Here is a 113163-nt window from a genome sequence, read left to right as displayed (position 1 = left end):
TGGTCGAGTACGCGTCGATAGAGGAGCGTTCAGCGAGAGGTGTGCCGACGCAGTGCCCGTATTGCGACGTGCGGCAGCGGCGGCAGCTCGGTTACGAGGTTCGGCCGAGCCATCCAGGGCTGCATCCGCGCACTCGACAAGGGAGGTCCTGATGTTCCGCGCGCCCTTCATTGTGCTCGTCTCGGCGATGGTGCTTGCCGCTTGTTCGAGCACCGTCACTCCCAGTATTCCGGTTCCGACGGGCAGTTCCGTGCTGTCCAGGTCGGTGCCGCCGTATGGCGGCGCGCCGAAGGTCGTGCATCCGTTGCCGGATTCGGTGTTGTCGGGCAGTCCGTGTGACGCGCTGAGCCCGAAACAGATCCTTGACGACGTTGGGCCCGGGGTCCCCGGAAAAGTCGACGACGGTGCTCTCGGCCCGGTATGCCGCTGGTACGACGGCGACGGCGGGCCAATGCTGATGGCATATTTCACGACTCTGCAACACGAAGGCCTGAGCGTCATCTACAAGCAGGTCAAGTCCCAGATGAGACGGTTCGACGTGCTTCCGCCCATCCAGGGTTTCCCTGCGGTGGCCTACGACACCCGGCCAGGACCGAAAACCCGGGACTGCCATCTCGCGGTCGGGCTCGCCGACACCCTCGATGTCCAGATCGGGCTCAGCCTCGGCGACCACGACGCCGGCAAAACCGACGCCTGCGGCCTGGCAGCCATCGCCGCCGACCAGGTGGTCACCACGCTCACCGCGAAAGCGGGGCACTGAGATGGAACCACCCAGTACTTCCCATCCACGACAACGACTAATTGAAGGGTAGAGCACGTGGGAACCACGGCCAGAGGTGCGTTCCGGAACCGGTTGCTGGGTATCGCCTTACGCACCGCCCGGAGGGACGCGCATTTCGGGATCCGGGAACTGGCGCGGCGGGTCGGAGTGAACCCCGCGTTGGTATCGAACTGGGAACTCGGGCAACGCACACCGAAACGTGACGACGTGGCCGGGATCCTCGGCGCGCTGGGTGTCACGGGTGAGGAGAAGCGGCGGATCCTGCACCTGGCCCGCCTCACCGGTCCGGGGTTGATCCTGCCCGGCAATCTCAGCAACCGTGACCATCTCGCCGCGCTGAGGGACTGCGAAATACTCGCGACCAAGATCCACGTGTGGCATCCCTTGCAGATCCCGGACCTGCTGCAGATCCCGGACTACACCCTGGCCGCGCTCGCGGCGCAAGGCATCGACACTGAGGGCGGCCGGGAGCTGGTGGCGCTGCGCACGGAAAGCGGCAACATCATCCACGGCCCGGGCGCTACCCCGGTCACCGCGTTCATCGGTGCCGCAGCCCTCACCAATGTTGTCGGCACACCGGAGATCATGCGCCGACAGCTGGACATGCTGATCGTCCCCGCTGCCGGGACGATCGTGCGTGTCGTGCCCGACGACATCGGTGAGCACCCCGGCCGGTCCGGCCCCTTCACCCTCTACACCACCCCGCCGCGGCCGTCGCCTACGTCTCCCACCGCAACGCCGGAACCTTCCTGCCCGACGACCACGGCGAGCACCGCGACATCATCGACCGGCTCGACAACATCGCCATGACACCCACCGAATCCGCCATGACCATCGGCGACGCCACCGTCACATACACCCACTAGCACACCGCTCAACCGAACCAGCGCGGCCACGCAGCACCACCAAAGCTGTGAAGGGACCCTTCACAGCCGCAGAGTCCGTGAAGGGTCCCTTCACAGACCCGCCACCGCGATTCACCGCAGCGCGGCTTCGGCGATGGCCAGCGCCTGTGTCGCCGAGAGCCCGAGGCGCCGGGTGATCGCCGCGTACTCCTGGGCCGCGGTACGGGCTCGGGCAAGGGTCTCATCGCCGGTGGAGCCGACGAAAGTGCCTGCGCGGCCACGGGTTTCCAGGAGGCCCGCCTCCTCCAGCTCACGGTAGGCGCGGGCCACCGTATTCGGAGCGATGCCCAGCTCAGCAGCCAGCGCACGTACGGTCGGCAGCTTCGTGCCGACGGCCAGCGTGCCGTCGTTGATCTGCGTGGCCAACGCGGAACGCACCTGCTCGAACGGCGGGACCGGCGACGCGCTGTCGTAACTGATGCTCATCGCCCGACGGCCGCCTGCATCAGCTCGGTCAGATCCTCCGAACCGGCGGGCAGCGCGTCGACCGGCCACCAGCGCAGGTCGTCGGATTCCTCGCTGCGCACGGGTTCCGCGCCGGGCGGGGCATGCAGGACGTATCGCACGTCGAAATGCCGCGTCGGCACGCCCAGCGAGCAGGTGATCGGGTGGACGTCGAGGTGCACCGGCGTCTCGCCGATGGTCAGCCCGGCAATGCCCGACTCCTCGGTCGCCTCCCGCAGCGCGGCTTCGGCCAGGGAAGTGTCGGCCGGTTCGCAGTGCCCGCCCAGCTGCAGCCACCGGCCTACCCGCGGATGGAGCGTGAGCAGCACCTGCTTGCCGGTCGAGTCGAGGACCACGGCGGACGCGGTGAGGTGCCCGGCCTCGCATGCGCGTTGACAGGTGTCCGTACGCGACGCGAGAAAGCCGAGAAACGCCTGTCGCAACGATTCTTGCGAAGCTGGAGCGGGATTCCACGCTGACAGCGCGGAAATGGCGGAGTCATGCAGTGTCACAGCTCGATCAGTCCTTCCCCGGTGGTCAACGGTCCGCGTGCGGGCGGCGGGTCGCCTGCCGGATATCCGATCGCGACCGAACCCAGCGGTTCCCACTGCTCGTCCAGGCCGAGCGTGGACCGCACGAGGTCGGCGGCGAAGATCGTCGACCCGATCCAGCACGAGCCGAGGTCTTCGGCGGCGAGCGCGACGAGCAGGCCCTGCACCGCGGCGCCCGCGGCGACGGTGAACATCGTGTGCTCGTGCCCGTTCCGCCGCTCGTCGCGGTAGGTGTGCGCGCCTTCCGGCACCAGGAACGGGATCACCAGTTCCGGCGCGCGGTAGAGAATATCCCCGCGGGACAACCGTTTCGCGATCTGTTCGGGAGTGAACCCGTCGCCGGCGAGGTCCGCCTGCCACGCCTCGCGCATCGCGTCGAGCAGCTTCCGCCGCAGCCCGTGGTCGCGCAGCCAGAGGAACCGCACCGGATGCGTGTGGTGCGGCGCGGGCGCGGTCAACGCAGAGGCGACCGCTCGCCGCAGCGCCGCCGGATCCACCGGTTCCTCGCTGAACTGCCGCACCGAACGCCGGTTCGGCACGGCCTCGCGGCGGCCCTGCGCGATCGATTCGTTGGTGCCGAGCCGGAACAGATCCACTTCGCCGGAACGGATCAGGTCCCGCGCGCACGAGCCGTCGTCGACGATGTCCAGCCCACGCACCACGGCCACCGGCACCCCGCCGAGCTTGCCCTTCACCAGGTCCGCCGCCGCGGCCAGCTCGTCGGCCACCGCGACCTGGGTGACCGCGAGTTCGTTGCCCTGCACGTCGATCTGCCCGGCGTACCCGTGCAGCACGCGCAGCCCGGATGCGCCGATCGCGGTGTCGGTCTGCCCTACCCGCCAAGCCCGGCCCATGGTGTCGGTGACCACCACGGCGACCTCGACGCCCAGCCGTTCGCGCAATCCGTTGCGCAGCGCGAGCGCCGAGGCATCCGGATCGGCGGGCAGCAGCGCCACCTCGTCGTGGCGCACGTTCGACGCGTCGATCCCGGCCGCGGCCTGCACGATGCCCAGCCGGTTCTCGGTGATCAGCGTGCGCGAGATCCGGGCCACCACCCGTACCGACTCCTGCTCGATCAGTTCGCGCCGGGCCGCGTCGCGGGCCTCGGGATCGCTGGGCACGCGGACGAGCCTGCCCTCGACCTTGGAGAAGGCCTTGCTGGTCACCACGACCACGTCCCCGGAACGCAGCCACGGCGCGGCGGTCACGATCGCGCCGGTCAGATCGTCGCCCGGGCGGAACTCCGGCAACCCGGTGACCGGGAGCAGCTCGATCTTCGCGGAGGCGTGGTCAGTCAATGGAAACTCCCGCCAGGTCGAGGGCTGCGCGGACCATCGCCGCAGTTGCGTCCACATCGGACATAAGCAGGGGCACGGCGCGCACCGCCGCGCCCGGCACCGTGACGCCCGCGTCCTCCGGCGCGACGAGCCAGCCGTCCAGCACACCGCCTTCGGACCGCGCGCCGTAATGGCGTCCGACGGCTTCCGCGGAGGTCTCCACACCGATCGCGGTGAGGCAGGCGTCCGCCATCCCGCGCAGGGCCTTGCCACCGATGATCGGCGAGAACCCGACCACCTTCGCGGACGATTTCCGCAGCGCGTCCCGGATCCCGGGCACGCCGAGCGTGGTGCCCACCGAGACCACCGGATTGGACGGCGCGAACAGCACCACGTCGGCGTCGGCCACTGCTTCGAGCACCCCGGGGCCGGGCTTGGCCTCGTCGTTGCCGACCGAGACGATCGAATGCGCGGGCAGTTCCGCCTGATAGCGCACCCACCACTCCTGGAAGTGGATGGCCTTCTGTTGCTCCGGTTGGTCCGGATCGTCGATCACCACGTGTGTTTCGACCCGGTCGTCGGACATCGGCAGCAGCCGCACGCCGGGCTGCCAGCGGTCGCACAGCGCCTCGGTGACCGCGGAGAGCGGGTAACCCGCGCGCAGCATCCGCGACCGGATCAGATGCGTGGCGAGATCCTTGTCGCCGAGCCCGAACCAGGTCGGCTCGGCCCCGTACGCGGCCAGCTCCTCCTTGACCACCCAGGTCTCGCCGGCATGCCCCCAGCCGCGCGCGGGATCGATGCCGCCGCCGAGGGTGTACATGCAGGTGTCCAGGTCGGGGCAGATGCGCAGGCCGTGCATCCACACGTCGTCCCCGGTGTTGACCAGCGCGGTGATCTCGTGCGGGGAGTCCCCGGCGCCGATCGCGGGCAGCCCGAGTGCGGTCTTGACGCCGAGCAGGAACCGGGCGCCGCCCACTCCGCCGGCCAGTACGACGGTCTTCACGACTGCGGATCCTTGCACGTATCCGGTCCAGGGACCCAGTACCGGTATCTGTGGTGCTCCGAACAGCCGAGCGCGGAGTACAGCGCGAGCGCTCCGGCATTGCCGAGCGCTACCTGAAGCACCCACTGCGTTGCGCCCTGCGCTCGGCCCCACGCGGCGAGCGCGTGCAGCACCGTGGCGGCCAGACCGCGCCGCCGGAAGTCCGGTCGCACGGCGAGCCGCGCGACGTGCAGCCAGCCGTCCACGACCGCCCCGCGGACGGCACCCGCGGTGACGCCACCTGAGGTGACCACTCCGTAGCCCACCTTTCCGGTGGTCAGCACGTGACGTTCGGCTGCGCTCGGGTACCGCGAACCAGCGGTCAGCTCCCACCACTGCGGCGTGGGCTCGTCGAGAACCTCGGCGGCCGGAGCCGGACCCGAAGGCAGCGGGCCGGTTTGCACGGTCACCCGGTGCCCGGCCGCGTGCCCGACCTGCTCGACCCAGCCCTGGGCGGCCACTGCCCGCTCCAGCGCGCTGTCCTCCACGACCTGAACGGCGGGCCTGATGGACCGGGCGTGGGCGAACTCACACACCGCTCCGAGCGCCTCCGGGACGGGCATTCCGGGGTCGCCGACGGCGAGTGCGCTGTTCGCGCGGCCGGTGAAGCCGTCCGCCCAGCGCAGCCGCCACTGCCCGAGCGGCTCCTCGGCCAGCGGGGGCCATGCCCTCGAACAGACGATTTCGAGCTTTTCGCCGGCATCCACGGTTAGATTGTGACTGAAGAGGGTGCGCCCATTCCGCAGGAGAACCGATGAGTTACGCGCGCAAGGACGACCGGCACAACGACGATCTGGTCGACGAGATCGCCGACGGCTTCAACCGGACGCTGAAGGAGAAACGCGAGGACGGCAAGCCCGCCGCGCCCGGGTTCACCATCACCGGCGATGCCCGCGACGCCCCGAAACCCCGGCGCCGGGAGCGCTGAGCGGCCCGGATTCCCGGCTGGTCCGGCGGCCGGAATAAGGGTCGCCTAACCGGCACCGGGGGTGCGGGAAGCGCGTAATGTCCGCAGCAGAGAAGGCCCAGCAGCAGAAAAGCAGGAGACCGCAGTGACCTACGTGATCGCCGAGCCCTGCGTCGACGTGCTCGACAAGGCGTGTATCGACGAGTGCCCCGTGGACTGCATCTACGAGGGCGAGCGGATGTTGTACATCCACCCGGACGAGTGTGTGGACTGCGGTGCCTGCGAGCCGGTCTGTCCGGTCGAGGCCATCTACTACGAGGACGACGTGCCGGACAACTGGTCCGACTACACCAAGGCGAACGTCGACTTCTTCGACGAGCTGGGCTCCCCGGGTGGCGCGTCCAAGGTCGGCAAGACCGCGCACGACCCGTCGTTCATCAAGGCCTTGCCCCCGCAGGGCGAATGACCCGGCTGCCGGACTTTCCCTGGGACTCGCTGGCCGGGGTCAAGGCCCGCGCGCAGCAGCACCCGGGCGGCCTCGTGGACCTGTCCATCGGCACGCCGGTGGACCCGGTCCCCGACAGCATCCGCGCAGCGCTCGCGAGCGTTTCGGACCTGCCGGGTTACCCGGCCACGCACGGCACGCCCGAGCTGCGCACGACCGCGGTCGAGGCGCTCGGGCGCCGCTACGGCGTCACCGGCGTGGAGCCCGACGCGGTGCTGCCGACCATCGGGTCCAAGGAGGCGGTGGCCTGGCTGCCGCGGCTGCTCGGTCTCGGGCCGGGCGACACCGTGGTGATCCCGGAGCTGGCCTATCCGACCTACGAGGTGGGCGCGCTGCTCGCCGGGGCCGAGATGCTGCGCGCGGACGGGCTGACCCAGCTCGGCCCGCGCCGTCCGGCGCTGTTCTGGCTCAACTCCCCGTCGAACCCGACCGGTCGGGTCCTCGGCGTCGAGCACCTGCGCAAGGTGGTCGAATGGGCGCGCGAGCGCGGCACGATCGTGGTGTCCGACGAGTGCTACCTCTCGCTCGGCTGGGAGGCCGAGCCGGTGTCCGTGCTGCACCCGTCCGTCCACGGTGGACAGACCGACGGCCTGCTCGCGGTGCACTCGCTGTCCAAATCGGCGAACCTGGCCGGGTATCGCGCCGGGTTCGTGACCGGTGATCCGAAGCTGGTCAAACGGCTGCTGGACATGCGCAAGCACGCCGGCATGATCGTGCCCCGGCCGGTGCAGCAGGCGATGGTCACCGCGCTGACCGACGACGAGGCCCTCGCGCTCCAGCGCGAGCGTTACCGGCGGCGTCGGCTGGTTCTGCGGAAGGCGTTGCAGGACAGCGGTTTCGAGATCTCGCACTCGGAAGCCGGGCTGTACCTGTGGGCCAGCCGCGGCGAGCCCTCGCTGAGCACCGTCGACTGGCTGGCCGACCGCGGCATCCTGGTCGCCCCCGGCACCTTCTACGGCCCGTCGGGCGGCTCGCACGTCCGGGTCGGCCTGACCGCCACCGACGAGCGGATCGACGCGGCCGCGGAGCGGCTGAGCGCTTCTTGACGGGGCCGTGAAGGGTCCCTTCACGGCGTCTGAGGCTGTGAAGGGTCCCTTCACAGACCGAGCCTTCGTGGTGTCGCCGGTTATCGCGTCAGGGTTTGGTGCTTGCGCCGACGGCGTCGGCAGCCTTCTGGATCCGCTCCCACAGCTGCGGCCAGGCGGCTCGTGCCTCGGCCCGTTTGGCCAGCTCGTGCTCGGCGATGCGGCCGGCGACGAAGCCCACCTCGGCGTCCGCCTTCCCGAGGGCGGCGCGCACCTTTTCCGCGGCCACCACGGCGTCCTGGTGATCACCGAGCACGGTCTGGAATTTGCGCGTGGCCTTGATCAGTTCGGTGAATTTCGCGGCGTCCTTCTTTTTCGCCGTCGATCGGGCCAGTTCGGCGGTGTAGCGGAGCTTCTTGCCGCGGATGCGCAACGCGTGCAGATCGTCGTCCGGGGGATCGGCGGGCAGGGCGCGGACGGCCTTGGCGAGCTTCCGATACGGCTTGCGGAGGTCGGCGACCGGTCCGGTCCCGGCAGCCGGGACCGCGGTGTTCTCGTGCTCCGGGACGTGCGTGAGCTGAGCGATTTCGTGCAGCAGCGTCGTGTAGCGCGCGTCGGACAGCGCGCGGGTGAGCCGGCGGCGAGCGATCCCGCGCTCGGCGGCGAACACTGACACCAGCCTTCGTCCGGCCGATTGGTCGCGGACCTCGAACGTGCGCACCACTTCGCGGAGGTGACCGATCAGCACGTCGTAATCGCGTACTTCGCCGAGCGATTGGCCCAGCCAGCCCAGCTCGCGGTGGACCTGCTCACCGTCGGGACCCAGCAACGGCCCGGACGACTTGAGCACACTGCGCATCCGCCGCACGGCGACCCGCATCTGGTGCAGATCCTCGGGATCGGTGCCGGTCCGGGTGCCCGCCTCCCGTGCGACCAGCTTCCGCAGCTCATGATCCAGCTTGACGCGGACGTGCGTCGCCGCAGGCGCACCAGGCGCGGCCTTCTTCGGCACGACGGCGAGCCCGAGCGCGGCCGGATCGGTCGGCTGCACTCGACCGTTTCTCCGGGATGAGGTGGTCACCACATGAATACTAGGTGAACGAACGCGGGCCGCCGAGCCCTTCCTCACCGCTGCCCCGAACGTTGTGAAGGGTCCCTTCACGGACTCAGAGTCCGTGAAGGGACCCTTCACAGCACGTCGGTCAGGTCGTTCAGTTGGCGTGCAGAGCGGCGTTCAGCTCAATGCCCACCCCGGCCCGCGGGACGACCTCGACGGCGCCGGTCGCGGAGTTGCGGCGGAACACCGCACCCGAGATACCCGAGATCTCACGGGCCTTCACCGTCTTGCCGTCGACCTCCACCTTCGTCCCGGAGGTCACGTACAGACCGGCTTCGACCACGGAGTCGTCACCGAGGGAGATGCCGATGCCGCCGTTCGCGCCGATCAGGCAGCGCTCGCCGACGGAGATCACCTCGGTGCCGCCGCCGGAGAGCGTGCCCATGATCGAAGCGCCGCCGCCGACGTCGCTGCCGTCACCGACCGTCACGCCCGCCGAGATGCGGCCTTCGACCATCGAAGCGCCAAGGGTGCCGGCGTTGTAGTTCACGAAGCCTTCGTGCATCACCGTCGTGCCGGCGGCCAGGTGGGCGCCCAGACGCGCACGGTCTGCGTCGGCGATGCGTACGCCGCTGGGCGTCACGTAGTCGACCATGCGCGGGAACTTGTCGATGCTGTACACGGTCACCGCGCCGCGGGAACGCAGCCGCAGGCGGGTCTGTTCGAAGCCTTCGACCGGGCACGGGCCGTGATTGGTCCACACGACGTTGGCCAGCAGGCCGAAGACGCCGTCGAGACTCTGCCCGTGCGGCCGGACGAGCCGGTGCGAGAGCAGGTGCAGCCGCAGGTACACGTCGTGCGCGTCGGCGGGTGCCGTGGCCAGGTTGCCGATCGTGACGCGTACCGCGACGACCTCGACGCCACGGTCGGTGTCCGGTCCCAGCAGCGCGGCAGCAGCGTCGCCGAGCAGCTCCGCTGTCTGTTCCGCGGTCAGCCGTTCGGTGCCGGAAGCGCCCGCGTCGGTCAACTTCGGCTGTGGGTACCAGGTGTCCAGCACCGTGCCGTCGGACGTCACGGTGGCCAGCCCGACGCCGACGGCGCCGGTCTTTTCGGGGTCAGGGATCTGCTCGCTCACGCCGGTCACGGTAGCCGAGCCGCGCCGCCTCAGCCCGTGGCGGCCTGCTGGTTCACCTGCTTTTTCACCGCGGCGATGGTGGTCGCGATGTCCGTGAGCGCCTTCGTGCACGCGCCGCCCGGCGAGGGCACGGTGGTGCATCCGGCCCCGCGAAACGCGCTGACCGCCTGGTCGAGCGCGGTGGCCTCGCCGTCGAGCGGGCGGTCGACGGTCTTGCCCGCCTGTGCGCGCGCATGGACCGAGCCCGCGGTGCCGCCGACCTCCGTGACGTACTTCTCACAGCCGCTCGGCCGCTGCGTCTGCGGGCTGGAGTAGCAGGCGTCGGCGGAAAGCGCGTCGAGCTTGATCGGCAGGGCGTCCGGGCCGGGCGTGCCGGGGTTCGGGCCGGGGGTGGGGCCCGCCTCCTGGCTGCAGCCGGTCAGGACGAGGGACAGGACGCCCAGAGCGATCAGAGAGCTTCGCGTGCGCACATCCCTCACGGTAGCCCCCGTCCGGCCTGGGTACGGTGCCGGTATGACCTTGCTCGACCTGCGCGCCGACCCCGCCGACCTCACTGCCGCTCTCGTCGACGTGTTCAGCGTCTCCGGCCAGGAAACGAAGCTGGCGGACGCGGTGCAGGCCGCGCTCACCGAGCAGGCGCCGCACCTCGAAGTGATCCGCAACGGCGACGCGGTGCTCGCCCGGACGAACCTGGGCCGCGCGTCCCGCGTGGTGCTGGCAGGCCACCTCGACACCGTGCCGGAAAACGGGAACCTGCCTTCCCGGCGTACCGGCACCGGCGACGAAGAGGTGCTGCACGGACTCGGCACGGTGGACATGAAGGGCGGCGACGCGGTGTTCCTGCACCTGGCCGCCACTCTGCCGGAGCCGAAGCACGACATCACGTTCGTCTTCTACGACAACGAGGAAGTCGAGGCCACGCGCAACGGCCTCGGCCGGATCGAACGCGAGCTGCCCGACTGGCTGGCCGGTGACCTGGCGATCGTCGGCGAACCGTCGAACGGCGTGATCGAGGCGGGCTGTCAGGGCACGCTCCGGGTCGAGGTGCGCACCAGCGGCGCCCGGGCGCACACCGCGCGCGCGTGGATGGGCCGGAACGCGATCCACGCACTGGCCGAACCGCTGCGCCGCCTGGCCGAGTACTCCCCGCGGGTCGTCGACATCGACGGCCTCACCTACCGCGAAGGCCTGCAGGCCACCGGGATCTCCGGTGGCGTAGCCGGCAACGTGGTGCCGGACGCGGCCGTGCTGACGGTGAATCACCGGTTCGCCCCGGACCGCGGCACGGATCAGGCCGAAGCACACGTGCGCGAGGTTTTCGACGGGTTCGATGTGTCCCTTGTGGACCTTTCGCCCGCCGCGCTGCCCGGGTTGTCCGCACCGGCCGCCGCCGAGCTGGTCGCTGCGGCGGGCGGCCGGGTGGCGGCGAAGCTGGGGTGGACGGACGTGGCCCGCTTCGCCGCGCTGGGCATGCCCGCGGTCAACCTCGGCCCCGGCGACCCGACGCTCGCGCATACTCAGCAGGAAAACGTGCGTATGGCGGAGATCCGGCAGGTCGCGGCGACACTGCGCACGTTCCTGGCGTGACCGGGGGGCAGGGAAGGCTGGAGACCTCTTGCAGGGAAAGGAAAAGCCGCCTTCGGACCCGCCCGCCTCGTACCGATTCCGTGACGCCTCCGGCGCGAGCGTCGTGACAGTTGTAGCTTTTTCTGGAGTTGCCGTACGTGTACGGTATTGTGAAAAGAGAAACAGTCGTGTGAGGTTCCGGAGAATCGCCCGGATGGCATCGATGGACCCGCGAGACGACGTGAAGCATAGTGGTCCAGACCACTATCGGAGGGTCAATCGGCCCGATCGGCTCACGGCATCTCTCCAGGCTCTCCTTCAGGCCGACGACTTCCCCGGCGTTCCTCCGCGCCGGACCGCGGCAGACGCCCGAGCATCCAGGCACGCGTGTGCAGGGAAGCCGGATCGGTCAGCCGCACGGGCGAGCCGGAACCCCGATGTCGCGACGGCGACGCTCCGGCAGCCCGGAAGTTCACATCCGGGTCATCGAGCCGTCACGCTGTGGTGCCGACGCGGGCGGCCGGGTGGTCACCCCGGCCCGTAGGCTTGGCTGGTGAGTGAACAGTCTGAGTTCCCCGACGGCCAGTACCCCGAGCGTCCGGTGGAGCGGCACCGGGGCCCGGTGGTGCTCCGGCGCGACCGTCGTGACCAGGGCAGTACCACCGACCAGCGGTTGCTCGATTCGCGCGGGCCGAGCGACTGGGTGCACACCGACCCGTGGCGGGTGCTGCGCATCCAGGCCGAGTTCGTGGAGGGCTTCGGCGCGCTGGCCGAGGTGCCGCGCGCGGTGACCGTGTTCGGCTCCGCGCGGACCAAACGGGACAACCCGGAGTACGAGCTGGGCCGCAAGATCGGCGGGGCGCTCGCCGCGGCCGGGTTCGCGGTGATGACCGGCGGCGGGCCGGGTGCGATGGAGGCGGTGAACCGCGGCGCGGCCGAGGCGGGCGGCTTCTCCGTCGGGCTCGGCATCGAGCTGCCCTTCGAGCAGGGCTTGAATCCGTGGGTCGACCTCGGCGTGAACTTCCGGTACTTCTTCGCCCGCAAGACCATGTTCATCAAGTACTCGCAGGCCTTCATCTGCCTGCCCGGCGGGTTCGGCACGCTGGACGAGCTGTTCGAGGCGCTCACCCTGGTGCAGACGAAGAAGGTCACCAAGTTCCCGGTGGTGCTGTTCGGCACCGAGTACTGGGGCGGACTCTACGACTGGATCGCCAACTCCGTGCTCGAGGGCGGCAAGATCGGCGAGAAGGACCTGCAGCTGCTGCACCTCACCGACGACATCGACGACGCGGTCCGCGTGGTCCAGGACTCCTACCAGGCCTGGGAGGACTCGCACTGATGCGGATCTGCGTGTTCTGCGGTTCGTCCACCGGGCTGTCCCCGGAGTACGCCGAAGCCGCGGCCGGGGTGGGCAAACTGCTGGCACAGCGCGGTATCGGGCTGGTCTACGGCGGCGCGAGCGTGGGCATCATGGGCGTGGTGGCCGACGCCGCGCTCGCCGCGGGCGGCGAAGTGCACGGCGTGATCCCGGAAGTGCTGTCCAGTGTGGAAATCGCACACGGCGGGCTCACCGAGCTGTACGTCGTGCCCGATATGCATCAGCGCAAGGCGAAGATGGCCGAGCTGTCCGACGCTTTCCTCGCGCTGCCGGGCGGGGTGGGCACGCTGGAGGAGCTGTTCGAGGTGTGGACCTGGGCGCAGCTCGGGTTGCACCGCAAGCCGATCGGGCTGCTGGACGTCGGCGGGTACTACGGGCAGCTGGTCGCGTTCGCCGATCACATGGTCGAGGAAGGCTTCCTGCGTACGGAAACCCGCGGCCTGCTGACGGTGGGTGCGGACGCGGTGAAGCTGCTGGACCAGCTCGTCGCGCAGTGATCAGCGCCGCACCTTGAACTTCAGGTGCAGCACGCCTTCGCCCTGGATGACCACGTGCGGGTCGGCCAGCAGGTGCTGCCCCTGGATGCCGCCGAAGTAGCGTTTGCCCGACCCGAACACCACGGGCACCACGTCCATCGCCACTTCGTCGACGAACCCGGCCGCGAGAGCCTGGCCGCCCACCTCGCCCGCGTTCACCGCGACGGTGCGTTTCCCGGCGAGTTCTTTGGCCATGGCGAGCGCGGCGGGCACCCCGTCGACGAAGTGGTACGACGCCTCCGGGTGCCAGCCCGCCGGCTTGGGCCGGTGCGACACCACCACGACGTGGTCTCCGGCGGGCGGCTGTCCCTCCCAGCCGTTCACCAGGTCGAACAGGGTGCGGCCCATCACGATCGTGCCGATCGACTCCCACATCTCCCGGACGTAGCCGGCCGACGCGCTCGACACCCGGAAACCGCTCCCGGTGCCGGAATGGTCGTACCGCTGATCGTCCGGCGGCGGGATGATCGGGGTGTCCCCGGCGAAATACCACTCGTGGAGCGGCCCGACGGCGTCGTTCTCATCGGCGATGAAGCCGTCCACCGACACCACACTGTGCAGGATGACCGCGCCCACGGATACTCCTCGGGTTAGGCGGACTTCTCGTCCGGCCGCTTGTGATAGGTGTCCACGTACTCCTGGCCCGACAGCTCGAGAATCGCGTACATGATCTCGTCGGTCACCGAACGGCGGATCGCCGACGAGGCGTCCTGTCCTTCGTAGCGCGAAAAGTCGAGCGGGGCGCCGAACTGCACGCGGATCTTCGCCAGGCGCGGGATCCGGGCGCCGTTGGGCTGGATGCCCTCGGTGCCGAAGAGCGCGACCGGGACCACTTTCGCACCGGTGGACAGGGCGAGCGCCGCGACGCCCGTGTGGCCGCGGTGCAGCCTGCCGTCCAGTGAACGGGTGCCCTCCGGGTAGATCGCGAAGACGCCGCCGTCGTCCAGCACCTTGCGGCCGGCCTCCAGCGCGGCCAGCCCGGCCTGCGCGTTGCCACGCTCCACCGGCACGTACCCGAGCGCGTCGAGCGACTTCGCGATGAACCGGCCCTTCAGGCCCTTGCCGGTGAAGTACTCCGCCTTGCCGAGGAACCGCACCTTCCGCGGGGTGGTGAACGTGATCACGCCGGTGTCCAGCGCCGCCCGGTGATTGGCCGCGATCAGGACCGGGCCGTGCTCGGGCACGTTCTCCACGCCCTCGACGCGTGGCCGGTACAGCAGCCGGACCAGCGGGCCGAGCACGAAGCGGACGAGCAGGGACAGCAAGGGGTCTCCTTCCGGTGGACCGGGCACTGCGTCCAGCATGGCACGATCGCCGCCATGAACTGGTTCGACCGCCGTACATGGCAGGAACCCGGATGGAGCGTCGCCGACATCGTCGCGGCCAAGCGTGGCCGCACGGTTTCGGTGGTGCTGCCGGCGTTGAACGAGGAGCGGACCGTTGCCGAGGTGGTCGGTTCGGTGCGCCCGTTGCTCGGCACCGCCGTCGACGAGATCGTGGTGGCCGACTCGGGCTCGACCGACGCCACCGTCGAAGTGGCCGCCGCCGCGGGCGCGCGTGTGGTGCGGCGCGAGGACGTCCTGCCCGAACTGCCGCCACGGCCCGGCAAGGGCGAGGTGCTGTGGCGCTCCCTGGCCGCGACCACCGGGGACGTGCTGGTGTTCCTGGACTCCGACCTCGTCGACCCGGACCCGTCCTTCGTGCCCTCGCTGCTCGGGCCGGTGCTCACCGAACCGGGCGTGCACCTGGTGAAGGGCTTCTACCGCCGTCCGCTGCGGCTGGAGAGCACCGGCGGCGGCCGGGTGACCGAGCTGCTGGCCCGCCCGGTGCTGTCGGCGCTGCGCCCGGCGCTGGCCGAGCTGGTGCAACCACTGGGCGGGGAGTACGCCGGTACCAGGGAGTTCTTCGAGTCGGTGCCGTTCGCCGGCGGTTACGGCGTGGAGATCGGCCTGCTGCTGGACGCCGAAGCCCGCTACGGCCTGGACGCGCTCGCGCAGGTCAACCTCGGCGTGCGCAAGCACCGTAACCGCTCCCTGCTGCAACTGGGCGTGATGGCCCGGCAGATCCTCGGCACCGCGCTGGCCCGTTCTGGGATGCCGGACACCGACAGCGCCCGGTTCACCCAGTTCGTGCAGGTGTCCGGCGAATGGCTACCGGACGTGACCGAGGTGCCGCTGGCCGACCGCCCCCCGATGCGGCAGGTACGCGCCACACGACCACACGGGTGAGCCGAGTCCGAAGTGGACCGCCCGGTGTGCGTTGCCGGGCGGGTGCGTTGAGGCGTAAGTGCGGGACGTGCTGCGTGTGGGCTCTTTGCGGACCGTGGGCGTGACCACGCGGCGACACGGCCCACGCCTCATGCGGACCCGGCGTACGCACGCAACGTGGCGAGGCGGACCAGAGTCCGTGAAGGGACCCTTGACAGACTCAGAGTCCGTGAAGGGTCCCTTCACGGACTACCCGGGTTCGGTGCGACGCCGACTGGGCGGGCGTAAGCGACACCGACCGGGCGTGCGCGTGCGACGGCGGACGGGGTCGTGTGCCACGATCGTGCGGTGACGACCGCGCTGATCTACCTCGTAGTCATGCTGCTGGTGGCCGCCGTCGTGTTCCTGCTGGCCGCGGTGGTGTTCGGCCGGGGCGAGGAGCTGGCCCCGCTGCCGCCCGGCAGTTCGCCCACCCGGCTGCCCGCCGAGGACATCAATGGTGACGACGTGCGCCAGGTGCGGTTCCAGCTGGTGCTGCGCGGCTACAAGATGTCCGAAGTGGACTGGGTGCTGCGCAGGCTCGGCGGTGAACTGGACGACCTGCGCGCGCAGGTCGCCCGGCTGGAGGCGGCGCGGTCCGAGGGAGCGCACCGGAGGCCCGCGGGTGAGTGACCTGGTCCTGTCGGTCGACGTCGCGGCGCCGGCCGGTACCACTTGGCTGGCCCTGACCGACTGGGCCCGCCAAGGCGAGTGGATGCTCGGCACGTCGGTGCGGGTGCTGGCGGGCAACGGGCGCAGCGTGGGCTCGAAGCTCGCCGCGTTCACCGGGATCGCCGGTGTCGGGTTCACCGACACGATGGAGATCACTTCGTGGGAGCCGCCGCTGCGGTGCACCGTGCGTCACCTCGGCAGGATTGTGCGGGGCACCGGAACCTTCCAGGTGGTGGCGAAGGGGGCCGCGCAGTGCACGTTCGTCTGGGCGGAGCATCTGACGCTGCCGTTCGGGGTCGTGGGCCGGGCAGGCTGGCCGGTCGTGCGGCCGGCGTTCGCGCTCGGGGTGCGGCAGTCGTTGCGGCAGTTCGCCCGGTTCGCGGAGAACTACTCGATGGGGGAACAACAGTGAACGACCTGCTCGGCGACGACGGCGTGGCGCGCTGCCCGTGGGGCAACTCCACGCCGGATTACGCGGCCTACCACGATGAGGAGTGGGGCGTTCCGCTGCACGGTGAGCCGGAGTTGTACGAACGGCTGTGCCTGGAGTCGTTCCAGTCCGGCCTGTCGTGGATCACCATCCTCCGCAAACGCGAGAACTTCCGGAAGGCGTTTCGCGGCTTCGCCCCGGCGAGAGTCGCCCGCTTCACCGAGGCGGACGTGACGAGACTGATGCAGGACGCGTCCATCGTCCGCAACCGCGCGAAGATCGAGGCGGCAGTCAACAACGCACGCGCCATCGCCGACCTGGACCGTCCGCTGGACGAGCTGCTGTGGTCATTCGCCCCGAGGAAACACCGCCGCCCCCGCACACTGGCCGACGTTCCCGCCGTCACGGACGAGTCGACGGCGATGGCGAAGGACCTGAAGAAGCGCGGTTTCTCCTTTCTCGGCCCGACCACCTGCTACGCCCTCATGCAGGCCACTGGCATGGTTGACGACCACCTTCGGGGTTGCTTCCGCGCTGCGCGTGCCGGCTGACGGGTCTTCGGGGCTCCCATGCTGTGCCCTCTGAGGCCTGCGGGGTTGTACCGCCTGGCTGACTGTTTTCGGGGCTGTTCCGCGCTGCGTGTTCTTGCTGAACCGTCGGTCTGATGCTTCCACGCTGTGCGCTCTGGCTGATGATGTCCTTTGGGGTTGTTTCTGCGCTGCGCGCTCTTGCTGACGGCTTTCGGAGGTTGGTTCCGCACTGCGCGCTCTTGCTGACGGCTTTCGGAGGTTGGTTCCGCACTGCGCGCTCTTGCTGACGGCTTTCGGAGTTGGTTCTGCACTGCGCGCTCTGGCTGATTCGGGGGCTGTTTCCGCGCTTCGCGTGCTGGCTCACGGCCTCCGGGCGCTTCCGCGCTGTGTGCTCTGGCCGGAGGGCTTCGGGCTGCTTCCGCTCTGTGTGCTTTAACTGAGCGTCTTCGGAGCTGCTTTCGTACGTTCGCCTTCTGCCCGACCACTCTTGCGGCTGCTTCCTTCGTACGGCTCGCGCTTCGGCGGACGGCCATCGTGGCTGTTCCCGCGTCGCGAGAGTCCCACTCGCAGCGTGAACCTCGGCGGCGAAAGTCGCCATCGCTTCGCTTCGCTTCGCGGGCCGTGGCATGAAGGTCCCCTTCACTCCGCGGAACCAGGTGTGACGGTCCCAGTCGCCCCGCGGCCGCTGGTGTGAAGGGTCCCTTCACGGACTCAGATTCCGTGAAGGTCCCCTTCACGGCACTCGATGTCAGGGTGTCGGCAAAGTTGGTCGGGGACCCGGCAGTGGGCGATGCGGAGGTGTGTGCGACCACCTCGTGGCGTGCGCCGGACCGGTTTCGGGTCTGTGAAGGGACCCTTCACAGACTCAGAGTCCGTGAAGGGTCCCTTCACGGACCTCTACACCGGCTTTGCCGGAACCCTGGCACTCGGTGTGCTGCGGTGGTGCCTTTCGCATCGCGAAGAACGAACCTGGCGCGAAAGTCACTCCCACTCCGTGGGCCGGGGGCGAAAGTCGCCCTCGCTCCGTAGGGTGGAGCGAGGGTCACTTTCGCCCCGCGGGTCGGGCGTGAAGGTCCCGTCCATGCCGGGGAATGCACTGAAGGTCCCCTTCACCACGCACATTTCGCGTAGTGAAGGGGACCTTGACGACGTTATTCGCCCCGGAAGGCCGGTTTACGTTTGGTGACGAAGGCTTCGACGGCTTCGGCGTGGTCAGCGGTCTTGCCCAGGATGGTCTGGGCGGCGTTTTCCGCTTCCAGGGCCTCCTCCAGGGACGACTGCGCGGATACGTTCAAAACCTGCTTGATCTTCGTGTAGGCCACCGTCGGGCCGGCGGCGAGTTTCGCGGCGATCGCGTGGGCCCGGGCGGCCAGGTCCTCGTCCGGTACGACCTCGCCGACCAGGCCGATGCGCAGCGCCTCGGCGGAGTCGACGGTGCGCGCCAGCAGCATCAGCTCGGCGGCGCGGCCGTAACCGATCAGTCGCTGCAGTGTCCACGACGCGCCCGAGTCGGGGCCGAGGCCGACGTTAGCGAAGGCCATCAGGAACGACGACGACTCCGCCGCGATCCGCAGGTCGCTCGCGTAGGCGAAGGCAGCCCCGGCTCCGGCCGCGGTGCCGTTGACGGCGGCGATGACCGGCTTCGACATCCCGACGATCGCGCGGGTGATCGGGTTGTAGTGGTTCCGCACGGTGTTCAGTGGTGCCGGATCGCCCGATTGCAGCAGTCCGACGTGCTCCTTGAGGTCCTGGCCGGCGCAGAACGCCTTCCCCGAACCGGTGAGCACGACCGCCCGCACCTCCGCATCGTCGGCGGCTGCCTGCAGTTCGGCGAGCAGTCGTTCCTTGAGTTCGACCGTCAGCGAGTTGTACGCCTGCGGCCGGTTCAAGGTCAGCGTGCGCACGCCGTCGGCATCGGCGGTCAGCAGGACGTCGGATGTGGTCACGCATGCCTCCAGGTACTGCAACTCCAGGTAGTCGACGCCGACCTTCGCGTCGCCGTCGATCGCTCCGGACGGCAGCGTAGCCCGAAACAATGGGGCGCCGGGCTGTATCGAGACGTCGAGTACCCCGGCTGTGCGGCGGCGGCCGGGGAGCGGGCCGGGTGACCTTCTCGGGTGACATCTGCGTGTGGCATTCGGGTCCACCCTTCGAGGAATGGGTGGCGAATGCGCGTTCCCGGGTCTAACGTAATGGGCTCATCACGGTACGTGATCGCGAGTGGGGTGTACCGCAGGACGGGATTTACGCAGGGGAGGGCGTACGTCATGACCGATGACCCGCCGAGTCTTCAGGCTGCTGACCAGGGCGTTTCGGTGTCTACACCTGGAAACAGATATGGAGGACAGTCGTTCGGCTCGGTCATCTCCGGTGCCTTCGGGCAAGCGCCCGGTTATTCCTGTGATCGAGGCTTACTCGAACGCGTCGCCAACGAGTTCGAATCGTTGGCGGGGGAGTTCGAGCATGACGTCAACAATGCGGCTGTCATCGCCCGTACGCAGCCGCCGGGGAGGGATTTCGTGAGTGGCGGAAACGCTGAGGCGTTCCGGCGATCGGGTGACGCCTTGGTCGAATCGCTGCAGCAGCGGGCCCAATACTGCCGGGATCAGGCAGCGAAGTTCCGGGCTGCGCTGCGGAGTTACTCCGTTGCCGAGTATGCGCATGCGGCCGAGATCGAGCAGACCGGGGGAAGTCTGTGAAACGGGTTGCCGTAATGCTGGCCGGACTTGCGTTTTTCGCGCTGGCCGGGTGTTCCGGCGCGGTATCCGGCAATGCGGAGCCGGTCGCGCAGACCGGTTCGGTGGAACCGTCTCGCCCGGCGGGACAGGATGGTCCGTCCGCGCAGCAGGTTCCGGGGAAAGGAGTGCCCAAAGTCGAGCACCCGATCGATATCGGCAGGCCGAGCCGCGCGCCTTGCACGGTGCTCACCGCGCAGCAGATCGGCGAGCTTCTCGGCGGCGTCGCGCCACCGAAGCCCTACCTGGACGGCGCGGCGGGGCCGTCTTGCTACTGGGGCGGTGACGCTGCGCACGGTAATGCGAGCGTCGAGGTGATATTCCCGGATGTCGACAAGCTCGGGCTGACCTCGGTCTACCAGGCGGCGGGTGGTGCCTACGGGTTCTTCCGGCCGCTTGATCCCGTGAACGGATATCCGATCGCTGCCTATAACATCCGGGACGACCGCGGTATCGGTGAATGTCGCGTCGCGCTCGGTGTGAGTGATCGGCAGACGGTGGACATCTCGGCTCGGCAGGCACGGAAGAATATCGGCAAGAAAGATCCTTGTGATTCTGTCCGCGGTATTGCGGAAATGGTGCTGAGCAATATTCGAGGGGGCTGATGATGGCCGGTGATTCCTTGAGTGCCGCCGACATCTACCGGCAGCTCACCGGTGGGGCCGGTGCCGGATCGCTGAGTGATACGCATCAGGCGGCGGATCGGCTCAGCCGGAATCTGGAAGCGCGCGCGGCTCGGATCGCCGATCTCGCCGGAGTTCTGCGGGGGGCGTGGCAGGGTGCCGCGGCGGATGAGGCGCTGGCCAATTCCTGTATGCCGCTGATGGCGGCCGCGGCGGACGACGGTGTGCGCCTCGCGATCGTGCGTGCCGCCGCGAATGACCAGATATCGGCGTTTCAAGCCGTAAACAACAGTGTGCGGCCAGTGGCTCCGTATCAGCCTGAATTGACCGCGCAAGATGTCCGCGCCATGTTCGGTGGGCAAGGGGAGAACTATTTCACGAAGGTTGTGCGGTGGCAGGATGACGTGCAGCACAATATCGACGTTTTCGGCGGTTATCACACGGCGACGGGGGCGAATAGTGCGCGGATTCCCGCGCAGTATTCCACGCTGGACGATACGGGTGCGGTGGTGCGGTTGGCCGAGGCCGGCGGGCAGCACAGGCCGGCCGTGGGGAAGCCCGGTCATGGTGCTGACGGCCCGGTGCCGTCCGGGTATCCCGGGGAAGTCCGGCGGACGCCAAGCGATGGGCAGGGGCCAAGCGGGCGGGTGTCGAGCGGCGACCAGCGGATCCCGGGCGGTGACAGTCCAGGCGGCCCAGGTGATGGCCAGGGCGACGGCCGCGGGCCGACACAGAGCACCAGCTCCCCCGCGCCGAGCGGAGACGGTGCGCATCCGAACGTCCCATCGGTGCCTGGACCGCGGCAGAGTCCGTCGACCCGCGTGAGCGCGTACCAACCGGGCCCGGCACCGCCGGCGGTCTCCTCGCCGGACGAGCAGTATCGGTTCGGGCCGACCGGGCAATCGGTCAATCCGATCGGCTCGGGTGGCCAGAGCGCGGTCGGCGGGGGATCGCCGGGATACGGAGTGGGCGGCGGCTCCGGCAGGGCCGGGAGCCCGCGCGGCGGACCAGGCTCCGGTGCGGGCAAGGCGGCCGAGCCCGCGAGCGCCCGTGGAGCGCCTTCCCGAGCCGCCGAAGGCGAGAAGAACGGCGCCATGGCCGGTCCCGGGATGGCCGGGCGAAAGGACGACGACAAGGAAAAGAAGTCCCCGGCGTATCTGCGGGAAGCCGATCCGGACGGGCTGTTCGGGGGCAGCGACCTACGGCCGGTGCCGCCGGTGCTCGGGGAGATGTCGCGCCAGCGGACGGAATCACGCCCGCAGGAGTAACTGAGGGGGCTGAGAGTGGTACCGGCATGCGCAGTCGAACTGACGCTGAGTGCCCTCCTGGGCGCGCTCCGGAACGCCGGCCTGGGCGAGCCGCATCCGGTATTCGCCGCTGGGCTGCGTTACCCGCCGCCTGGCCGCGAGCTGGACACGACAGTGCGGGACGAGCTTGCCGAGCACCGGTTGCTGGATCGCGGTGACCGGCTCACCGACGAGTTCGAAGACGTCCTGTACGCGCTTGCGCGGGCCGAGACGGAGCACGTCGCCTATGTCGAGGACGGGGTAGGGCATTACGGCGTCCTGGTCGCGGTACGTGGCAGGACTGCGGTCCGGGCGGTCTGCTCGGGCGAGCGAGTGCGGTTGCGGTTGGCGGCGGGCACGCACTCGCTGGCACACGAGCTGGTGAGCGCTTTGCCGCAGTACGCGCCGGTCGAGATGCCCTCGTTATCCCTGCCACAGGACGAGTTCCGCGAAGGCGACGACGGACTGTACAGCGCCGTAGCGGAGCGCTCTGAAGCCGCTCGCGCCGTCGACGCGTTGTTCCGTGAGTCCTGCTGTGGGGCCGGGGAGATCACGGTCGCCGTGCGTGAGCCCGGTTGCCGGCGGCGGGTTTCGGGCGATCGGCTGGGCTATCTGGATCTCGCCAGCGGCCGGGTCGCCTGCACCGTGTCCGGTCCGGTCGGCAACCGGTACTTGACCGTCGTGCCCGGTACGCCGGACCTGCTGGCCCAGCGGGTGACCGGGCTTCGCGCGCAGCTCGGTTCGTGAGACGAGGGTGGCAAAGCGTGGCCGGCACGGGTAAAGCCGCTGCCGACAGTGCTTTCGGCTCGGCGGGTGACCCGTTCCTGGCCCCGGCGGGCGGCATACCAGCACGGATACGTGCCCAAATGATCGGTCCGCGTTCGCGCCCGGCCGCTGATGAGGGACAATGGAGTCCTGGACCCGGCTGGCATGGGAGTGCGCGACCCGGGCGCGCCGGTTGAGACGGAGGGAGCACGCTATGGCGGCCATGAAGCCCCGGACCGGAGATGGTCCCCTCGAAGTGACCAAGGAGGGGCGGGGCCTCGTGATGCGGGTGCCGCTGGAGGGTGGCGGCCGGTTGGTCGTGGAGCTCTCCGCGGAGGAAGCGAAGGACCTCGGCGTGGCATTGCAGGAGGTCACCGGCTGATTCCGGCTCGACCGACTCTGTCCACTGTGCACCCCGGTCTCCCCGTGGAGGCCGGGGTCGCGGTTCGTCTGCGCCCGAAGGTAGCTCGCTGTGCGTAACCCACTACCACCCGTCCCCACCAAACTCCCCGAAATCGAAGTCGTCTCCGCTGCGCGGCGAGGGATTCCGCGGGCGGTCCTTGCCGCCGCTCCCGCCGAAGGTGACGAAGCGGCATACGGCACGAGTGGGCGCACCGGCGACGTACGCGAGTTCGCCGAAGACGGTGACACGCCGCGTTGGGTCGTGGGAGTCGGCGAAGCCACGCCGAAGGACTTTCGCCGTGCCGGTGCGGCGTTGGCCCGCGCGACGCGCGACGCGGCCGCGAAGAGTCCGATCCGGACAGTGCAGGTGTTGCTGTCCGAAGAGGTCACCACGGCCGAGGTGGGCGAGCTGGCGACGGGGCTGTCGCTCGGCGGCTACCGCTTCATGGTCACCACGAGCGAGCCGAAGCCGTCGGTACCGGCCGTACGACTGGTTGCCGGACACAGTGCGGTGCCGGAGTTCGCCGAGACGGTGGCGCGGGTACGGACGCTGGCCGCGGCCGCTGCGTTCGCCCGGGATCTCGCGAACGCCCCGTCGAACGTGAAGAACCCCGCGTGGCTGGCGAACACCGCCGCGAAGGTCGTCGGCGAACCGGTACGGGTTACGGTGTGGGACGAGAAGTGGCTGGCGGAGAAGGGCTTCGGCGGCGTCCTGGCGGTCGGCGGCGGGTCTGCGTCCGCGCCGCGGCTGATCGAACTCGAGTATCGCCCGCGGGGCGCTGCGAAGCACCTGCTGTTCGTCGGCAAGGGCATCACGTTCGACACCGGTGGCCTGTCGCTGAAGCCGAACGCCGGGATGCACCTGATGCGCACCGACATGGCGGGCGGCGCGGCCGTGCTCGCCGCGGTACGCGGGATCGCGACGCTCGGCCTGCCGGTGCGGGTGACCGCGCTGGTTCCGGCCGCGGAGAATCACGTGTCCGGTGGTTCCTACCGTCCCGGCGACATCGTGCGGCACTACGGCGGCCGTACGACCGAGGTCGGCAACACCGACGCCGAAGGCCGGATGGTGATGGCCGACGCGCTCGCGTACGGCATCGAGCGCTTCAAGCCCGACCTGGTCGTCGACGTGGCCACCCTGACCGGTGCGATGAAGGTCTCACTCGGGCTGCGCACCGGAGGCCTCTTCGCGACCGACGACGAACTCGCCGAACGCATAGTGGAAGCGGGTGTTCGGGCGGGCGAGGCGTGGTGGCGGATGCCACTGCTCGAGGACTACGCGAGCGACGTGGAAGGCACGCTGGGCGACGTACGTCAGGCGCCGGGCGGCCCTGGCGGCGTCATGGCGGCGTTGTTCCTGCGCGAGTTCACCGCGGGCCGTCCGTGGGCGCATCTGGACATCGCAGGCCCGGCTCGTGCGGAAAAGGCGTACGACGAAGTCGTTCCCGGCGCCTCCGGCTTCGCCGCGCGGACCCTCATGGAGCTGGCTACTTCGTACGCCGGTTGATCCGGCGCGGGTACGCGGTCACCACGTGGTCGCGAAAGCTGCGTACGGCGGGCGGCTGCGGTTCGCCTGCGCGCCAGGCCAGGCCGATCGTCCGGGTCACCGGCGGGGTAAGGGCCACTTCGGCGACCCCGGCCGGTGCGCCCGGCTCGAACAGCGGCAGCAGCGCGACTCCCAGCCCCGCGGCGACCAGGCCGCGTACGGTGTCCGATTCCTGTCCCTCGAACGCCACCGTCGGGGCGAAACCCGCGGCGGCGCACAGGTCGTCGGTGATGCGGCGGAGGCCGTAGCCCGGCTCCAGGAGCACGAACGGCTCGTCCGCCAGTTCCGCGACCCGCACCGCGGATCGGCCGGCCAGGCGGTGCCCGGCCGGTACGGACAGCAGGATCGGCTGCTCGTCGAGCACGACCGACCCCAGCCGTTCGTCCTCCTCCGGCACCGGGGCGAGCAGCGCGAGGTCCAGTTCACCCGCGGCGAGCCGGTCCAGCATGTCCTGACGGGAGCCCTGGACGAGGGTGAACCGGGCGTCCGGCACCTGCGCGCGGTAGTCCCGCAGCAGCTCCGGCACCAGCGCCCGGCCGAGCAGGTGCAGGAACCCGAGCACGACGCGGCCGCTGCCGGGCTCGACCTCCTCGCGGGCCAGGCGGACGCCGGCGTCGACGGCCGTCAGCGCTCGTTCGGCGGCTTCGGCGAGCAGCTCGGCGGCCCGGGTCAGCCGTACGCCCCGGCCGGCCGGCACGGTCAGCGGGGCGCCCAGCGCCCGGCTCAGCGCCGCCAGCCGCCTGCTGACGGTGGGCTGCGGTATCCCCAGCAGCTCGGCTGTCCGTGTGACATTCCCGGTAGCCCGCAGCGCGGCGAGCAACCGCAGATGCGGCGCTAGCTGGGCCGTCAGCTTCTCATCCGTCACGGTATGGATTATCGCGGATAGACGTATTGGACGTATTGATTAGCGAGGCTTACTTTCGGCTTCGTGACCTTTCCCGCCAGCCCGACCCGCCGCGTCAAGGTCGCCGTGGCCGCCGCCGGTTTCACCTCGTTCGCCCTGCTCTACGCCCCGCAGCCGGTGCTGCCGCAGCTTGCCGCGCAATACCACCTCGATCCCGGCGGCGCATCGCTCGCGGTGAGCGTGGCCACGGGTGCGCTCGCCATCTCCGTGCTGCCGATCGCCGCACTGTCCGAAGTGGTCGGACGACGGCCGGTGATCGTCGCGTCCGTGGTGATTTCGACCATTCTCGGGCTTCTATTGCCGCTTATGCCGAACTACTCGCTGCTGCTTGTGCTTCGCGCCGTACAGGGCGTCGCGATCGCCGGGTTCCCCGGTGTCGCGACGGCGTATCTGGTGGAGCGGCTGGGCAAGGTCGGCGTGGCGGCAGCAGTCGGCGCGATGATCGCGGGCAATTCAATCGGCGGCATGACCGGTCGGTTGGCCACCGGGTTCACCGCGGGTCCTCTCGGCTGGCGAGGAGCGCTGTACGTGGTCGCGGGGGTCTCGTTGGTCTGCGCGGTAGTGACGGTGCTTGCGTTGCCGCCGTCGCAGCGACAGCCGGGGGAGGGGCGGCAAACTGCTCACGACGTTGCTGCCGGACTGCTCGCTGCCGTATGTCGTCCGGTACTGCTTGCGCAGTACGCGGTCGCGTTGCTGGCCATGGGGGCCTTCGTCGCGATGTACAACGCCGCAGGCTTCCGTCTGACCGGCGCGCCGCTGAATCTCACCCCTGCGCTCGCTTCGCTCGTGTTCCTCGCGTACGCGCTCGGGTCGGTCTCTTCGGCCACTGCCAGCCGTCTCACTGCCCGGATCGGACGACGGCGCGCGCTTCTCGGCGTACTGCTGGCGATGGCGCTCGGCGGCGTCATGACGATTCCCGACTCGCTGCCGTTGATTGTGATCGGCTTCGTGGTTCTCACCGCCGCGTTCTTCGCCGCCCACTCGATCGCGAACAGCTGGGCCGCGGCTGAAGCGCCGGAGAATGCGCGCGGTCAGGTCGGCGGCCTTTACACGCTCATGTACTACCTCGGCAGCAGCGTCGGCGGAGCAATCGGCAGCGTCGTCTACGGCGAAGCAGGCTGGAGCTGGCTGATCGGCGCCGTTGTGGTGTGGCTCGCGCTGGCCGCAACGGCCGTCGTGGCCGGTACGGCAACCCGGGTTGAACGCCGTGTGCTAGCTCACTCCTGAACGTCAGCCCACGGTCGCGAGAAGCAGCCCACCACCCACCGGCAGCAACGCCGGGACCAGCCGTTCATCCTCTCGGACGGCCCGTGCCACCTCGCGCAGGGCGAGCGTTTCCGGGTCACGTCGGGAAGGGTCGACCACGTGGCCGCCGGCGAGCACGTTGTGGAAGGCGATGATCCCGCCACGGCGAAGCAGGGCCACGCCCTGCTCGTAGTAGCCCGGGTACTCGATCCTCGCGGCGTCCACGAACACCAGGTCGTAGCCTCCCGGGGTGAGCCGGGAAAGCACGTCGAGCGCGCGGCCTGTGATGAGTCTCATCCGTCCCGGCGGGTACCCGGCGTCGAGGAACGTCCGGCGGGCCGCACGCTGGAATTCCGGCTCGATGTCGATCGAGGTGAGCACGCCGGCCGCGGCCATCCCGCGCAGCAAGTACAGCCCGCTCACGCCGGAGCCCGTGCCGACCTCCACCACCGCGCGGGCGCCGAGCGTCGCGGCGAGGAACCGCAGCGTCGCGCCTGCTCCAGGGGCCAGCGGGGGGCAGCCGAGCTCGTCCGCGCGGGCCCGCGCCATGGTCAGCACGTCATCGTCGGGCAGATACCCGTCGACGTGCTCGGCACCCACCGGCTCGGCTTCCGACGCCGCCTGCGTCCCGGAACTCACGCGCGAAGGTTAGCGCTGGTTGTCGACAAAACCGCGAAGGCTCCCGGATAAGCCTCCCGAAGAAGTTCTCAGGCTGCTCTCAGTCGCGTCTCATTAGAACCACGGGAAGACCGGACACACTCGATCCGATCGCACGGGAACACCGTGCCCCCGCGCCGCGTTGGCAGAGCAGAAGAGGAGTTACGCAGATGGAGGTGCCTGCTCCCCCGATGCAGAACGCCGATACGACCGTCGCCGAGCCGGTGGCCGTGGAACCCGCGGCCGCGGCGTGGACGCCGCCGTCCTGGGACGAGGTGGTGCGCGAGCACGCCGACCGGGTCTACCGGCTGGCCTACCGCCTGACCGGCAACACCCACGACGCCGAGGACCTCACCCAGGAGACCTTCATCCGGGTGTTCCGCTCACTCGCGTCCTACAAGCCCGGCACCTTCGAGGGCTGGCTGCACCGGATCACCACGAACCTCTTCCTCGACATGGCCCGCCGCCGCCAGCGAGTGCGGATGGAGGGGCTGCCCGAGGACACCGACCGGATCGTCGGCGACGACCCGAGCCCGGAGCAGCACTACAGCGACACCCACCTGGACCCGGACCTCGACGCCGCGCTCGACGAGCTGCCGCCGGAGTTCCGCGCCGCGGTCGTGCTGTGTGACGTGGAAGGCCTGTCCTACGAGGAGATCGGCACCACGCTGGGCGTCAAGCTGGGCACCGTGCGCAGCCGGATCCACCGTGGCCGTTCCGCGCTGCGTGCCTCGCTGGAGCGCCGCCGTGCCGAACGAGGCGAGTCTGTCAAGGTGTCGGCATGACCGGCTGGGGCCTGCGCGAATCCCATCTGCTGCCCGACGTGGTGGTCGCCTTCGTCGACGGCGAGCTGTCCCCGGGCCCGCGGGACCGTGCCGCCGCGCATCTCGCGTGCTGCCCCGGCTGTGCCGGCGAAGTGCGTGCGCAGCGGCAGGCGGGCGCGGCGGTCAAGCAGGCGGGCGAGCCGACCATGTCGGCCGGTTTCCTGGCCAGCCTCCGCTCCATTCCGGAACACACCGACCTCCCGGGCTCCCCGGACAACCTCGCGGTGACCGCGGACGGGCAGCTCGTGGCCATCCAGCGGCCGGACCGCGTGGCCGGGCTGCGGGACGGTGCCAGCGTCCTCGGGGGTACCGCGCCGTTGGGCACGACCGCGCCACTCGGGCAGTCCGCGAACGTGCTCGGTGGCGGCCGGTTCGGATTCAGCCGCAAGCGGGCGGCGCAGGGCGCGGGAGTGGTGGTCTCCGGTCTCGTGCTGAGCGCGCTCGCGCTCGTCGGCACCGCGGGTGACAGCGGGGACGGCACCGGGGACCAGAGCCCGGCCCAGCGCAACGCGAATCTGCTGCCCGCGCAGATGTCGGTGCCGACCCGGCAGGCACCGGTCTCGTCGGTGACGGAGAAACCGGCGTCGTCGAGTTCGGCCGTGCGGCCGGTGGATGATCGGGTGCCCCCGGTTCCGGCTCGGTGAGTTTCTGCCCAGCCCAGGCGTGTCTTGGCGGAGTGAGGGGTTCTAGGCAGCCCTTCCCGGCGGCGGCGAGACCTCCGGGGTCGCCTTGTCAGCGAAATAGCCGGTCCGCTTGGGGATCGGGTTGGTGCGGCGCAGCCTGTGCCCAGCGCGCCGGAGGCCCTGCCTTGGCGCAGGTGATCACGGACACCGGCCGGCTCACGGCCGCACGTCAGGAAAGCCGTTACCCATCCACGTCCGGTGCGGACCCTGCGGGCATCGATCTTGACAGGCCGCCGTTCGGCCCGGATGCAGCCATGGCACGGTCCGCCTGCCGCAGGTGCCAGCGACCAGTACCCGCCCCCGTGGCGAATGTCCATCTCACCAGTCGGTCCCGCAGTGCCGAGGCCCTCCCGGCCGCGGGGCAGGCAACAGCCATTTCACCGTCCGATGGGCACACTCGGGTGCGCCAGGCTTGAGATATCGTCGATGCCGAGCCACTGATCGCAGCCCCGGGGAATGATGACCGACCAGCCGAACGCGAACCCTGCCCAGCCCGGCGCCGTAGGGGCGGACCGGCTGGCGCCACGGCCGCTTGAGCGGCCCGCGGTCGATCCGGCGCAGACCGCGGTGTTCGGCCGTCCGCACGGGGTCGAGGGCGCGTTCGACAAGCTCTACACTCCGCAGCCGAACAGTAACGCCGGCAACGGTTTCGACCTCGCCCCGCCGCCTCCGGAATCGCTCGCCGAGGCGTTCCGCCGTCCGCCGGGGGCCGAGGACGTGCTGTTGCAGCGGCCGCTCGAAGCGACCGGCGAAGCACCCGAGCCGGAGGAGCCGCTGTGGACCGATCAGCGGGATCCGTGGCGGGATCCGGGTTCCGGGGCGGTGCTGGCCGGTCCGGCGGTGACCGCCGAGGACTCCGCGGAGGAGTCCGGGACCCGGCCCGGCGGGGCTTTGCTGAGCCTGCCCGAGGTGCTGTTCGGCCGCCGGGTCAAACCGCGGGCGCTCGCCCTGCTCGGCGTGCTGGCGCTGCTCGTCGGCGCGGTCGGCGGGCTGGTCTCCTGGTGGCTGGCCGACACCGGTTCCTCGCTCACCGGCAGCGCCACGATTTCCGAGGCGGAGGCGGCCAAGGAACGCCCGCCCGGTTCGCTGGCCGACATCGCCAAGCGGGTCTCGCCCGCGGTCGTCTCGCTCGAGGTGGTCAAACCCGGCGCGGACGCCGGGGAACAGGGCTCCGGCGTGGTCATCGACCCGCAGGGCTACATCCTCACCAACGAACACGTGGTGACCTCCGCGAGCGGGGACTCCTCGGTCAAGATCACCGCGATCTTCAACGACGGCACCCGCACCGCGGCCAAGCTCGTCGGCGCGGACCAGAAGACCGACCTCGCGGTGGTCAAGGTCGCGGTGACCAACCCGGTGGTGATGCAGCTGGGCAAGTCGGCCGACCTGCAGGTCGGTGACGCGGTGATCGCGGTCGGCTCGCCGCTGGCCCTGCAGAACTCGATCACCTCCGGCATCGTCAGCGCCCTCGACCGGCCGGTCACCGCGGGCGGGGACAACGGCGCGCCGCCGGTCACCTACGAGGCCATCCAGACCGACGCGGCGATCAACCACGGCAACTCCGGGGGCGCGCTGGTCGATGCGACCGGGGCGCTGGTCGGCATCAACTCGGCGATCCGCTCCTCGAGCGCGGACGGCGGCAGCATCGGCATCGGCTTCGCCATCCCCAGCGACTACGCGGTCAAGATCGCCAAGGAACTGATCGCGCACGGCAAGGTCGTGCACGCCGACATCGGCGTCAACGCGGCCAGCGTGGCCGGATCCACCAGCATGGGCGCCCAGGTGCAGAACGTCGTCCCGAACGGTCCGGCCGCCGCGGCCGGGATCAAGGAGGGCGACGTGATCACCAAGGTCGGCGACCGGCTGGTGCGCGATTCCGCCGAGCTGACCGTGGCCGTGCGCAACCACGACCCCGGCACGGTGGTGCCGGTGCAGCTGGCCCGCTCCGGCGCGCTGCTCGTCGTGGACGTGACTCTCGGCAGCGACTGACCCACTTCGTCGGCCGCACGAGCTGTGCGGGGACTCTTCACAGCCTGCCGGATCTGGGCCGGGCGCGGGTATCCTGAGCAGGCCAGCACCGAGCGGAGGTTCACGGGTGTTCGACAGCATCGGCTGGGGCGAGATTCTCGTCCTCATCGTCGCCGGTCTCTTCATCCTCGGTCCCGAGCGGCTGCCCGAGGCGGCCGCCTGGATGGCCCGCAGCGTCCGCAAGGTCCGCGAGTTCGCCACCGGCGCGCGCGAGCAGCTGCGTGAGGAGATGGGCCCGGAGTTCGACCAGCTCCGCAAACCGCTGGAGGATCTGCGCGGGCTGCGCAACTTCGACCCGAAGCGGGTCGTCACCCAGCACCTGTTCGACGGCGACGCGGATCCGCTCGGCCTGAACTCGATCAACGGCACGAACGGCTCGAACGGCAGCCCCGCGATCAAGCCGCAGAGCAGCGTGCCGCAGCCGGAGCCGCTCAAGCCGGGGGAGCGTCCGCCGATCGACCCGGACGCCACCTGAGCCGTGCTCCCGGGCAGCTGAAGCGGGCCTGACCAGGCTGGGTAGCCTCAGGGCACAAGCTTCAACCGACCCTGGAGGTTCCTGAGATGTCACGTCGTGCGGCTGCGCTGGCCGGGACGATCGCGGCGGCCGCCCTGGTGGTGGCCGGGTGCAGTGCCGACGACGAGCCGAGCACCGCGCCGCCCGCCACGTACACGTCGGTCCCCGCCCCGGCCGCCCTGTCGTCCGCGGCCCCCTCGAAGGAGGCGGGCAGCGCCTCCGGAGAACAGGCGAACGTCAAGCGGGGCGCGAACACCGGCCAGCCGGGCGTGGACGTGCTGATCACCGTCGAGTACACCGCCGGCAAGGTCACCCCGCCGGCCGGTGCGGTCGACGTGCAGGTCGGCGACCACGTCAAGGTCCGGGTGAGCGTCGACCAGCCGCAGACCGTCGACGTGCAGGGCCAGCCGGACAAGACCACCGCCGTGCAGCCCGGCGAAGCCGAGGACATCGACTGGAAGGTGGCCAAGGCCGGGGACACCCGCGTCACGCTGAGCGGGCCGGGCACTGTGCTGACCACTGTGCACGCGGCCTGACCACGGACAGCCTCAAGCTGTGAAGGGACCCTTCACGGACTCAGAGTCCGTGAAGGGACCCTTCACGGACCTTCGGTCCCGGGCCGCGACCGCTCAGCGGCCGGCGGGGGTGACGTTCAGCATCATCCCGGCCAGGCCGCGGGCCCGGACCGCGAGCTGCCTCGCCGCGTCCTTGAGGACCTGCGAGGCGGGCGCGTCCGGTTCGGCGAGCACCAGCGGGGTGCCCTCGTCGCCCTGTTCCCGCAGTCGCGGGTCGAGCGGGACCTGGCCCAGCAGCGGGACCCTCGAGCCCACCGACTTGGACAGCGAATCGGCCACGGTCTGCCCGCCGCCGGCGCCGAACACCTCGATCCGTTCGCCCGAGGGTGTTTCCAGCCAGGACATGTTCTCGATCACGCCGGCCACGCGCTGCCGGGTCTGCATGGCGATCGCCCCGGCGCGCTCGGCCACTTCGGCCGCGGCCTGCTGCGGGGTGGTGACCACCAGGATTTCCGCGTTCGGGATCAGCTGTGCCACCGAGATCGCGATGTCGCCGGTGCCCGGCGGCAGGTCCAGCAGCAGGATGTCGAGATCGCCCCAGAACACGTCGGCGAGGAACTGCTGCAGGGCGCGGTGCAGCATCGGGCCGCGCCACACCACCGGCGCGTTGCCCGGGGTGAACATGCCGATCGAGATCACCTTCACGCCGTGTGCCTGCGGCGGCATGATCATCTTCTCGACCTTGGTCGGCTTCTCCCGCGCGCCCAGCATGCGCGGGATCGAGTGCCCGTAGATGTCCGCGTCCACCACACCGACCGACAGCCCGCGCTCGGCCATCGCGACCGCCAGGTTCACCGTGACCGAGGACTTGCCCACCCCGCCCTTGCCCGAGGCCACGCAGTACACCCGGGTCAGCGAACCCGGCTGCGCGAACGGGATCACCGGCTCGGCCGCGTCGCCGCGCAGGGACTTGCGCAGTTCGGTCCGCTGCTCGTCGCTCATCACGTCCAGCTCGACCCGTACGTCCGTCACGGCGGGGAGCTTCGCGACCGCCTTGGTGGTGTCCTTGGTCAGCGTCGCCTTGAGCGGGCAGCCCGCCACGGTGAGGTAGATGCCGACGGTGACCACGCCGTCCTCGCCGATCACCACGTCCTTGACCATGCCGAGGTCGGTGATCGGCTTTTTGATCTCCGGGTCGTACACGTCCTTCAGCGCGGTGCGGACGTCTTCGACGCTGGGGAGCTGCTGTGTACCAGTCACAGAACCCATGGTACGTACCGGTATCCGCCCGCCGTTTTCACGCCTGTTTCGCCTTGCGCGGCTTCGTGTTCACGGTCAGGTCGTCGCGCAGCCGGTCCAGTTCGCTGCGCAGGTAGTCGCGGGTGGCCACTTCGCCGATGGCCAGCCGCAGTGCGGCCAGCTCCCGTGCCAGATACTCCGTGTCCGCCTTGGTCTGCGCCGCCCGGGAACGGTCTTCCTCCAGCGAAACGCGGTCGCGGTCGTCCTGGCGGTTCTGCGCCAGCAGGATCAGCGGTGCGGCGTACGCGGCCTGCGTGGAGAAGACCAGGTTGAGCAGGATGAACGGGTACGGATCCCAGCGCAGCGACAGTGCGGCCAGGTTGAGCACGATCCAGACCACGACGACCAGCGTCTGCCAGAACAGATACTTGCCGGTGCCGAGGAACCGCGCGACTCGTTCGGTGAACCTGCCGAAGGTGTCCGGATCGATGTTCAGCCGCAGGCGGGCCTGGCTGCGCGGCTGGTCGAGCCGTCGGCCGGTGGACAGTTCAGGCACGGTCGGCCTCCTCGGGGTCGGCTGGTCCGGCGGGGGTATCGGGGTCGACCGGATCGACGGCGGAGGTCAGGCCGAAGTCGTGCAGCCCGGTCTCGCGCCAGTCGTCGGGCAGCAGGTGGTCGAGGACGTCGTCCACGGTGACCGCGCCCAGCAGGTGGTCCTCCGGGTCGACCACCGGTGCGCAGGCGAGGTTGTAGGCGGCGAAGTAACGCGTGACCTCCGCCAGCGGCGCTTCCGGCCGGAGTGCGGTGAGGTCGGTGTCCACCGCGGACGCGACCAGCTCGGCCGGCGGGTCGCGCAGCAGCCGCTGGAAGTGCACGACGCCGACGAACCGGCCGGTCGGGGTCGCGGTGGGCGGACGGCAGACGAAGATCATGGTCGCCAGCGCGGAGGGCAGATCCGCGTTGCGGATGTGCGCCAGCGCTTCGGCGATGGTGGCGTCCGGGGTGAGCACCACCGGTTCGGGGGTCATCAGCCCGCCCGCGGTGTCCGAGGAGTACGCGAGCAGCCGCTTGACCGGTGCGGACTCTTCGGGCTCCATCAGTTCCAGCAGCCGCCTCTGCTCGGCCGGGGCCAGTTCCGCGAGCAGGTCCGCGGCGTCGTCCGGGTTCATCGCTTCGAGCACGTCCGCGGCCCGTTCCTCGGGCAGGTGGCCGAGGAGTTCCTTCTGGTCGTCCTCGGGCAGCTCCTCGATCACGTCGGCGAGGCGTTCGTCGTCCATCGCCTCGGCCACCTCGTGCCGGCGCTTGAGCGGCAGATCGCGCACGGTGGCCGCGATGTCCACCGCCCGCATCGTGTCGAACAGCATCAGCAGCTGACCGGCGCCCTGAGGCTGGCCGGTCAGGTCGGTCAGGCCGAGCCCGGCCACTTCGTTCCAGGGCAACACCTGCATTGCCGCGCGGCGCCGGCTCAGCGTCAGCCGGGTGGACCGTTCGCGTACGGCGAGCTTCGCCAACACCCAGTCCCGGGTGCGGGTGGGCTCCATCGCGGCATCGGCGATGGTCACGCGGGTGGTGCCGTCGGTGCGCATCGCGTGGGCGTCGAGCAGCTGGCCGCACACCAGCACCTCGTTGGGTCGCAGGGTGAAGTGGCGCATGTTCACCGAACCGGTGGCGAGCGTGACCGCGTTCGGCTCGATCGAGGTGACCCGGAGCATCGGCACGAACACCCGGCGCCGGGTCGCCAGCTCGACCACCAGCCCGAGCACTCGGGGCGGCTGCTGGTCCAGCCGCAGCCCGGCGACCACGTCGCGGACCTTGCCGATGGACTCGCCATCGGGCCCGAACACCGGCAGACCTGCCAGTTGAGCTGCGAAGACCCGGTTACCCGCCATGGCGCCGACACTATCGGCTGGCGTGCGGATCCGCTCGTGACGGCGCCCGGCGTTCTCTCAGTCAGGACTTCAGCGCCCAGCGGGTCAAAGCGGGCAAGTACGCGGCGGCGGGCCCTTCGTCGCCGAGGTCCCCGGTGTCGCGCAGGTCCTCGGCGAACCACAGCCGGTTTTGCACCGCGCGCACCAGCGTCCAGGCTTTCGCGCGGGCCGGGTCCAGTCCACTCGCGGCCAGCTTGTCGTCCAATGTGGACTCGTCGAAGCGGTTCCACAGGAAGGAGAACGATCCGTACTCCAGGTCGCCGGCGATCGGCTTCGGGTCGATCACCAGCCACGGCTCGCGGGTGCCCGCCAGCACGTTCTCGTAGTGCAGGTCCTCGTTGGCCAGCAACGATGCGGACGCCGGACCGAAGTCACGGCAGGCTTCGAGCGCCGCGTCCAGCTCCCGGCGCGGCAGCGGGCGGCCGAGGTCCTGCCAGCTCCGGGGCAGCTCCGCCTGGAGCCGTTCCGCTTCCGCGGCCACCGAACGGGTCAGCTCGGCCGGGGCGGGCACCGCGAGCCGGCGGGCCAGCTCGCTGAGCACCTCGACCGCGGGGAGCAGTGGTTCACCGTGCAGGGTGCGGGAATCGTCCAGCCGTTCCAGCAGCAGCACTCCGTGTTCGGGCGCGGATTCCAGCAGCAGCACCGCACCCTGGCCGGCCCATGTGGACAGTGCGAGCGGCTCGTCCCGGGATTCTTCATGCGGCCAGCCGAGTTTGAGCATCACCCGGCTGCCGTCGGCCCGGCGCGCGGGCTGGACGACCCCGGCGAATCCGTGCCGTGCGTGGTCCTCGAACTCCAGCCCCCATTCGCGGGCGAACCGCTGCGCGAGTGCGGGCAGTTCGGCGAGCCACGGCGCCGATTCGGGGCCGAGTACGCGGGGTGCGCGGGCGGCGAAGGCAGGCGGGATTCGCAGTGGGGGCACGGCTTCATCTTCGCCGGATAGGCAACTCGTTTCCCCGCCCGCCTCACGCGCGTACAGTAGGTGAACAGGGGTTCCGCGAACCCGGGAGCTGTCATGATCGTCGAGATTGCCAGCGCAGCGGTCGTCGCGGGCGGGCTGTGGCTCGCGTCCGCGGTCCGCGTGGTGAAGCAGTTCGAGCAGGGCCTCGTGTTCCGGTTCGGCCGGGTCCGGCCGCAGGTGCGCGGACCGGGTCTGGTCATCCTGACGCCGATCGCCGACCGGCTGCAGAAGGTGAACATGCAGGTCGTCACCATGCCGGTCCCCGGGCAGGACGGGATCACCCGGGACAACGTGACGGTGCGGGTGGACGCGGTGGTGTACTTCAAGGTGGTCGACCCGGTGCTGGCCGCAGTGCACGTGCAGGACTACGGCGCCGCGATCGGGCAGGTCGCGCAGACCTCGCTGCGCTCCATCATCGGCAAGAGCGATCTGGACGATCTGCTGGCCAACCGGGAGCGGCTCAACCAGGGCCTGGAACTGATGATCGACAGCCCGGCGCTGGGCTGGGGCATCCACATCGACCGGGTGGAGATCAAGGACGTCGCGCTGCCGGAGTCGATGAAACGGTCGATGTCCCGCCAGGCCGAGGCCGAACGCGAACGCCGGGCACGGGTGATCTCCGCGGACGGCGAACTGCAGGCCTCGCACAAACTCGCCCAGGCCGCCGCGACGATGGAATCGACTCCGGCCGCGTTGCAGCTGCGTCTGCTGGAGACCGTGGTCCAGGTGTCCGCGGAGAAGAACTCCACGCTGGTGCTGCCGTTCCCGGTGGAGCTGTTGCGCTTCCTCGACGCGCGCACTGAAGAAGCGACCGCGACGCCGAGGCCGCGTACGGAGAGCGACGCGCTGCCTGGTGATTAGCGGTCGAAGTAGCTCGTGTCGAAGTAGCCTGTCGCGCCCAGGATCCCGACCGTGATCCCGAAGCTCACGTAGAGCGCTATGAACGCGTAGCCGACCGCGATGGCGGCCAGCGCCATGCCGCGCCCGCCTGCTTCGCCGCGGTTGGCTTTGGACAGTGCGATGTGGCCCAGGATGACGCCGGGGAGGGCGAGGAGACAGGTCAGTATCCCGACGAGCGAGCAGACGAGCGCGCCGATGGCGAGCCCGGTGTTCTGCTCCGGCGGTAGACCGTAGGGCTGGTACGGCTGGCCGTGCGCGGGATAACCGCCAGCCGCCGGTGGGTACGGGCTGACGGCGGGGTAGCCGGGCTGCCCGTACGCCGGTGGCTGACCGAGGCTGCCGTACGCGGGTATTCCGCTGGGGTCGGATCCGGGCACGTGGTAACCGGTCGGGGTGCTGCCCGGGGTGACGAAACCGGGCTCCGGGGCGGTCCAGCCGGAGGGCGGCATCGGAACGGCGGCGGGGGGCTGTGCGGGCTCGGCGGCAGGCGGCGTGGCATCGGGCTTCGCGGACGACGTGGGTTCACCGGGCAGGGATGGCGGAACGACAACGGACTCGGCGGCCGACGGTACCGCGGGCTCGGCGGTCGGCGGCGGCTCGAACGGGGCCGGTTCCGCGGTCGCGGGAGGCTCGAAACCGGTCGGTTCGGCGGTGGCCGGCGGGTCTTCGCGGCCGGGCGGGTTCGGCGGGTTCGTCATCGGGGATTCCTCGGGTGCGGGTGTGCGGGCCTCAGCGGAAGACCCCGGACGTGGACAGTGCGTGCAGGATCCATGCAATCACGATCCCCCACACGACGAGCGCGCCGTATCCGACGACGAATCCGGCGACCGCGACCGCCCCGGCCGGGGCGCGTCCGCGCCGGGCCCTGGCGTGCGCGATGTGTCCCATCACGATTCCCGCCACGGCCAGCGGTGCGCACAGCACGAACCCGGCGATCGAGCACACCAGCGACGCGGTCGCCAGGCCCGGTCCGGGTGGCGGACACTGCGGCGGGTAGGGCTGGTGCTCGAAGGACGGGGGTTCGTAACCGTCGTCGCCCTCGGTCATCGTCGTCTCCCCGAATCGGCTCGAACGGCACCCTAACCGGCGAAACGACGGCGCAGTGCCGCACCCCGGACGGCCCCGGAAGATCGTCATCGGCCCTGGCCTGCCGCAGGCCGGACGGGGCGAGACGGCGGTTCGCACGGTTCGCCGGTTCTTGACAAGATGGGTCCTTCGGACGGTACGAGTGCGCAGGTGATGATGTGAGCAGTCCCCTTGGTGGCCGGCGGTCGGCCGGGCCGCCGCGGCTCCCGACGCCGCCCACCGGCTGGCCGATCGCCTCGTACGGCACCTACGGCGAGGCGCAGCAGGCGGTGGATTACCTCGCGGAGAACGAGTTCGAGGTCGGCGACGTGACCATCGTCGGGGTGGATCTGATGCTGGTGGAACGGGTGCTCGGCCGGTTGTCCTGGGGCCGGGTGCTCGGCGCGGGGGCGATGTCGGGTGCCTGGTTCGGCCTGTTCGCCGGGTTGCTGCTCGGGCTGTTCGTGAACCACGGGTTCGCGCTGCAGATGATCACCGGGCTGGTGCTCGGGGTCCTGTCCGGACTGGCGTTCGCCGCGATCGGCTACCGGATGTCCCGCGGCCGCCGCGATTTCTCCTCCGCGAGCCAGCTGGTCGCGGGCCGCTACGACGTGCTCTGCCAGCCCCGCACCGCCGAACGCGGCCGGGAACTGCTGGCCAAGCTCTCCCTGGGGCCGACGGCCGGTGATGCCTGAGCACACCAGGAGGAAGCTCGAATTCTTCCTGCGGACGCTATTCAGGCCGTTTGGCGGTAACAGCGCCGAATCGAAACCGGTACCTGTTGCGGGTGGTGCACCCTCGGCATAAGTTGTCCGGCACCGGTCGGACGGCGGCGTGCTGCCAGGGGTGTGGTGAGAACGCGCCGCGCAATGCGGTCCTGAGGAGGCTTCGATGGGGAAGTACCGGTCCGGGCGTTCGCCTGCCCGGGCGATGGCAGGGCTGGGTGCCGCACTGGTGGCATCCGGCCTGATTGCCGGATGCGGATCGAGTTCCGGGCTGAAAATCAACGTATACTACTCGCCCGAAGACCATTTTCAGTCTGTTGTGGACAACTGTAACAAGGCGGCGGGCGGGCAATATCAGATCGTCTACAACAAGCTCCAGCGCGGTTCCGACGATCAGCGGATCCAGATGGCCCGCAGGCTGGCCGCCGGCGACGACTCGATGGACGTGCTCGGTCTCGACGTGACCTGGGTCCCGGAGTTCGCCCAAGCGGGCTGGATCGACGAGTGGAAGGGGGCGGACAAGGCCGCGGCCTCCGCCGGGGTCCTGGCAGGTCCGCTCAAGACCGCCACCTATCAGGGAAAACTCTACGCGGCGCCGAAGAACACCAATATCCAGCTGCTCTGGTACGACGACCGGATCACCCCGCGCCCGCCGAAGACCTGGGCCGAGATGATGCGGATGTCCCAGCAGCTCAAGGGTGCGCACAAGCCGTACTCGATCGTTTTCACCGGCGCGCAGTACGAAGGCCTGGTGGTCGTCTACAACACCCTCGTCGAATCGCTCGGCGGGCACATTCTCTCCGACGACGGCAAATCCGTGGTGATGGACGAGGGCGCGGTGCAGGCACTGCAGCTGCTCAAGCAGGTCACGTCGAGCGGGATCACCGATCCCTCGCTGACCAACCAGAAAGAGGACGACGTCCGGCGGAGCTTCCAGCGCGGGGACGCCGCGTTCGAGCTGAACTGGCCGTTCGTCTACGCCTCCTACGCCGAGGAGCAGCCGCAGGATCTGGCGCACTTCAAATGGGCGGTCTACCCGGAGGCGAAGCCGGGCACCCCGGCCAGGACAACGATCGGTGGTTACGATCTCGCGGTGAGCAGCCTCTCGAAGCACAAACCGGAGGCCTATGCCGCGGCATTGTGCCTGCGCAGTGCGGAGAATCAGAAGTATTCCGCGATCAACGACGGGGTGCCGCCGACCATCGAATCGGTCTATCACGACGATCGGCCGCTTGATCCGGGTAAGCCCGCATCCGCGGACAATCCGAACATGGCCGTGAAATACCCGATGCGCGAGACCATTCTCGACGCGTTGAGGACCGCCGCGCTGCGCCCGCTTTCCCCGGCGTACCAGAACGCGTCCACGGTGATGTCGAAGGTGCTCTCCCCGCCGTCCGAGATCGATCCGCGGGCGACCGCGGACAAACTGCGTGAGCAGCTCGACGACGCGCTCCAGTCGAAGGGGGTGATCCCGTGACCGTTCAGGATGCCACTACCGGCGCCGCGCCGGCGACCCATCGCAAGGGCAAGCCCGTGCTGTCGGAAGGGAAGAAGGCCGAACGGCGTCTGGGGCTGTGGCTGTGCGCCCCGGCGTTCCTGGTGATGATCGCGGTGACCGGCTATCCGATCGTGTATTCGATCTGGCTGTCGCTGCAGCGTTACGACCTGCGTTTCCCCGCGCAGCACGAGTTCATCGGCTTCGCCAACTACGCCGCGGTGCTCACGAATTCCTATTGGTGGACCGCGTTCGGCACGACGATGTTCCTCACCGTGGTGTCGGTGGTGATCGAGTTCGTGCTCGGCATGGCGCTCGCGCTGATCATGCACCGCACCCTCGTCGCCCGCGGGCTGGTGCGCACCGTCGCGCTGATCCCGTACGGCATCGTCACGGTGGTCGCGGCGTTCTCGTGGTACTTCGCGTGGACGCCGAAGACCGGGTACCTGGCGGACATGCTGGCCTCCGGCGCGGCGCCACTGACCGATCAGTGGCCCTCGCTGTTCATCATCGTGGCCGCCGAGGTCTGGAAGACCACGCCGTTCATGGCGCTGCTGCTGATGGCCGGGCTGGCACTGGTGCCCGAAGATCTGCTCAAGGCCGCCGCGATGGACGGGGCCACCGCCTGGCAGCGGTTCACCAAGGTGATGCTGCCGGTGATGAAGCCGGCGATTCTCGTCGCGTTGCTGTTCCGCACGCTCGACGCGTTCCGCATCTTCGACAACATCTACGTGCTGACCAACGGCGCGCAGGACACCGGTTCGGTCTCGATGCAGACCTACGACAATCTGGTGAAGGGCCTCAACCTCGGTATCGGCTCGACGATGGCGGTGCTGATCTTCCTCACGGTGGCGATCATCGCGTTCCTTTTCATCAAGGTGTTCGGCACCGCGGCACCGGGTTCGGACAACGGGGGTAAGCGCTGATGGTCATGGGTGGTGCGGTCACGACCGGCCGCAAGATCCGCTGGGGCCTGGTGGACCTCCTCGTCGTGGTGTTCGCACTGGTCCCGGTCCTGTGGGTGGTGTCGCTCTCGTTCAAGACGAAGGCCACGCTCAGCGACGGCAGTTTCTTCCCGAAGGAATGGACGCTCAAGAACTACGCGGACATCTTCCAGACAACGGAGTTCCTGAGCGCGCTGGTGAACTCGATCGGCATCGCGGTGATCTCGACCGTGATCGCCGTGACGCTCGGCACGATGGCGGCCTACGCGATCGCGCGGCTGGATTTCCCAGGCAAGAAACTACTCGTCGGGCTCTCGCTGCTGATCGCGATGTTCCCGCAAGTATCGCTGGTCACCCCGCTGTTCAACATCGAACGTGGCCTGGGTCTGTTCGACACCTGGCCGGGGCTGATCCTGCCGTACATCACTTTCGCGCTGCCGTTGTCGATCTACACGCTGTCCGCGTTCTTCCGGGAAATCCCGTGGGAGCTGGAAAAAGCGGCGAAGATGGACGGGGCCACGCCGGCGCAGGCGTTCCGGAAGGTGATCGCGCCGCTGGCCGCGCCGGGTGTGTTCACCACCGCGATCCTGGTGTTCATCCTCTGCTGGAACGACTTCCTGTTCGCCATCTCGCTGACGTCCACGGACGCCTCGCGCACGGTGCCCGCGGCGTTGTCGTTCTTCACCGGGTCCTCGCAGTTCGAGGATCCGGCCGGCCAGGTGAGCGCGGCCGCGGTCGTGATCACCGTGCCGATCATTGTGTTCGTGTTGTTCTTCCAGCGTCGCATCGTGGCGGGGCTGACGTCCGGTGCGGTGAAGGGCTGAGGCATGGCTGAAATCGTTCTCGACAAGGTTTCCAAGCGTTATCCCGACGGCGCGCTCGCGGTGTCCGATGTGGACATCACCATTGCGGACGGCGAGTTCATCATCCTGGTGGGCCCGTCCGGCTGCGGGAAGTCGACCACGCTGAACATGGTGGCCGGTCTGGAGGACATCTCCGGCGGCGAGCTGCGCATCGACGGCGAGCGGGTCAACGAGAAGGCGCCGAAGGACCGGGACATCGCGATGGTGTTCCAGTCCTACGCGCTGTACCCACACATGAGCGTGCGGGAGAACATGGCCTTCCCGCTCCGGCTGGCCAAAGTGGACGACGCCACGGTGCGGGCGAAGGTGGAGGAGTCGGCGCAGATCCTGGATCTGACCCAGCACCTGGACCGCAAGCCGTCGAACCTTTCCGGCGGCCAGCGGCAGCGTGTGGCGATGGGGCGGGCGATCGTGCGCAGCCCCAAGGCGTTCCTGATGGACGAACCACTGTCCAATTTGGACGCTAAGCTGCGCGGACAGATGCGCACGTCGGTGTCGAAGATCCAGAAGCAACTCGGCACGACGACGCTGTACGTCACGCACGACCAGACCGAGGCCATGACCCTCGGCGACCGGGTCGTGGTGCTGCGCGGTGGGTACGTGCAGCAGATCGGTGCGCCGCAGTTCCTCTACGACAACCCGGCGAACCTGTTCGTGGCGGGCTTCATCGGTTCACCGTCGATGAACTTCGTCCCCGCGACGCTGGAGAACGGGGAGATCCGCAGCGCGCTGGGCACGGCGCCGCTGTCGGACCGGGTCCGCCGGCTGGCCGAGGCGGCCGACGCGCCCCGCGAGGTGCTGATGGGTATCCGCCCGGAACACTTCGAGGACGCGTCGCTGGTCGATTCCGCGCGCCAGGGTGCGGAGTTCACGGCGCACATCGACGTGCTGGAGTCGATGGGCTCGGAGAAGTTCGCCCACTTCACCGTCGAAGGTGCGGTCGCCAGCTCCGCGGAGTTGCAGGAACTGGCCGCGGACAGCGGTTCGGCCGAGGTACCCGGCGCGGAGTCGCTCATCGTGGCCCGCCTGTCCGCCGAGTCGGCCGCGACGGAGAACGCGGATGTCTCCCTCTGGTACGACGCGGACAAGATCAAGCTGTTCGACCCAAGCAGCGGGACGAACCTCACCTACACCGAGTAGGTCTGTGAAGGGTCCCTTCACGGACTCTGAGTCTGTGAAGGGACCCTTCACAGCGTTAGGGGATCTTCGCGAACACGGCCTCGGCGGCGGCGCGAGCTGCGGGGCAGGCGGCATCGCCGCCGGAGCCGGTGGTGTCCACGACGCTGACGGTGATCTGTTCCGCGCGTCCCGCGGTCGCGGGGGAGGGCTGCACCGCACGCGCCCGGCAGAAAGCGCCGTCGGATGTGACACGGGCGTTGCGGCCGCCGAGGGTCTCGGCGGGGCCGGTCGGCGCCTGCTTCACCACGGCGAAATCCACGCTCACCTTGCCGCGGATGCACGAGTGGCCGGTCATCCCGCCGGCCGTCTGCGTGTCCGCGCCGCTGGCCGCGTCCAGGTCGTGGGATTGCAGCAGGGCGCAAGCGTCGACGCGGCCCCAAGACCGATCGGGGAACCGCGCGTGCCGCACCCGGCCGCCGGTCAGCGCGGTCATCACGCCGTCGACGACCGTATCCGTGCGGGCGCAGCGCTGATCGGCGTCGCCGCCGGAAAGGGTTACCGACAGGCGGGTACCTTCGGCGAAAGTGATTGTGCGGGCACAGGTCTCTGCTGGGGCGAAGTTGCTCTGCTGCACCGTGATGCCGTCCGGGAGCCGGCCCGCATAGGCGTACGGCTGGATGTTCGGGTCGCGGTCGGCGGCCAGCGGCCCGACGGTGACGGAGCCTTGGCGGCCGTTCTGCACGAAATCCGCCTGACAGCCGGTGAACGACGAGTCCGGCGTGGCGACGGTGCTCCTGGCCAGCCGCGTGGTGTCGAGCAGGCTGCAGTAGTCGAGCGTGCCGAAGTCGCCGAGCGCGCTCACCGCGGTGAGCGGAGCCGGCGAGTCGGGGGCCGCGGCGGGTTCAGCGGCACAGCCGGCGGCGCAGGCGGTGATCAGCAGGGCGCCGAGGGCGACGATGGGGTTGCGCACGGGGTGCAGTATCGCGGTCGGTGGTGCAAAAGCCAGCCCGGACGGGCAAATCCCATCCTCCGCTACGTCATCACCGCTGGTCGGCGGGAAAACCGCGGGAAACCCGGAGCCCGCCCCAGGGTCGCCGACCCGACCCCTAGGGGCTCGAATGGGCCCCGGGAGCGATGTGCGGGCCACCCGCCCCGTGATGGCATGGCGGTAGCAGAACAACGGGAGGGGAAGACGATGACGGCACCTGTCACCACACCAAGACTGAGCCGGCCGCGTGGCGACCGCATGATCGGCGGAGTGTGCGCCGGGCTGGCCCGCAGGTTCGGCATCAAGACGGGCACGATGCGGCTCATCGCCGTGCTGTCCTGCGTGCTGCCCGGTCCGCAGTTCGTCGCCTACCTGATCCTCTGGGCGATCATACCCGGCGAATAGCCTTTCCAGCGGGGAAGTCGGAGCGGTCTGTCGGGGGCTGCTCCGGCTTTCGTTTTGCCGGTCAGCTCTGCTGATGCCGTGGCTGACGCCAGTTGCACATCACCTGGTCGATCACGTCCAGCGGCAGCCCGGGGCAGGGCAGATCGCTCGCTCTGCCCGGTTCGGCGCGGAGGCCGTCGATCAGCAGCGCCATGCAGCGGCGCCAGGCGTGTGGCTCCGCATGCGCGGTGTACTCGGTCACCGCGCCGATCATCTGGTTCAGCAACGGCAGATCGGTCGGCACGAGATCCGCGCGCAGCTGCCCGGCGGCCTGTGCCCGCTCCATCAGCTGCGTGACCAACGGCACTATCCGGGCCTTCGCCTCGGCGACGTGCTCGTGGCCGAACGCGTTGGACAGCAGAATGTCGCGCAGCCCACGGTCGTCGGTGTGCAGTTCCGCGGTCTGCCACAGGAAATCGACGAAGCCCTGCCACGGGTCGGTGGCGTGCAGCGCCTTCCGCGCGAGTTCGCCCATCTCGTCGAGGCGTTCCGCGAACATGGCCTCGACCAGGTGTTCCTTGCCGGGGAAGCGGCGGTAGACGGTGCCGACCCCGAGGCCGGCGTGATGGGCGATGTCGTCGAGGGTGGCGTCCAGACCACGACGGCCGAAGATCACCCTGGCGGATTCGAGGATCCGCCGCCGGTTGCGTTCGGCGTCGCGGCGCAGCGGCCGCGGCGCCGCGACGGCCGGCGCTTCCTCTGTCATGTCGCCCAGGTTACCAAAAGAAGTCGAGACATCATCTCCGGTTCTTGTGTACCGTGACTCAGGCAAGGGGAGGCACTTACTCCACATATCACCGCAACCACTCTGCGTGAGGAAACCCATGACCGAGCCCACGGCCACTCTCGATCGCCCGGGGGAGGGCGATCCGGCCGCGAACCCGCATCATTCCCGGCGCTGGATGATCCTGGTGATGATCGGGATCGCCCAGCTGATGGTCGTGCTCGATTCGACCGTCGTGAACATCGCCCTGCCGTCCGCGCAGGTAGACCTCGGTTTCTCCAACGATGCCCGCCAGTGGGTGGTCACCGCATACGCGCTCGCGTTCGGCAGCCTGCTGCTGCTCGGCGGCCGTCTCGCGGACCTGTTCGGCCGCAAGCCGGCGTTCCTCGTGGGGCTGGCCGGCTTCGCCGCGGTGTCCGCGGTCGGCGGCCTCGCGGGCAACATCGAGATGCTGCTGATCGCCCGCGCCGCGCAGGGGGTCTTCGGCGCGCTGCTCGCGCCGGCCGCGTTGTCCTTGCTCACCACCACGTTCACCGACCCGAAGGAACGCGGCCGCGCGTTCGGCGTGTACGGCGCGATCGGTGGCGGGGGCGCCGCGGTCGGCCTGCTGCTCGGCGGGGTGCTCACCGAGTATCTCGACTGGCGCTGGTGCATGTTCGTGAACATCGTCTTCGCCGGCATCGCCTTCATCGGCGGTATGGTGCTGCTGCGCGGCAAGGGGGCCGACGGCCCGCGGCCGAAGCTGGACCTGCCCGGCACGGTCACCGCCTCGGGTGGATTGTTCGCGCTCGTCTACGGATTCTCCAACGCCGAGCACGGTTCCTGGGGCTCGCCCTCGGTGTGGGGCTTCCTGCTCGTCGGCGTGCTGCTGCTGGTCACCTTCGTGGTGCTGCAGCAGCGGGTGCGGCATCCGCTGCTGCCGCTGCGGGTCCTGCTCGACCGGGACCGCGGTGGTTCCTACCTGGCGATGTTCCTGCTCGCCATCGGAATGTTCGCGATCTTCCTGTTCCTCACCTTCTACGTGCAGCAGAACCTGCACTTCACGCCGATCCAGAGCGGGCTGGGCTTCCTGCCGATGGTGGCCACGCTGATGATCGCCGCGACCACCGCGACCAGCATGCTGCTGCCCCGGTTCGGGCCGAAACCCCTGCTGCCGACCGGCATGCTGGTCGCCGCGGCCGGGTTGTTCTGGCTCAGCGGCATCGACGTGGGCAGCACCTTCGCCGGAGGCGTGCTCGGCCCGCTGATGGTGACGGGCGCCGGCATCGGCCTGGCCATGGCGCCGGCGATGAGCGTGGCGACGCTCGGTGTGGCGACGCGGGACGCCGGGGTCGCCTCGGCCGCGGTCAACACGATGCAGCAGGTCGGCGGTTCCATCGGCACCGCGCTGCTGAGCACGATCGCGAGCAACGCCGCAGCGTCCTTTGTGGTCGGTCGGGCGCCTGCCCCGCAGCTCGCCGCGGAGGCCGCGGTGCACAGCTACACCATGGCGTTCACCTGGGCCGCGGGGATCTTCGCCGTCGGCGGGGTGATCACCGGTCTGCTGCTGCGGCCGGGTGTGCCGAGCCGGCAGCCGGCCACGGCCGCCGTGCACATGTGACCACAGGGGTTGCCGCCGCGTCGCGGTGGTGGCCGATCGGGGGCTGAACCGGCCGCCTTCCGCAGTCCGCGGGAGGCGGCCGGTTCTCGTTCCGAGGAGGTGGTCTGTACCATCCTGGCGCGCGCGTCGATTGTGGACAGTCCTGGGTGCGACCGAAACCCGGTGGTGTCAGTTCATCCCGTGTGCGAACCCGGGATTGGCGGCGATCACGGCGACGATGCCGACGATCCAGGCGAGGGTGAGCGTCAACGCCCAGAACTTGAGGTTGGTCAGCATGGGGGACTCCTGTCCGGTTACCGGGGAGGGGGAACGGGGACCGCGGGGCGGCTACAACCAGCCGTTCTTCCGGAATATTCGGTACAGCAGCAGGCAGATCCCGAGGATCACGGTGACCGTGATCGGATAGCCGAACTGCCAGTGCAGCTCGGGCATGTAGTCGAAGTTCATGCCGTAGATGCCCGCGATCATGGTGGGCACCGTGATGATCGCCGCCCACGCGGTGATCTTGCGCATGTCGGTGTTCTGCTGCAGCGAGATCTTCGCGACCGTGGCCTCGACCAGGGTGCTCAGCAGTTCGTCGAACGCGGCCACCCGCTCGGATACGGTCGCGAGGTGGTCGGCCACGTCGCGGAAGTAGGAGCGGACCTCGTCGGGCACCAGCCGGGTGTAGCCCTCGGCCAGCCGCGAGACCGGGGTGGCCAGCGGCATCACCGCGCGGCGCAGCTCCAGCACTTCCCGCTTCATCAGGTAGATCTGCTCGGCGCTGACCTGCGAGCGCGGGGCGAACACCTGCGCCTCGATCTCGTCGATGTCCGATTCGATCCGGCTGGTCACGTCCAGGTAGTGGTCGACCACGTGGTCGGCGATGGCGTGCACCACCGCGGCCGGGCCCAGTGCCAGCCGCTCCTGGTCGGAGTCCAGGTCACGGCGCAGCCGGGCCAGCCCGGAGTGGTTGCCGTGCCGGACGGTGATCGCGAAGTCGCGGCCGAGGAACACCATCAGCTCGCCGGTCTCCACGATCTCGTTGGCCGTGGTCGGCGACTCGTGCTCCACGTAGCGGACCGTCTTGAGCACCAGGAACAGCGTGTCGTCGTAGCGCTCCAGCTTCGGCCGCTGGTGGGCCTCCAGCGCGTCCTCCACGGCCAGCTCGTGCAGCCCGAAGGTCTCCGCGATGCCCTGGATCTGCTCGGAGTCGGGTTCGTGCAGGCCGATCCAGACGAACCCGGCGTGGCGCCGGCGCACCTCCTTGATCGCCTCGGCGTGCGTCCAGCGGCCGGGCAGCCGTTCGCCCTCGACATACACCGCGCAGTCGACCACGTAGGCCGACAGCGGGACCGGGATCGGCCGCTCGGGGGTGGCCTTGGCCCGGTTGTTGCCACGGCCGCGAAGGCCGCCGAGCGAGGGAATGGCAGGCATGGGTACTCCTGGGCTGACGTCGTGGAAACGCGACTGACGACGGCCAGGCGGACTGGAGCGTCCGTCCGGCAGCACCGCGTTCCGACGAACGCCTACCGGGAGAAAGCCGGTACGGCCGGCGAGGCGGGAACGCGGGGACTACTAGGGAGCGGACTATCACCACTGCTCATGGTCGGTTCCTCACCTCCGTTCGGCCGGGGCACGCGAGGCGTGCGAAGTGGCTAGGCTCGCGTTGACGCGCGATCTACCGATGGCCGAGGGTACTCCTCGCCACGGATACGTGTCGCACCTGGCTCGTCAGGCGTTACCGTCGACAACGCCGTGAAGGGTCCCTTCACGGACTGTGAGGCCGTGAAGGGACCCTTCACCACCTTTGGGGCAGCAGCGGAAAGAGGAGCACGGGTGGCCATCGCCCTGGAGAAGATCAAGCAGACCCTGCGCACGTTCGCCGAAGTGGAAGCGCGCGGCGTGTCCCCGCTGTACGACCACCTCGCCACCCACGCGGCGGAGGACGACGACGTCGCCGGGCTGCTCACCGGCGCCCGCGGCGGCGAAGCGCGCGGCACCCTGCTGCTCGCCGTCGCGCACCGGCTGGTCCAGGCCGACCCGATCCACCCGCTGTCGCGGTACTACCCGTCGGTGGGCGGGTTCGACGGTGTCGACGGGGAGACCTGGCCGCTGTTCCGGTCGTTCCTGCTGGAGCGCGCGGACCGGGCCCGCGAGCTGATCGCGGCGAGGTACACCCAGACCAACGAGGTCCGCCGCGCTGCCCTCGTGTACCCGGCGGTGGCTGCGGCGGCGAAGGAAGCGGGCGGCAAGATCGCCCTGCTGGAGGTCGGCTGCAGCGCGGGCCTGCTGCTCGGCCTGGACCGTTTCGCCTACCGCTACCAATGCGACGGCGGCGAACAACTGGTGGCCGGCCCGGCGAAGGCCGCCGTCGGCCTGCACTGCGCGCTTGACCTGGCACCCGGCGCGGTATTGCCGAAGCTGCCGAAGAAGATCGCCGTCGCCGCGCGCCTGGGCCTGGACCGAGCCCCCGTCGACCTGTCGGACGAAGACGAACTGGCCTGGCTGGAAGCGTGTGTCTGGGCCGATCAGGTGGACCGCATCCGCCTGCTCCGCACCGCGGCCGCCGAACAACGTAAACACGCGCCCGACCTGCACGCCGGCGACGCCGTGGACGACCTTGCCGAGGCTGCCGCGGCGCTCCCGGCGGAGCTGCCCCTCGTCGTGCTGACCAGCCACGCGCTGGCCTATCTCGGCGACCGCCGGGAGGATTTCGTCGCCGAGGTCGGCCGCCTGGCCGGGCAACGGCCGGTGTGGTGGGTGAGTCAGGAGTTCTACCGCGCCGGGCTGGAACTGGTCCTGCCCGGCCGGGAGGACCTGGCCGCCGGCCCGGCGGGTGCTGCCGGTGAGCCGCAGCAGGCCGTCCTGGGCCTGACGACGTGGTCCGACGGGAACCCGGCCGCACGGGCACTGGCCCGGACCACCCCGCACGGCCAGCGGATGACCTGGCTGGGCTGAGCTTGCGGGCCGGTCGGCCGACCCGTCCCCCCGCAACCCGGACCGGCCGTGTCGTGTCCGACCCACCGGCCCCTGCTGTAGCGCACGTCACATTCACCCCATCAGTCACACCCCGCTGACGGCGCCACCGGAGACCTGCCGGGGCGGCCGCAAGATCACGGGATGCGCATACGGTGATGCCGAATACCGGACTGCCCGCATTTTCCGTGCTCATCCGCCGTATTCCGGGATTCGGTCACCCCGGAATACGGCCGGGGCTTTACGAGTGCAACCGAGGGGAATCCGAAAACTCCGCTGCCGGCTACGTTCGAGGCAGGGCATCCCAATCACGCAGGGTCACGAATAGTTGGTCCGTCAGGAGGCCTGCTTTGTGCAAAGCAACCAGTTCGGCCGAGTCGGTCCAGCGCGCGTCGTCGGCATCGTCGCCTGCTGTGAGCGGCCCGGGCGAGACAGCGCATTCGTAGTCGGTGATCTCGTAGTGACCACGGACTACGGTGCCGATCGGTGTGTGCGGAGTCACGTGCAGGCCGGTCTCCTCGCGGAGCTCGCGAATGACCGCCTCGGTGTCCGTTTCACCCGGTTCCACCCGTCCGCCGGGGAGCGACCAGAGGCCCTTGCCGGGCTCGTGCCCGCGCCGGATGAGCAGCAGTCTGCCCAGGTCGTCGTACGCGATGCCGCCGACGCAGCGTTCGAGGGGCGCCATGCGGCGACGGTAGCCCACCTCGGGGGCCGGAGGAGTCTGTACACGGAGAGTAGCCATACGCTACACTTCGAGCGCCTTGCTGACCCATGCGCGGGACTTTGCTCCCGTGTAGGTGGTGAGTGCGGTACAACGTAGAAAGTCAGTTTCCTGGTGCCATCGTAAGAGGCGGGATTGATCGCTGTGAACGTGAAGAAGCTTGCGGGCCTCGTAGGTATCGCGTTGGTGCTGTTCTTCGTGATCGCTCAGCCCAGCCACGCTGCGGGGCTCGTCGGCAACATCGTCGACTTCCTTCGCTCCTCGGCCGAATCAGTGATCACCTTCGTCAGTAACGTCTTCCACTGACAAAGAGGGATACCCTCGGAGCATGTTCGCGCCACGCGACCCTGACGAGTACCTCCTCGACACGGAACGGCGGGTCATCCGGATCCGCCGGCACTGGGCCGTGCTGCTCTGGGACACCTTCGAGGCCGCCGCGCTGCTCGCGGTCTGTGTCCTCATCTCCTACCTGCTGCCACCGTCGATGTGGGTGGTGCAGAACGTCCTCTGGTACGTCGCACTGGTGGTCGTGCTGCGCTTCGCCTACGTGGTCGTCGAGTGGTGGGTCGAGCGGCTGGTGGTCACCGACAAACGGTTCGTGATGACCACGGGTGTGTTCACCACCAAGGTGCTGATGATGCCGATCAGCAAGGTCACCGACCTCACTTACCAGCGTTCGGCCTGGGGCCGGATGCTCGGATACGGCACCATGGTGGTCGAGTCCGCCGGGCAGATCCAGGCGCTCAACCGGATCGACTACCTGCCGCGGCCGGAGGAGTTCTACGACACCATCTCCGAACTGGTGTTCGGGGACAAGCAGAAGCAGGCCGAGCGGTTCTCGATGATCAAGGCGCAGCGCGCGGCCCGGGGCAAGAAGCTCGTCGGCTGACCCGTTCGTCCCAGGTACCGGCCGCAGTGCGGACCGGGGCATCATCGAGAATGGGTCCGATGCGCATCGATCTGCACGCCCACTCGACGGCCTCCGACGGTACCGACAGCCCGGCCGGGCTGGTCGCCGCCGCCGCGCGGGCCGGGCTCGACGTCGTCGCGATCACCGATCACGACACCACCGCAGGCTGGGCGCCTGCGGCCGCCGCGGTGCCCGCCGGGCTCACGCTGGTCCCGGGCGCGGAGTTGTCCACGGTGTCCGCCGACCCGGATACCGGCTACCCGATCAGCGTGCACCTGCTGGCCTACCTGTTCGATCCGACCGCTCCCGAGCTGGTTGCCGAGCAGGCGCGGCTGCGGGCCGAACGACGCACCCGGCTGCGCACGATGGCCGAGCGGATGGCCGCGGACGGCCTGCCGGTGGACGCGGATGAGGTCATGGGCCTGCTACCCGCGGATTCCCCGGCCGGCCGTCCGCACCTCGCGCAGGCGCTCGTCCGTGCCGGGCTCGTCGAGTCGGTGGACGAGGCGTTCGCGCGGTACCTGAGCGGCCGCAGCGGCTACTACGTGGCGCGGCGCGACACCCCGGTCGAAGAGGCCATAGACATGATCGCCGCGGCAGGCGGGGTCACCGTGATCGCGCACCCGTTCGCCTTCAGCCGGGGCGCCACGATCAGCGAGGACACCCTGCGCGGGCTCGCTCGCCGCGGCCTGACCGGGATCGAGGTCGACCACCCGAACCACGAGCGGGCGGCCCGGGCGCGCACCCGGGAGCTGGCGCTGGAACTCGGCCTGGTGCGCACCGGATCGAGCGATTACCACGGCACGAACAAGACGATCGCGCTCGGCCAGGAGACCACCGAGCCCGACCAGTTCGAGGACCTGATCGGGCGGGCCACCGGCTCCCAGGTCGTCAAGGGCTGAGATGGCGTTCTCGGACTTCTTCGACGCGAAGCTGTTCCTCAGCGCGACCATCACCCTCGTGGTCATCATGGACCCGCCCGGGACGGTGCCGGTGTTCCTGAGCCTCGTCGGGCGCAAGCCGATGGCCGTGCGGGCGCGGGCGGCGCGGCAGGCGGTGCTGGTCTCGCTGCTGGTCATCACGCTGTTCGCGGTGGCCGGGCAGGCGATTCTGGCCTATCTCGGCATCGGGATCCCGGCGCTGCAGGGCGCGGGCGGGCTGCTCCTGCTGCTCATCGCCCTGCAACTGCTCACCGGCAAGGACGGCGGTGAGTCCGAGGTCGCCGAGGACGTCAACGTCGCGCTGGTCCCGCTCGGTACGCCGCTGCTGGCCGGTCCGGGCGCCATCGCCGCGACCATCGTGTTCGTCCGGCAGGCCGATGGGCACGCCGGTGCCTACGTCGCGCTCGGGCTGGCGATCGTGGCGGTGCATTTCGTGCTCTACGCCTGTATGCGATTCTCCGGTCTGGTGATCCGGTTGATCAAGGAAAGCGGGATCACCTTGCTGGCCAAGATCGCCGGACTGCTGCTGGCCGCGATCGCGGTGGAACTCGTGGCGAATTCGGTGAAGGGCTTCATCTCCGGGGCGGGCTAGCCGTCCTGATCGGCCAGCCCCCTCCGGAAAGTGTCGGTGGTGGTGCGTAGCGTGGGGCCGGACCGAACGGGGGTGGCGTGAAAGAGCAACTGGGCTTCGATTTCGGGGTCGCACAACCACAGCGGCTGACCAAGGTGTCGCCGGCGCGATTGAGCACGTTCGACGACTGCCCGCGCCGGTACCGGCTGAGTTATCTGGACCGGCCGTCGCCGCAGCGCACCGGGCCGTGGGCGCACAGCACCCTGGGTGCGGTGGTGCACAACGCTTTGCGTGCGTTGTTCGACCTACCGGTGGGCAAGCGCACGCCGCAGCGTGCGATGGCGCTCGTCGGTGAGCACTGGAAAGACGCCGGGTTCGCCGACGAGGAGCAGGCCGCGCGGTATCGGGCACGGGCGAAGGGCTGGGTCGCGGAGTACGTCGAGGACCACGACGTGAGCCACGACCCGGTCGGCCTCGAACGGTGGGTGTCCGCACCGGTCAGCACGTCCGGCCCGGCACCGTCGATGATCATCGAAGGCCGCGCCGACCGGATCGACCAGCGGGGCGGCGAGCTGGTGGTGGTGGACTACAAGACCGGCCGCCGCCCACCGGACGAGCACGAGGCGCGCGCGTCCCAGGCGCTGGCGATGTACGCCGTCGCGTCGGCGCGCACGCTTCGCTTGCCGTGCACCAAAGTCGAGCTGCACCATTTGCCCACAGGCACCGTCGCGGCGGCCGAGCACACGTCGGAAACTTTGCGCAGGCATCTGGTACGCGCCGAGCAGACTGCCGGGGATCTCCGGCTCGCGACGGATACCCTGGACGCGGGCGGCGATCGAGACGAACTGTTCCCCGCCCGTCCCGAACGCCGCTGCGCCTGGTGCGACTTCCGCCCGAGCTGCGCGGCCGGCCGGGAGTACGGCCCGCCCGTGCAACCGTGGGACCTGCTCGCGCCCTAGCCACCCGCGACGACGATTGGACCCGACCACTGTGGCGTCATCCGACACCGAGGGCTTGACCGTCCCGCATCCTGCTGCTGCGCGCCCTGCGGGCCCGGGCACGGTGGAAGCGCGTGCCGGGGCGTCCGGTGGTGCGCGGGATTCCGTTGGTGGCGCCGGGGTTTCGGGTGCGGGGCGGCGCGGGCGCGTGGCCCGGGAGGATGCGGCGGGGGGCGTGCTGCCGGGTGATTTCGGTGTGGTGGCGTCGCGCGGCGGTTCGGTTGTCGAGGGTGTGTCCGGTGGTTCGGTGGCGGAGGTTGTGCCCGATGGTGTTGCGGGAGGCGATGGTTCGGTAGCTGGCACCCTGCCCGGTGGTGCGGTTGCGAACGGTGTGCCCGGCAGGTCGGCGGGGGTGAATCCGGGCCGCGGTGCTGAGGTGGAGCCCTTGTCCGGTGAGGTGGGTGCGGCGGGTTCGCCTGGGGGCGTGGAGAGCCTGATCTGCGCCGCGGAGGCGGCGAGTTCGTCCGGCAGGTCGGCTTCGGAAGGTATTCCCGGGAGTTTCGCTGCGGAGGGCTCGTCCGGTAATGCGGCGACCGGGGCCGGTCCCGGCTCGGTTTCCGGGGCTTTGCCCGATGCGGACGGTTCCCCCGCCGGTCAGGGGAAGCCGCGTGGGCGGTGGTGGCGCGGGTTCACCGGGTCGGTCGCCGCCGGGATGGCGGTGCTGGCGGTCGGGGTGCTGGCGGTCTGGGTGGTGTGCTGGGTGACCGGGGCGCCCGGGCCGGGCGTGCCGATGCTGGCCGGGCATCCGGTGGCCGCGGTCGCCGGGCTGGCGTTGCAGCGGGTGGCGGATCGGCGCAACGGGCGGGTCGCCGGGCTCGCCGGCGGTGGTGTGCTGGTCGTGGCGGTGGTGGCGTTGCTCGTGTTCTGGTGGGTGTGAGCGGCGCCGGTCAGCGCAGGGCGGCGACCGTCGGGCCGCGTTGTTCGAGCAGGATCGGGCCCAGCGCGGTGAGCCGGACCGGGCCTGAATAGCCGTGCCGGTCGACGCCGACGGTGCGGAGGGTGGCGCCGGTGGTCTCGTCGAGTACGGCCAGTCCGTCGCGGATCGGGATCACCAGCTGGTTCGCGAAAATACCGCCGGGGCCGAGCGCGCTTTCGAGGATCCAGCGGGGCGCGAGCGTGTCACGGGAGAGCGCGACGGTCTTCGTGCCGGTGAACCAGTAGACGGCACTCGCGGTGCGGCTGATCTGTTCGGTGCCGCCGGCCGGGTCGCCGGCGAGGTCGCCGGCCGGAAGGTCCATCGGGTAGGCGGTTTTCTCGGTACCGTCACCGGCGAACGTGACCAGCTGCTTCTGGTCCGGGAGCAGCACCGCGGTCAGATCGCCGGACATCGCGATCACGCGCGCGCGCGAACCCGGCAGCACGGTGCTGAACACGACCTGCGGCTCGTCCTCGTGCTCGGCGGTCGCGCGGTAGACGGTGAGCCGGTCGCGCGGATCGCCGGGACAGCGTTCGATCACGCCGATTTTCTCCGCGGCCGCGGCGACCGTGCCGTAGGTACAGCCCGTGCGGGGCTGCTTGTTCGGGTTCTGGAGAAACGGGACCTTGCCGTACTCCATGCTCTTCACCAGATCGTCGCGCCAGGTGTCGAGCAGATGCTTGCCGGTCGTGGTGACGTGCGTGCCGTCGCTGACCAGCCGCGTGCCGAGTTCCGCGTCGCCGTTGCGCTGCGCGGTGATCCGGCCGGTCGCCGGGTCGAGCTGGGTGACCTCGCTGCAGCCCATGGACTTGTGGTAGACCGCGTTGATCCGGCCCCACGCAGTGTCCACAGTGCACAGTTGGAGGTTTTCCCTGGTGTAGTGCCAGCGAATCTGTCCCGTGCGCGGGTCCCGCCCGGCCACTTCGCCGCCGTTGGCGGTGGTCACCGTGTCGGCTTGGCCGATCGGCTCCGGCGTCGCGGCGCTCGGTGCCTGCCACAGCTGCGTCATCGAGCCGGGCACCGCGTCCGGCGCGGCGGGCAGGGCCGGAGCCGGGTCCGCGAGCGCGCGGCTGGTGTGCAGATTGTCGCTCTTGACCGCCACGATCGTCGACAGGACCGCCACGAGCACCGCGATCCCCGCCACGACCACCCAATCCCGCCGCCGATTCCACGGCGACCGCCGCGCCCTTCCCGGCGGAGCCCCCGGCGGGGTGCGGAGACGACCGGAACCCACCCGATGCGAGGACTTCCCGCCGAGCCGGTCGGCTGCATGCCGTCCATGGGAGACGGCCGTGGTCTCGCCTGGCGTGGCCAGCGCATCGGCGGCGGATTGGGGGATGCCGTTGCCCGCCGGTTCGGCTGCGGAATCCGGTGCTGTGTCGGCCGGGGACGTGGGATCGGTGGGGCTGTGGGGGGTGGCTGGTTCTGGTGTGGTGATTGGTGCGGTGGCGTCCGGTGGTGTGGCCGGTGCGGCAGGGTCGGATGATGCGGCAGAGTCGGCTGGTACGGCAGGGCTGGGCGATGTGGCAGGGCTGGCCGGTTCGGCAGGGCTGGCTGGTTCGGCACCATCCGGATCCGCCGGACCAACCGGACCGCGCTCCGACCCGACCGGCCCCGCCACCCCGGCACCATCCCCGGCGGAAGCCGTACCGGACCCCGGGCCCCCCGCCGAGTCCGGCGCGGGGGGAAGGTCCGGGTTGTGCGGGGCGTCCGCTGCGGTCGATCCGGGCTCGGACGGTGCCGGGCGGCCGGTGTCGTCCCCGTGGTCGTTCACCGTGTTCTGGCTCCCCGCGTGCGGTGGTTTCTCAGTCTGCCGACGCAGGTGTATCAGATGTCGTGGACGGGCGGCGGCGACGGCGCCGGCGGGCCGGGCGTTCGGCGGGGGGTTCGCCGGACTCGGTGGTGGCCGGGGTGGCCGAACCTGCCGGGCCGGTGGGGTCCGCGCCGGCCCGGGTGCGGCGGCGGCCTCGGGACGGGCGGTCCTCCGTGGCGGGTTGCTCGGCTGCCTGCTCCGTGGACGGGGCCTCGGCTGTGCGGGCGCCGCGGGTCCGCTTGCGGGGGGCGCGGTTGCGTTTGCGCGGGGCGTCCTCCGTGGCGGCCGGACCGCGGCCGCGGCCCTTGCCGCCCAGGTCCTCTTCCTCCTCGGCGGCCAGGCCGGCGCGGGTCCGCTTCGCCAGCGGGAGCCTGCCCTTGGTGCCCACCGGAATACCCAGGTCGGAGAACAGGTGCGGGGACGAGGAATACGTCTCCACCGGCTCCGGCTTGTCCAGGCCGAGGGTGTCGGAGATCAGCTTCCAGCGCGGCTCCTCGTCCCAGTCGACGAGGGTGATCGCGACGCCGGTGCGGCCCGCCCGGCCGGTCCGGCCTATCCGGTGCACGTAGGTCTTCTCGTCGTCCGGGCACTGGTAGTTGATCACGTGCGTGACGTCGTCGATGTCGATGCCGCGCGCGGCCACGTCGGTGGCCACCAGCACGTCCACCTTGCCCGAGCGGAACGCCCGCAGCGCCTGCTCGCGCGCGCCCTGGCCGAGATCGCCGTGCACGGCGGCGGCCGCGAAACCGCGCTCCACCAGCTCGTCGGCCACCTTCTGCGCGGTGCGCTTGGTGCGGCTGAAGATCATCGTGAGCCCGCGGCCCTCGGCCTGCAGCGCCCGGGCGATCAGCTCCGGCTTGTCCATCGAGTGCGCCCGGTAGACGAACTGGGCGGTGCGCTCGTGGATCGCGCCGGCGTCGTTCTCCTCGGCCCGGATGTGCGTGGGCTGGTTCAGGAACGTGCGGGCCAGGGTGATGATCGGACCGGGCATGGTGGCGGAGAACAGCATGGTCTGCCGCTCGTCCGGGACCATCCGCAGGATCCGCTCGATGTCGGGCAGGAAGCCGAGGTCGAGCATCTCGTCGGCCTCGTCCAGCACCAGCCCGCGGACCTTGCCCAGCACCAGATGCTGCTGCTCGGCCAGGTCGAGCAGCCGGCCGGGGGTGCCGATCACCACGTCGACGCCCTTGCGCAGGGCCTCGATCTGCGGCTCGTACGGCCGGCCGCCGTAGATCGCCAGGGTGCGGATGCGCAGGTGCTTGCCCGCGCCCTTGAGGTCGTTGGCCACCTGGATGCACAGCTCGCGAGTCGGCACCACGACGAGCACCTGCGGGGTGCCGTCGCCGGGCACCTGCACCCGGTGCAGCAGCGGGACGCCGAACCCGAGCGTCTTGCCCATCCCGGTGCGGGCCTGGCCGATCACGTCGTCGCCGGCCATGGCCAGCGGCAGGGTCAGCGCCTGGATCGCGAAGGTGCGCTCGATGCCGGCCTCGGCCAGCGCGCGCACGATCTCCGGCTTCACGCCGAAGTCGGCGAACGCGGGGGACTCCTCGGTCACCGGGGCGCCCGCCTGCAGCGGATGCGAGGTGTCGATCGTGGCCGGGCCGGACTCGCTGTGCTCGAGTGCGACCGCGGCGGTGGACTCTTCGGTTGTGGTCTGTTCTGTACTCAGGACTGATCGCCTCTCTCGTGACCAGCGTGCACAGGCCGGTTGTCACTCGACACTCGACCGGGGGCCTGGTCCGCGCCGGCACACCGTGGCCTTCGCGAGGACCGTGGCCTTCGGAAAGACCTGGGTCTCGGCGAAGGGAGACCGGTGGCGGCGCAACCGCCCTCCCGGGAATGCCGCTGGGAGGCGTGCACGCACACTGTGTGACGAACTCCGGCCACCCCTCGTGGGCGCCGATCGTCCGCCGGGTTCCCCGCCGCCCCGGTGCATTCAGTACTCCGGAGCAGGGGAAGCATTGTCCATCTGTGCGCAGTGTAGCTGGTCAGGAGTTTTTTGACAGTACCGGGCGCGAGCGGGGGCGGTGGCATCGGTCTCTTCCCGGCACCGGCCTGCGGTTCGGCGATACCCTCGTCGCCGTGACCGAGCCCTCGGAGCGCACTGAGCTCCCCGAAATCAGCGAAGGCGTCGTCGACCTGCTCGGCGTGATCGCCTACCTCGAACTGTCCGCCTTCGACCGGATGGCCGAGGACGCCCGCGGCGCTCCGACCCTGACCGGCCGCGCCGCGCTGGCTTCGATGGCCGCGGCCGAGATCGGGCACTTCGACCTGCTCTCGGCGCACCTGTCCGCGCACGGGGTCGCGGTGTCGGACGCGATGACGCCGTTCGTCGCGCAGGTGGACGCGTGGCACGACTCGACCCCGCCGAACTCCTGGCTGGAATCGCTGGTCAAGGCCTACGTCGGGGACGGGCTGGCAGCCGATCTCTACCGCGAGATCGCCAGCTGGCTGGATCCGGAGACCAAGGAACTCGTCCTCACCGTGCTCGCCGACACCGGGCATTCCGCGTTCGCCGAGCGTGAGGTCGCGGCCGGCATCCAGGCCGATCCGAAGGCGCGGGACAAGCTCGCGCTGTGGGGCCGCAGGCTGCTCGGCGAGGCGATCACCCAGGCCCAGTACGTGGTGGCCGAACGCGACGGGCTGGCCGAGCTGATCATCGCCGGATCCGGCGACCTGTCGGGAATCGGCGCGCTGTTCCGCCGGTTACAACAACGGCACACCAAGCGCATGCAGGCGCTCGGGCTGGGCTGAATGCCGGTGCGAACGGGCCATCCCCTGATCGCGCGCCACCGCGCCGGGGTGCTTCGGCTAGCCTTGCCGGGCGTAACCACAACGAATTTCCAGCGGAGGTCCCACGTGGAGGTCAAGATCGGCATCAAGGACACACCGCGCGAGCTGGTGGTGTCCAGTGGCCAGACTCCCGACGAGGTGGAGAAGCTGGTCGCCGAAGCGTGGGCGGGCGGGGAGAAGCTCTTCCGCCTCGACGACGACAAGGGACGCAAGTACCTCGTCCCGGTCGACCGGATCGCCTACGTCGAGATCGCGCCGTCCGACGTGCGCAAGGTCGGGTTCGGCGTCAGCGACTGAGCACCAACGCTGTGAAGGGCACCTTCACGGACTCAGAGTCCAGGGTGTCGGCAAAGTTGGTCGGGGACCCGGCAGTGGGCGATGCGGAGGTGTGTGCGACCACCTCGTGGCGTGCGCCGGACCGGTTTTGGGTCTGTGAAGGGTCCCTTCACAGACTCAGAGTCCGTGAAGGGTCCCTTCACGGACCTCTACACCGACTTTGCCGGAACCCTGGACTCAGCGTCCGTGAAGGTTCCCTTCACGGCATTCGGGCCGGGACGGGGATAGCCGTCCTCAGCCGGCGTCCTTTGCGCGTTCGAGCTGGACGACTTTGTTCACTTCGAGTGGCAGGTCCGGATCGATCACCACGCCCTGCTGCCGGGTGAGCCCGTCGATCGCGGCCCAGAGGATCTGGGTGAGGTATTCGACCACCGCGTCCCGGCTCATCGAACGGCGGTCCAGCCACCATTCGCCGACGTTCTGCACCATGCCGACGATGCCGTGTGCCCACGGTTCGGCCGCGCCGGAGTCCATCGTGAACATGCGCATGTAGTCGCCGAGCAGCGCGGTCAGCGCGGTCGCGATGACCTCCTTGTCCTCGGCCACGACGTCGGAGGCCACCTTCTCCTGCAGCCCGCCGCGGGCGAGCAGGCGGTAGAGGTTCGGGTGCTCCTCGATCACGGTGAAGAACGCGTCGAGCGCCATCCGGATCCGCGGTACCGGCGCGAGTTCTGCGTTGATCGCCGGGATCAGCCGCTGGAAGAGGATCTCCGTGCCGCGCTGCCCGAGCGCGAGGTACAGGTCGGCCTTGTCCTCGAAATGCCGGTACAGCACGGGTTTGGTGACGCCTGCCTCGGCCGCCACGTCCTCCATGCCGAGGTCGGGACCATGGGTGTCCAGCGCCCGCAGGGCCGCTTCGACGAACTCCGCGCGCCGCGCGATCCGGTGCTTGCGCCAGCGGTCCCGGCGGGCGTCCCCGGTGGGGGCGTCCGCGTTCTTCGCCGGGCTGGACTGCTTGCCGGTGCGCTTGACACGGTCGATCACGACAGTCATGCTACCAGAAGTAACTGTTACCAGGAGTTGCAGGTTTATCGGAACGCCACCGGGTGGCGACGGCGGGTCAGGCGCGGGAGTCCGGTTTGGTAGGTGGACCTGGAATGCCGTTCTGGCGTAAGCCTTTTCTGCTTTCGGAGGCCGTGTGAGCACCATTGCCGAGCGGCGGGACCCGGCCCGTGCGCACCGCTTCGTGACCAGTGACGGCTGCGCGCTGCACTTCGGGATCAGCGGTCCGGCCGACGCCGAGCCGACCCTGGTGCTCGTGCACGGCTGGACGCAGGATCACCGCACCTGGGACGGGGTGGTCGAGCGGCTCGGCGCCGGCGTCCGGACGCTGCGCTATGACCTGCGCGGACACGGCGGTTCGGCGCCCGCGCTCGGCGGAACGGCGACCATCCCGCGTCTCGCCGACGATCTCGCCGAGCTGATCGCGGACCGGGTTCCGCGGGGTCCGCTGGTGCTGGCCGGGCATTCGATGGGCGGGATGACCGTGATGGCGCTGGCCGAACGGCATCCGGAGCTGGTCGAGCGCCGGGTGGCCGGGGTCGCGTTCGTCGCGACCTCGTCCCGGCAGATGGACCAGATCACGCTGGGCTTGCCCGGGATGGCCGGGCAACTCTCCGCACGGTTCGAGCGGCGGCTGGCGAAGGCGCTGGCGCACCGCAAGGGCGATCGGCTGCCGCTGAGCCCGGCCATGGTCCGTTCCGGCGCCCGGTTTCTGGTGTTCGGCGATCGCCCGCGCCGAGCCGACGTGCAAACCGTTGCCGACCAGTTGTTGTGTGCGCATCCAGCGAGCCTCGGCGAGTTCCAGGACGCGATCTCCATCCACGACCGGAAGGTCGCGCTCGCGACCCTGCGCGGCACGCCCGCGGTGGTGCTGGCCGGGGAGAAGGACCGGCTTTGCCCGCTGCCGCACGCGAAAGTCATCGCCGACGAGCTACCGGACGCCGAGTTCGTCCGCTACCCGGGGGCGGGGCACATGCTGCCGCAGGAGCGTGCGGGGGAGGTGGCTGTGCGAATCGATGCGCTGCTTCGCGCAGCGGCCGCGCACTGAAGTAGGCAGGGGGAGGGTGACCGCTTCGGCCGACGGGCGCGGAGCGGTCACCTTGCAGCTGGGCAGTGCTCTGGACGTGGTGTGTCCACTGTGGTCAGTTCGCGCTCGGCCAGGCGCCGCGCGGTGTCGACGGAACGGGCGCGGTCATCGAGGCTGCCGGGCAGCGCGGCGGCGAGCCGGTCGTTGCCCGGGGAGCGCGACGACCGGCAACCCCATCAGCCGTCCTTGAGCGGGAAACCGCCGCCGATGCCCCGCCAGGCGAGGTTGGCGGTCAGGTCCACTGCTTCCTCGCGGCTCATCGCCTGGTTGTGCTGCAGCCAATACCGCGCGCTCACCTGGCTCATGCCGACCAGCCCGACGGCGAGCAGGCGGGCCTTGGCCTCGTCCAGGCCGGCGTCGGAGGTGATGGTCTCGGTGATCGCCTCGACGCTGGCCGAGGTGGCCCGGTCCACCGCCTCCTGCACGGACGGTTCGCCGCGCAGGTCCGATTCGAAGACCATCCGGAAGGCGCCCGCGTCGTTGCTCACGAAGTCGAAGAACGCGCCCACCGTGGCCGGCACCCGCTGGCGGTTGTCGGTGGTGGAGTCCAGCGCGTCCTGCACCCGGGAGACCAGGTCCTCGACGTGGCTCTCCAGCAGCGCGATGTAGAGGTCCAGCTTCCCGGGGAAGTGCTGGTAGAGCACAGGCTTGCTGACCCCTGCCTGTTCCGCGATCTCGTCCATCGCGGCCGCGTGGTACCCGTTCTCGGCGAAGACCCGCTGCGCGGCGGTGAGCAGCTGGGCGCGGCGTTCGGTACGGGGCAACCGCACGCCCCGTCCTTGCAGTCGCGCGATCTCCGTCATGCTTTCCTCCCGTTCAACGGCCGCCACCTGCGGGGTCGCCACCGCATGAAGCGCAGCCGACATTACTCGCCGGTACGCCCGGATTGCCACGGGTAGGGCATGCTGGAGAGGTGACGACCACGTCTTCCGGCACCCCGGCCGCGGCCCTGCGCCCGCCGATGACCCGGGTGCCATTGTCGACCACGCCCCTGCCGCCGCTCGACCCGGCGTTGCCACCGTGGCCCGGCGGCCTCGAACGGGACGGCGGGACCACCCTGCACGTGCGGCGCACTCCCGGCATGGACGGCAGTACCGCGGTGTACGTGCACGGGCTCGGCGGTTCGTCCACCAATTGGACCGACCTCGCCGCGCTGCTGTCGCCGGCGGCGGCGGGCCGGGCGCTGGACCTGCCCGGATTCGGCTTCTCCGAACCCGAGCCGGACTTCGGCTTCCGCCTCGCCGACCACGCCGAGGTGGTGGCCCGCTACGTCGCCGGGCTGGGCGCCGGGCCGGTGCACCTGCTGGGCAACTCGATGGGCGGCGCGATCGCGATGATGGTCGCCGCCCGGCGGCCGGAGCTGGTCAAGACGCTCACCCTTATCTCGCCCGCGATGCCGGACCGCCGGCCGGACCCGCGCAGGCTGTCCGATCCGCTGATGGCGCTGGCCTACCTGCCGGTGGTCGGCGCCGGGGTGCGCCGCCGGATGGCCGGGCTGACCGCGCGGGAGCGGGCCGCGCAGGTGATCGCGCTGTGCTTCGACGATCCGGCGCGTTTTCCCGAGCAGCGGCTCGACGAGCTGACCGTGGAGCACAGTGCACGGGCCGGGTTCGCCTGGGCCGCACAGGCGATGGAACGCAGCACGTTCGGCATCTTCCGGCAGTGGACCGCGTTCGGCGAGGACTCGCTGTGGTCGATCGCGACCCGGGTGCGGGTGCCGTCGCTGGTGATCTGGGGGCTGCACGATCGAGTGATCTCGGTGCGGCGGGCCGAGCGGACCGCCCGGCTGCTGCCGAACGCCCGCCTGCTGGTGCTGCCGAGGACCGGGCACGTCGCGCAGATGGAACGACCGAACGTGGTGGCCAGGGCGGTGCTGGGGCTGTGGGAGGGCGCCGGGCAGGGCGACTGGTGACCCGGTCCGGCGGCGGCCGGTCCACCGGATGCGCGCGGTGTCGCCGCCGGGAGCGTGCCCCGGGTGTGGCACCCTGAGGCGGTGGACCGGCTGAGACAGGATGCGCAGGACCGGCGGGCTTCGGCCGGTGGGCCGTCCCGTCGCTCCCCGGCCAGGGATTCCTCGCTCACCGACACCGGATCGCCGCGGGTCGGCCAGTTCCGGCCCAGCAAACGGCCCGCCCAGCGGGTCGGCGAAGATCGTTACCGGCCCGGTTCGCGCCGGACCAGCGCGGAACCGCTGACAGCCTCATGGCAGCCGCACGACGAGGAGGATCGCCCGGCGCGGCGTAAGCGTCCGGCGAAGAAGTCCGGGATCGCCCGGTTCGTGCAGACCTACGGCTGGCGGGTGTACGCCCTGCCGGTGCTCGTCGTGATCACCGTGCTGGTGCTGGTGAACACGGCGGGCAGCCCGGCCGAGACCGGCAGCAGTACCGCGTCCGGGGAGGCCCCGGTCGGCGTGGCCACGGCGGGGGCCATCGACAGCGGTGGCGGCTTCCCGGAGAACCCGGCGCAGCCGGTGAACCTGAACGTGCCCACCGCGGATCTGCCGACCGGCGGGCCGTTCACCGAAGAGGGCAAGGGCACCTGGCACGTGGTGCCCGGTTCCGGTGACGTGATCGGCAAGTCCGGCAAGCTGTTCACCTACACCGTCGAGGTCGAGGACGGTATCGATCCCGCCAGCTACGCCGGGGACGACAGTTTCGCCACCGCGGTGACCGGCATCCTGTCCGATCCGCGGAGCTGGACCTGGAACGGCAAGCTGCGGCTGCAGCGGGTCGACTCCAGTTATCCGAACCCGAGTTTCCGGGTGAGCCTCACCACGCCGAACACCACGCACCGGCCGGACGCCTGCGGGTTCCAGATCAAGTTCGAGGCCTCCTGCTACCGCTCCAGCATGGACCGGGTGCTGATCAACCTGGCCCGCTGGGTGCGCGGCGCGAAGGCCTACGGCGCGGACATGACCGGCTACCGGCAGTACGCGATCAACCACGAGGTCGGGCACGCGCTGGGCAACCAGCACGTCGGCTGCCCTGGCAACGACCAGCCAGCGCCGGTGATGATGCAGCAGTCCTTCGGTGTCGCCGACGATTACGTGGCGAAGCTGAACAACATCCCGGGCGGCGACAAGGGCAAGGTCGCCGCCGACCACCGGGTGTGCAAGCCGAACGCGTGGCCGAACCCCACGCCACCCGCGCAGTAGTCCCGCACCGTAAGTTCCGGCACAAAGCAACCGTCGTCCCAGTATGCGGACGCCGGGAAGCCGGGCTTGCCCGCCGGCGTTGTGGATACTGGGATCGACTACGCGATCCGCGCGAGGCTGGAGGACCCGATGTCAGACACGGCACTGCCCCCGCTGGTGGAGCCGGCTGCCGAGCTCACCAAGGAAGAGGTGGCCCGGTACAGCAGGCACCTGATCATCCCGGATGTCGGGGTGGTCGGGCAGAAGCGGCTGAAGAACGCGAAGGTCCTGGTGATCGGGGCCGGTGGGCTGGGCAGCCCGGCGCTGCTCTACCTCGCCGCGGCGGGGGTGGGCTCGCTGGGCATCATCGATTTCGACGTGGTCGACGAGTCGAACCTGCAGCGCCAGGTGATCCACGGCCAGTCCGACGTGGGCAAGCTCAAGGCTGCCTCGGCGCAGGAGTCGCTCGCCGAGATCAACCCGTTCGTCAAGGTGTACCTGCACACCGAGCGGCTGGAGTCGGCGAACGCGCTGGAGATCTTCGCCCAGTACGACCTGATCCTGGACGGCACGGACAACTTCGCCACCCGGTACCTGGTCAACGACGCCGCGGTGCTGCTGGGCAAGCCGTACGTGTGGGGCTCCATCTTCCGGTTCGAGGGCCAGGTCAGCGTGTTCTGGGAGGACGCGCCGAACGGCCGTGGCCTCAACTACCGCGACCTCTACCCGGAGCCGCCGCCGCCGGGCATGGTGCCCTCCTGCGCCGAGGGCGGCGTGCTGGGCGTGCTGTGCGCGTCCATCGGCTCGATCATGGTGACCGAGGCGATCAAGCTGATCACGGGGATCGGCGATCCGTTGCTGGGCAGGCTGATCAGCTACGACGCGCTGGAGATGCGCTACCGCGAGGTGAAGATCCGCAAGGATCCGGAGACGCCGAAGATCACCGAGCTGATCGACTACGAGGCGTTCTGCGGTGTGGTCTCGGAGGAAGCGGCTTCGGCGGCGGCGGACAGCACGATCACCCCGGCGGAACTGAAGGCGAAGTTCGACCGGGGCGACGATTTCGCGCTGATCGACGTCCGCGAGCCGCACGAGTACGAGATCGTGAACATCAAGGGCGCCACGCTGATCCCGAAGGACCGCATCCTCTCCGGCGAGGCCTTGGCCGAATTGCCGCAGGACAAGCCGATCGTGCTGCACTGCAAGTCCGGCGCGCGGTCCGCGGAAGCGCTCGCCGCCTTGCACGCGGCCGGTTTCAAGGACGCCACGCACCTCGGCGGCGGGGTCCTCGCCTGGGCCCGGCAGATCGACCCGAGCCTGCCGACCTACTGAGGTCTTGACGGCTGTGAAGGGTCCCTTCACGGACGCTGAGTCCGTGAAGGGACCCTTCACAGCCTTGGGCTCGTAGGTCTCAAAGTGGCCTCGGCCAGCGAGTCTGTGGCGTGGCGGCGGGTATGGCCGGGTACCGTCACCCCTCGTGCGCTCGACTCTCGAACGGCCATCCGAGCGGGTACGCGCTGCTTTCGGCGGCGCGCCGGACGCTGTGGTGCCGGTCCCGGATTCCGTGGCCTGGCGGTGCGGTGACCTGGTGTTCAAGCCGGCCGGCGATCGGTCCCGGGCGCTGTGGACGGCACGAGCGCTGGACTACGCCGAGGATCCGGGGCTGCGGATCGCGAAACCCGTGCGGTCGCTGGACGGCCGGTGGATCGTCGGTGGCTGGTCGGCCTGGCGGTACGTGGCGGGCGCGACCGAGCACCGTTGTGAGGAAACGGTACTGGCCGCGGTCCGGTTGCACCGCGCCACCGCGGAGCTGCCCCGCCCGGATTTCCTTGCCGAGCGCGACGATCTCCACGCGGTGGCCGACCGGATCGCCTGGCAGGAACAGGACCGGCCACTGCCGGAGGCCAAAGGCGGGCGCTGGTTCGAGATCCTCGCGCCGGCTCGCCGGCAGGTGAAGCTGCCGCCTCAGGTCGCGCACGGCGAACTGCTTGCGGGGCTGCTCTTCGACGGGGACGCGGCGCCGGGCGTCGTCGACTTCGTTCCGTATTACCGGCCCGGTGAATGGGGCGCGGCGATCGCCGCGGTGGACGCGCTCGCCTGGGGCGGGGCGAGGGGTGCGCTGCTGGAACGGTGGGCGCATTTGCCCGAATGGCCGCAGTTGCTGTTGCGCGCGGTGCTGTTCCGGCTGGCCGCGCACGCGCTCGACCCGCGCTCCACGGTTTCCGCGCTGGACGGCCTGCGGGCCGCGTCCCGTGAGGTCAGCGCGATTCTCTGATTCACCTGCGCATCGGGCGCGCAGGGCGGGTGATGTCAACTCGACGAAACATTCGGCGTCTTTCCGGGTAACACGGCCTCCCTACGGTCGGGGCATCACTGACCCCGAGGAGCGCTCGTGCCGCACGTCGACACGCACTGCCCGTATTGCGCGCTGCAGTGCGGGATGCGCCTGGACGGGACCCGTGTCAGCCCGCGTGCCTTCCCGGTCAACGCCGGCGGGCTGTGCCAGAAGGGCTGGACCGCCGGTGAGCTGTTGCGTACCGGGGACCGGCTGCGAACTCCGTTGCTCCGCCGGGACGGCGTGCTGCGTCCGGTGGGCTGGGACGAGGCGCTGGACTTCGTGGCCGGACGGCTGGCCGGATTGCGCCGGGAGCACGGTGCCGGTGCGGTGGCGGTGTTCGGCGGTGGCGGGCTCACCAACGAAAAGGCTTACCTGCTGGGGAAGTTCGCCCGGGTGGCGCTCGGCACGCCGAACATCGACTACAACGGCCGGTTCTGCATGTCGTCGGCGGCCGCGGCCGGGATCCGAGCGTTCGGTCTCGACCGTGGGCTGCCGTTCCCGGTCACCGATCTGGCCGGGGCGGACGTCGTCCTGCTGGCCGGGGCGAATCCGGCCGAGACGATGCCGCCGTTCCTGCAGCACTTGCGGGGCGCCGACCTGATCGTGGTCGATCCGCGGCGCACGCCCACCGCCGAACAGGCGAGCCTGCACCTCGCTCCGGCGCCAGGCACGGATCTTGCGCTGGCGCTGGGCATTCTGCACGCCGTAGTCGCCGAGGGGTACCTCGACAAGTCCTATGTGGATACTCGAACCGGTGGATTCGACGAGGCGTGGCGGATCGCCGCGGCCTGGTGGCCGGAGCGGGTCGAGCGGGTGACCGGAGTGGCGGCGGCGGACCAGCGGCGCGCAGCCGAGCTGCTGGCCGGTGCCGGGAATGCCTACGTACTCACTGCGCGTGGTGCCGAACAGCACGCCACCGGGACGGACACGGTCGGCGCCTGGATCAATCTCGCACTCTCGCTCGGACTGCCGGGGCGAAGTGGTTCCGGGTATGGCTGTCTGACCGGCCAGGGCAACGGGCAGGGCGGACGGGAGCACGGGCAGAAAGCTGATCAACTGCCCGGGTATCGCAAGATCGACGACCCGGTGGCGCGTGCACATGTGGCCGGAGTCTGGGGCGTGGCGCCGGAAAGCCTGCCCGGACCGGGTCGTTCGGCTGTCGAGTTGCTCGACTCGCTGGGGCGCGACGGTGGTCCGAAGGCGTTGCTGGTGTTTGGCAGCAACGTCGTGGTATCCGCGCCCAGCGCTTCGTCCGTCCAGGAGCGACTGTCCACTCTCGACTTGCTGGTGGTGGCGGACTTCGTTCTTTCGGAGACTGCGGCGCTGGCCGACGTGGTGTTCCCGGTGACGCAATGGGCTGAAGAGGACGGCACGCTCACCAATCTCGAAGGCCGGATCCTGCTGCGGTGTAAAGCTCTCGACCCGCCACCCGGGGCGAGAACCGATCTGGAGCTGATCCACGGGCTGGCCTCTCGTCTCGGGCAGCCTGCGGAGCGCTTCCCGGCTGACGCCGAGACGGTGTTCGACGAGTTGCGTGTCGCGTCGAAGGGCGGTCTCGCCGACTACTCCGGGATCAGTTACGCCCGGCTGCGTTCGGGAGAAGCTTTGCACTGGCCGGTGCCCGCCGAGGAACATGCCGGAACCCCGCGGATGTTCCTCGACCGGTTCGCTCATTCCGACGGCCGGGCGAGGTTCGCCGCCGTCGACCACAGTGGACCGGCGGAGCCGCCGTCCGCCGAGTTTCCCCTGCAGGCCACTACCGGCCGGGTGCTCCAGCATTATCAGTCCGGCGCGCAGACGCGCCGGATCCCGGAGCTGAACGTGGTGGTGCCCGAGGTCTTCGTGGAGGTGCATCCGGACACCGCTGCGCGGTCCGGACTGTCCGATGGGGAACGCGCGGTGGTGCGGTCGCGGCGCGGGGAGACTTTCGCCCGCGTGCGGTGCGTCGCGTCGATGCGGCCGGACCTGGTTTTCCTGCCGTTTCACTTCCCCGGCAAGGCGCGTGCGAACCTGCTGACCAACCCGGTGCTCGATCCGACGAGCCGGATGCCGGAATTCAAGGTGTGCGCGGTTTCCTTGGCGAAGGCGGACGCGTGAGCGCGCGTCATGTGGTGATCGTGGGGTACGGCATGGCCGGTGCGCGGCTGGCGGACGAGATCCGCCGCCGGGACCCGGGCGCCGAGCGCGTCCGGCTGACCGTGCTCGGTGCCGAACCGCATCCTGCCTACAACCGGGTCTTACTGTCCACTGTGGTCGCAGGGGGAATGCATCCGGAAACCGTGCGGCTGCATGACGAAGCGTGGGCCGAGCACGCGAAGGTCGACTTGCGGCTGGGTTGCCCGGTGATCGGCGTGGACCACGCGCACCGTCGCATGGAGACTTCCGCGGAGTCCTTCTCTTACGATGCCTTGGTTTTTGCCACTGGCGCCACGCCGTGGATTCCGCCGGTGGAGGGGCTCGAACTCGGACCGGAGGTCGTCGCGTTCCGTACGCTGGACGATTGCACCCGAATTCTTGACGCAGCTCGCCCCGGTGCACCGGTGGTGGTCCTCGGTGGTGGGCTGCTCGGGCTGGAGGCTGCGCGTGGCCTTGCCGGGCGGGGTGCGAACGTCACCGTCGTTCATCCCCGTTCGCATGTAATGGAACGGCAGATCGACGAGGCGGCCGGCAGGGTCCTTGCCCGTCGCCTCGCTCAGCTGGGCGTGAGCTTCCGGTTCGGGGTGACTGCCGCCCGGCACCTGCCGGGCGACGGGCTGAAGCTGGACGACGGCAGTTTCGTCCCGGCCGATCTGGTGGTCGTCGCCACCGGGGTTCGGCCGGAGACCGGGCTGGCCCGTGCCGCGGGATTGGCTGTGGATCGGGGAATCCTCGTCGACGATCTACTGTGTACCAGCGTCGGCCGGATCCACGCGCTCGGCGACTGCGCGCAGCATCGAGGTGCCCCGGCCGGACTCGTGCAGCCCGCGTGGGAACAGGCCGCGGTACTTGCCGATTTGCTCACCGGCGCCGATCCGGCCGCGCGGTATCGCGGTACTGCGGCGGTCACCCGGCTCAAAGCGCGGGACATCGATCTCGCCGCGCTGGGTGAGGTGCACGAGACCGGCGAGGCGGAAGTACTCACTGTCGACGATCCTGCCGGTGGCCGCTACGGAAAGCTGGTCGTCCACGAGAACCGGGTGACCGGCGCCATCCTGCTCGGCCTGCCGGATGCGGCTGCGACCGTGACCCAGCTCCACGACCGCGGCATCCCGGTGCCCGAAGACCGGCTCGCCGTGCTGCTCGGTCGTGCGCTGCCCGCGGGCAGTCCTCATGCGACAAGCCCCGCTGAACTGCCGTCGTCGGCTCTGATCTGCCGCTGCAACGCGGTGACCAAGGGCAGGTTGATCGAAGCCTGGCGCGGCGGGGCGACCGACGCGGCGGCGCTGGCCCGCACCACCCGTGCCACCACCGGTTGCGGCAGTTGCCGCGACACGGTGGGCGCGGTCGCCGAATGGCTGGCCGCGCAATGAGTCCCTGCAGTCTGTACAGGAGGACGCCATGACCACCACGGCCCACCGGGGCGCCCGCTGGATCGAGCATTGGGACCCCGAGGACGAGACCTTCTGGGCGGAGACCGGGAAGCGGATCGCCCGGCGCAACCTGTGGTTCTCCGTGCTCGCCGAACACATCGGATTCTCCGTCTGGACACTGTGGTCGGTCCTCGTGCTGTTCATGGGGCCGTCCTACGGGTTCTCCGCGGCGGACAAGTTCCTGCTGGTGTCCACTCCGACCCTGATCGGCGCGCTGATGCGGCTGCCCTACACCTTCGCGGTGGCGAAGTTCGGTGGGCGCAACTGGACCATCATCAGCGCCGTACTGCTGTTGGTACCGGTCGTGCTCACCGCGGTGGTGCTGCATCCCGGGACTTCGCTCGGCACCTTTCTGCTGATGGCGGCGCTCGGTGGGGTCGGCGGCGGGAACTTCGCCTCGTCGATGGCGAACATCAACACGTTCTACCCGGAGCGGTACAAGGGCTGGGCACTCGGGCTCAACGCCGGTGGCGGCAATCTCGGCGTGGCGGTCATCCAGCTGGTCGGGTTGCTCGTGATCGGGCTGGCCGGCGCGACCGTGCCCCGGCTCGTGCTCTACATCTACCTTCCGCTGATCGTGCTCGCCGCGCTGTGCGCCGCGTTGTTCATGGACAATCTCGCGACCGTTCGCGGGGACACCAAGGCCATGCGCGAGGTGGTCCGCAATGGACACACCTGGGTGATGTCCTTTTTGTACATCGGCACCTTCGGCTCGTTCATCGGTTACAGCTTCGCGTTCGGCCTGGTGCTGCAGAACCAGTTCGGACGGACACCACTGCAGGCCGCGGCGGTGACCTTCCTCGGGCCGCTGCTGGGTTCGCTGTCCAGGCCGATCGGTGGCCGGCTTTCGGACCGGGTCGGCGGGGCACGGGTCACCTTCGCCACTTTCGGCGCGATGGCGCTGGCCACCGTGGTGCTGGTGCTGGCGTCGTCGGCCAACTCGCTTGCGCTGTTCACCGTCGCGTTCATTGTCCTTTTTGTACTCACGGGAATCGGCAACGGTTCGACCTACAAGATGATCCCGGCGATCTTCCAGGTGAAGGCGCGGTCAGCGATCGAGAGAGGCGCCGACGAGGCGGGCGAGCTGCGCAACGCACGCCGGTTGTCCGGCGCGCTGATCGGCCTCGCCGGGGCCCTCGGCGCGCTCGGCGGGCTGTTCATCAACCTCGCGTTCCGGCAGTCGTTCGCCAGCGCGCACAGCGGGGTGCCGGCATTCCTCGCGTTCCTCGGCTTCTACGCGGTGTGCGTGGGCGTGACCTGGGTGGTCTACCTGCGCAAGCCGGCGCCCGATGCCCGGATCGCGCTGGCCGGGGCGGAGGTCTGAGCATGCCCACGGTGGTGATCGCCGGGCACGGGATGGTCGCGCACCGGCTGGTGGAATCGATCCGCGCGGCGGATCCGGCCGGTGCCTGGCGGATCGTGGTGCTGGCCGAGGAATCCCGCCCGGCGTACGACCGGGTGGCGCTGACCTCCTATGTGGACAGCTGGGATCCGGCCGCGCTCGCACTGCCCGGCTCGGACTATCCCGGTGACGACGCGGTGGAGCTGCGGCTCGGTGACGCGGTAGTGTCGGTGGACCGGGAAGCGAAGACCGTCACGACCAGCGCCGGGCATGTCCAGCCCTATGACACACTCGTGCTCGCTACCGGGTCGCGCCCGTTCGTACCCCCGGTACCCGGGCACGATCTGGCGGGCGTGTTCGTGTACCGGACGATCGAAGACCTCGATGCGATCCGTGCCGCTGCCCACCAGCCGGGGCGGGGGCGTCGGGCGGCGTTGGTGGTCGGCGGTGGTCTGCTCGGCCTGGAAGCTGCGAAAGCTTTGCGGGATATGGGACTCTCGCCACACGTCGTGGAGATGGCGCCGCGCCTGATGCCGTTGCAGATCGACGATGGCGGCGGCGGGCTGCTGCGGCGCCTCATCACGAGTCTCGACGTGACTGTCCACACCGGAACGGCCACCGAGGCGATCGTGCCGGACGGGAAACGGTTGCTGGCTCGGCTCGGCAACGGTACCGAGCTGGATGTGGACCTGGTGGTCTTCTCCGCGGGCGTCCGTCCGCGTGACGAGCTGGCGCGTTCGTCCGGGCTGGAACTCGGCGAACGAGGCGGGGTGCTGGTCGACGCGACCTGTCGTACCAGCGATCCTTCGGTCTACGCGATCGGCGAGTGCGCGGCCGTCGAAGGCCGGGTCTACGGGATCGTGGCGCCGGGCTATGCGATGGCCGAGGTGGTCGCGGTGCAGCTGACCGGTGGCGTGGCGACCTTCCCTGAGCCGGACACCGCGACGAAGCTCAAGCTGATGGGAGTCGACGTCGCCAGCTTCGGTGACGCGCATGCGGCCACCGAGGGTGCGCTGGAGGTCGCGGTGAACGACGCCGTGGCCGGGACTTACAAGAAGCTCGTGGTCACTGACGACGGGAAGACGCTGCTCGGCGGAGTTCTCGTCGGCGATGCGGCGGAGTACAACACGTTGCGTGCTCTGGTCGGCCGTGCACTGCCTGCTGGCCCGGGCGCGTTGCTCGCCCCGGCTGGAGGCGGCGCGGCCGTCGGGATTGATGCGCTGCCCGCCGAGGCGCAGATCTGTTCGTGCAACGGGGTGTCCAAGGGTGCTCTCACGCACGCTGTCACCGAGAACGGTTGCGATTCGGTCGGAAAGCTCAAGGCGTGCACGCGCGCCGGTACCTCGTGTGGCTCCTGCGTGCCGATGCTGGCCAAGCTGCTCAATGCCTGCGGGGTGGAGCAGTCCAAGGCGGTGTGTGAGCACTTCGGACAGTCGCGGGCCGAGCTGTTCGAGATCGTGCGGGCCACCCGGATGACCACGTTCAGCGAGGTGATCAGCCGGTACGGCACCGGAACCGGCTGCGCGGTGTGCAAACCGGCAGTGGCGTCCATCCTGGCGACGCTGGGCAACGGGCACATCCTCGCCGGTGAGCAGGCCACGCTGCAGGACACCAACGACCGGTTCCTCGCCAACCTCCAGCGCAACGGCAGTTACTCGGTGGTGCCGCGGATTCCCGGCGGGGAGATCACCCCGGAGAAGCTGATGGTGATCGCCGAGGTCGCACAGGAATTCGGTCTGTACACGAAGATCACCGGCGGCCAGCGGATCGATCTGCTCGGGGCCACTGTGGACCAGCTGCCGGAGATCTGGCGCAGGCTGGTCGATGCCGGGTTCGAGTCCGGCCATGCCTACGGGAAATCTCTGCGCACGGTCAAATCCTGCGTCGGCTCCATGTGGTGCCGCTACGGCGTGCAGGACAGTGTCGCGCTCGCGATCGAACTGGAGCTGCGCTATCGCGGGTTGCGTTCACCGCACAAGATCAAAGCCGGAGTCTCGGGCTGCGCGAGGGAATGCGCCGAGGCGCGCGGTAAGGACTTCGGCGTGATCGCCACCGAGCACGGCTGGAATCTCTACGTGGGCGGAAACGGCGGTGCCAATCCCCGGCACGCGGAGCTTCTCCTGTCCGATGTGGATACCGAGATCTTGGTGCGGACCATCGACAGGTTCCTCATGTTCTACGTCCGCACCGCCGACCGGCTCCAACGCACCGCGCCGTGGATCGAGGAGCTGGACGGCGGGCTCGGCCACCTGCGTGCGGTCATCGTGGACGACAGCCTCGGCATCTGCGAGGACCTGGACGCGGCGATGGCCAAGCACGTCGAGAACTACGCCGACGAATGGCGAGGAGTGCTGGAGGATCCGGAAAAGCTGGCGCGGTTCAGTTCGTTCGTCAACGCGCCGGGCACGCCGGATCCGTCGATCTCGTTCCGTGCGGAGCGGGACCAGAAGGTGCCGGTGCTGCTGGGAGTTCCGGAGGTGAAGCAATGACGGTTTCCCTGGAGCGGACGTGGACGGTGGTCTGCCCGGCCGCGCGGGTAGCGGAGTTCGCGGGTGTCGCCGCGCTGGTGGACGGCGCGCAGATCGCGGTGTTCCACCTGCCCGGCGACCAGTGGTACGCAGTGTCCAATTGGGATCCTTGCAGTGGTGCGGCTGTGCTGTCCCGCGGCATTGTCGGGGACGCCGGGGGAGAGCCCGTGGTGGCGTCACCGGTCTACAAAGACCGGTTCTCCCTCCGTACCGGACGGTGCCTGGACGCGGACCAGCAGTCGGTTCCGGTGTACCCGGCGCGCGTGCGGTCGGGGATGGTCGAGGTGGGCTCTCCGTGACGGAGGTTCTTCCGCTGGCCGGTTTCGTCGCCGGAATCACCGCGGCGCGCCGGGCCGACGAGCTGGGCGCGCTTTTGGTGCGAAAGGGGGCGGAAGTGCGCTACGGCCCGGCGATCCGGATCGTCCCGTTGGCCGACGATACCGAACTGCGTGCGGCCACCGCACGTTTGCTCGATTCCCCAGTGGACGTTGTGGTGGCCACGACCGGGATCGGTTTCCGAGGATGGGTGGAAGCCGCCGAGGGGTGGGGACTCGGGGACGCCCTGCTCCGCCGGCTGTCCGCCGCTTCGCTGCTGGCTCGTGGCCCGAAAGCGACCGGTGCCCTACGCTCCGCCGGGCTCGCGGAGGACTACTCCCCGGCGTCCGAAAGCAACGCCGAACTGCTGACGCACCTTCTTGAGTCCGGTGTGGAGGGACGTCGAGTCGCGGTGCAGCTGCATGGCGAGCCGCTTCCGTACTTTGTGGATGCACTGCGTTCGGCTGGTGCGGAGGTGATCGAGATTCCGGTCTATCGCTGGGTCGGCCCGGCGGATCCGGCGCCATTGGACCGGCTGCTGGACGCGGTGCTCGACGGCGGCGTGGACGCGTTGCCGTTCACGAGCGCTCCTGCGGTGGCCTCCACGCTGGCGATGGCTCGCCGCACCGGACGGTTCCCGGCACTCGTCGATGCGCTGACGACGCGGGTTGTCGTGGCCTGCGTCGGCCCGATCACCGCCGGGCCGCTGGCCGCGCTCGGCGTGCCGACCGTGCAGCCGCAGCGGTCGCGGATCGGCGCGCTGGCCAGGACCGTCGCGGAAGCACTGGCGAATGGATCGCCCCGGCTTTATGCGGCGGAGCACGTTCTCGAACTGCGCGGAAACGGGGCGCTGATGGACGGCGAGTGGCGGGAGATCGCTCCCGCGCCGATGGCGTTGCTGCGCGCGCTGGCGCGCAATCCCGGGCACGTGATGTCCCGGAGGGAGCTTTCGGCAGCGCTGCCGTCGGGTGGCGAGGAACATGCGGTGGAAACCGCGATCGGCCGCCTGCGGACGTCGCTGGGTGGCGCGGGAGTGGTGCAGACCGTGGTGAAACGGGGGTACCGGCTGGCGGTGCCGGACCGCTAACATCCGGTAGTTGTGGAGATGGCTGCCCTTCCGCCCGGCACGGTGACGTTGTCCGACCGGCGGACGCAACGGAAGTGGACTGTGGAGGTGGCGGCGTTCGAACTGGCGCCGGTACCGGTCACTCGTGCGCAGTACACCGGAGTGTCCGATGTGGAGGGTCGATTACCCGCGGTGGAGGTGTCCTGGTGGGACGCCGTGCGATTCTGCAATGCACAGTCCGAACGCGACGGACTGCCTCCCGTGTACCGAATCGAGGGAGCGACCGTGCACTGGGATCGTTCCGCTCCCGGATACCGGCTGCCCACCGAGGCGGAATGGGAACACGCCTGCCGGGCGGGCACCACCGGCCCGCGATACGGCAACCTGCCCGAGATCGCCTGGTACCGCGGCAACTCCGGGGATCGGCCGCACCCGGTGGCCGGGAAAATCCCGAATGCGTGGGGCCTGCACGACCTGCTCGGCAACACCTGGGACTGGTGCTGGGATCGCTACGATCCGGCGGTGTATGGCGAATACCACGTGCTGAAGGGCGGCGGCTGGGCGGACGAGCACTGGAGCTGCCGGGTATCGGTCCGACGGCGCAGCCATCCCGAATACCGGGTCGACGACGTGGGGTTCCGGCTGGCTCGCGGCGGGCATCCGGGGTAGTGGCGCGGCGAGGTCAGGATTCCCGCCAGGCGAGGACCCGCGTCGCGTGCAGGGTGAGCCACTTCGACGGTTCGCCCACAGGCGCGTCGATCTCGAACCACACTTCGCCGCGCAACGGTCCTTCCTGCAGCCAACGGCCGTCCGGCCGCCGGGCGGCGCGGATCAGCTCGATTGCCTCCGCCATCCGCGGATCCGGTGCAGTACCGTCCAATAGAGACGCCTCGCGGAAGTACGAGGCTGCGTTGAGCGCGCTGTACAGCCAGCGAAACGGGTAGCCGAAATGGTTCACCCACTCGCCGACACGCTCCCCAGTGGACAGTCGATGCAGGAGTTTGCGTTCGAGCAGGTACTCCTCGCCCGTCCGCTGGGCGGCGCGGGTGGCCTCGGTGCCTCCGGTCGCCTGGTGGTAGGCGAGCAGGCCTTTGAGCGAATTGATCGTGGAATGGAAGGACGAGCGGGTCGAGCCTTCGACCCATGCACAGTTCCAGCCGCCGTCGGGCAGGCGGTGCTCGACGAACCAGTCGGCGATCCCGCGCACGTCCGCGCCGAGCCAGAGCCCGTTCGCCAGCGTCCAGGCGTTGATACAGCAGTCGACTTCGCCGCCCCAGTACGGCAGATCGTGGTATTCCCACCGGCTGTTCTCGGCGAGCAACTCGGCCGTTCCGCGCAGCACCGACGCGTCCACGCCCCATTCGCGCAGGGAATACAGTGATCAGGTGGTCGCGGTCCAGGGCTGGCCGGTTTTCTCGTCCCGGGAAGCGAAATCGGCCGGGAAGAACGCGCCGCCCGCCCATTGGCCGTCAGGGTCCTGAAGCGACAGCAGCCGCGCGCCGAACCCTTCGGTCGCCACCCGCGCCCGGGTCGCCTGCCAGACCTCCGGCGGGGCACCGGCCAGGTCCCGTTCGACCTGCCAGCGCAACGCCGGATCGGAATCGAGCAGCCAGTCGAGTACCGTCATGGGCCGACTGTAAGCCAAACCTGGACGAACTCAGCGATACTTGGTCTCGGTCATTGACGCCGGTCGCCCCTGGTCTATGGCGCCGTGGGGTTGTACCTCGCGATGAAATGGCCAGTGGAGCCGTTGAGCGGGCCGGCGTGGTTCCGCGGATCGGTGAATAACGCCGCGGGGAGGAATCCGGCGAGGGTCGCGTAGAGTTCCAGCTCGCGGGGGAACAGGACTCGGCGTTGGATGCGGTCGGTTTCGGTGGCGCCGTTGTCGAGCCGCCAGGTGCGGTGCACGGTGGCGATCTGGGTGCGGGCGTCCCAGCTGTGCTCGGTGCTCACCTCGGCGTGGATGCCTGCCGTCTCAACGCGGCTGCGGGTGGGTGCGGCGATGAGGGTGGGGGCGGTCTGGGTGACGATGATCAGCAGGGTGCCGGGGTCGGCGTGGGCCGCGAACGTGGCGAAGGCGGCGCGGATTTCGTCGTTGGGGTGCAGATAGGCCAGGGTGTTGCCGAGGCAGAGGATCGTGTCGAACGCGCGGCCCAGCCGGATCGTGCGCAGGTCGCCGACGCGCAGGTCCAACTCGGGGTGCTGGTCGCGTGCGTAGGCTATGAGCGCTGGCTGGAGATCCACGCCGACGCGGTCGTGGCTGCCGGCGAATGCGGCGAGGTCGCGGGCGGTACCGCAGCCGAGGTCGAGAATACGCCCAGCAGAGCCGGTCGTCCCGTACTGGTCGATGAGGCGTTGGCAGGTCGCGGCTGTGGTGCTGTCGCGAGTGAGGGCGTCGTAGAGGTCGGGGCGCCGATAGGCGATGTTGTGCTCGGCCAGGTTCATGCGACCGGAGCGGAGTCAGGAGCCAGCAGGGACCGCAGGCCGGCTTCGAGGACGAGGGTGTCGCACAGCACGGACGGCACGGTAGCGCTCTGACGCGCGTCGCGCACGGTGCGCTGGAGCCCGTCGGGGTCGATGAAGCCCTGGTCGGCGAGGAGCATGCCCTCGGCGAGTAGACGTTCGGCCAACGGCAGCCCGTGGTGGCGCAGGCCATACTGCATGAGGTCCCGGAAGTGCTCCGTGCGCTGGGGGTGGGTGACGAACGAGGGCAGGCCGGCGCGGGTGAGGAAGTCGCGGTAGAGCTTCTTGCCGCGACGCACCCCGAGCGGGAGTTGCTCGGCGAAGCGCACCAGACGGGGATGGGTGAAGGGCGTGACCGGCCAGATTCCCGCGCGAAGGTAAGCGGGGTGGTGGATGGCAAACCCCATCAAGGTCGGTGTCGGCAGCACGGCCGACGGCGCCAGGTTGTCGTCGATCGCGGCGATGGCGTCTCGGGTCCGCGGCCCCAGCCAGGACACTTCGGCCAGGCTCTGGGGTGGCGGCGGAGGCAGTTCGTCGATCCGGGGTGCCATGATCTCGTCTCCGCCGTTGCCGGTCAGCATGATCGTGACACCACGGTCAGCAGCGCGGCTGGCGAGGGCTTCGAACGCTTCGCGGTAAAACTCGCCCCGGGGATCGTGCGCGACACCGCTGGCCCTGATGCCACCAGCGCAGAACGGGGCATGCTCGTGCGCTCGCAGGACGTCGTCTGTCGCGCCGACACGCTCGGCGATCGCGACGCGGCGGCGATGCTGCTCGGCGCCGAGGGCTCCCCCGACAAGGAGCCCGAAGGTTCGCAGCGTCGGCGCTCCCGACTGGTGCGCGGCGACTGCGACCGTGGCAGAGTCCAGGCCGCCGGACAGTTCCAGCCCCATCATGGCTCCACTGGCGCGCCACGGGTGCAATGCCTCCGCGAGCAGGTAGGCGAGTCCATCGCGGGGGTCGGCGCCGGAGCGCAGGTCCCGCGCGTGCGTGACGTGCTCGGCAGGGACCGGATACGTGAGCTGGCAGCCCGCCGTGGTGAACGTCGCGATCGCGCGTTCGGTCAACATCGTCACGTCAGTGAACAGAGTGTCGCTGCTGTAGCGGTGCCGCCTGGTCAAGACCCGTGCCACGGCACGATCCTGTAGCCGCGACGGCCGGAGGAAGCGGCGCAGCGCGGGCAGGTCCCAGCTCCCGTGCAGTATCTCGCCGTCGGCGGCCAGGTACAGCGGTACGGTGCCGCCGACGCCGGCGGTGAGGGTGACCCGCCCCGGCTGCATGTGTAATACCAGTGCGTCGCCACGGGAAAGGGCCTCGTCGGAAAGCGCTGGTTCTGCCAACGTCACCCGGCTGGAGAGGTCACGCACCAGGATCGCGGTCCCTTGCGCGTGGTAGTCGAACTCGTGACGCAGCGCCGGGTGGAAGATCGGCTGGACCCAGCTTTCGCCGCAGCGCCATCGATCGCTGTCCCAGTGCCACGCCGGTCTGGTCAGGTCGGCCAGCGCCAGGCGGAAGGAAAGCATGTGGGGTCAGGTCCCTTCCATCGTGCGGCTCAGGCAGCGCGAGCCGCCCGAGCCGCAGAGGATGTGGCATACGGTCAGCTGACGCAGCGGTCGCCCTTGTCGTTGCCGTCGCCAGGCATCTTCGGCACGTAGAGGCTCTCCGACGAGGGCACACCGAGCACCAGGTCTCCGGTGAACATCGCGTCCAGGTCCATCTCGACTCCTTCGTGTGCTGAACCCGTGGCAAGCCGGGCAGGCTCGCCGTGGTGAACGCGCCGATTGACGCGCTTACCTCATCTCACCAGCGCGTTTGCCGCAGTTCGACCCCGGATGGCGGGCGGGCGGTACCCGAATAGTGGACGTTGCGGGGACAGGCGGTGGACGTCGGCGGCTGCCCAGCGTCCCGGCTCGCTTACGGTGTGCATATGGCTGGCTCCGCTGACCCGTTCCGCGCGCCGAACGAGACCTTGATCGCCCTGCGGCTCGAGCGAGGCCTGTCGCAGCAGGAGCTGGCCGAGGAACTCAACCGGCTGGCAACCACGAAGCACCACCGGTACCTGACGCTGACCAAGAAGTCGGTCTACCGGTGGGAATCCGGGGAGACGGAATCCCCGAAGCGGCTCTACCAGCGACTACTCGCCGAGTACTTCGGCGTCGCCATCACCGAACTCGGTTTCCCTCGACCCCGGATCCAGACCAGCCGGCCGCCCGGCACCCCCGAGGCTGCCGCCATACCCACGACGCAGGAGACGGAGCCGGACGTCGTGGCAGATCGGCAACGTTGGCTCGCGGTCCGCACCGCGCTCGGCGGCACCCGCCGAGCGCTCGCGGTCGTCGCCGAGGACCTCTACCCGGATTACCGCGTTCCCGGGCTGGAGCACACCGGCGTGATCACCCGGCCGGACTGGATCCCGGCCACGCCGATACCGCTGGGTGCTGTGACCCTGACGCTGGACTCCGACGCCGCCCAGCCGGTGCTTACCGGTGGCGAACCCGAGACCGCCGCCGTACGACCGCTGGTCACGCCCACGCGGCGGTTTCGCCGCTACCACGATGCGATCCGCGAACTCGCCGCGCCGCGGTTGTTCGAGAACAGGTTGTGCTTCCGGCTGACCGGGCTGGACCGATCAGCGCGCGCGATCCGGATGACCTTCGGGCACATGGGCTTTTTCGACTCGATGGACACCAACGAGGCGCTCGCGCACGAAACCGCACTGCACCACCTGAGTCGGGATCAACACGACCAAGTGATCACCACCAAACCGTCGTGGCGGAACCTGGCCTTCCGCAAGCTGATCGCCGACCCGTCCGACCTGACTCGCCGTCCGCTCATGGGCGCCGTCGGTACCCTCACGATCCGCGGCGGCGAATCCCCCAGCATGGTGCTCCATCAGCGAGACGGCGGACGAGTCGCCGGCGGCGGTGGCATGACCCACCTCGTGCCAGCCGGGATCTTCCAGCCCTCCAGCGTCCTGCCCGCCGCAGTTGCCGGGGACTTCTCCTTGTGGCGCAACATCGAACGGGAACTCGCCGAGGAACTTCTCGGGCACGACGAATACGACGGCAGCGGACATCCCATCGCCTACAGCGAACTCGAACCCTTTGCCACCCTTGATGATGCCTACTGTCGCGGCGACATCCGGGTCTGGTACCTCGGCCTCACACTCGACGCGCTGACCCTCTGCGGAGACATCCTGACCGTCGCAGTCATCGAGCCGGATCTCTACGACACCATGTTCGCCAATGCCGTCAGCTCGAACTCCGAAGGCGCAGTCTCGACCCGCGCCCTCCCATTCGAACAGACACGCTACGCGACCTCCGGGAACAGGGCCGCCTCTCACCGGGCGCCGCCGCAGCACTACATCTGGCGTGGACCCACCGCGCGACGTTCTTTCCCCGGTAAGGCCACCTGGCACAGGGAATTCGTGGAACTGCGGCGCCGTGCCGCCTGCTGGTGCGGCGGGTCTCGTCGTGGATTTTGGATCTCCACATGCCGTTGGCGCGCTTGAGTTTCGGGGCAGTGGGAGCCGGGCCGCCTCCTACGCCCAGTCGACGGCGAAGTCCCGGAATCCGCGGGCGGCAGCGGCCCGTTCGGCTTCGGCTTCGAGGTCAGCGCGGTCTTTGCCCCGTAACGGGTCGAAGGCGGTGACGGTGAACCGCAGCCGTTTGCCACTGGCCTTCGTGCGCCAGACGCCGAGGATCTCGCCGTCCACCAGCACCGCGCCGGGGCTGCCGATGATCTTCCAGACTTCCTTGGCGCGTGCCTTGTCCGGAACGAGCACCGCCTTGTCGCGACCCTGGGTGAACGGGTCGAGCGGCGGCAGCAGCCGGACACCGCGTGGGGTGGGCGGATTCTCCAGTGCTGTCAGCTGATCCGTGGGCACGAAAGTACGCCGCCCGGCCACGCGGACCTCGGTGAGCCGGTCCGAGGGCCATATCTCGGTGACGCACGAGCGTGCGGAACCGGTGAACCCGGCGGCGTCCCCGGGCGTCGCCGGACCGTTGAATCGGAGGTAGCGCTCCAGTACCCGGGCCGCGGCCTCCGGTGCCGGGCTGGTGGACATGCGCTCACGGCCTTCGAGCGGTGCGAGGGTCGCCGGTGTCTGGCCCGCTTCCAGCCGGACTCCACCGTGGACAGTCGCCAGCCGCATCAGCTGTTCGTGTACGTGGGTGGCGCCGCAGCCGCGACACCAGCGGGAGAACGACGGCGGTATCAGCTTCGTGATCGCGGCGCTCACGGCGCCTTTGGTCATCGGGCGGGTCACGACTTTGCGAATGGCGCGCGCGGTTTCGAAGAGAACGTCCACAGCGGACACTCCGGTGTCGCTCAGCTCCTTCTTCTGCCACATCATCCGGGAAAGGGCGTCCTGATCGTTGAGCGGGACCAATGCGGACACCAGTTCCGGAAGCTCGGTCCGCCGGTGGAAGTGCGGTGCGCCGCGGTGCGACCACACGAGGGCGAGCCGGTCATCGTCCACAAGAGACTCCGGAGTGACCGGGGTGGACAGCCGGGCGGCGAGGGAGAGCAGGGCGGTGTCGCGCATGCTGTCCTGCAGGCCGAGATCGAGCAACGGCAGTTCGGTCACCTCGCCGGCGGACCGGTGCAGCCCGTGTTCGGCGATCCGGTAGGCCAAGGCCTGTTCGCGTGGTATGTCCGGCATGGCGTCTCTCCTTCGGTACGAGAAGTCTAAGCCAGCCGCGGGAATACGCGCACCAGAACGGGCGCGGCCTGCCCGGTGCCGAGTTGCTCCCGCAGCCGGGCGGAGCCGTCCGGGAGGAACGGGGCGAGTTCGGCGGCCAGGATCCGGCAGGTTCGGATCGCGGTGCCGAGCGCCCGGCCCAGTTCCTCGCCGTCGAGCGTCCACGGCTTGGCGTACTCGACGAACCGGTTGGCGCCGGCGATCACGTCGACCAGCGCGGTGGTCGCCGCGCGGAAGTCGAAGCGGGCCAACGCGGAATCGATTCGAGCGGCCAGCGTCACCGCGCTGTCGAGCGGTGGCGCGTCGGCGACGCGGCCTCCGTGACGCCGGTGCGTGAGCGACAGCACGCGGTGGGCCAGGTTGCCCAGGCCATTGGCCAATTCCTGATCGGCCCTGGCGACCAGCCGCGCCTCGGTGAAATCGGTTTCACCGAGCGCCGGCACCTCGCGCAGCAGCCACCAGCGCACGGCGTCCACGCCGTACCGGTCGATCAGCTCGACGGGCCGGATCGCGTTACCGGCGCTTTTGGCGATCTTCGCCCCGTTCACAGTCAGGTAGTCATGTACGAAGATGGTGTCCGGCAACGGTTCTCCCGCCGACAGCAGCAACGCGGGCCAGCACACGGCGTGGAACCGCAAGATCCCCTTGCCGATCACGTGCACGCGTTCGGCAGCGCCGGCCCAGCGCGTGGGGTTCGCGGTGAGGTAGCCGGCCAGCGCGTCCCACCAGACGTAGATCACCTGGCTCGGATCGCCGGGGACCGGGATGCCCCAGCCGTCCGAGCGCGCGGCGGGCCGGGACACGCTGAGGTCGGCCAGCCCGGCACGCACGAAGGCCACCGCCTCCCGGCGCCGCGCAGCCGGTTCGATCCGGATCCGGCCGGATTCCAGCAGGTCCAGGATCCGGTCGCGATAGCGGGAAAGGCGGAAGAACCAGTTCCGCTCGGTCACCGGCTCGGGCGGGACGCGGTGCTCGGGACACCGTCGGTCGACCAGCTCGTCTTCGGCGTAGAATTGTTCGCAGCCCGCGCAGTACCGGCCTTGGTAATCACGCAGGTAGAAGTCGCTTCGCGCGGCGCCGGCCTGCCACAACCGGCGGACTCCGTCGGGGTGCCGCTGGTCGGTGCTGGTGCGGATGAAGTCGTCGACGGCGAGGCCGAGCGGCTCTCCCAGGGCGGCGAACCGGGCGGCGCCGCGGTCCACGAACTCCCGCACGGGCAAACCCTCCGCCTTTGCCGTGGTGACGTTCTTGAGCGCGTTGTCGTCCGTGCCCGTCTGGAGGTGGACGGGGTGCCCGCGGAGCCGCCGATGCCGGGCGATCACATCGGCCTGGACCAGTTCGAGTGCGTGTCCGAGGTGCGGTTCGGCGTTGACGTACGGGATGGCGGTGGTGATGCAGCAGGTCATCGTGTTCCTCTCCGCCCGGCCTTCGGCGGAGAGGGAAACCCCGGCGCGGGCCGGGACTCGATCTGGTGTCAGCGCACGCCGACGGACCCCGGGACGGGGTTCGGCATCGGCTTCGAGTACGTGCGCATGCCCGCATCGTGACAGAGCCATCGGCCGTCGCTCACCCGCTTTTCCGGGCACCACCCGTCGCCGTTCAGCCGATCCGGTGGTCGAAGGTGTAGGTGACGGCGTCCTCACCGTGTACCCCGTGCGCGGTTCCGCTGCCGGAGAGGCCGGTCAGTTCGCCCGTGCCGGAGCCGGGCACGACCTCGAACGTGGACCGCACCGTCTCCAGATCGAAGCTCCATTCGTGCCGGACCAGGAAGGTGCCGCGGCGGCCGGCGAGGGTGCCGTCGAACCGTTCGAATCCGGGTGACGTGGTGCCGCCGCCGTCGTAGCCCTCGCCGGGGTAGTACAGCAGGTAATCACTGGTCGTTTCGCCCTCGAACTCGCCGGTGTAGGTCATCGCGGCGTGCACCGCGGCCACCCGTGGGCCGCCTTCGGTACCGCTGACCAGGTGCTCTTCCCATTTCGTCATGGTGAAAGTGTTCATGGGGGTAGTTCACCAGCCATTCCTGTCATCTTCTGTCAGGTATTTCGGCCATACTTGTCACCATGCGTGCCGGCCGTCTGCTCACCGCTCTTCTGCTGCTGCAGAACCGTGGCCGGATGACCGCCGAGGAGCTGGCCGCGGAGCTGGAGGTCTCGGTGCGCACGGTGTACCGGGACATCGAGGCGCTGTCCGCCTCGGGCGTGCCGGTGTACGCCGACCGCGGGCGCAACGGCGGCTATCAGCTCGTCGCCGGGTATCGGACCCGGCTGACCGGGCTCACCGAGGAGGAGGCGCAATCGCTTTCGTTGGCCGGGTTGCCGTCCGCGGCTGCGGAGCTGGGGCTGGGCACGGTGCTCGCGGCGGCCCAGCTGAAGCTGTCCGCGGCGTTGCCGCCGGAGCTGCGTGGCCGGGCCGGGCGAATCGCCGAACGGTTCCACCTCGACGTGCCGGGCTGGCACCGGGGTATCGAAAGCCTGCCGGTGCTGTCCGCCGTCGCCGACGCGGTGTGGTCGGCGCGCCGGATCCGGGTGCGCTACGAAAGGTGGGGACCGCGCGAGGTCGAACGCACGCTGGAGCCGCTCGGCCTGGTCCTCAAGGCGGGCAACTGGTATGTGGTTGCCCGCAGCGCCGCGGCCGAGCGCACCTACCGGGTCTCGCGCATCCGCGAGCTGACCGATCTCGGCGAGCAGTTCGAGCGACCGGCGGAATTCGACCTCGCCGGTTACTGGCAGGAGTGGTCCGCGCAGTTCGAACGGCGCATGTATTCACGGACCGCGACGGTGCGGCTGTCTCCGCGCGCGCAGGCTCTCGTACCGTTCTACGCGGGCAGTGTGGGTGCCCGGGCTTTGCAGGCGGCGCTCGACGGCGGGGCCGAACCCGACGGCGAGGGCTGGCTCACCATCCGGCTGCCGGTCGAGCCGGGGGAGCCGGCGATCGGCGAGTTGCTGCGCTTCGGCCCGCACCTGGAGGTGCTCGAACCCGCGGATCTGCGGGCAGAAGTGGCCGCGGCGATCGAGGAGATGGGCAGGATTCATGGCTGAACTGGACGGCGTACGGATCGGTGTCACCGCCGAACGCCGCGCGGACGACCTGATCGGCGCCCTGGTCCGATACGGCGCGGAGGTCCGGCACGCGCCGACCATCACGATCGTGCCCCTTGACGACGATCCTCAGCTACGCCGTGGCACGGAAGACGTCCTGACCGCGCCGGTCGGCTTCACCGCGATCACCACGGGTGCAGGGTTCCGCGGCTGGCTGGACGCTGCGGACGGCTGGGGGCGCAAGGACGAGTTGTTGCACGCTCTGTCTGCTTCGCGCATCTTCGCGCGCGGCCCGAAGGCTGTGGGCGCGTTACGCGGTGCGGGGTTGCGCGAGGAGTACTCAGCGCCCGACGAAAGCAACGAGGAACTCTTCGGCGTGCTCACCGCTGCGGGCGTCGCGGGCGTACGCGTCGCTGTGCAGCTGCACGGTACGACGCTGCCCGAGTTTCTCGACCCGCTTACTGCGGCAGGGGCCTCTGTAGTCGCCGTACAGCCTTACCGTTGGCATTCGCCGCCGAACACCGCGCCGGTGTTCTCCTTGATCCACGAAGTGCTGTCGGGCGAACTCGAAGCACTGGTGTTCACGAGCGCTCCCGCGGCGACCAACTTCCTCACCCTCGCCAACGAACTCGGCCGCGGCGACGAGCTACGCGCTGTGCTGCGCCGTGGCACGACCGTCTGCGCGTGCGTCGGACCGGTCACTGCGGCGCCGTTGGAAGCCGTCGGTATCCGTACGCTGCAACCCGAACGGCAGCGGCTGGGTGCGTTGGTGAAGCTGCTGGTCCGCCGTTTCGGAGGGCTGTGAAGGGACCCTTCACGGATGCTGAGGCCAGGGTTCCGGCAAAGTCGGTGTAGAGGTCCGTGAAGGGTCCCTTCACGGACTCTGAGTCTGTGAAGGGTCCCTTCACAGACCCGAAACCGGTCCGGCGCACGCTACGAGGTGGTCGCACACACCTCCGCATCGCCCACTGCCGGGTCCCCGACCAACTTTGCCGACACCCTGGATGCTGAGTCTGTGAAGGGTCCCTTCACAGCTTTGGGGTTAAGCCGTGGCGCGTTCGCGGCCGACGGCGTCCTCGCTCATGCCCTGGCGCCAGTAGCCGGTGAAGCAGATCGAGGTCTTGTCGAAGCCCCGCTCCCGGACCAGGTGGCGGCGGACCAGCTTGACGACGCTTGCTTCGCCGGACACCCACGCGTACGGGGCGCCGCCGGGCAGATCTGCCGCGCGTACGGCGTCCAGCAGCGATTCGCCGTGTGGGCGAGCGCCGCGAACCACCCAGTGCAGCTTCACCGTGGCGTCGGTCGTGAAGGTCTGACGCTCGCCGCTGTCCGGGATTTCCACGTACACGGTTGCGCGCGCCGAGTTGGGCAACGCTTCGAGGATCGCGCCGATTGCGGGCAGCGCCGTCTCGTCGCCCACCAACAGCTGCCAGCCGGTGCCGTCTGGGACCTCGTACAGGCCGTGCGGGCCGACGAAGGCGACCTGTGAACCCACTTCCGCCTGCTCGGCCCACGTCGAAGCCGGGCCACCGCTTTCCGCGTGCAGCACGAAGTCCACGTCTACTTCGCCGCTTTCCGGTCGCGCGGCGCGGACGGTGTACGTACGCATGTGCGGCCGAACTTCGTCCGGCATCGCCAGGTACGTGCGATACCACGACAGAACCTCGCCACCAGTCGCCGGCGGCGGTAGCTCAGGGCGCTGCTGACCGGCAAGTGGGAAGAAGATCTTCATGTACGCGTCCGGAGCGGCCGGCCCCGCGGAGGCGAGGCTCGGGCAGTCGAACGTGATGCGAGCCATGTTCGGCGTGACCCGGCGCACCGCGGTGACCCGGCCGTGGTGATAGTTCAAGGTGCCCATTAGGTCAGGCTAACCTAAAAAACCGCCGATTAAAACAGGGTGTCAGGGCCATCCGCCGAGTCTGGTTCGACCTGTCGGCGGTACTTCCGCAGGTCCACCCGTGGACCGTCGGCGAGCACGCCTTCCGCCCGCAGCCGCTCCAGCTGTTCGTGCGCGAGGTGCGGCGCGGGGGTTCCGTCCGCGCGCAGGATCCGATGCCAGGGCAAGTCGTGACCGTCCTCCGCGAGGACGCGTCCGACCAGGCGCGGGGACGGCGCACCGCTGAGCGCTGCGATGTCGCCGTACGTCGCGACGGTCCCCGCGGGTACGCCGGTGATGACCGCGCGTATCCGCTCGTGCAGTTCGTCGTCCATAACCCAGCAGACTACGAGGAGCGATACTCCGGCCGAGCGGTGTGCCGGTGCATCACCCGAGTGGGTCGACATGGTTCCATCGCTGATGTGCACGTGCGGAGAACAGGGACCGGACAGGCGCGCCTGGTGCGCCCGCCGGTCCCCGTCATACCCACGTTCACCTGGGACGACGGCGCACGCCGGGTGCTGGCGGGCACGGCCGGGTTCAGCCGGGTCCTCGGCGGTCCGGGCACCGGCAAGACGGCGTTGCTCGCCACGGCCGCGGCCCGCCGGATCGCTGAAGGTGCGGACCCGGAATCCGTGCTCGTCCTCACCACTTCGCGTAAGGCGGCCGACGCGCTCCGCGCCGACATCACGCGACGGCTGACTTCGGACCCCGGCTCACGGTCCGCGCTGCCGCGCACCGTGAGCGAACCGCTGGTCCGCACCGTGCATTCCTACGCTTTTTCGTTGCTGCGTCTCGAAGCGCGGGCCGAGGAGCTGCCTCCGCCGCGGTTGCTGGCCGGCGCCGAACAGGACGTGGTCGTGCGTGAGCTGCTCGAAGGCGACCTGGACGGCGGCGCGCTCGGCTGGCCGGAGCAGCTGCGTCCCGCGCTCACCGTGCCCGGTTTTGCCGAAGAGCTGCGCGACCTGCTGATGCGGGCCGCCGAACGCGGGCTCGGGCCGGAGGATCTGGCCGAGCTGGGGCGTCGCCAGGACCGCGAGGAGTGGATCGCGGCCGGGCGGTTCTGGGCGCAGTACGAGGAGGTCACCCAGCTGCAGGGGGCCGCGCTGGGGCAGCGGGGCGCGCCCGCGCTCGACGCGGCCGAGCTGGTCACCTCGGCGCTGCTCGCCCTGGAGGACGACGAAGAGCTGCGGGACCGCGAGCGCAACCGGGTGCGCCACTTGTTCGTGGACGACGCGCACCACCTCGATCCGTTGCAGATCCAGCTGATCCGTACGATCGGGCACACCGCGGCCGAGTTCGTCGTGGCGGGCGACCCGGACCAGTCGGTGTTCTCCTTCCGTGGGGCGGATCCGCGACTGTTCGCGGACGCCGACACCGACGGCGACCGCACCGTGGTGCTGACCGTCTCGCACCGTCTCGCGCCGACCGTCCGCGCCGCGGTGGCGAAGCTCGGCGCTACCCTGCCAGGTGCTTCGGCACACCGCAAACTTCTTAGCCCACAAGGGAAACGAGGCGGACGGGTCCGGGTGCGGCTGATGCCGACGCCGGCCGCGGAGGCGAGCTGGATCGCCGACCAGCTGCGGCGCGCGCACCTGGTGGACGGGGTGGCGTGGGCGGACATGGCGGTGCTGGTCCGGTCCCCGGCACGCACTTTCCTGGTGCTGCAGCGTGCTTTGCGGGCGGCGGGGGTGCCGATCGGCTCGGCGACCGAGGAGCTCCCGCTGGCCAGGCATTCCGCGGTCCGGCCGTTGCTGGCGGTGCTGCGGGTGGCCGCGGAGCCGGACCTGCTGGACGTCGAGCTCGCGGAAATGCTGCTCTCCTCGACGCTCGGCGGGGCCGATCCGCTCGCGCTGCGCCGGTTGCGCCGGGGCCTGCGCCGGTTGGAGCTGGCCGGTGGCGGACAGCGCGCCAGCGACGAACTGCTGGTCGAAGCCTTGCGTGGTGGGGACATCCTGGCCGGGCTCGCGGACGTGGAGGCCATGCCGGTTCGCCGGGTGGCCACGCTGCTGAGCGTCACGCATCAGGCAGTGCGCCGCGAAGAAGGCGTCGAGCAGGTGCTGTGGGAGCTGTGGCAGGCAAGTGGGCTGCAGGACCGGATGCTGCGGTTGGTCGAGCGTGGTGGTTCGCTTGGTGCACAGGCGGATCGGGATCTGGACGCCGTGGTGGCCTTGTTCGACGCAGCCGGCCGCTACGCGGATCGGTTGCCCAAGGCGAGCGTCGCGGCGTTCGCGGACTATCTTTCCTCGCAGAACATCGCGGGGGACACGCTCGCGCCTGCGGCGATTCCGGGTGAAGGAGTCTCGCTGCTCACCGCGCATGCCGCTGCCGGTCGTGAATGGACAGTGGTCGCTGTGGCGGGTGTCCAAGAGGGAACGTGGCCGGATTTGCGGCTGCGCGGCTCGTTGCTGGGTGTCGAGCGACTGGTCGATCTGCTGTCCGGAGTGGACGAACACGACCGGGTGTCCGCCATCGCGCCGATCCTCGCCGAGGAACGGCGGCTGTTCTACCTCGCCGCGAGCCGGGCGCGCCGGACGCTGCTGGTCACCGCGGTGGCCGGATCCGACGAGCAGCCGTCCCGGTTTCTGGATGAGCTGGAGGAGAACGGTGCCGATGACGGCGCGCTCGACTCGCGGATGAAACCACCGGGGCGCTCGCTGGTCCTGGCCGAGCTGGTCGGCGAGCTGCGCGAGGTGGTGTGCGACGAGAAGACCGAGCCACAGCGCCGGGAGCGCGCCGCCACGCAGCTCGCCCGCCTCGCCGCGGCCGGGGTGCCGGGGGCGCATCCGAATACCTGGTACGGCCTGCTCGGTCCGTCCACAGCGGACCCGGTGCACGGACCCGGTGACCTGATGCGGATCTCTCCGTCCACTGTGGAAATTCTGGTCAAATGCCCGCTGCGCTGGCTGATCGAGCGGCACGGCGGCAGTGACCCGGCACAGCTGGCCGCGGTCACCGGCACGCTCGTGCACGGGCTGGCGCAAGCCGTGGCCGGGGGCAGTACCGAGGAGCAGATCCAGGCCGCGCTTGACGAAGCCTGGGCACGGGTCGACGCCGGTGCGCCGTGGTTCTCCCGGCGTGAGCGGTCCCGGGTCGAGCAGATGCTGCGGAACTTCGTGACCTGGCTGGAGGTTTCCCGGCGCGAGCTGATCGAGGCCGGGGTCGAACAGGACATCGAGGTCGAGCTGCCGATGGGCGACGGCGAGGTGCGCGTGCTGCTGCGCGGCCGGGTCGACCGGGTGGAGCTGGACAAGAACGGCCGCCCGGTGATCGTGGACATCAAGACCGGCAAGGTGCCGGTTTCCGCCGCGGACGCGGAAAAGCACCCGCAGCTGGCGGCCTACCAGCTCGCGGTGCTGCTCGGGGCGATCGAGGGCAAGCAGGCGCCGGGCGGTGCGCGGCTGGTGTATGTCGCGAAGCAGAACAACAAAACCGGTGCCACCCAACGGGATCAGCCGCCGCTCGACGAGGAGGCCGGACGGGAGTGGCTGGACCTCGTGCGCTCGGCCGCGGGCGCCGCGGCCGGTCCGGACTACCAGGCGCACGAGAACGCCGACTGTGACCGGTGCCCGGCCCGCGGCTGCTGCCCGCTGCGCCCGGAGGGCAGGCAGGTGACCGGGCCGTGAGCGGATTGCCCGCGGCGAACCCGGTTGCACCCGCGGAGATCGCCGACGCGCTGGGTCTGCATCGGCCGACCCCGGAACAGGCGACGGTGATCGCGTCCCCGGTGGAACCGTCGCTGGTGGTCGCCGGCGCCGGTGCGGGAAAGACCGAGACCATGGCCGCCCGGGTGGTCTGGCTGGTCGCGAACGGCGTGGTGAGCCCGGAACGCGTACTCGGCCTCACCTTCACCCGCAAGGCTGCCCGTCAGCTCGGCGAACGCGTGCGTGCCCGGCTGCGACGGCTGGCCGGTTCCGGGCTGCTCGACCGCATCGATCCGAGTGGCGGGCTCCGCGCGACCGTGGTGGCGGGCGAGCCGACCGTGCTGACTTATCACGCGTACGCCGGGAGGCTGCTGTCCGAGCACGGGTTGCGGCTGCCGGTGCAACCCGGGGTCCGGTTGTTGTCCGAGACCTCGTCGTGGCAGCTCGCGCACCGGGTTGTGTCTACTTGGGACAATGACCTGGACACCGACCGGGTGCCCCCGACCGTCACCGCGCAGCTGCTCGCGCTGGCCGGAGAACTGGGCGAGCACCTGGTGGAGACGGACAAGCTCGCACAGTACACCGCCTGGCTGTGCGAAGTGATCGAGAACGCACCGCGTGCCAAGGGGCAGCGGGCCGCGCTTCCGGTCAAACTGCAGGAAGTGCTTTCCGCGCAACGGTTCCGGCTCGCCCTGCTGCCGCTGGTCGAGGACTACCATCGGCGCAAACGAGCCGAGGGCGCGCTGGACTTCGCCGACCAGATGTCGCTGGCTGCGCAACTGGCCGAGGGCTATCCGGCCGTGGTGACCGGGGAACGTGAACGGTACGGCGCGGTGCTGCTCGACGAGTACCAGGACACCGGGCACGCGCAACGAGTGCTGCTGCGGTCGTTGTTCGGCGGTGACGGGCATCCGGCGATGCCGGTGACCGCGGTGGGCGACCCGGCGCAGGCGATCTACGGCTGGCGTGGGGCGAGTGCAGCCAACCTGCCGCGGTTCACCACCGACTTTCCACGCCATGGCGGGCAAAAACTCGTTCCGGCGCACGAATTCGGTCTGCTCACCAGTTTCCGCAATCCACCGGAGGTACTGGCACTGGCCAACGCGATCTCCGAGCCACTGCGGCAGCGGGGGCTCGGCGTGGAGCGGCTGCGATCCCGCGAGGGCGCGGGACCGGCGGACATCGAGGTTGCGCTGCTGTCCGACGTCCGGGCGGAACGGGAATGGGTGGCCGATGCGCTGGCCCGGCGCTGGCACGCGGAGCGTGAAGAGACCGGCAAACCGCCCTCCGCCGCGGTGCTGGTGCGCCGCCGTGCCGACATGGCGCCGATCGCCGCCGAACTGCGGATGCGCGGCCTGCCGGTGGAAGTCGTCGGGCTGGGCGGGCTGCTCGACGAACCGGAAGTCGCCGATCTGGTCGCCACCCTGCGGGTGCTGGCCGACCCGTTGGCGGGCAGTGCGGCCGCGCGGTTGCTCACCGGCTCGCGCTGGCGGATCGCGGCCGCCGACGTGGCCGCGCTGTGGCGGCGGGCCAACGAACTCTCCTCACCGGCGCCGCGCACCGAGGGCGGGGATGAGCCGGTGCTGGTGGCCGAGCGCGCCGAGCAGGCCGGGCTGATCGACGCGGTGGACGAACCCGGTGCGCCGGAACGTTATTCCGCGGACGGCTACCGGCGGATACGGCGGGTGGGTGCGGAACTGACCGCGCTGCGCCGCCGTCTGGACCAGTCGCTGCCGGAACTCGTCGCCGACGTCGAACGCACCATGCTGCTCGACGTCGAATCGCTCGCGCGTCCCGGTTCGGCAGGGCGAGCGCACCTGGACGCTTTCGCCGAGGTGGTCACCGACTACGCGGAGACCGCGCCCACCGCGACGCTTCTGTCCTTTGTGGACTACTTGACCACGGCGGTGCATGCGGAAGACGGGCTCACCCCCGGTGAAGTGCAAGTCGTACCCGACCGGGTGCAGGTGCTGACCGTGCACTCCGCGAAGGGGCTGGAGTGGGAAGTGGTCGCGGTGCCGCATCTGGTGGCCGAGGTGTTTCCGAGCAAGCGACGGTCGTCGTCCTGGTTGCGTACTTCTACCGCGTTGCCCGCGCATCTGCGTGGTGACTTCGCCGATCTGCCGAAACTGCAAGTGTCCGAAGGGTTTGACCGCAAGGAAGTCCAGGAAGCGCTTGAACTGCACGAAGAGGGCTTCGTTGCGAAAGAGGCCGACGAGGAGCGTCGGCTGTGTTACGTCGCACTGACTCGTTCCGAGCGTGCGCTGCTCGTTTCTGGGCACTGGTGGAACGAAAGCAGCGCGCGGGCCAAGGGGCCGTCGGTTTTCCTGACCGAGATCGCCGAAGTACTGCGTACGGCCGAGACGCCGCTGGGCGTGCTTGCCGCTTGGGCCGACGAGCCGGGGGAGGACGAGGAAAACCCGCTCGTGGCCGATTCCCGCACGGCGACCTGGCCGGTCGACCCACTCGGCGAACGGCGTACCGGCGTGAGTGCCGGGGTGGCCATGGTGCTCGCGGAAATGACCGCATTGGCGGAAAAACCCGAGCCGGAGCCGATTCCGGCGGCCGACGATGACGAGATCCCGCTGCCTCCGGAGCCGGAAGAGGAATTCCCCGACGACGAGTACACAGAGGACGATGCGGACCCGGTCGATCCGGACGACCCGGACGGCTGGGTGGCCGACACCGACGTGCTGCTCGCCGAACGTGCCCGCGCTCAGTCCACTGTGGAGCGTGTGGTCCTGCCCGCGCACCTGAGCGTGAGCCAGCTGGTCGATCTCGCCGCCGATCCGGCCGCGCTGGCCCGGCGGCTACGTCGGCCGCTTCCGTTGCCGCCCAGCACTTTCGCTCGCCGGGGTACGGCCTTCCACAGCTGGCTGGAACAGCGATTCACCGGCGACGGCCTGCTGGAGATCGACGATCTGCCCGGCGCCGCGGACCACGGCGCGGCCCCGGACAGCGATTTCGCGGACCTGCAAGAAGCTTTCGAGCGCAGCGATTGGGCCGACCGCGTGCCGGTCGCCGTGGAAGTGCCGTTTTCCGCCGACGTGGAAGGCATCACCGTGCGCGGGCGGATGGACGCGGTGTACCCGGACCCGGACGGCGGCTGGACCGTGGTCGACTGGAAGACCGGCGCGGTACCTACGGCCGAACGCCTGCCCGCGCTGGCCGTGCAGCTCGGCGCGTACCGGCTGGCCTGGGCGGCGCTGCGAAAGGTCCCGGTGGACCGGGTCCGCGCGGCCTTCCACTACGTGCGCCACGACCACACCCTGCGCCCGGCCGACCTGCTGGACGCCGAAGGCCTGCGCGCGTTACTGCGTGAGGTGCCGCCGGAATGACACGCACCCGCCCCAGCCACACTCGCGCTCCGCGCTCCGGTCCGAGGCTGTGAAGGGACCCTTCACAGCCTCGGAGTCCAGGGTTCCGGCAAAGTCGGTGTAGAGGTCCGTGAAGGGACCCTTCACGGACTCTGAGTCTGTGAAGGGTCCCTTCACAGACCCGAAACCGGTCCGGCGCACGCCACGAGGTGGTCGCACACACCTCCGCATCGCCCACTGCCGGGTCCCCGACCAACTTTGCCGGGGCCCTGGCCTCGGAGTCCGTGAAGGGACCCTTCACAGCCCTCCGCAGCAGGTGAGCCGTGGGGTCGTGGCGAACTGTGCGGCCGGTGACCGTGGGATATCCTCCCGTTCGTGCGTGACGGCGGGGTGCCGGAGCAGGGCAAACGGGGAAAACGAAGGCACGGTGAAATGAAGGCTCTGCGGCGGCTGCCGCTCAACGTCCGGCTCAACGACCGGCCCGACCACGAGCTCGTCGGCGTGATCAGGATGCCCGAGCTGACCGTCAGCCCGATGCGCTCGATCGTCAAGCGGATCATCGGCGCGCTGCTGGCCCTGCTGGCCACGGTGCTGATCGTGTACGCCGACCGCGGTGGCTACCGCGACGCGAACGGCGACGGGGTGTCCTTCCTGGACGCGATCTACTACTCGACCGTTTCGCTGTCCACCACCGGCTACGGCGACATCGCCCCGGCGACCGATTCGGCCCGGCTGGTGAACATCGTGATCATCACCCCGCTGCGGGTGCTCTTCCTGATCGTCCTCGTCGGTACCACGCTGGAGGTGCTCACCGAGCGCTCCCGGCAGGCATTCAAGATCCAGAAGTGGAGGACGAAGGTGCGCGACCACACCGTCGTCGTCGGATTCGGCACCAAGGGCCGCTCGGCGATCAACGCCCTGCTCGGCGACGAGGAGGTCCAGCCGAACCAGATCGTCGTGGTGGACACCGATCAGCAGGCGCTGGACGCGGCGAGCGCGCTCGGCCTGGTGACCGTGCACGGTTCGGCCACCCGCGCCGACGTGCTGCGGGTCGCCGGCGCCCACCACGCGCGCGCCGTCGTGGTCGCGCCGAACCGGGACGACACCGCGGTGCTGGTCACGCTGACCGCGCGGGAGCTGGCGCCGAAGGCGCACATCGTGGCGTCCGTGCGGGAGGCGGAGAACGTCCACCTGCTCAAGCAGTCGGGCGCGAACCAGGTGGTGGTTTCGAGCGAGACCGCCGGCCGGCTGCTCGGCATGGCGACTTCGAGCCCGCTCGTGGTGGACATGGTCGAGGACCTGCTGACCCCGGAGTCCGGGCTGGCCATCGCGGAACGCCCGGTGGAACCGGCCGAGGAGGGCGGTTCGCCGCGGCACCTGCCCGACATCGTGCTCGGCCTGGTCCGCGGCGGGGTGCTCTACCGGGTGGACGCCCCGCAGTCGGACGCGATCGAACCGGGTGACCGGCTGGTCTACGTCAAGAAGGTCACCCAGGTCGACGAGATCGAGCGCTGAACCGGTGTGACATGGCCGACGCCGGATTCCGGCGCACGGCCGGGTTCGCCGCCGGAAGCCCAGCTAGGGCTGCCGCACCGGGCTCACCCGGACGCGGCCGGCGCGCTGGGTTTTGCCCGGGCGATCTGGAAGCATGGCGGCGTGCAGGTTTCCGACCCAGCGAGCAAGAGCCCGGTCCAGCGGTGGCTGCAGGTGGGCATCCCGGTGGTCACCGGCGTGGCCATCGTGCTGCTCGCCTGGTTCGCCGGCCCGGGCCTGTTCGGGATCGCCCCGCAGGCCGCGGGTGCCCCGGTCGCCGCGCAGGTCACCAAGCCGGTCGACTGCACGGGCGGCGGCAGCGGCGAGGCGGTGCGGTTCCAGCTCGGCGGCAAGACCCGCGAGGGCACCCTGGACAGCTGCGGCCACGGCAAGGACGAACACGTCCAGGTGGTCGTGCCGGACAACGCGGCGGCCGAGGGCATGGTGGCGGTCACCGCCGCCGACGCGACCAGCGGTTCGCACGACCCGCGTGCCCCGATCGCGCTGGTGCTGCTGGTGTTCGCCTGCTTCTGCGGCGGGATGTACGCGTTCCTGGTGATCCGCGGCTCCGGGCGGCTGGCCCTGCTGAGCAGCTGATCAGCTCACCGCGGACGAGGGCGCGGAGAAGGTGTTGCAGTCGATGATCCGGTTGTCCTTCGCGCCGGTCCGCCACCACTGCGCGTAGTGCGCGTTGGTGCCGTGGTCGTGGCTGCGTGAGGTGTTGTCCCCGCGGGTTTCCTGGTCGTTCCAAGCCTTGTTGTACATGTCGCGGGTGACGGAGCCCTGGTCGACGTGCGCGCCGAGGAACATGCCGGAGAAGCACTGCGCCTGCAGTTCCTTGCGCCGGGACAGCTCCAGCCCGGTCGCGCTGTTCTGGCCCGCGGCGTAGATCTTCTGCCAGACCGCGTCCATGATGCCCGCGACCTCCTGCACATGGTGGCCGTACTCGTGCGCGAACAACGCCAGGTAGACGCCGGGGTTGTTGCCGTACTGGTCGGTTTGCAGGCCCTTGAACGGGACGTACAGGTTGTTCTCGCAGTAATAGGCCGCGGTCGCGATGCCGACCTGGATGGTGCCGCAGGCGGTCTCGAAGCTCGGGCCGGTCGGGAAGTGCAGCGCGGGTGGGGTGAACGGGAGGTTGTAGGCCTCCAGGAACGGCCCCCACGCGGCGTCGAGGCATTTGCTCGCCGTGGTGAAGAAGGCCTCCGCGCCGTCCTGTGTGCTCTGCCAGGCGGGCAGCTCGCAGGAGAGATTCTTCAGCCCGGCGTTCGGATCCTGCAGGATCGGGTGCTCGCTCAGTTCGAGGATCTTGTGCGGGCCGGACTCGGTCGAGGTGGAGGACGGGACGCGGGAGCTGGTCGGCGCCCGTGACGGGCTGTTCGCCGGGCTGTTGTTCGGCGGCAGCTCGAATGCCGAGGTGGGCGCTTGCGGGCTCTGAAGTCCGGCGTTGCTGCTCTGCTTGCCGGACCGGTTCAGCGCGACGATCGCCACCACCCCGAGCACCAGCACGACGACCGCGCCGAGGCAGAGCCCGATGATCAGCCCGGTCGGCTTGCGCTGCGGCGGGGGCGGCGGCCGGTGCGGCCACCCGGGCGGTGGCCCCATCGGGGGCGGACCCGCGTGGGTGGCTTGCGGTCCCCTCGGCTGGGCGAGCGGGGGTCCCATCGGCGCGCTGCCCGGAGGCGGTCCCATCAGTGGTCCGGATGGCGGCGGAACGTTCCCTGGCGGCGGGCCGTAGGGCGGTTGCGTCATCAGGACATTCCCGGTGGGTCTCGGCGCGGGCCGGCGTCCCCGGCTCGTCGTTCAGCATATCGGGGGATGCCCCGGGTTCCGCAGCACTTCGCCCGCTTTGCCCCGGTGCCGGGACGTCACCCCAGGTCTGGCCTGGTGCGGAACCCTCTGGAAGAGTGGCGGCTGCAAGTGCAGGGCGGTGCAGACGAGGGGTTTCGATGACTGACACACCCGGTTCGCCCGGTTCCGGCGAGGACTCGCCGACGCCGGGCCAGGGCATTCCGGTGCCCGGGGCGTCCGGGGACGCACAGACCCCGCCACCGGGTGATGCCGGCGCCGGGAAGCCGGACGACGCGGCGGGGGATTCCGGGCAGCCGCCGTCATCCGGTGGGGTAGTGGGGGATTCCGGGCCGCCGGTCACGCTGCCGCCGGACGCCGTCGCGAAGGTTCCCGGGGAGCCGTCGGGCGCTGGACAGCCGCCGCCGGAGATTCCCGCGCAGCCAGAGACCCCCTCGCCGGGTGGATCTGCTCCGCCTGCCGGTGCCGTGCCGCCGGGATGGACGCCGCCGCCGAGCGTGAGCGGGCAGTGGCAGGCCCCCGGTTCGCCACCCCCGCCGCCGTCGCATCCGGGTGGGTACGGCTATGGCCCGCCGCGCGGCTGGAACCCGCGGGGACTCGGCAAGCCGGGCGTGATCGCGTTGCGGCCGTTGAACATCAGCGATCTGCTCGACGGCGCGATCACCGCGATCCGCCGGTATCCGCTGCTCATCCTCGGGGTGTCCGCGATCGTCGCGGTGGTCACCGCGGGGCTGAACCTGGTGGCCTCGCTGCTGATCGTGCCCAATTTCGAGCGGGTGGCCCGGATCGGCCCGGCGGCCACCCAGGCCGAGCAGCTGAACGCGCTGTACAACCTGCTCGGCTCGACGCTGCTGAGCCTGGTCCCGTCGCTGGTGATCGGGCTGCTCGGGCAGGCCTTCCTGACCGGGTTTCTCACCGTGGTGATGGGAAAAGCGGTGCTTGGCCGCCCGGTCGGCTTCCGGTCCGCGATGAGTGAGGCGGCGCCGCGGTTGCTGCGGCTGCTCGTGCTGACCGTGCTGTACGGCGCCGCGGTGCTGGCCGCCTGCGCGGCCGGCGCGGGCGTCGCGGTGCTGCTCGGACTGGCGCTCGGCCCGGTCGCGATCCTGTTCGGGGTGCTGGCGGTGATCCTGCCGGTCATCCCGTACGTGTTCTGGTCGCTGGCCGGCGCGGCGCTGGTGCTCGAACGCGGCACGATCAAGCAGGCGTTCGCCCGCTCGGTCAAGCTGGTGACCGGGTCGTTCTGGCGGGTGTTCGGCGTGCTGCTGCTGGCCGCGATCATCGGCTGGCTGATCACCATGATCATCGGCATCCCGTTCAGCGTCGGTTCGGGTGCCCTCAGCGGCATGTTCGACCCGCAGAACGCGTCGTTGCCGCAGGTGAGCACCGGTGGGCTGGTCCTGCAGTCGGTGGGCGCGGTGATCGCCTCGACCCTCGTCACGCCGTTCACCGCGCTGGTCACCGTGCTGCTCTACATCGACCAGCGGATGCGGCGCGAGGGCATGGACATCGAGCTGGCCAGGGCGGCGGGCCTGCAGCCGCCGCAGGCGTGGTGATCTTCCGGCTCACCGACGTCCCGGTCGACATCGACCGGGACCCGGCTCGGCTGCGGGCGATCGAGGAGCTGCGCGATCCGGCGTACTCGGCCGCGCGGCCGGGGCTGTTCCAGCAGATCATGCAGTGGCTGGGTCAGCGGATCTCCGAGCTGCTGGCCGAGCTGAACGGCGTCCCCGGCGGGCCGCTGGGCGTGCTGCTGGTGCTGGGGCTGCTGATCGTGCTGATTGTCGTGGTGCGGTTGAGGATCGGGCGGGTCGGCCGGGCCGCGCGCGCCGTCGGCGAGGTGTTCACCGGGCGTCGTCGCTCCTCTGACGAGTACCGGCGTGCTGCCGGGGAAGCTGCTGCGCGCGGGCAGCTCGCAGACGCGGTGCGGGAGAGTTTCCGAGCGCTGGTGCGGGGTTTGGAGGAGCGCACGGTGCTTGACGAGCGTTCCGGCCGCACCGCGGACGAGGCCGCCGCGGAAGCCGGTGTGCTGCTGCCGGATCTCGCCGAAGATCTCGCCGCCGCGGCCCGCCTGTTCGACGATGTGCACTACGGCGGACGGCCCGGCACCGAGGCCGGTTACCAAATGCTGACCGGGCTCGACGAGCGTGTCCAGCGGGCGAAGCCGGTTCTGGTGGACGCGTGAGCACTTCGGTTTCCCCTGACCTGCGGCGGATTTGGCGGGGCGCGCGGGTCCCGCTGGCGGTTCTGCTGCTGATCGTGCTGACAGCGCTGGTCCTCGTGCTCAGCCGAGGCGACCAGACCAGCGGCGATCTCGAACCGGGTTCGTACGAGCCGGGCGGCAGTCACGCGCTCGCGCATCTGCTGGAGCAGGAAGGCGTCGAAGTCAACGCCGTGCACACGCTTGCCGAAGCCCGCGATGCGGCCGACGGCGGCACGTTGCTCGTCACCAATCCGGATCTCGTGCCTGGCAACGGGTTGTCCGAGCTGAGCCGTCGTGTCGCGCACCTGGTGCTCATCGCGCCCGGTCCCGGTTCGCTCGCACAGACTGTGCCGTCGGTGAAGGTGGACGGCAGCGGAGCCGACCACGTGCTGGGGCCGGATTGCACCGTCGGCGCGGCTGTCGCCGCGGGCACGGTGACCCTCGGCGGCGGGCATTACCGGACCGGAGACCAAACTGCACGCTTGTGCTACGACGCGACTTTCGTGCGGCTGGGCGGTCCTTCCGGCACGACCACCGTGGTCGGTACCGGAACCCCGTTGACCAACGATCAGATCGCGGACGAGGGCAACGCTGCGTTCGGCATGCGGTTGCTCGGCGATCACCCGCGGCTGGTCTGGTACGTGCCTTCGACCGCGGATCCCGCTTTGGCGAGCCGGCAGAAGCCGTTCGTCGAGCTGATCCCGCCCGGCTGGCGTTACGGTGCGTTCACCGCGGGAATCGCCGTGGTGCTGTTCGCCTTGTGGCGGGCGCGCCGGCTGGGGCCGGTGGTGCGGGAGCCGCTGCCGATCGTGGTGCGGGCGGCGGAAACGGCCGAAGGTCGCGCGCGGCTCTACCGTCGGGGCGGCGCGGCCGGACACGCCGGGGAGACGCTGCGGGAGGCCGCTCGCGGTCGGTTGCGGACGAGACTGGGGCTGCCGCGAGAGGCGGAGCCGTCCGCCGTCGTGGAGACGGTGTGCGCGCGGACCGGCCGGTCCGTGGCAGACGTCGGCGCGGTGCTCTACGGTCCGCCGGTGCCGGACGAGCCCGCGCTCGTCCGGCTGGCGGACGAACTGGACAGGGTGGAACGAGAGGTGGAGCGTTCGTGAGTACCGAACAGGCCCCGGACGACGCGCGCGCGGCGCTGATCGCGTTGCGCGCCGAGGTCGGAAAAGCCGTGGTGGGCAACGACGCGGCGGTCACCGGGCTGATCCTCGCGCTGCTCTGCCGGGGGCACGTGCTGCTCGAAGGCGTACCCGGGATGGCGAAAACGCTGCTGGTACGGGCGCTCGCCGCTTCGCTGGACCTGAAGACCACGCGGGTGCAGTTCACCCCGGACCTGATGCCGGGTGACGTCACCGGGTCCATTGTGTACGACGCGCACAGCGGCGAGTTCTCCTTCCGGGAAGGCCCGGTCTTCACGAACCTGGTGCTCGCCGACGAAATCAACCGCACTCCGCCGAAAACGCAGTCCTCACTGCTGGAAGCGATGGAGGAGCGGCAGGTGTCGATCGACGGGCGGACGCGTCCGCTGCCCGATCCGTTCATCGTGATCGCGACGCAGAACCCGGTGGAGTACGAGGGCACCTACCCGTTGCCCGAAGCGCAGCTGGACCGGTTTCTGCTCAAGCTGACCATGCCCGCTCCGTCGCGAGAGGACGAAGTCGCCATCCTGGTGCGGCACGCGCAGGGGTTCGACCCGCGGGAGCTGGCCGCGGCCGGGGTGCGTCCGGTGGCCGGCGCCGCGGAGCTGGCCGAGGCCCGGCAGGCCGTGGCGAAGGTGACGGTCGGCCCGGAGGTGATCGGCTACGTGGTCGACCTGTGCCGGGCGACGCGGGAACTGCCCGCCGTCCGGCTGGGCGTTTCCCCGCGTGGCGCAACGGGTTTGCTCGCCGTGACCCGGGCGTGGGCCTGGCTGGCCGGCCGCGATTACGCGACTCCGGACGACGTGAAGGCGCTTGCCCGGCCTGCCCTGCGGCACCGGCTCGACGTGCGGCCCGAGGCGGAGCTGGAGGGCGTCACCGCCGACGGTGTCCTTGACCGGGTACTGGCCGCCGTGCCGGTGCCGCGCTGAGGCGATGGCGCTGACCGGGCGGCTCGGGCTGCTGGCGTTGCTGGGGGCGCTGGTGGTCGGGCTGCTGTTCCCGTCCGTCACCGGCGTGCTCGCGGTGGTCGTGGTGCTGCTCGTCCTGGTCGCCGTGGACGTCGCGTTGGCCGGGAGCGTGCGAGCGTTGCAGTTTTCGCGCCGGGGAACGACTTCCGTCCGGCTCGGTGAGCTGGCATCGGTGACGTTGCTGGTCGCCAACCCTGGCCGTCGCGCGGTTCGCGGGCTGCTGCGGGACGCGTGGCCGCCGAGTGCCCGCGCGGACGACCGGCATCGGGTGTCCGTGCCTCCGGGGGAGCGGCAATCCTGCGCCACGCAGCTTCGGCCGACCCGGCGGGGCGACCGCGGCGCGGCGCGGGTGACCGTGCGTGCCTTGGGGCCGTTGGGTTTGGCCGCTCGGCAGGGCTCGCACCAGGTGCCGTGGACGGTGCGGGTGCTGCCGCCGTTCCACAGCCGTAAGCACCTGCCTTCGCGGCTGGCCCGGCTGCAGCAGCTGGACGGCCGGAATGCGGTGCTGATCCGCGGCCAGGGTACGGAGTTCGATTCCTTGCGCGAGTATGTCATCGGTGACGACGTGCGCTCGATCGATTGGCGCGCCACCGCTCGCGCGTCGGAGGTGATGGTCCGGACCTGGCGGCCGGAACGTGACCGGCAGGTGGTGCTGGTCCTGGACACCGGCCGGGTCTCGGCAGGGCGCGTCGGTGATGCGCCCAGGCTGGACGCCGCGATGGACGCGGCGCTGCTGCTGGCCGCCCTCGCCTCGCGCGCGGGTGACCGGGTGGATCTGGTGGCCTACGACCGTCAGGTCCGCGCGTCGGTGCCGAACTCGAAGACGTTGCTGCCGTCACTGGTGAACGCGCTCGCCCCGATCGAACCGTCCTTGGTGGAGACTGACGCCCGGGGGATGGTCGCGGAAGTGCTGCGCCGCACCCGTCGTCGTGCGCTGGTGGTGCTGCTGACCGGGCTGGAACCGGCGGCGCTGGAGGAAGGCCTGTTCCCGGTGCTGGGCTCGCTGACCGCGCGGCACGAGGTCCTGCTGGCCTCGGTGGCCGACCCCCGCGTGGCGGAAATGGCCCGCGCCCGCGGTGATGCCGAAGCGGTCTACGACGCTGCCGCCGCAGCGCGCACGCTGGCCGACCGCGAGTCGGCCGTGGCCCGCCTGACCCGTCGCGGGGTGGGCGTGGTGGACGCGGTCCCGGAGGAACTCCCGCCCGCGCTGGCCGACCGATACCTCGCCCTCAAAGCCGCCGGAAGGCTGTGAAGGGTCCCTTCACGGACCCAGAGTCCGTGAAGGGTCCCTTCACAGCCGTTCGCGGGAGGGGTCAGCCTGCCTCGGGGAGAGCGTCCCCGGTGAGGGTGGGGTCCAGATCGCCGACTTCACCCTCTCTGGCGGCACGGCGGCCGAGGGTGAAGACGTAGGTCAGGAACAGCACTTCGACCAGCGCGCCGAGGCTGATGCGCAGCCAGGTGGGCCAGCCCGACGGGGTCACGAAGGCCTCGATCACCCCGGACACCAGCAGTACGCACGCCAGCCCGAGCGCGATCACCACCACCGAACGGCCCTGTTCGGCCAGCGCGGCGGTGCGGGAGCGGCGGCCGGGGTCGACCACCGTCCAGCCGAGTTTCAGCCCGGTTCCGGCGGCGATGAACACCGCGGTCAGTTCGAGCAGGCCATGCGGCAGGAGCAGGCCCAGCAGCACGTCACCCCGGCCGGCCGAGGACATCAGGCCGATCGCGACGCCCACGTTGAGCGAATTCAGCCACAGCGCGGAGATCACCGGCAGGCCGAGCGCGATGCCGAGGAACAGGCAGGTCGCGGCCACCCAGGCGTTGTTCGTCCACACCTTCGCGGCGAATCCCGCGGCCGGGCCGTTCGAGTAGTAGCTCTCGTACCGGCCGCCGGGTGCGGTCATCGCCTTCAGCTCGTCCGGGGAGATCAGCGAGGAGCGCACCTGCGGATCGTGGGTGACCCACACGCCGAGCACCGCCATCACGGCCAGCGACAGCAGCGCGGCGGGGAGCCACCAGCGGCGGTTGAGGTACACCGCGGCGGGGAACCGGCGGGTGAAGAACATCGCCACCTCGCGCCACGCCGGGCTGTGCGAACCCGCGACCGCCGACCGGCCGCGGGCCACGAGCCCGGACAACCTCGCCAGCAGCGCCGGGTCGGGCGCGGTCGAGCGGATCACCGACAGGTGCGTGGCGGCGCGCTGGTAGAGCGCGACGAGTTCGTCGGCCTCGGCGCCGCTGAGCCGGCGGCGCCGCACCAGCTCGCTCAACCGGGTCCACTCCGCCGTGTGCGCGGCGACGAACACGTCCAGGTCCATATCCCCTCCAACGCCGAGTTTAGGGCTCTACGCTGGCCTCGTGCAGGAAGAGTCCGATCTCGTCACCGGTGAGGCCGTGGTCCTCGACCTGCGGGTGGCGAAACTCGCCAGCCGCGGCGTCGCGATGCTGATCGACGTGCTCGTGCAGGCCGTCGTGCTGCTCTTCGCGCTGGTCGTGCTGTTGCTCACCGCGGGATCGTTCGACTCGTCGTTGACGGTGGCACTGCTGCTCACGGTGTTCGTGCTGGTCGTGATCGGATACCCGGTGCTGTTCGAGACGCTCAGCCGGGGCCGTTCGCTCGGCAAGCTCGCGCTGGGGCTGCGTGTGGTGCGGCTCGACGGTGGCCCGATCCGTTTCCGGCATGCGCTCACCCGCGCGCTCGCCGGGTTCTTCGTGGACTTCTGGGCGCTCGGCCTTTTCGGCGCGGTGGCCCTGATCGTGTCGCTGACCTCGTCGAACGGCCGCCGGGTCGGGGATTACCTGGCGGGCACGCTGGTGATCCGCGAGCGCGTGCCGGAGCCGAGGCAGCCGGTGCTCCAGATGCCGCCGTGGCTGGCGCCGTGGGCCGCGCAGCTCGACCTCAGCCAGGTTCCCGACGACCTCGCCTTGGCCGCAAGGCAGTTCCTCGGCCGTTATCACCAGCTGCGTCCGGAGGCGGCGCACGCGCTCGGTTACGGGCTGGCTCAGCAGATGGCCGCGACGATCGGGGTGGGCTTGCCAGCGGACATGCCGCCGTGGATCTTTCTCACCACGGTGCTCGCCGAGCGGCGCAACCGGGCGCAGGCCGGCCACTTTCCGCCGCATCCCGTGCCGCCGCCGGTTCCCCGCGTGCCGCCGTCCGACAACCCGTTCACCCCGCCGAGCTGAGGTGCTGTGTTCGCTGAACTGGTCGTTGCCGCGGCCCTGTCCGGAGGCCTCGCCGACGACATCACGGTGACTGCCACGCAAGACGGACGGCTCACCGTCACCGAGCGCGTCTCCACCGGTACCCGTGCGGCGCACCGGCTTCCGGCGCGGGTGCCGGTCACAGATGACCAGGACCGGCTTTACTCCGTCGCCGACGTCCGGGTCAGTGGCGCGGCCGGCGTGGACGGCGACCTCGTGACCTTCACCGGGCCTGGGGTTATTGCGTACACAGTGGACGGAGCGGTGGCGGCGACCGGCGAGGTGCGCTTGCCACTCACTGGTGGCTGGGACCGGGCGCTGTCCCAGGTCAAGGTGAACTTCGCCGCGCCCGGAGCGTCTACATCGGATTGTTTCGCCGGTGCTGCCGGTTCGGCTCGACAATGCACTTTTGCCGAGATCGGCGACCACAGCGTGGTGCACGCCGAGCAGGATGGGCTCGCCGCGGGCGAACGCATGGACCTCGCTGTGCAGCTCCCGGCCGGCGCTTTACCGGCGAACGCCCGGTTTGTCGCTTCCTCGCCGCTGGCCGCGGCCTTCGCCTTCGGCCCGGCGTCCGCGGTAGCTTTCGGTGCGGCGCTGCTGTTCGTGCTTCTCGGCGCTGTGGTCGTCGGCTGGCTTCGCCGTCGTGACCGGCAAGGGCCTTCGTCGGGCGCCACGGCTCCCGCGTACGTTGCCTACGTCGCGCGGGGCGAGGTGGACGTCGCCGGGACGGTGCTGGATCTTGTCGCCCGCGGTCATCTTCGGTTCGCCGAGGACCGGCAGATCACCCATGGCGAGGGTGACCCGTTGACGCCGTTCGAAGAGGCTGTCAAGGCCGCGTTCCCGCCTGGTCCACTGGCCGCGGCGAGTCCGGATCCGCAACGGCTGCGCGCACTTCTCGATGAGGAGGCATACCGGCGCGGCTGGCTCTCCCGGCTGCCGCAGCGGCTCCGCTGGGCCGGGTTCGGGCTCGCGACGCTCGGCGTACTCACCACGGTGGTACTCGCGACCACGGTCGGCGACGCGCTGGTCGGCCTCGCTGTGGTCGTCGTCGGTCTGGCCGTCGCCGTGGTAAAGGTCCCGGCTCGCACCGCGCGCGGCCGGGCGCTGGGCACTCCGGACGAACCCACCGAAACCTCGCTCACCGCTGCGCTCGACGGCGTGCTTGCCACGTCCAGGCGGCGGTACGCGGCTAGCATCCGCCCGTGAAGTTCGCGGCCCTGCTGGCGGTTCCGGTCCTGCTCTGGAGCGTGGCGACGCCCGCCGCCGCGCAGGACCTGCCCACGCTGCCGCAGAGCGTGGAGGTGGCGCTGAAAGTCCAGCGTGACGGCAGTCTTTCGGTCACCGAGGCGGTTTCCGTGCCGTCCGGCACCACCATGTCCCGCGCGATCCCGCTGCGCGCGGGGGCCGGGAACGACCGCGACCGCGTGCTTTCCGTACGGGACGTGCGGATCGAGGGAGCAGCCACCGCAGCGACCGGCAGCGACCAGGTGAGCTTCGATTTCCGCGGCGGCACCTCGATCGTCCGGTACACGGTGGACGGTGTCGTCGGCCACAGCCTCGGTGTGGAGAACGTGACCTGGGATGTCGCGGGCGGCTGGGACACCCGGATCGAACTCGTGCGCGCGACGTTCGCCGGTCCCGCCGTGCCCGATGCACTCACCTGCCTTTCCGGTCCGCCCGGCTCCACGACGCGGTGTGGCGCGGCGCAGATCGACCACAGTGGTCTGACCCGGGTCTCGGTGGCCAAGCTGGCGGTGGGCTCGCGCGTACAGCTGACTGCGGAGCTGCCCGGTGGCACGGTGCCCGCGACGGAACGATTGGTGCCCGCGGACACGGTTGCGGGCGCCTTCGCTGCGACAGCACCGGTCTGGTGGGCGTGGCTCGCGCTCGTGGTGCTGCTGTGCGTGGGCGCGGCGACGGTGCTGGTGCTGCGTCGGCGGGACGCGCGCGCCGGTAGGCCGGTCGCCGTGCAGTTGATGATCGACGGCCAGTTCTCCTCGCCGGACGGCGTGCTTCCCGGCCACATCGGGATGCTGCTGACCGGGCGTACCGACTCCGTCGACCTCACTGCCACGGTGCTGGACCTCTGCGTACGCAACTACCTCTGGGTCAGCGATGACTGGGTACTGCTGCGGCGCAATCCGCCGGATGCGCAGCTGGGTACCTTCGAACGCGCGGTGTACGAAGCCGTCGTGCCCGGCGAGTCCGTGACGTTGTCGACGCTTCGCGAAGCACGCGTACGGGTGCCCTCAGCGCTGTCAGCCGACGTTGTGCGGCGCCGTTGGTTCTCACGGCGCGCAGAGCGGCTGTCTCTCATTGGTGCCCGAGTGTGCGTGTACGGAGCGCTTTTGACCGTGCTGCTGGCCTTCACCGTCGGTTACGCGCAACTTGGCCTTGTGCTCGCTGGAGCGGGTGCCGCGGTGGCGATCGGTGCACGGTGGCTCCCGGCTCGTACGTCGACCGGACTCGAATTGCGGGACCGGCTGCTCGGCCTCCACTCGGAACTGTTGGCCACGAAACCGGCGGAAGTAGCGACGGCGGAGCGCGAAGTGCTCTTCTCGCGCGGGTTGCCGTACGCCTACGCCCTGGCCGACGCGGATGCGTGGATCGAGAAGTTTGCGAACGGCAGCCGTTCGCTGTCGGCGTACTGGTATGGAACCTCCGCCGAAGGGGCTCTGGCCAGCGAATTCGCCGCCGCGCTGGGTGCCGCTCTGACCGGTGCCCGCGGCGGGGCGACTCGGGTGCGACCAGAAGAGCCGGGGACCGTCCCATCTGCGTAGGGTGGGGGGCATGGCCGATCCCGAGCTCGTCCGCTACACCCTCGACAACGGTCTGCGCGTGGTGCTCGCACCGGACCCGACCGCGCCGGTCGTCGGCGTCAGCGTGCACTACGACGTCGGCTTCCGCTCCGAGCCGGAGGGGCTGACCGGCTTCGCGCACCTCTTCGAGCACCTGATGTTCCAGGGCAGCGAGAGCCTGGAGAAGCTCGCGCACTTCCGGCATGTGCAGTCCAGCGGCGGCACCTTCAACGGGTCCACCCACCCGGACTACACCGACTACTACGAGGTGCTGCCCTCGGCCGCGCTGGAGCGGGCGCTGTTCCTCGAAGCCGACCGCATGCGCGCGCCGAAGCTGACCGCGGAGAACCTGGCGAACCAGATCGAGGTCGTCAAGGAGGAGATCCGGCTCAACGTGCGCAACCGGCCCTACGGTGGGTTCCCCTGGATCCTGCTCCCGCCGGTGCTCTACTCCTCCTTCGCCAACGCGCACGACGGCTACGGCGCGTTCGAGGACCTGGAGGGCGCCACGCTGGACGACTGCGCCGCCTTCTTCGACACCTACTACTCGCCCGCCAACGCGGTGCTCACCGTCGCCGGTGACCTGGCGGTCGAGAACGCCAAGGCGCTCATCCAGAAGCACTTCGGCGACGTGCCGTACCGGCCCGCGCCGGTCCGCCCGTCCTTCGCCGAGCCGCTGCCGGAGACCGAGCTGCACGGCGAACACGAGGACGCGCACGCGCCGTTGCCCGCGCTGGCCGTGGGCTACCGGATGCCGGACCCGGTCAACGATCTCGACGGCTACCTCGCCTGCCTGGTCCTCGCCGGCGTGCTGACCGACGGGGACGGCTCGCGGCTGCAGCAGCGGATGGTGCACCTCGAACCGCTGGTGATCGAGATCGGCGCGGGCGCCGGGCTGTTCGGCCCGTTCGAGGCCCGCGACCCGGACACCTTCACCATCACCGCGATCCACCCGCCGGACGTGCCGCGCGAACGCGTGCTGGCCACGCTCGACGAGGAGCTGGAGAAGCTCGCCTCCACCCCGCCGGACGAGCGCGAGCTGAAGAAGGTCACCGCGCGCTGGGCGGCCAGCCTGCACTCCGAGCACGACCGCCTGGTCTCGCGCACGCTCGCGCTTGGCGCGTTCGAGCTGCTCTACGGCGACGCGGCACTGGTCTACCGGCTCGCCGACCGGATGTCCGCGATCACCGGCGAAGCCGTTTCGGCCGCGGCGAAGGCACTGCGCCCGAACTCGCGCGCGGTCCTCGTCGTGCATCCCGCCACCACCGAAGGGACGGACGAACAGTGAGTTCCCCGACGCAGGCCCACCGCAGCGCCGAGGAGATCGGCCGCACCGCCGCCGGCCCGCGCCCGCTACCCGCGCTCGGCGCACAGCGCGCCGCCGCCGAACTGTCGCATGTGGACACTACGCTGGGCAACGGGCTGCGCGTGCTGGCCGTGCGCAACGCCACCGTGCCGCTGGTCGAGCTGCGGCTGTGGGTCCCGTTCGGCGGCGAGGACCGGCTGCACGCGGCCATTGCGGAGGTGCTCGCGGAGACCGTGCTCTCCGGCACCGCGCGCCGCGACCGTGTGGAGATCGACGCGGAGCTGGCGCTGATCGGCGGCGACCTCGGCTCCGGCGTCGACCCGGAACGGCTGTACTTCAGCGGTTCCGCGCTCGCCGAAGGGCTGCCCACGCTGCTGGACGTGCTCGGTGACGCGCTGACCGGCGCCACCTACAGCGACACCGAGGTGCTGCGCGAACGCGACCGGCTGCTGGAGCGCATCGCGGTCGCCCGCACGCAGCCGCGCACGATCGCCCGGGAAGCACTGCAGAAGCACCGCTACGGCGACCACCCGGTCACGCGGGAGACGCCGGAGGCCCACGAGGTCGCCACGGTCACGCCCGAGCAGGTACGCGCGCTGCACGCGGCTTCGGTTCTGCCGCGCGGATCCGTGCTGGTGCTGGTCGGCGACATCGACCCGCAGTCGGTGCCCGCGGAGGTGGAGCGCGCGCTGGGCGGCTGGGCTTCGGACCGCGTCGCCGTGCGGCTGCCCGTGCTGCCGGAGCTGACCGGTGGCGACGTGCTGCTGGTGCCGCGCGCCGGTGCGGTGCAGTCGCAGATCCGGCTGTCCACGCAGGCGGTGCCGCGCACCGACCCGCGCTACCCGGCGGCGCAGCTGGCGAACCTGGCCTACGGCGGCTATTTCTCCTCGAGGCTGGTGGAGAACATCCGTGAGGACAAGGGTTACACCTACAGCGCGCACTCGGGTTTCGAGTTCACCGCCGATCAGGCGGTGCTGAACGTCGAGGCGGATACGGCCAACGAGGTGACCCCGGCCGCGCTGCTGGAGACCCGCTACGAGCTGGCCCGGCTCGGGCTGGTGCCGCCGACCGCCGAAGAGACCGAATCGGTGCGGCAATACGCTATCGGCTCGCTGGTCACAGCCAGCTCCTCGCAGGCCGGGCTCGCCGCCCAGTTGACCGCGCTGGCCAGCGCCGGGCTCGGCGTGGAGTGGCTGCAGCAGCACCCGGCGCGGCTCGCCGCGGTCACCGGCGAACAGGTGGCGCAGGCGGCGCTGGAGTTCTTCGCCCCCGGCCGGTTCACCGGCGTGGTGGTCGGCGACGCGGACCTGCTGGCAGCCAAGCTGACCGCGCTCGGTGGGGTCACGGTGCGGGACTGATGCCCGGCCGGTTCACCCTCGGCGCGCTGCCCACCCTGTCTCGGTCCACTGTGGACCGCCAGGAGACCTTGCGCACCGATCCGGCGCGACTGATCGGGAAATGGCCCGAGGCGCGGGTCGTGCTGCTCGACGACAACGGGCGCACGCCGGTCGCCGAGGGCGGTTCCGCGCTGGCCACCCGCAAGGCGGTCGACTTCGGCGGGGAACCTCCGGCGGACGCGGTGTTCCTCGGCGAATGGGAGGACGTCGACTACTGGTCGCTGCCCGGCCGGATCGAGGGCGACGCCGAGACCGTGCGGATGGCGGGCAGCTGGGGCGTGGTGGAAGAGGTGCCCCGCGTCGACGGTGAGATCTGGGTCGAGCTGCGGGGCTACGGCGACCAGCTGGACGACACGTCGGCCGGGCTGTTCACCACCGCGCAGGCGTTGCGGCACTGGCGGCGCCGGGCCCGCTTCTGCACCCGCGACGGCTCGCCGACGGAGCTTGTCCAGTTCGGCTGGGCGAGCAGGTGCGCGGCCAAAGGCCACGAGGAGTACCCGCGCACCGACCCCGCGGTGATCTGCCTGGTGCACGACACCGACGGGGTCAACGGCTCGCACGTACTGCTGGCCCGTCAGTCGATCTGGCCCGCCGACCGGTACTCGGTGCTGGCCGGGTTCGTCGAGGCGGGGGAGTCGCTCGAAGGCTGCGTTGCGCGGGAGATCCGCGAGGAGGTCGGCGTCGAGGTGTCCGACGTGCGTTACCTGGGCAGCCAGCCGTGGCCGTTCCCGCGCTCGATCATGCTCGGCTTCACCGCCCGCGCCGATCGCTCCGCCCCGCTGATCCCGGCCGAGGGCGAGATCGAAGAGGCCCTGTGGGTCTCGCGCGCCGACGTGCGCGCGGCCTTCCGCAACCGGGGTACTCCGACCAGAGAACCGATCCCGACCCCGATCGCGGACGGTGCCGCCCGCCTCCTGCTGCCCGGGAATTCCTCGATCGCCCGGGTGATGCTGAAGGCGTGGGCGGAAGCCGAGGAGTGAACGCCGCGCAGGAGCCGAGCCGGTGCCGGCCCCTGCGCGGCCGTCCCGCGGTCAGGACGCGATGCCGTGCCCGGTCTCCAGCAGCGACTTGAGGTCGGACAGCATCCAGGCCCAGCCGCCGCCTGCGCTCTCGCCGGGCTTGGCGTCGATGTCCTCGCGCGCGCCGGACACCAGCGCGGCGTGGTTCGGCGCGCCGGTCAGATCGTGGGTGATGGTGAGCCGGACGCCCGCCGCCTGGGTCTGCTCGACGTCGAAGGTGAGCGTGGTGGCGGGCTCGGCCTCGAGACTCGGGTCCATCAGCAGCTTCCAGGTGATCACCAGCTTGCGCGGCGGGTTCGCCTCCAGCACCTCGCCGGTGATCAGATCGGTGGTGAACCCGGCCTCGACGAACTCCGGGGTCGGCTTGGTGCGGTGCGTGCCACCGGGGCGCAGGTCGTACTCGGCGAACCCGCCGTAGCCGTAGCGGGCGGTCCACTCCGGCCGGGTGATCGCGTCCCACACCTGCTGCGCGGACGCCTTGATGTACACGCGGTTGACCTGCACGGTCCGGGTCTCGGTCATGACGGTGGCTCCTCGGTTTCGAGCTCGGCCTTGAGGTCGAGCAGCGTGGCAACGTGGTGTGCGGTGTATTTGCCGATCCACCGGTCGTGGATCTGCCGGATGGGCACTGCGTTGAGGAAGTGCCGTTTCTCCCGGCCTTCCTTGCGTGTCACGACGAGCCCGGTCGCCTC

111 protein-coding genes (1 of these 111 cut by a window edge) are annotated in these 113163 nt (G+C 70.1%); 71 read left to right on the top strand and 40 right to left on the bottom strand.

The window, feature by feature from the left end; genetic code table 11:
* Window positions 1–151 precede the first annotated feature (151 nt).
* Window positions 152–760: a DUF3558 domain-containing protein gene (locus D5S19_RS26330; protein WP_120026053.1), complete on the top strand. Its 609-nt coding sequence runs from the start codon at window positions 152–154 to the stop codon at window positions 758–760.
* 57 nt (window positions 761–817) lie between these two features.
* Window positions 818–1591, top strand: coding sequence for a helix-turn-helix domain-containing protein (locus tag D5S19_RS26325; protein WP_120026052.1), 774 nt, complete (start codon window positions 818–820; stop codon window positions 1589–1591).
* 167 nt (window positions 1592–1758) lie between these two features.
* Here the strand turns inward: D5S19_RS26325 and D5S19_RS26320 are convergent, their stop codons facing one another.
* The 5 genes from D5S19_RS26320 to D5S19_RS26300 are packed head-to-tail and all read right to left on the bottom strand — an operon-like array spanning window position 1759 to window position 5710.
* A complete protein-coding gene (locus tag D5S19_RS26320) occupies window positions 1759–2112 on the bottom strand; it encodes a GntR family transcriptional regulator (RefSeq protein ID WP_120026051.1) in 354 nt (117 codons plus the stop codon).
* A complete protein-coding gene (locus D5S19_RS26315; RefSeq protein WP_120026050.1) occupies window positions 2109–2642 on the bottom strand; it encodes an NUDIX hydrolase in 534 nt (177 codons plus the stop codon). Before D5S19_RS26315 ends, D5S19_RS26320 begins: the two co-directional genes overlap by 4 nt.
* Entirely contained in the window at window positions 2639–4036 is a 1398-nt protein-coding gene (locus tag D5S19_RS26310; protein ID WP_120026049.1) for a coenzyme F420-0:L-glutamate ligase, read from the bottom strand. Before D5S19_RS26310 ends, D5S19_RS26315 begins: the two co-directional genes overlap by 4 nt.
* The gene (cofD, locus tag D5S19_RS26305; protein ID WP_120026085.1) at window positions 3972–4964 is read right to left on the bottom strand and encodes a 2-phospho-L-lactate transferase; all 993 of its coding nucleotides are present in this window, start codon (window positions 4962–4964) and stop codon (window positions 3972–3974) included. The genes D5S19_RS26310 and cofD overlap by 65 nt, the downstream gene beginning before the upstream one ends.
* A complete protein-coding gene (locus tag D5S19_RS26300; RefSeq protein WP_120026048.1) occupies window positions 4961–5710 on the bottom strand; it encodes a GNAT family N-acetyltransferase in 750 nt (249 codons plus the stop codon). The genes cofD and D5S19_RS26300 overlap by 4 nt, the downstream gene beginning before the upstream one ends.
* Before the next feature lie 47 nt (window positions 5711–5757).
* Between D5S19_RS26300 and D5S19_RS32590 the strand changes: the two genes are divergently transcribed.
* From D5S19_RS32590 to dapC, 3 genes are all read left to right on the top strand, one after another.
* Window positions 5758–5931: a hypothetical protein gene (locus D5S19_RS32590; protein ID WP_199730711.1), complete on the top strand. Its 174-nt coding sequence runs from the start codon at window positions 5758–5760 to the stop codon at window positions 5929–5931.
* A gap of 124 nt (window positions 5932–6055) precedes the next feature.
* Window positions 6056–6376 carry a ferredoxin gene (gene fdxA, locus D5S19_RS26295; RefSeq protein WP_033293324.1) on the top strand — a complete coding sequence of 107 codons (321 nt, stop codon included), beginning with the start codon at window positions 6056–6058 and terminating at the stop codon, window positions 6374–6376.
* Window positions 6373–7461, top strand: a complete 1089-nt coding sequence (gene dapC / locus D5S19_RS26290; protein WP_120026047.1) for a succinyldiaminopimelate transaminase — start codon at window positions 6373–6375, stop codon at window positions 7459–7461. The genes fdxA and dapC overlap by 4 nt, the downstream gene beginning before the upstream one ends.
* Before the next feature lie 88 nt (window positions 7462–7549).
* Here dapC and D5S19_RS26285 read toward each other — a convergent pair whose 3' ends face one another.
* The 3 genes from D5S19_RS26285 to D5S19_RS26275 form a co-directional block, all read right to left on the bottom strand.
* The gene (locus tag D5S19_RS26285; RefSeq protein WP_120026084.1) at window positions 7550–8521 is read right to left on the bottom strand and encodes a CHAD domain-containing protein; all 972 of its coding nucleotides are present in this window, start codon (window positions 8519–8521) and stop codon (window positions 7550–7552) included.
* A 130-nt stretch (window positions 8522–8651) separates the two neighbouring features.
* Window positions 8652–9632, bottom strand: a complete 981-nt coding sequence (dapD, locus tag D5S19_RS26280) for a 2,3,4,5-tetrahydropyridine-2,6-dicarboxylate N-succinyltransferase (protein ID WP_120026083.1) — start codon at window positions 9630–9632, stop codon at window positions 8652–8654.
* Between the two features lie 29 nt (window positions 9633–9661).
* Window positions 9662–10102 (bottom strand): hypothetical protein, encoded by a 441-nt coding sequence (locus D5S19_RS26275; RefSeq protein WP_233574175.1) that lies wholly within the window; start codon window positions 10100–10102, stop codon window positions 9662–9664.
* A gap of 43 nt (window positions 10103–10145) precedes the next feature.
* Between D5S19_RS26275 and dapE the strand changes: the two genes are divergently transcribed.
* The 3 genes from dapE (at window position 10146) to D5S19_RS26260 (ending at window position 13073) form a co-directional block, all read left to right on the top strand.
* Window positions 10146–11219, top strand: coding sequence for a succinyl-diaminopimelate desuccinylase (gene dapE / locus D5S19_RS26270; RefSeq protein ID WP_120026046.1), 1074 nt, complete (start codon window positions 10146–10148; stop codon window positions 11217–11219).
* A 532-nt stretch (window positions 11220–11751) separates the two neighbouring features.
* On the top strand, window positions 11752–12537 hold the full coding sequence (locus D5S19_RS26265; RefSeq protein WP_098511268.1) for an LOG family protein: 786 nt from the start codon (window positions 11752–11754) through the stop codon (window positions 12535–12537).
* The gene (locus D5S19_RS26260) at window positions 12534–13073 is read left to right on the top strand and encodes an LOG family protein (protein WP_120026081.1); all 540 of its coding nucleotides are present in this window, start codon (window positions 12534–12536) and stop codon (window positions 13071–13073) included. The genes D5S19_RS26265 and D5S19_RS26260 overlap by 4 nt, the downstream gene beginning before the upstream one ends.
* Here the strand turns inward: D5S19_RS26260 and D5S19_RS26255 are convergent, their stop codons facing one another.
* On the bottom strand, window positions 13074–13688 hold the full coding sequence (locus D5S19_RS26255) for a dihydrofolate reductase family protein (protein ID WP_120026045.1): 615 nt from the start codon (window positions 13686–13688) through the stop codon (window positions 13074–13076).
* Window positions 13689–13702: 14 nt separating this feature from the next.
* Window positions 13703–14377: a lysophospholipid acyltransferase family protein gene (locus D5S19_RS26250; protein WP_120026044.1), complete on the bottom strand. Its 675-nt coding sequence runs from the start codon at window positions 14375–14377 to the stop codon at window positions 13703–13705.
* A gap of 54 nt (window positions 14378–14431) precedes the next feature.
* Between D5S19_RS26250 and D5S19_RS26245 the strand changes: the two genes are divergently transcribed.
* The 4 genes from D5S19_RS26245 (at window position 14432) to D5S19_RS26230 (ending at window position 17011) form a co-directional block, all read left to right on the top strand.
* Window positions 14432–15340 (top strand): glucosyl-3-phosphoglycerate synthase, encoded by a 909-nt coding sequence (locus tag D5S19_RS26245; RefSeq protein ID WP_120026043.1) that lies wholly within the window; start codon window positions 14432–14434, stop codon window positions 15338–15340.
* A 327-nt stretch (window positions 15341–15667) separates the two neighbouring features.
* A complete protein-coding gene (locus D5S19_RS26240) occupies window positions 15668–15991 on the top strand; it encodes a DivIVA domain-containing protein (protein WP_120026042.1) in 324 nt (107 codons plus the stop codon).
* Window positions 15984–16442, top strand: a complete 459-nt coding sequence (locus D5S19_RS26235) for an SRPBCC family protein (protein ID WP_120026041.1) — start codon at window positions 15984–15986, stop codon at window positions 16440–16442. The genes D5S19_RS26240 and D5S19_RS26235 overlap by 8 nt, the downstream gene beginning before the upstream one ends.
* Window positions 16439–17011 (top strand): DNA-3-methyladenine glycosylase I, encoded by a 573-nt coding sequence (locus tag D5S19_RS26230; protein WP_120026040.1) that lies wholly within the window; start codon window positions 16439–16441, stop codon window positions 17009–17011. Before D5S19_RS26235 ends, D5S19_RS26230 begins: the two co-directional genes overlap by 4 nt.
* A 1130-nt stretch (window positions 17012–18141) precedes the next feature.
* Here the strand turns inward: D5S19_RS26230 and D5S19_RS26225 are convergent.
* Entirely contained in the window at window positions 18142–18936 is a 795-nt protein-coding gene (locus D5S19_RS26225; RefSeq protein WP_120026080.1) for an enoyl-CoA hydratase-related protein, read from the bottom strand.
* A 321-nt stretch (window positions 18937–19257) separates the two neighbouring features.
* On the opposite strand from D5S19_RS26225, the gene D5S19_RS26220 reads away from it, so the two are divergent.
* From D5S19_RS26220 to D5S19_RS26195, 6 genes are all read left to right on the top strand, one after another.
* Complete coding sequence (locus D5S19_RS26220; protein WP_158605646.1) at window positions 19258–19689, top strand: PE domain-containing protein; 432 nt, start codon at window positions 19258–19260, stop codon at window positions 19687–19689.
* Window positions 19686–20330, top strand: coding sequence for a DUF3558 domain-containing protein (locus D5S19_RS26215; protein WP_233574173.1), 645 nt, complete (start codon window positions 19686–19688; stop codon window positions 20328–20330). The genes D5S19_RS26220 and D5S19_RS26215 overlap by 4 nt, the downstream gene beginning before the upstream one ends.
* 17 nt (window positions 20331–20347) lie before the next feature.
* A complete protein-coding gene (locus D5S19_RS26210; protein WP_158605645.1) occupies window positions 20348–21616 on the top strand; it encodes a hypothetical protein in 1269 nt (422 codons plus the stop codon).
* Window positions 21617–21631: 15 nt separating this feature from the next.
* Window positions 21632–22381: an ESX secretion-associated protein EspG gene (locus D5S19_RS26205; protein ID WP_158605644.1), complete on the top strand. Its 750-nt coding sequence runs from the start codon at window positions 21632–21634 to the stop codon at window positions 22379–22381.
* A gap of 232 nt (window positions 22382–22613) precedes the next feature.
* Window positions 22614–22781: a DUF3117 domain-containing protein gene (locus D5S19_RS26200; protein WP_091294302.1), complete on the top strand. Its 168-nt coding sequence runs from the start codon at window positions 22614–22616 to the stop codon at window positions 22779–22781.
* A 90-nt stretch (window positions 22782–22871) separates the two neighbouring features.
* Window positions 22872–24308: a leucyl aminopeptidase family protein gene (locus D5S19_RS26195; protein ID WP_120026035.1), complete on the top strand. Its 1437-nt coding sequence runs from the start codon at window positions 22872–22874 to the stop codon at window positions 24306–24308.
* Here D5S19_RS26195 and D5S19_RS26190 read toward each other — a convergent pair.
* Window positions 24289–25212, bottom strand: coding sequence for a LysR family transcriptional regulator (locus tag D5S19_RS26190; RefSeq protein WP_120026034.1), 924 nt, complete (start codon window positions 25210–25212; stop codon window positions 24289–24291). The two genes, D5S19_RS26195 and D5S19_RS26190, sit on opposite strands and share 20 nt — an antisense overlap.
* A gap of 63 nt (window positions 25213–25275) precedes the next feature.
* Between D5S19_RS26190 and D5S19_RS26185 the strand changes: the two genes are divergently transcribed.
* Entirely contained in the window at window positions 25276–26478 is a 1203-nt protein-coding gene (locus D5S19_RS26185) for an MFS transporter (protein WP_120026033.1), read from the top strand.
* Between the two features lie 3 nt (window positions 26479–26481).
* Here the strand turns inward: D5S19_RS26185 and D5S19_RS26180 are convergent, their stop codons facing one another.
* The gene (locus D5S19_RS26180; protein ID WP_120026032.1) at window positions 26482–27135 is read right to left on the bottom strand and encodes an O-methyltransferase; all 654 of its coding nucleotides are present in this window, start codon (window positions 27133–27135) and stop codon (window positions 26482–26484) included.
* A gap of 188 nt (window positions 27136–27323) precedes the next feature.
* Here D5S19_RS26180 and sigE point away from each other — a divergent pair, with 188 nt between their 5' ends.
* The 5 genes from sigE to D5S19_RS26155 all read left to right on the top strand — a co-directional run bounded on the left by sigE (window position 27324) and on the right by D5S19_RS26155 (window position 31738).
* On the top strand, window positions 27324–27938 hold the full coding sequence (gene sigE / locus D5S19_RS26175; RefSeq protein WP_120026031.1) for an RNA polymerase sigma factor SigE: 615 nt from the start codon (window positions 27324–27326) through the stop codon (window positions 27936–27938).
* Entirely contained in the window at window positions 27935–28621 is a 687-nt protein-coding gene (locus D5S19_RS26170; RefSeq protein WP_120026030.1) for an anti-sigma factor family protein, read from the top strand. The genes sigE and D5S19_RS26170 overlap by 4 nt, the downstream gene beginning before the upstream one ends.
* 498 nt (window positions 28622–29119) lie before the next feature.
* Window positions 29120–30649, top strand: a complete 1530-nt coding sequence (locus tag D5S19_RS26165) for a S1C family serine protease (RefSeq protein ID WP_120026029.1) — start codon at window positions 29120–29122, stop codon at window positions 30647–30649.
* Between the two features lie 106 nt (window positions 30650–30755).
* Window positions 30756–31163, top strand: coding sequence for a Sec-independent protein translocase protein TatB (tatB, locus tag D5S19_RS26160; RefSeq protein ID WP_098511243.1), 408 nt, complete (start codon window positions 30756–30758; stop codon window positions 31161–31163).
* 86 nt (window positions 31164–31249) lie between these two features.
* On the top strand, window positions 31250–31738 hold the full coding sequence (locus D5S19_RS26155; RefSeq protein ID WP_120026028.1) for a hypothetical protein: 489 nt from the start codon (window positions 31250–31252) through the stop codon (window positions 31736–31738).
* Window positions 31739–31831: 93 nt separating this feature from the next.
* On the opposite strand, the gene D5S19_RS26150 is transcribed toward D5S19_RS26155, so the two are convergent.
* The 4 genes from D5S19_RS26150 to D5S19_RS26135 form a co-directional block, all read right to left on the bottom strand.
* Window positions 31832–32977, bottom strand: a complete 1146-nt coding sequence (locus tag D5S19_RS26150; RefSeq protein WP_199730710.1) for an Mrp/NBP35 family ATP-binding protein — start codon at window positions 32975–32977, stop codon at window positions 31832–31834.
* Between the two features lie 37 nt (window positions 32978–33014).
* Window positions 33015–33512: a DUF1003 domain-containing protein gene (locus D5S19_RS26145; protein WP_120026026.1), complete on the bottom strand. Its 498-nt coding sequence runs from the start codon at window positions 33510–33512 to the stop codon at window positions 33015–33017.
* On the bottom strand, window positions 33505–34845 hold the full coding sequence (locus tag D5S19_RS26140; protein ID WP_233574172.1) for a magnesium transporter MgtE N-terminal domain-containing protein: 1341 nt from the start codon (window positions 34843–34845) through the stop codon (window positions 33505–33507). Before D5S19_RS26140 ends, D5S19_RS26145 begins: the two co-directional genes overlap by 8 nt.
* A gap of 61 nt (window positions 34846–34906) precedes the next feature.
* Complete coding sequence (locus D5S19_RS26135; protein ID WP_120026025.1) at window positions 34907–35806, bottom strand: aminoglycoside phosphotransferase family protein; 900 nt, start codon at window positions 35804–35806, stop codon at window positions 34907–34909.
* 93 nt (window positions 35807–35899) lie between these two features.
* Here D5S19_RS26135 and D5S19_RS26130 point away from each other — a divergent pair, with 93 nt between their 5' ends.
* Complete coding sequence (locus tag D5S19_RS26130; RefSeq protein WP_120026024.1) at window positions 35900–36706, top strand: slipin family protein; 807 nt, start codon at window positions 35900–35902, stop codon at window positions 36704–36706.
* On the opposite strand, the gene D5S19_RS26125 is transcribed toward D5S19_RS26130, so the two are convergent.
* Window positions 36703–37443: a DUF4190 domain-containing protein gene (locus tag D5S19_RS26125; protein WP_120026023.1), complete on the bottom strand. Its 741-nt coding sequence runs from the start codon at window positions 37441–37443 to the stop codon at window positions 36703–36705. The genes D5S19_RS26130 and D5S19_RS26125 overlap by 4 nt on opposite strands.
* 31 nt (window positions 37444–37474) lie before the next feature.
* Entirely contained in the window at window positions 37475–37792 is a 318-nt protein-coding gene (locus D5S19_RS26120; RefSeq protein ID WP_120026022.1) for a DUF4190 domain-containing protein, read from the bottom strand.
* Between the two features lie 197 nt (window positions 37793–37989).
* Between D5S19_RS26120 and D5S19_RS26115 the strand changes: the two genes are divergently transcribed.
* From D5S19_RS26115 to D5S19_RS26095, 5 genes are all read left to right on the top strand, one after another.
* Window positions 37990–38505, top strand: a complete 516-nt coding sequence (locus tag D5S19_RS26115) for a general stress protein (protein WP_120026021.1) — start codon at window positions 37990–37992, stop codon at window positions 38503–38505.
* A gap of 196 nt (window positions 38506–38701) precedes the next feature.
* Window positions 38702–40012 (top strand): ABC transporter substrate-binding protein, encoded by a 1311-nt coding sequence (locus tag D5S19_RS26110; RefSeq protein ID WP_120026020.1) that lies wholly within the window; start codon window positions 38702–38704, stop codon window positions 40010–40012.
* The gene (locus D5S19_RS26105; RefSeq protein WP_120026019.1) at window positions 40009–40956 is read left to right on the top strand and encodes a carbohydrate ABC transporter permease; all 948 of its coding nucleotides are present in this window, start codon (window positions 40009–40011) and stop codon (window positions 40954–40956) included. Before D5S19_RS26110 ends, D5S19_RS26105 begins: the two co-directional genes overlap by 4 nt.
* Window positions 40956–41798, top strand: a complete 843-nt coding sequence (locus D5S19_RS26100; protein WP_120026018.1) for a carbohydrate ABC transporter permease — start codon at window positions 40956–40958, stop codon at window positions 41796–41798. Before D5S19_RS26105 ends, D5S19_RS26100 begins: the two co-directional genes overlap by 1 nt.
* Window positions 41799–41801: 3 nt before the next feature.
* The gene (locus D5S19_RS26095) at window positions 41802–42977 is read left to right on the top strand and encodes an ABC transporter ATP-binding protein (RefSeq protein ID WP_120026017.1); all 1176 of its coding nucleotides are present in this window, start codon (window positions 41802–41804) and stop codon (window positions 42975–42977) included.
* A 55-nt stretch (window positions 42978–43032) separates the two neighbouring features.
* Here the strand turns inward: D5S19_RS26095 and D5S19_RS26090 are convergent, their stop codons facing one another.
* A complete protein-coding gene (locus D5S19_RS26090) occupies window positions 43033–43926 on the bottom strand; it encodes a hypothetical protein (protein ID WP_233574171.1) in 894 nt (297 codons plus the stop codon).
* Window positions 43927–44151: 225 nt separating this feature from the next.
* Between D5S19_RS26090 and D5S19_RS26085 the strand changes: the two genes are divergently transcribed.
* Window positions 44152–44349, top strand: coding sequence for a PspC domain-containing protein (locus D5S19_RS26085; protein WP_120026016.1), 198 nt, complete (start codon window positions 44152–44154; stop codon window positions 44347–44349).
* 61 nt (window positions 44350–44410) lie between these two features.
* Here D5S19_RS26085 and D5S19_RS26080 read toward each other — a convergent pair whose 3' ends face one another.
* Complete coding sequence (locus D5S19_RS26080) at window positions 44411–45094, bottom strand: TetR/AcrR family transcriptional regulator (protein ID WP_120026015.1); 684 nt, start codon at window positions 45092–45094, stop codon at window positions 44411–44413.
* 118 nt (window positions 45095–45212) lie between these two features.
* On the opposite strand from D5S19_RS26080, the gene D5S19_RS26075 reads away from it, so the two are divergent.
* A complete protein-coding gene (locus tag D5S19_RS26075; RefSeq protein WP_120026014.1) occupies window positions 45213–46712 on the top strand; it encodes an MFS transporter in 1500 nt (499 codons plus the stop codon).
* Window positions 46713–47039: 327 nt separating this feature from the next.
* On the opposite strand, the gene corA is transcribed toward D5S19_RS26075, so the two are convergent.
* Window positions 47040–48128, bottom strand: coding sequence for a magnesium/cobalt transporter CorA (gene corA, locus D5S19_RS26070; protein ID WP_120026013.1), 1089 nt, complete (start codon window positions 48126–48128; stop codon window positions 47040–47042).
* A gap of 408 nt (window positions 48129–48536) precedes the next feature.
* On the opposite strand from corA, the gene D5S19_RS26065 reads away from it, so the two are divergent.
* Window positions 48537–49652 carry a DUF2332 domain-containing protein gene (locus D5S19_RS26065; protein WP_120026078.1) on the top strand — a complete coding sequence of 372 codons (1116 nt, stop codon included), beginning with the start codon at window positions 48537–48539 and terminating at the stop codon, window positions 49650–49652.
* A 301-nt stretch (window positions 49653–49953) separates the two neighbouring features.
* Here D5S19_RS26065 and D5S19_RS26060 read toward each other — a convergent pair whose 3' ends face one another.
* On the bottom strand, window positions 49954–50355 hold the full coding sequence (locus tag D5S19_RS26060) for an NUDIX hydrolase (protein ID WP_120026012.1): 402 nt from the start codon (window positions 50353–50355) through the stop codon (window positions 49954–49956).
* 180 nt (window positions 50356–50535) lie between these two features.
* Here D5S19_RS26060 and D5S19_RS26055 point away from each other — a divergent pair, with 180 nt between their 5' ends.
* The 6 genes from D5S19_RS26055 to D5S19_RS33350 all read left to right on the top strand — a co-directional run bounded on the left by D5S19_RS26055 (window position 50536) and on the right by D5S19_RS33350 (window position 54688).
* Window positions 50536–50697 (top strand): hypothetical protein, encoded by a 162-nt coding sequence (locus D5S19_RS26055; protein WP_199730708.1) that lies wholly within the window; start codon window positions 50536–50538, stop codon window positions 50695–50697.
* A 22-nt stretch (window positions 50698–50719) separates the two neighbouring features.
* A complete protein-coding gene (locus tag D5S19_RS26050; RefSeq protein WP_120026011.1) occupies window positions 50720–51280 on the top strand; it encodes a PH domain-containing protein in 561 nt (186 codons plus the stop codon).
* A 59-nt stretch (window positions 51281–51339) separates the two neighbouring features.
* A complete protein-coding gene (locus D5S19_RS26045) occupies window positions 51340–52203 on the top strand; it encodes a PHP domain-containing protein (RefSeq protein ID WP_407641792.1) in 864 nt (287 codons plus the stop codon).
* A 1-nt stretch (window position 52204) separates the two neighbouring features.
* Window positions 52205–52834, top strand: a complete 630-nt coding sequence (locus D5S19_RS26040; RefSeq protein ID WP_120026009.1) for a MarC family protein — start codon at window positions 52205–52207, stop codon at window positions 52832–52834.
* Window positions 52835–52911: 77 nt separating this feature from the next.
* On the top strand, window positions 52912–53772 hold the full coding sequence (locus D5S19_RS26035) for a RecB family exonuclease (RefSeq protein WP_120026008.1): 861 nt from the start codon (window positions 52912–52914) through the stop codon (window positions 53770–53772).
* Window positions 53773–54196: 424 nt separating this feature from the next.
* Window positions 54197–54688 carry a hypothetical protein gene (locus D5S19_RS33350; protein ID WP_233574170.1) on the top strand — a complete coding sequence of 164 codons (492 nt, stop codon included), beginning with the start codon at window positions 54197–54199 and terminating at the stop codon, window positions 54686–54688.
* A 10-nt stretch (window positions 54689–54698) separates the two neighbouring features.
* On the opposite strand, the gene D5S19_RS26025 is transcribed toward D5S19_RS33350, so the two are convergent.
* A complete protein-coding gene (locus tag D5S19_RS26025; protein ID WP_199730715.1) occupies window positions 54699–56165 on the bottom strand; it encodes an Rv3212 family protein in 1467 nt (488 codons plus the stop codon).
* 367 nt (window positions 56166–56532) lie between these two features.
* Window positions 56533–58098, bottom strand: coding sequence for a DEAD/DEAH box helicase (locus D5S19_RS26020; protein ID WP_120026006.1), 1566 nt, complete (start codon window positions 58096–58098; stop codon window positions 56533–56535).
* A gap of 527 nt (window positions 58099–58625) precedes the next feature.
* Between D5S19_RS26020 and D5S19_RS26015 the strand changes: the two genes are divergently transcribed.
* Together D5S19_RS26015 and D5S19_RS26010 are read left to right on the top strand one after the other, a co-directional pair.
* Entirely contained in the window at window positions 58626–59297 is a 672-nt protein-coding gene (locus D5S19_RS26015) for a ferritin-like fold-containing protein (protein WP_199730707.1), read from the top strand.
* Between the two features lie 105 nt (window positions 59298–59402).
* Window positions 59403–59633, top strand: coding sequence for a DUF3107 domain-containing protein (locus D5S19_RS26010; RefSeq protein WP_098511217.1), 231 nt, complete (start codon window positions 59403–59405; stop codon window positions 59631–59633).
* Window positions 59634–59906: 273 nt separating this feature from the next.
* Here the strand turns inward: D5S19_RS26010 and D5S19_RS26005 are convergent, their stop codons facing one another.
* Window positions 59907–60665, bottom strand: a complete 759-nt coding sequence (locus D5S19_RS26005; RefSeq protein WP_120026005.1) for a TetR/AcrR family transcriptional regulator — start codon at window positions 60663–60665, stop codon at window positions 59907–59909.
* Window positions 60666–60810: 145 nt separating this feature from the next.
* Here D5S19_RS26005 and D5S19_RS26000 point away from each other — a divergent pair, with 145 nt between their 5' ends.
* Window positions 60811–61722: an alpha/beta fold hydrolase gene (locus tag D5S19_RS26000; protein ID WP_120026004.1), complete on the top strand. Its 912-nt coding sequence runs from the start codon at window positions 60811–60813 to the stop codon at window positions 61720–61722.
* 215 nt (window positions 61723–61937) lie between these two features.
* Here the strand turns inward: D5S19_RS26000 and D5S19_RS25995 are convergent, their stop codons facing one another.
* Window positions 61938–62564, bottom strand: coding sequence for a TetR/AcrR family transcriptional regulator (locus tag D5S19_RS25995; RefSeq protein ID WP_120026003.1), 627 nt, complete (start codon window positions 62562–62564; stop codon window positions 61938–61940).
* 158 nt (window positions 62565–62722) lie between these two features.
* On the opposite strand from D5S19_RS25995, the gene D5S19_RS25990 reads away from it, so the two are divergent.
* The 11 genes from D5S19_RS25990 to D5S19_RS25940 all read left to right on the top strand — a co-directional run bounded on the left by D5S19_RS25990 (window position 62723) and on the right by D5S19_RS25940 (window position 76721).
* Window positions 62723–63673, top strand: a complete 951-nt coding sequence (locus D5S19_RS25990) for an alpha/beta fold hydrolase (protein ID WP_120026075.1) — start codon at window positions 62723–62725, stop codon at window positions 63671–63673.
* A gap of 81 nt (window positions 63674–63754) precedes the next feature.
* Window positions 63755–64915: a DUF3152 domain-containing protein gene (locus D5S19_RS25985; protein WP_120026074.1), complete on the top strand. Its 1161-nt coding sequence runs from the start codon at window positions 63755–63757 to the stop codon at window positions 64913–64915.
* A gap of 129 nt (window positions 64916–65044) precedes the next feature.
* Window positions 65045–66226, top strand: coding sequence for an adenylyltransferase/sulfurtransferase MoeZ (moeZ, locus tag D5S19_RS25980; RefSeq protein WP_120026073.1), 1182 nt, complete (start codon window positions 65045–65047; stop codon window positions 66224–66226).
* 145 nt (window positions 66227–66371) lie between these two features.
* On the top strand, window positions 66372–67169 hold the full coding sequence (locus D5S19_RS25975) for a TIGR02569 family protein (RefSeq protein ID WP_120026002.1): 798 nt from the start codon (window positions 66372–66374) through the stop codon (window positions 67167–67169).
* 165 nt (window positions 67170–67334) lie between these two features.
* Window positions 67335–69329: a molybdopterin oxidoreductase family protein gene (locus D5S19_RS25970; protein WP_199730714.1), complete on the top strand. Its 1995-nt coding sequence runs from the start codon at window positions 67335–67337 to the stop codon at window positions 69327–69329.
* Window positions 69326–70741, top strand: coding sequence for an FAD-dependent oxidoreductase (locus tag D5S19_RS25965; protein ID WP_120026072.1), 1416 nt, complete (start codon window positions 69326–69328; stop codon window positions 70739–70741). Before D5S19_RS25970 ends, D5S19_RS25965 begins: the two co-directional genes overlap by 4 nt.
* A 28-nt stretch (window positions 70742–70769) precedes the next feature.
* Window positions 70770–72125: a nitrate/nitrite transporter gene (locus D5S19_RS25960; protein WP_120026000.1), complete on the top strand. Its 1356-nt coding sequence runs from the start codon at window positions 70770–70772 to the stop codon at window positions 72123–72125.
* 2 nt (window positions 72126–72127) lie between these two features.
* Entirely contained in the window at window positions 72128–74632 is a 2505-nt protein-coding gene (gene nirB / locus D5S19_RS25955) for a nitrite reductase large subunit NirB (RefSeq protein WP_120025999.1), read from the top strand.
* Window positions 74629–74970 (top strand): nitrite reductase small subunit NirD, encoded by a 342-nt coding sequence (gene nirD / locus D5S19_RS25950; protein ID WP_120025998.1) that lies wholly within the window; start codon window positions 74629–74631, stop codon window positions 74968–74970. Before nirB ends, nirD begins: the two co-directional genes overlap by 4 nt.
* Window positions 74967–76073: a uroporphyrinogen-III synthase gene (locus D5S19_RS25945; protein ID WP_120025997.1), complete on the top strand. Its 1107-nt coding sequence runs from the start codon at window positions 74967–74969 to the stop codon at window positions 76071–76073. The genes nirD and D5S19_RS25945 overlap by 4 nt, the downstream gene beginning before the upstream one ends.
* A gap of 12 nt (window positions 76074–76085) precedes the next feature.
* Window positions 76086–76721, top strand: a complete 636-nt coding sequence (locus tag D5S19_RS25940) for a formylglycine-generating enzyme family protein (protein ID WP_199730706.1) — start codon at window positions 76086–76088, stop codon at window positions 76719–76721.
* A gap of 13 nt (window positions 76722–76734) precedes the next feature.
* Here D5S19_RS25940 and D5S19_RS25935 read toward each other — a convergent pair whose 3' ends face one another.
* The 4 genes from D5S19_RS25935 to D5S19_RS25925 form a co-directional block, all read right to left on the bottom strand.
* Window positions 76735–77406 (bottom strand): squalene cyclase, encoded by a 672-nt coding sequence (locus D5S19_RS25935; protein WP_233574168.1) that lies wholly within the window; start codon window positions 77404–77406, stop codon window positions 76735–76737.
* Window positions 77407–77433: 27 nt separating this feature from the next.
* Window positions 77434–77679: a hypothetical protein gene (locus tag D5S19_RS33345; RefSeq protein WP_233574167.1), complete on the bottom strand. Its 246-nt coding sequence runs from the start codon at window positions 77677–77679 to the stop codon at window positions 77434–77436.
* A gap of 74 nt (window positions 77680–77753) precedes the next feature.
* The gene (locus tag D5S19_RS25930; RefSeq protein WP_120025996.1) at window positions 77754–78497 is read right to left on the bottom strand and encodes a class I SAM-dependent methyltransferase; all 744 of its coding nucleotides are present in this window, start codon (window positions 78495–78497) and stop codon (window positions 77754–77756) included.
* Window positions 78494–80038, bottom strand: coding sequence for an asparagine synthase-related protein (locus D5S19_RS25925; protein ID WP_120025995.1), 1545 nt, complete (start codon window positions 80036–80038; stop codon window positions 78494–78496). The genes D5S19_RS25930 and D5S19_RS25925 overlap by 4 nt, the downstream gene beginning before the upstream one ends.
* 404 nt (window positions 80039–80442) lie before the next feature.
* Between D5S19_RS25925 and D5S19_RS25920 the strand changes: the two genes are divergently transcribed.
* Window positions 80443–82026 (top strand): helix-turn-helix domain-containing protein, encoded by a 1584-nt coding sequence (locus D5S19_RS25920; RefSeq protein WP_233574166.1) that lies wholly within the window; start codon window positions 80443–80445, stop codon window positions 82024–82026.
* A gap of 30 nt (window positions 82027–82056) precedes the next feature.
* Here D5S19_RS25920 and D5S19_RS25915 read toward each other — a convergent pair whose 3' ends face one another.
* From D5S19_RS25915 to D5S19_RS25905, 3 genes are all read right to left on the bottom strand, one after another.
* Window positions 82057–83178: a winged helix DNA-binding domain-containing protein gene (locus D5S19_RS25915; RefSeq protein ID WP_120025994.1), complete on the bottom strand. Its 1122-nt coding sequence runs from the start codon at window positions 83176–83178 to the stop codon at window positions 82057–82059.
* A gap of 26 nt (window positions 83179–83204) precedes the next feature.
* Complete coding sequence (metG, locus tag D5S19_RS25910; protein WP_120025993.1) at window positions 83205–84623, bottom strand: methionine--tRNA ligase; 1419 nt, start codon at window positions 84621–84623, stop codon at window positions 83205–83207.
* 193 nt (window positions 84624–84816) lie between these two features.
* Entirely contained in the window at window positions 84817–85215 is a 399-nt protein-coding gene (locus tag D5S19_RS25905) for a DUF3224 domain-containing protein (RefSeq protein WP_120025992.1), read from the bottom strand.
* Between the two features lie 62 nt (window positions 85216–85277).
* On the opposite strand from D5S19_RS25905, the gene D5S19_RS25900 reads away from it, so the two are divergent.
* On the top strand, window positions 85278–86255 hold the full coding sequence (locus tag D5S19_RS25900) for a helix-turn-helix transcriptional regulator (RefSeq protein ID WP_120025991.1): 978 nt from the start codon (window positions 85278–85280) through the stop codon (window positions 86253–86255).
* Window positions 86248–87060, top strand: coding sequence for a uroporphyrinogen-III synthase (locus D5S19_RS25895; RefSeq protein ID WP_120025990.1), 813 nt, complete (start codon window positions 86248–86250; stop codon window positions 87058–87060). Before D5S19_RS25900 ends, D5S19_RS25895 begins: the two co-directional genes overlap by 8 nt.
* 237 nt (window positions 87061–87297) lie before the next feature.
* Here the strand turns inward: D5S19_RS25895 and D5S19_RS25890 are convergent, their stop codons facing one another.
* Entirely contained in the window at window positions 87298–88113 is an 816-nt protein-coding gene (locus tag D5S19_RS25890; RefSeq protein WP_120025989.1) for a siderophore-interacting protein, read from the bottom strand.
* 29 nt (window positions 88114–88142) lie between these two features.
* Window positions 88143–88466, bottom strand: a complete 324-nt coding sequence (locus D5S19_RS25885) for an MGMT family protein (protein WP_120025988.1) — start codon at window positions 88464–88466, stop codon at window positions 88143–88145.
* Between the two features lie 126 nt (window positions 88467–88592).
* Here D5S19_RS25885 and D5S19_RS25880 point away from each other — a divergent pair, with 126 nt between their 5' ends.
* The 4 genes from D5S19_RS25880 (at window position 88593) to D5S19_RS25865 (ending at window position 97222) form a co-directional block, all read left to right on the top strand.
* On the top strand, window positions 88593–91757 hold the full coding sequence (locus D5S19_RS25880) for an ATP-dependent helicase (protein ID WP_120025987.1): 3165 nt from the start codon (window positions 88593–88595) through the stop codon (window positions 91755–91757).
* Window positions 91754–95113: an ATP-dependent helicase gene (locus D5S19_RS25875; protein ID WP_120026070.1), complete on the top strand. Its 3360-nt coding sequence runs from the start codon at window positions 91754–91756 to the stop codon at window positions 95111–95113. The genes D5S19_RS25880 and D5S19_RS25875 overlap by 4 nt, the downstream gene beginning before the upstream one ends.
* Window positions 95114–95524: 411 nt before the next feature.
* Window positions 95525–96607, top strand: coding sequence for a potassium channel family protein (locus tag D5S19_RS25870; RefSeq protein ID WP_120025986.1), 1083 nt, complete (start codon window positions 95525–95527; stop codon window positions 96605–96607).
* A 6-nt stretch (window positions 96608–96613) separates the two neighbouring features.
* On the top strand, window positions 96614–97222 hold the full coding sequence (locus D5S19_RS25865; RefSeq protein ID WP_325050318.1) for a hypothetical protein: 609 nt from the start codon (window positions 96614–96616) through the stop codon (window positions 97220–97222).
* Here D5S19_RS25865 and D5S19_RS25860 read toward each other — a convergent pair whose 3' ends face one another.
* Window positions 97223–98230 (bottom strand): neutral zinc metallopeptidase, encoded by a 1008-nt coding sequence (locus D5S19_RS25860; protein WP_120025985.1) that lies wholly within the window; start codon window positions 98228–98230, stop codon window positions 97223–97225.
* Window positions 98231–98574: 344 nt separating this feature from the next.
* On the opposite strand from D5S19_RS25860, the gene D5S19_RS32585 reads away from it, so the two are divergent.
* Genes D5S19_RS32585 through D5S19_RS25835 form a run of 5 tightly spaced genes read left to right on the top strand, consistent with a single transcriptional unit; the run spans window position 98575 to window position 103996 of the window.
* Entirely contained in the window at window positions 98575–99987 is a 1413-nt protein-coding gene (locus tag D5S19_RS32585; RefSeq protein ID WP_233574165.1) for a hypothetical protein, read from the top strand.
* Window positions 99981–100616: a DUF4129 domain-containing protein gene (locus D5S19_RS25850; RefSeq protein WP_120025983.1), complete on the top strand. Its 636-nt coding sequence runs from the start codon at window positions 99981–99983 to the stop codon at window positions 100614–100616. Before D5S19_RS32585 ends, D5S19_RS25850 begins: the two co-directional genes overlap by 7 nt.
* Window positions 100613–101740 carry a DUF4350 domain-containing protein gene (locus tag D5S19_RS25845; protein WP_120025982.1) on the top strand — a complete coding sequence of 376 codons (1128 nt, stop codon included), beginning with the start codon at window positions 100613–100615 and terminating at the stop codon, window positions 101738–101740. The genes D5S19_RS25850 and D5S19_RS25845 overlap by 4 nt, the downstream gene beginning before the upstream one ends.
* Window positions 101737–102705, top strand: a complete 969-nt coding sequence (locus D5S19_RS25840) for an AAA family ATPase (protein WP_120025981.1) — start codon at window positions 101737–101739, stop codon at window positions 102703–102705. The genes D5S19_RS25845 and D5S19_RS25840 overlap by 4 nt, the downstream gene beginning before the upstream one ends.
* Before the next feature lie 4 nt (window positions 102706–102709).
* On the top strand, window positions 102710–103996 hold the full coding sequence (locus D5S19_RS25835; RefSeq protein WP_120025980.1) for a DUF58 domain-containing protein: 1287 nt from the start codon (window positions 102710–102712) through the stop codon (window positions 103994–103996).
* Between the two features lie 61 nt (window positions 103997–104057).
* Here the strand turns inward: D5S19_RS25835 and D5S19_RS25830 are convergent, their stop codons facing one another.
* Window positions 104058–105062, bottom strand: coding sequence for a stage II sporulation protein M (locus tag D5S19_RS25830; RefSeq protein ID WP_120025979.1), 1005 nt, complete (start codon window positions 105060–105062; stop codon window positions 104058–104060).
* A 40-nt stretch (window positions 105063–105102) separates the two neighbouring features.
* Between D5S19_RS25830 and D5S19_RS25825 the strand changes: the two genes are divergently transcribed.
* The 6 genes from D5S19_RS25825 to nudC are packed head-to-tail and all read left to right on the top strand — an operon-like array spanning window position 105103 to window position 112432.
* On the top strand, window positions 105103–105930 hold the full coding sequence (locus D5S19_RS25825) for an RDD family protein (protein ID WP_120025978.1): 828 nt from the start codon (window positions 105103–105105) through the stop codon (window positions 105928–105930).
* Window positions 105931–105936: 6 nt separating this feature from the next.
* Window positions 105937–107157 carry a DUF2207 domain-containing protein gene (locus tag D5S19_RS25820; RefSeq protein ID WP_233574164.1) on the top strand — a complete coding sequence of 407 codons (1221 nt, stop codon included), beginning with the start codon at window positions 105937–105939 and terminating at the stop codon, window positions 107155–107157.
* Window positions 107154–108731 (top strand): DUF2207 family protein, encoded by a 1578-nt coding sequence (locus D5S19_RS25815; protein WP_120025977.1) that lies wholly within the window; start codon window positions 107154–107156, stop codon window positions 108729–108731. The genes D5S19_RS25820 and D5S19_RS25815 overlap by 4 nt, the downstream gene beginning before the upstream one ends.
* Window positions 108732–108741: 10 nt before the next feature.
* Window positions 108742–110037 carry a M16 family metallopeptidase gene (locus D5S19_RS25810; RefSeq protein ID WP_120025976.1) on the top strand — a complete coding sequence of 432 codons (1296 nt, stop codon included), beginning with the start codon at window positions 108742–108744 and terminating at the stop codon, window positions 110035–110037.
* Complete coding sequence (locus tag D5S19_RS25805; RefSeq protein WP_120025975.1) at window positions 110034–111413, top strand: M16 family metallopeptidase; 1380 nt, start codon at window positions 110034–110036, stop codon at window positions 111411–111413. The genes D5S19_RS25810 and D5S19_RS25805 overlap by 4 nt, the downstream gene beginning before the upstream one ends.
* The gene (gene nudC / locus D5S19_RS25800) at window positions 111413–112432 is read left to right on the top strand and encodes an NAD(+) diphosphatase (protein ID WP_120025974.1); all 1020 of its coding nucleotides are present in this window, start codon (window positions 111413–111415) and stop codon (window positions 112430–112432) included. Before D5S19_RS25805 ends, nudC begins: the two co-directional genes overlap by 1 nt.
* 51 nt (window positions 112433–112483) lie before the next feature.
* On the opposite strand, the gene D5S19_RS25795 is transcribed toward nudC, so the two are convergent.
* Window positions 112484–112993 carry an SRPBCC domain-containing protein gene (locus D5S19_RS25795; protein WP_098511184.1) on the bottom strand — a complete coding sequence of 170 codons (510 nt, stop codon included), beginning with the start codon at window positions 112991–112993 and terminating at the stop codon, window positions 112484–112486.
* Window positions 112990–113163: the 3' portion of an ArsR/SmtB family transcription factor gene (locus tag D5S19_RS25790; protein ID WP_120025973.1), read on the bottom strand. 156 nt of this gene lie beyond the right edge of the window; 174 of the gene's 330 nt are visible here — the last part of the coding sequence; the start codon falls outside the window, past its right edge; it ends in the stop codon at window positions 112990–112992. The genes D5S19_RS25795 and D5S19_RS25790 overlap by 4 nt, the downstream gene beginning before the upstream one ends.

Source organism: Amycolatopsis panacis (genome assembly GCF_003600245.1).
Taxonomy (GTDB): domain Bacteria; phylum Actinomycetota; class Actinomycetes; order Mycobacteriales; family Pseudonocardiaceae; genus Amycolatopsis; species Amycolatopsis sulphurea.
The sequence above is the reverse complement of the archived record's forward strand: the minus strand, read 5'-3'. Positions and strand labels throughout refer to the sequence as shown.

Excerpts from the sequence above, each read along its gene's own strand:
- D5S19_RS26320 (WP_120026051.1), bottom strand. The coding sequence starts at position 2,112 with ATGAGCATCAGTTACGACAGCGCGTCGCCGGTCCCGCCGTTCGAGCAG.
- nirD (WP_120025998.1), top strand. The coding sequence starts at position 74,629 with ATGACGGTTTCCCTGGAGCGGACGTGGACGGTGGTCTGCCCGGCCGCG.
- D5S19_RS26110 (WP_120026020.1), top strand. The coding sequence starts at position 38,702 with ATGGGGAAGTACCGGTCCGGGCGTTCGCCTGCCCGGGCGATGGCAGGG.
- D5S19_RS26060 (WP_120026012.1), bottom strand. The coding sequence starts at position 50,355 with ATGGCGCCCCTCGAACGCTGCGTCGGCGGCATCGCGTACGACGACCTG.
- D5S19_RS25860 (WP_120025985.1), bottom strand. The coding sequence starts at position 98,230 with ATGGGGCCACCGCCCGGGTGGCCGCACCGGCCGCCGCCCCCGCCGCAG.
- D5S19_RS26095 (WP_120026017.1), top strand. The coding sequence starts at position 41,802 with ATGGCTGAAATCGTTCTCGACAAGGTTTCCAAGCGTTATCCCGACGGC.
- D5S19_RS26005 (WP_120026005.1), bottom strand. The coding sequence starts at position 60,665 with ATGACTGTCGTGATCGACCGTGTCAAGCGCACCGGCAAGCAGTCCAGC.
- D5S19_RS25900 (WP_120025991.1), top strand. The coding sequence starts at position 85,278 with ATGCGTGCCGGCCGTCTGCTCACCGCTCTTCTGCTGCTGCAGAACCGT.
- D5S19_RS26310 (WP_120026049.1), bottom strand. The coding sequence starts at position 4,036 with ATGTGGACGCAACTGCGGCGATGGTCCGCGCAGCCCTCGACCTGGCGG.
- dapE (WP_120026046.1), top strand. The coding sequence starts at position 10,146 with ATGACCTTGCTCGACCTGCGCGCCGACCCCGCCGACCTCACTGCCGCT.
- metG (WP_120025993.1), bottom strand. The coding sequence starts at position 84,623 with ATGACCTGCTGCATCACCACCGCCATCCCGTACGTCAACGCCGAACCG.
- D5S19_RS25925 (WP_120025995.1), bottom strand. The coding sequence starts at position 80,038 with ATGCTTTCCTTCCGCCTGGCGCTGGCCGACCTGACCAGACCGGCGTGG.
- D5S19_RS25830 (WP_120025979.1), bottom strand. The coding sequence starts at position 105,062 with ATGGACCTGGACGTGTTCGTCGCCGCGCACACGGCGGAGTGGACCCGG.
- nirB (WP_120025999.1), top strand. The coding sequence starts at position 72,128 with ATGCCCACGGTGGTGATCGCCGGGCACGGGATGGTCGCGCACCGGCTG.
- D5S19_RS25895 (WP_120025990.1), top strand. The coding sequence starts at position 86,248 with ATGGCTGAACTGGACGGCGTACGGATCGGTGTCACCGCCGAACGCCGC.
- D5S19_RS25905 (WP_120025992.1), bottom strand. The coding sequence starts at position 85,215 with ATGAACACTTTCACCATGACGAAATGGGAAGAGCACCTGGTCAGCGGT.
- D5S19_RS26080 (WP_120026015.1), bottom strand. The coding sequence starts at position 45,094 with ATGACAGAGGAAGCGCCGGCCGTCGCGGCGCCGCGGCCGCTGCGCCGC.
- D5S19_RS25890 (WP_120025989.1), bottom strand. The coding sequence starts at position 88,113 with ATGGGCACCTTGAACTATCACCACGGCCGGGTCACCGCGGTGCGCCGG.
- D5S19_RS25960 (WP_120026000.1), top strand. The coding sequence starts at position 70,770 with ATGACCACCACGGCCCACCGGGGCGCCCGCTGGATCGAGCATTGGGAC.
- D5S19_RS25990 (WP_120026075.1), top strand. The coding sequence starts at position 62,723 with ATGACCCGGGTGCCATTGTCGACCACGCCCCTGCCGCCGCTCGACCCG.
- D5S19_RS26130 (WP_120026024.1), top strand. The coding sequence starts at position 35,900 with ATGATCGTCGAGATTGCCAGCGCAGCGGTCGTCGCGGGCGGGCTGTGG.
- D5S19_RS26140 (WP_233574172.1), bottom strand. The coding sequence starts at position 34,845 with ATGGCGGGTAACCGGGTCTTCGCAGCTCAACTGGCAGGTCTGCCGGTG.
- D5S19_RS25995 (WP_120026003.1), bottom strand. The coding sequence starts at position 62,564 with ATGACGGAGATCGCGCGACTGCAAGGACGGGGCGTGCGGTTGCCCCGT.
- D5S19_RS25795 (WP_098511184.1), bottom strand. The coding sequence starts at position 112,993 with ATGACCGAGACCCGGACCGTGCAGGTCAACCGCGTGTACATCAAGGCG.
- D5S19_RS32590 (WP_199730711.1), top strand. The coding sequence starts at position 5,758 with ATGAGTTACGCGCGCAAGGACGACCGGCACAACGACGATCTGGTCGAC.
- moeZ (WP_120026073.1), top strand. The coding sequence starts at position 65,045 with ATGTCAGACACGGCACTGCCCCCGCTGGTGGAGCCGGCTGCCGAGCTC.
- D5S19_RS26075 (WP_120026014.1), top strand. The coding sequence starts at position 45,213 with ATGACCGAGCCCACGGCCACTCTCGATCGCCCGGGGGAGGGCGATCCG.
- D5S19_RS25920 (WP_233574166.1), top strand. The coding sequence starts at position 80,443 with ATGGCTGGCTCCGCTGACCCGTTCCGCGCGCCGAACGAGACCTTGATC.
- D5S19_RS25885 (WP_120025988.1), bottom strand. The coding sequence starts at position 88,466 with ATGGACGACGAACTGCACGAGCGGATACGCGCGGTCATCACCGGCGTA.
- dapC (WP_120026047.1), top strand. The coding sequence starts at position 6,373 with ATGACCCGGCTGCCGGACTTTCCCTGGGACTCGCTGGCCGGGGTCAAG.
- D5S19_RS33345 (WP_233574167.1), bottom strand. The coding sequence starts at position 77,679 with ATGACGGTACTCGACTGGCTGCTCGATTCCGATCCGGCGTTGCGCTGG.
- D5S19_RS25970 (WP_199730714.1), top strand. The coding sequence starts at position 67,335 with ATGCGCCTGGACGGGACCCGTGTCAGCCCGCGTGCCTTCCCGGTCAAC.
- D5S19_RS26170 (WP_120026030.1), top strand. The coding sequence starts at position 27,935 with ATGACCGGCTGGGGCCTGCGCGAATCCCATCTGCTGCCCGACGTGGTG.
- sigE (WP_120026031.1), top strand. The coding sequence starts at position 27,324 with ATGGAGGTGCCTGCTCCCCCGATGCAGAACGCCGATACGACCGTCGCC.
- D5S19_RS26120 (WP_120026022.1), bottom strand. The coding sequence starts at position 37,792 with ATGACCGAGGGCGACGACGGTTACGAACCCCCGTCCTTCGAGCACCAG.
- D5S19_RS32585 (WP_233574165.1), top strand. The coding sequence starts at position 98,575 with ATGACTGACACACCCGGTTCGCCCGGTTCCGGCGAGGACTCGCCGACG.
- D5S19_RS26045 (WP_407641792.1), top strand. The coding sequence starts at position 51,340 with ATGCGCATCGATCTGCACGCCCACTCGACGGCCTCCGACGGTACCGAC.
- D5S19_RS26100 (WP_120026018.1), top strand. The coding sequence starts at position 40,956 with ATGGTCATGGGTGGTGCGGTCACGACCGGCCGCAAGATCCGCTGGGGC.
- corA (WP_120026013.1), bottom strand. The coding sequence starts at position 48,128 with ATGCCTGCCATTCCCTCGCTCGGCGGCCTTCGCGGCCGTGGCAACAAC.
- D5S19_RS26050 (WP_120026011.1), top strand. The coding sequence starts at position 50,720 with ATGTTCGCGCCACGCGACCCTGACGAGTACCTCCTCGACACGGAACGG.
- D5S19_RS26330 (WP_120026053.1), top strand. The coding sequence starts at position 152 with ATGTTCCGCGCGCCCTTCATTGTGCTCGTCTCGGCGATGGTGCTTGCC.
- D5S19_RS25835 (WP_120025980.1), top strand. The coding sequence starts at position 102,710 with ATGGCGCTGACCGGGCGGCTCGGGCTGCTGGCGTTGCTGGGGGCGCTG.
- D5S19_RS25810 (WP_120025976.1), top strand. The coding sequence starts at position 108,742 with ATGGCCGATCCCGAGCTCGTCCGCTACACCCTCGACAACGGTCTGCGC.
- D5S19_RS26125 (WP_120026023.1), bottom strand. The coding sequence starts at position 37,443 with ATGACGAACCCGCCGAACCCGCCCGGCCGCGAAGACCCGCCGGCCACC.
- D5S19_RS26245 (WP_120026043.1), top strand. The coding sequence starts at position 14,432 with ATGAACTGGTTCGACCGCCGTACATGGCAGGAACCCGGATGGAGCGTC.
- D5S19_RS26155 (WP_120026028.1), top strand. The coding sequence starts at position 31,250 with ATGTCACGTCGTGCGGCTGCGCTGGCCGGGACGATCGCGGCGGCCGCC.
- D5S19_RS25870 (WP_120025986.1), top strand. The coding sequence starts at position 95,525 with ATGAAGGCTCTGCGGCGGCTGCCGCTCAACGTCCGGCTCAACGACCGG.
- D5S19_RS26220 (WP_158605646.1), top strand. The coding sequence starts at position 19,258 with ATGACCGATGACCCGCCGAGTCTTCAGGCTGCTGACCAGGGCGTTTCG.
- D5S19_RS25915 (WP_120025994.1), bottom strand. The coding sequence starts at position 83,178 with ATGCCGGACATACCACGCGAACAGGCCTTGGCCTACCGGATCGCCGAA.
- D5S19_RS26085 (WP_120026016.1), top strand. The coding sequence starts at position 44,152 with ATGACGGCACCTGTCACCACACCAAGACTGAGCCGGCCGCGTGGCGAC.
- D5S19_RS26200 (WP_091294302.1), top strand. The coding sequence starts at position 22,614 with ATGGCGGCCATGAAGCCCCGGACCGGAGATGGTCCCCTCGAAGTGACC.
- D5S19_RS26040 (WP_120026009.1), top strand. The coding sequence starts at position 52,205 with ATGGCGTTCTCGGACTTCTTCGACGCGAAGCTGTTCCTCAGCGCGACC.
- D5S19_RS25930 (WP_120025996.1), bottom strand. The coding sequence starts at position 78,497 with ATGAACCTGGCCGAGCACAACATCGCCTATCGGCGCCCCGACCTCTAC.
- D5S19_RS26165 (WP_120026029.1), top strand. The coding sequence starts at position 29,120 with ATGACCGACCAGCCGAACGCGAACCCTGCCCAGCCCGGCGCCGTAGGG.
- nudC (WP_120025974.1), top strand. The coding sequence starts at position 111,413 with ATGCCCGGCCGGTTCACCCTCGGCGCGCTGCCCACCCTGTCTCGGTCC.